This window comes from Oceanidesulfovibrio marinus (assembly GCF_013085545.1).
Classification (GTDB): Bacteria; Desulfobacterota; Desulfovibrionia; order Desulfovibrionales; family Desulfovibrionaceae; genus Oceanidesulfovibrio; species Oceanidesulfovibrio marinus.
Genome location: NZ_CP039543.1, coordinates 2637405 through 2750751, shown reverse-complemented (window position 1 = coordinate 2750751; position 113347 = coordinate 2637405). Strand labels below are relative to the sequence as shown.

Genomic DNA, 113347 nt, shown 5'->3' with positions numbered 1-113347 from the left:
GAAATCGGAGCGCGGCTGAGTCTGGAAATCGCCGGCGCGGTTGACGATGAAGGCGTGGCCGGTCTCGCCGATGCGGATGTTTTCCACGAGGCGGGTGAAGGCTTCGAAATCAACGGTCGCGCGCAGAATGTAGCGGCGGCCGCCCCATTCCCGGCTGGCGGCCACGATGAAATGCGGCTGGTTGCGGATGCCCATGAACATGTCGCTGATGAAGTGGTCGTTCTCCATGGCCTTCTTGAACCACTCCGCCTTGGCGTACTGGGCGTTGCCCAGCTGGAACGGCCCGGCGTACGCCTCCAGGCTGCCGGCGTCGTTCACCAGGCCGATGTCCACGAACACCCGGCCGTACTGGGTGTGCAGCGTGTACAGCAGCTCCTTGAGGAAATCGTTGCGGCGGAGATCTTCCAGCGGGCAGGCGTCCATGAGCGTCTTGATGGAGGCGAGGCGTTCGGCCAGGTGCGAGTCCACGATGTCGCGGTGCTTGCTCACCAGCTCTTCGAGGTGGGCGATGGTCTTGCCCCGATAGGCCGTGTGGAACAGGTGCGCGAAGACGCCGCCGACCACGATGAGCGGCGTGAGCGAGACGAAGATGATCAGCAGGCTGATCTTTTTCGATAGCGTGGAGCTCAGCGAGGGCGTGGTCACGAACGAACACTCCATGGTCGGAAGTATGGGGGACGTCGGACATTCCGGCCTCCCTCGACCCTGTAAAAGGCAAGGGATATGCCAACGCGAAAGGAGTGTGTGAAATATATAACAAGCTGGAATCAGGACCGAAAATGGAGGTGGCTCTTCAGCGGCAGCCAGGCGGGGCGGGAAGTGGCGTCAGCTTCTTTTACAGTACGTAAAAGCAACAGATTGCCGGAGCAGGATGGAGGCGGGGAAACAGGGATCGCTATTCCGCAGGTCGCGGAACGATCAGCGAAGCCCCGGAGTGGGGCGCAGAAAAAGAGATGTGCGGCAGGAGGTTACGACCGGTCTACATTAGTGGACAAGCCAGGAGCGAGTCGGCGGGAAACGGCCGGTGCGGCAGCCGGGCTGGCAAGTTATGAACAAATTGTTTCAGATAGACTGTGCCAAAACCACATCGGCAAGGCGCATGGGAAGCTCAAGGCCGACGCATATTCGGCAATACGTGAGGGTCTGAACGTTTCGCGCAGCGCAGCCGGTGAGGGAGTCGGGCTGCCTGTCAGGAGCCCGGACCGGTCACCTTGGCGCTCAACGCCAGGCGGTGCTTGTCTATCTTGGCCAGCAGCGTGGGCCGGGTGAGCCCCAGGAGCTTGGCCGCGCGGGTCTTGTTGCCGTCGGTCATCTCCAGGGCGCTCTGGATGAGCAGCGAGGACATGGCGTCCATGGCGTTCTCGTATGGCTTTTCCGCCTGCGAGGAGAGCAGGGCGTTCTGCACCCAGCGCTTCATCGCGTCCCGGGGCGCAGCCTCGGCAGTGCCTTTGGCCGCCGGATGGCGCAGGGAGGACTCCACCTCCTTGCCACTGAGCGGCGCGCCCTTGCTGAAGATGATGGCCTTCTGCAGGCAGTTGGAGAGTTCGCGCACGTTGCCCGGCCAGGGGTAGCGCAGCAGGGCGGACTCGGCTTCCTGCGTCAGCCCCGGATTGGAGAGGTCCATTTCCTGGGCGTGCAGGCTGAGGAAGTGCCGCGCCAGCAGGGGGATGTCGTCGTGCCGCTCCCGCAGCGGCGGCAGCATCAGGGTAACGACCTTGAGCCGGAAGTAGAGGTCCTCGCGGAAGGTGCCTTCCCGCACGGCCTTTTCCAGGTCACGGTTGGTGGCGGCGATGATGCGCACATCCACGGGTATGGCCTCGCCCCCGCCCAGGCGTTCGATGGTCTTTTCCTGCAACAGGCGCAGGATTTTGGCCTGGATGGCCAAGGGCATGTCCCCGATCTCGTCCAGGAACACGGTGCCGCGCTGGGCCAGCTCGATCTTGCCGATGCGGCGGGAGGACGCGCCGGTGAAGGCGCCTTTCTCGTAGCCGAAGAGCTCGCTCTCCAGCAGGGTCTCCGGGATGGCCACGCAGTTGATGACGCTGAAGGGCTTGTTGGCGCGGGAGCTGTACTGGTAGATGGCGCGCGCCACCAGCTCCTTGCCCGTGCCGGACTCGCCGCGGACGAGCACCGTGGCGTCCGTGGGCGCGACCCGGCCGATGGACTTGTATACCTCCTGCATGGCGGCGGAGCGGCCCAGCACCGCGTCCATGCTGGCGCGTGGCTCCATGCCGGCCTTCTCGGCCATGTCCCTGCGCCGCTCTCCGGCTTCCAGCGCCTTCTCGATGAGGTCGAGCATGGTGGGGATGTCGAAGGGCTTGAGCACATAATCATAGGCCCCGAGCTTGGTGGCCTCCACGGCGGTTTCCATGGTGCCAAAGGCGGTCATCACGATGACCTGGGGCGTGGGCTCCAGCTCGCGCAGCCGGCTGAAAGTCTCCAGGCCGTCCATGCCGGGCAGCCGGACGTCCTGGATCACCAGGTCCACGCCGCCTTGTCCGGCCCGCTCCAGGCATTGCTCGCCCGAGGCGGCCGTCTCCACCACGTATCCGCGGTCCGCCAGCAGCTTGCTGAAGCTGCGTCTCAGCTGCGCGTCGTCGTCTACAATAAGTATGGTGCTCATGCCGATTGCTCCATTCTGGGCAGGCCGATGACAAAGGTGGCGCCGCGGCCCGGTTCCGAGGTGGCGTGCAGCCAGCCGCCGTGCTCCTCCACAATGCGCTTGGAGATGGCCAGGCCGAGGCCGGTGCCGTCCTCCTTGGTGCTGGTGAAGGGCTCGAAAAGCTTGGCCTGGACGTTGGGCGGCAGGCCCGGCCCGGTGTCGGTCACGCGGATGATGTCCACCCGGCCGTAGGGCTCGATCACGCCTTCCTCCTCGTCAATGGTGATGGAGCCGCCCTCGCCCATGGCCTCCATGGCGTTGATGATAAGGTTGACCAGGACCTCCTTGAGCTGGTCCGGGTCGCCCAGCACGAGCTGCAGCGGCGCCTCGCGGTTCACGGTCACGTCGATGCGCATGGAGTCTACCTTGTGGCGCAGAAGCTGGAGCGCCTGATCCACCACGGCCGAAGGGCTGACCGGCTGCGGCTTCAGCTTGGGCGGGCGGGAGAACTCCAGGAAGTTCTTGAGGATGGTGTCGATGAAGTCGATCTCCTCGCCGATGACCTCAAGGTCCTCGCGCGTCTCCGTGGTCAGCGGCAGGCTGCGCTCCAGAGTGAAGAGGCGCATCTTTACGGACGTCAGCGGATTGCGCACGCTGTGCGCCACGCCGGCGGCGAGACGGCCGATGGTCGCCAGCTTCTCGGCCTGGAGCAGATCCTCCCGGCTCTTGGCCAGCTTGTCCTGCGCCTGGCCCACGTCCTTGAGCAGGAGCTGGATACGGTCGCCCAGGTACTCCACCTCGTCCGCCACGGACGCTTCCTTGGCCGTCTTGTCCGCGCTGTTGGAGAGCACGTCCGTGAGCCGGTGGATGGGGGCCAGCACCCGGCGGATAATGATGATGGCCAGCAGCAGGCCCAGGATGGCGGCCGCCGGAATGGCCGACCATGCCAGCCAGCTCAGCAGCCGGAACTGGTCGCGGTACTCGGCGATGAGCGTGGTGATGTTCTGCTTCTGTTGCTGCTTGAACTTGCTGCAGAGGGAGTTGACCTCGAAGAACCGCTTGCGCGCATCGGCATGCAGGCGCACGCCGCGCTCGCGCTGCCCTTCCATGAACAGGTTGATGACCCGCTCCTTGAGCACGGAGTAGCGGACATACTCCCGCTCGATGGCGAAGAGCATGTTCCGCTCGTCCTCGGTGCGCGCCATGTCGAAGGAGGCGCGCCACCATGTCTCGAAGTCTTCTTTGGACTTGGCCAGCAGCTCCAGCCAGCTCTCGTCGCCGTCTATGAAGTAGTAGCTCACGTAGCCGCGCTGGGAGAGCAGGGCGCGTTGCATCTCCTGGGCCGCGTCCAGGGCTTCGGCCCCTTGCTCCATGGTGCGGGCGAACAGGGACTGCGTGCGCTGCACGTACCACAAGGTGACCAGGGCGCCGGTGAGGTTCACCGCCACCAGGATGCCGAGCAGGATGAAGATGCGACTCCGCAGGCCGAGAATACGCATCGGAAAAACCCCGTGCTGTAAGTGTGCGGTACGGGACGCCGTGGGCCATACCGCGGACGATACCGCGCCAATACCGTAGGCGATATCGTGGACGGACCATACCGTGAACTTTGACGAACGCCTAGCCCGCAGTCATGTTCGCGCCGTGTTGTGCTGCGGCCTGTTTGTTGCCTGCTTCCGGCGATGGCAATGCCAAGGTCCGGCTGCAGGCGCGAGGGGAAAAGCAACGACCGTGCCACGCGGGCAGGCGCTATTATATAGGAAGGGAGACGTCGGTGATTGTGGGTGGCGAGGTCTTGCGGCCGGAGACAGGGGTGTGTGCGGGCTGGTTCCGGAGCGTGCTCGGGGCGGCGCATCTGACCGCACGCCACCCCGGACTGATGGGTACGGCGGCGCTACTTCTTCTTCATTTCCTGGCCGCAGCAGGACAACGGCACGGTGCACGCGCCTTGCTCGCCGGGCTTGCAGGAGCAGGATTTTTCCACTTTCAGGGTCAGACCGCACTGTTCGCATTGATACACGTCACCGGACTTCATTTCGTGGCAATGGGCCATGGTGATTCTCCTTGGTTTGCGGCCATGCAGCCGACATGGTCGTGTGGTTCAGTCCGCACGGATATGCGGAGGATATTGGGCCACCATACCACGCTGCCGCTGTGCCCGCCATGGTGAGAACGAGGAAAACGGGTGCGGGTCTGGACGTTATCAATGTGTCATATAGTAAAAATTGATACATTCGCTCCAGGACCATCAGGACTATGAATTTTTTCCACCCATTGCCGGGTGCTATAGTTCGCGGAATTTCAACCCTGCACCGCAAGGAGAAAAGCCATGGCGGAATCGGCATACAAGGAGATGTGGGAGAAGCTGAACCTCGACATCGATGCGCACGAGGGCCTGCTTGAGGTCCTGGGCAAGTTCTACGGCGACATCTACCTGTCCCAGCAAGGGCGTCTGCAAGGCGCCGAGTACCTGGACTTCGTGCTCTCCGAGGTGCACGGCCTGCGCATAAAAGAGCTGCAGGACGCCAAGGCCCAGGGGCGTAAGATCATCGGCAGCTTCTGCGTGTTCGTGCCCGAGGAGCTGACCCTGGCAGCCGACGCCGTGCATGTGGGGTTGTGCTCCGGCGCCGATGCCGGCACCGAGATGGCCGAGACCATGGTGCCGCGCAACACCTGCGCGCTGATCAAATCCTTCGTGGGTTTCAAGCTTGCCAAGATCTGCCCGTTTACGGAAAGCTGCGACGTCGTCGTGGGCGAGACCACCTGCGACGGCAAGAAGAAGGCGTACGAGGCCTTTGCCGAGCACGTGAACATGTATATTATGGAGGTGCCGCAGCAGAAGAACGCCTGCGACCACGACTTGTTGCGCGCCGAGATGAAGCGCTACATGGAGGAGCTGGAGAAGCTCACCGGCAAGACCATCGGCGTGGACGACATCAAGAAGGGCATTGCCATCGCCAACGGCAAGCGCAAGGCCATCCAGGGGCTCAACGCCCTGCGCAAGGCCGATCCCGCGCCCATCTCCGGCCGCGACGCCCTGCTCATCAACCAGATCAGCTTCTACGACGACCCGGTGCGCTTCACCGCCAAGATCAACGAGCTCTGCGACGAGATTGAAGCGCGCATCGAGAAGGGCGAGGGCGTTGCGCCCAAGGGCACGCCACGGCTCCTGCTCGCCGGCTGTCCCATGGCCGTGCCCAACTGGAAGCTGCCCTACATTGTGGAAGGCTCCGGCGCCGTTGTGGTGGGCGAGGAGTCGTGCATCGGCAGCCGCAACATCCGCGACCTGGTGGACGAGGACGCGACAGCCAAGGCCACCACGGTGGACGAGCTGTTGGACCTGCTGACCGACCGCTACATGAAGATCGACTGCGCCTGCTTCACGCCCAACGACGAGCGCCTGGACAACATCGCGGACATGGCCGAGGAGCTGGGCGCACAGGGCGTGATCCACTACGCGCTGCTGTTCTGCCAGCCCTACTCCCACGAAGCCTTCAAGGTGGACAAAACCCTGCAGGCCAAGGGCGTGCCCATGCTGGCTATCGAGACCGACTACGGCATGGAGGACGTGGAGCAGCTCAAGACGCGCATCGAAGCCTTTGTGGAGACGCTGGAATCGTGAGCGGCCTGTTCGCGGGCATCGATATCGGCTCGCGCTCCATAGAGCTTATTCTGCTCGAAGACGGCGGGGTCGTTCGCAGCGGGCGTCTGCCCACCACGTTCGACCCCGCCGCCCAATGCCGCACGCTGCTGGACGGTGTGCGGCCGAAGCGGCTGGTGGCCACGGGCTACGGCCGCAGCCTGATGGAGAAGCTGGCCGGGGAGCTGGCTCCCGGTCTGGACGTGCAGACCGTCACCGAGATCAAGGCCCACGCCCTGGGGGCGCATCACCGTTTTCCCGAGGCGCGCACCGTGCTGGACATCGGCGGGCAGGACACCAAGGCCATCGCCCTGCTGCCCGGCGGCAAGGTGGGGAAGTTCGAGATGAACGACCGCTGCGCGGCCGGCACGGGCAAGTTCCTGGAGTACACGGCCGGGGTGTTCCAGATTCCGGTGGAGGAGTTCGGGACCTACGCCCTGCAAGGCGATGCCGCGCCGGACATCACCAGCATGTGCACGGTCTTTGCGGAGACCGAGGCCACCTCGCTGATGGCGCAGGGGGAGAAGCCGCAGAACATCGCCCTGGGCCTGCACGAGGCCATTGTCAAACGCACCGCGAACATGCTCTCGCGGGTGGGCTTGCAGTTCCCGGTGGTGTTTGCCGGCGGCGTTGCCCACAATCCCTGCGTGCGGGAGCTGCTCTCCAGAAAGCTGAACGCCCGCCTGGGCGAGGAGCTGCTCGTCTCGGACGATCCGGACATGAACGGCGCCTTGGGCGCAGCGCTCTGGGCTGCGCGGCAGAGCTAGGGAAGAATCGAAAAGCCCTTTCCCTGGCCGGATTGCAGAGAAAGGCGCGACGGTGCAACGCCGTTGCCGGGTGCCTGTTCAGGCAACCATTCATGGTTGTTGACTAATTTTGATATGGAAGTCGGCGCAGGGGCGTCTGGCGCGCATTGGATGCGGCAGATGGGTGCGCTGCAAGGGCATGCGCTCCGGTTCCGAGACGTACGGAATCCGTATGTAGCGCATGCGTTTCGGGCGGCCCCCTTTGCATCGGGGGCACGCGTGGGGCGCGCCTACTCCCCGAGCAGGATCTCGCGGATTTTCTGCTCCTTGTGCCCGACGACCACTTCGTCCCCGATAACGAGCGTGGGGAAGGATATCGCCGGGTTATAGCCTTTGAGCTCGCGCATCCTTTCGTTGCGATCCTCGCCGGCCAGGCGGTCTACGTACAGGGTGTCGAAATCGACGCCCAGGGAGATGAGCAGTTCCTTGACCTTTGCGCAGTGCATGCACGTGCTGAGTGCGAAAAGCAGGGGCTTGGACATGGCGTCTCCAATGTTCAGGACCAAGAGGGGAAAGGTGACGGGGGATCTGTACCGCGCCGGTCCTGTATCAGGACCCGGTGTGCGGACCTTTCCAATTATTCTTTATACACGATTTCGTGACCGACGCCCAACTCGACAGCTGTTGTTGAATTCTGACCGAGCGGGTGCAGGTGCTCCTTGGGCGTTCACGACGTTCGTCACTCCATATAGTGGCAGCCTTTGCTTTCCGGATTGCGCAAGGCGCTGTTCGCCACGATGTAGGCGGCGTAGCTGCTGTGGAAGATGTCCACGAGCGGCTTGGACAACGGCGTGCGCTTGTAGAACTCGGTGAGATTGCCGTAGAGGCTGCGCAGCTCTTCCACGGCCCGTTTCAGCCGTTGCCGGGTGCGGGTTATGCCCACGTAGTTCCACATGGTGCTCTGGATTACGCCCCAGTCCTGCGCCAGCAGGGCCGGGTCCGGCTCTTCGGGGATTGCCGGCTCGCTCCAGTCCGCGATGTCATCCAGCAGCCTGCGTATGGCAGCGCGCCTGTGGGAGAGCTGTTTGGCAATGTGCACGCCGGCGGACTCGCCCCAGAGCACACCCTCCAGCAGCGAGGTGCTGGCCAGCCGGTTGGCTCCGTGCAGGCCGGTGCAACTGCACTCGCCCACGGCGTAGAGCCCGTTGATGTCGGTGCGGCCGTACGAGTCGCAGACAACGCCGCCGCACTGGTAGTGCGCGGCCGGAACCACCGGGATCTGGTCGCGGGTAATATCCAGCCCGAGCTCCAGACATTTCTTGTGGATGGTGGGGAAGCGCTGCGTCAGGTCGCAGGTCATCTCGCTGCAATCCAGAAAGACGCAGGGGTCGCCGGAGCGGTGCATCTCGTCCACAATGGCGCGGGAGACCACGTCGCGCGGGGCCAGCTCGCCGCGGGGATCGTAGCGCAGCACGAAGCGCTCGCCCGACCCGTTGCGCAGCAGCGCCCCTTCGCCGCGCATGGCCTCGGTGATGAGGAAGCGGCGGCGGCTCTTGTGGTACAGCGCCGTGGGATGGAACTGGACGTACTCCACGTTCATCAGCCGGGCGCCGGCGCGGTGGGCCATGGTCAGGCCGGAGCCGCGCGCACAACGCGCGTTGGTGGAGTGCAGGAATATGCGGCCCATGCCGCCGGTGGCCAGCACGGTGAACTCTGCGAGCACGGTCTCCATGTGTTGGGCCGACTCGTTGAACACGTACGCGCCGAGGCACTGGTTCAGCCGCTGGTAGCGGTTGGTCAGGGATCGCGCGTGGTGCTGGCTGGTGATGAGATCCACGGCCGTGCGCCGGCTGAGGACGCGGATATTGGGGTGCGCCTCCACGGCCAGGATGAGGCGCTCCATGATGGCCCGGCCCGTGTAGTCGGCGCAGTGCAGCACCCGGTGGATGCTGTGGCCGCCTTCGCGCGTCAGGTCGTACTCCTCGTCTTTGTCCATACCCTGGGTGGCGAAGCGCACGCCGATGCGGTCCATGAGCACGCGCTCCACGGCGCCTGCGCCCTTGGTGGCCAGGTAGCGGACGGCCTTGTCGTAGGAGTGGTAGCAGCCGGCCTTCTTGATGTCCCGCATGAGCAGCGCCGGGGAGTCCTCCTGCCCGGTATAGACGATGCCGCCCTGGGCGTAGACCGTGTTGCCGTCGTCAAGCCGCGGGCCCGTGGTCAGCAGGATGACCTCGAAGCCCTGGTCCGCGATGTTCAGTGCGCAGGACGCGCCGGCGATGCCGGAGCCGATGACAAGGGCGTGGGCGAGGTGTCGCGTTCTCGACATGCGCTAGGCGTCTCTGCGGCTCAGTGTCGAGCTCGCATCTGGAGATTCTCCACAGGACGTACGGCGCGACTCCGGCACTTGATTCCGGAGCGCACCGTACGGTTCCTGAAGTGCGGCATGCTTAGGCATGCGCGCATACCGTTTCCCTAGAGCAGCCACGCTGGGTATCCGGTAAAGAGAAAAAGCCGCAGGCGTTGGCGCGGGTGTTGTTGCGCCGGCCCGAAACATAGAGACCGCCGGAGTCCTCCACCGAGTACTCGGTCACCACGCCGTTGGTCACCAGCAGATCCAGGGCGCCGAGACAGCGCGTCCGGAAGCCGTGGGAGCTGGTGCTGCGCATACCGCACAGCTCGCTCAGGGTGGCGAAGTTGGAGGAGAAGCCGGCAGGGATGATCCAGAGCACGCCGTGCAGCCATTTGGCCAGGCCGTTGGCGCCCATGGCGCGGCGTTCCTGCATCAGCAGATCCAGCCCGCGCATGGAGCGGATGGAGTCGGCGAAGTCGCTGTTGACCTCCACCAGGCTCGCGCCTGCTCCCTCGTCCAGCAGGGCGCGGTTCACCAGTCGGGTCATATAGCGGTAGCCGTCGCCCTCGATGCCGATGGTGCACTCCTGCAGCCGGGCCAGGCTTTCGCACACGCGTTTGCGGGTGGCCGCGTCGTTGCGCTTGCCCAGCGTCCTGACGAGCTGGGCGTGCTCGGTCCAGGCGCCGCGCCTGCGGGAGCTGCCCGCCGCGGCGGTGCAGTGCAGCAGCACGTCGAGATCGAACTGGTCAAGGGGCGCGCCGCTGTATGTGTAGCGTTTGCTCCGGGACAGGCTGGCGAGCGGAGCCTCGCGGACCAGCTCGCGGTGTCCGGTTCCGGCGCTGAACAGGCTGGAGACAAAGTAGCGTATGGGCTTTTGCACGTTGAAGGAGACGGGCGACGTCTCGAAGAAGTCCTGGCTGTTCAGAGCCAGAGGGCCGACGGCAGCGGTATCTTCCGGATCGTGGAACGGTAAAAACGTGCTGAACATGGCTCTTTCCTCATTGTTGGACTGCCGGCGCCGATGCGACGTCGGCAAGTTCCTCGCAGATCTGGACAAAAACGGCGTCCATGGCGGGCAACGCTGCCAGACGCTCCGCCAGCGCCGTCGGGGGCATGTCCTTTTCGTTGCACGAGGCTCTGCCGATGCCTTCGTAAAAGGCTGGCTGCCGGTTGTGCAGAAATTCCAGGAATCGTTCGCCGCGCACGAAAAGCCCCCGGCGCAGAAACGTGCTGGCAAGCTCGCGTGCGAGAAAGTTGAACAGACGCACATGGACGAAGCACTCGGGACCGCTTGTGGTCTCCACGTCGTCCGGCGCGTTCAGGGAAATGCCTTCGCGCATGGGCGCGTAGTAGCCGCCGCGGCGCATGGTGGCGCCGACAACGCCGGGCATGGCCGCGGAAAAGGCGAGATGGTCGTCCGGGTTCACGATGGCCGTGTCGAGGTCGTCCACGGGCTTGCCATTCAGGAAAATCGTCTGGATGCGGATCTGGGTGTAGTCGCCGCAGACTCCCATCTGCATGCAGAGGAACTCGCGCACGGAGCAGCCCGACTCGCAGATGACCAGGAAGCCGCCCTGGAGCAGGAGCTCGAAGTCCTGCGGACGCCTAGTCTGCAGCGCAACGCGGGCCACGCTGTCGGACGCAAGGGCGTCGCCGGGCGGGAGGGGGGTGTCGAGAAGGGGCATGCGCATTGGCTCGAACCCCTCAATTGGGCTGTTTAATGGGGAAGGGGCCCCGACGGTCCCTTCCCCATGTGGAGGATGGAGGGCTGAATAAGGCGGATGTTCTGATCCAGCGCCTCGACGGGTACGCTTTTTGGAACGCCATGCTGGCGAGCGTCTCTTCGAGTCTGCTCGTCCTTCTGAGGAGGCACTTGCCGGACGCAATGGCGACGTCCGTGGTCAGTTGCAAGCCGAGCATGGCGTTGATGCCGTCGATCCTGGCCGCAAAAGTCGTGGGCAGATCGAAATGTGTATCGGCGTTCAGGCCCGATCCCGGGAGGACGCATGCCGCGTTACGTACGGGCCGCATTATGGCGCAGCCACGATAGCCACCAAACGTGGCCGCGCCGATGCCCCCCTGACCTTTTTGCGGATATGCCTGGGATTCGCCGCAAAATGTGTCGTGGTTTTCGCCCACATCGATGCACATGGTCTGTTTCATGTCAGTTACTCATGTCGCGATGCTGCGCGTCTCCACCGTGTTCGCCTGTCTGCTGCCGGCTGCCTAGTCCTTCAAAAGCCCGTGGAGCATGCGCATGTGGGAGCGTTCTTCCTCGATGCATTTCTGGACCATGGGTTTTTCGGAGTCCGGGACGAGTTCTTTCATTTCCAGGAAGAAGAGCAGTGTATCTTTTTCGAAGGCGAGGGCGATGTTCACGGCGGTGACCATGTCGCTGGCTTCGGAGGCCAGGCGTTCTGCGATGCCGCCGCTGAACAGGGCGTGTGAGTCGATGAGCGCTTCGAGGTACTCCTGGTACTCATTGGCATTGGAGTAGGCCGGCATTTCGATTTCGCCGAGGCGGTTTTTGAGGGCCTGGAAGATCGCCTCGTGCTTGGCCTCTTCGCCGGCCATGAAGGTGAAGAGATCACGGGCGGCCTGTGCCGAGGCGGCATTGGCCACGTTGCGGTAGAAGGCCTGGCCTTTTCGTTCTATTTCCACGGCGGCCTGGGCCACCTCGTTGGCTTTGAAGAACTTCATGTGCGTTCCTTTTCTCGCGCTGGCTTACAGCTCGTTGGGAAGTTCGCCCAGCTCGGCCGCGGTGAAGACAGGGCCGTCCACACAGACATACTTGTCGCCGATGTTGCAGCGGCCACAGATGCCCACGCCGCATTTCATGCGTTTTTCCAGGGTGGTGATGATCTGGGTGTCCTCGAACTTGAGCTTTTTGAGCGCCTGCATGGTGAACTTGATCATGATGGGCGGGCCGCAGGTGACGGCCACGGTGTTCTCGGCGCTGGGCTCCATTTCCAGGAGCACGTTGGGGATGAGTCCCACGGTGTGCTCCCAGCCTTCGGACGGGTTGTCAATGGTGAGCACGGTATTGAGGTCCTTGCGCTCCAGCCATTCGGGCAGCTCGTACTGGAAGGCCATGTCCTGCGGGCTGCGCGCGCCGTAGAGCAGGGAGATGTCGCCGTAGTCGGCGCGGTTGTCGAGCATGAAGAGCATGAGGGTGCGCAAGGGGGCCATGCCGATGCCGCCGCCGATGAAGACGATGTTCTTCCCTTTCATGGACTCGTAGGGGAAGTAGTTGCCCAGGGGGGCGCGCACGCCGATCTTGTCGCCGGCCGAGAGCTGGTGGAGCTTGCTGGTGAGCTCGCCCACGCGCATGACGCTGAACTGGAGGTACTCTTTGCGGGTTGGCGGCGAGTTGATGACAAAGGTGGACTCGCCCACGCCGAAGACGGAGAGCTGTCCGACCTGTCCGGGCTCGTAGGTGAACTCCCGCATTTTTTCCTCGTCGTCGAGGATCACGCGGAAGGTTTTGATATTCGGGGTCTCCTGGATGACCTCCTGAATGGTGGCGATCTCCGGGAGATACAGGTTTTTCTCAGGCATGTTCGTCATCATCGGTGGCGTCCTCTAACTGGCCTTGGTTTCTGCGGCAGCGGTCTCGATGGCGCGCTGGACGATCTCGCGGATGTCCACGCTGACCGGACAGCTCTTGATGCACCGGCCGCAGCCGCAACAGGCGATGAGCCCGTCATGCAGGCCGGGGTAGTAGCTGAACTTGTGACCGACGCGGTTCTTCAGGCGGTGGGCCTTGGTGGGCCTGGGGTTGTGGCCGCTGCCCTCCAGGGTGAAGAGGTAGGACATGCAGTTGTCCCAGGAGCGCACGCGGTGGCCCTGCGAGCCGCAGGTCTCGTCCGTGATGTTGAAGCAGTAGCAGGTGGGGCAGAGGTAGGTGCAGGCCCCGCAGCTGATGCACTTGGCCGAGACGTCCTCCCAGAACTCCATGTTGTCGAAGAGCGCCAGCAGGGCTCCGCGGGCCTCGCTCACGTCCACGGCCTCGCCGAGCTGTTCGCGGGCGTCCTTCTTCATCTGGGCCGCGGCGTCCTGCTGCTCTTTGGATGCGTCGGCGAGCAGGGAGGAGGTCAGCAGGCCTTCGCCCTTTTCCGTAACGGGTTCGAGCACATAGCCCGCGTCCACGGGCACGGCGAGCACGTCGCTGCCGCGGGAATCCGCCGGGCCTTCGCCTGTCCAGTGGCAGAAGCAGGTGTTGGCGGTTTCCTTGCAGACCTGGGAGATGAAGGCCGTCTTCTCGCGCCGGGATTCGTAATAGATGTCGGCGCCGTAGACGTTGTCGAAGATGGTGAAGCCGCGTGCGTCGCAGGGGCGGCAGCCAAAGACCACGGTGGGCTGGGCGTTGATGGTGGGCTGCACGCTCACGTCCACCTTCTCGGGCTCGTCCTCGTGCTTCTGGTAGCTGAAGGTAAGCAGGGGCTCGCTGGCCGGGAAGACCGCGTTCTTGGGCGGCACCGTGGCCTGCTTTTCGAGCTCCAGCGGCGTATCGGAGCCGGCCTCGCGCGGGCGGAAGACGATGGAGCCGTTCTCCACCACCGGAACCAGCACGCGGTTGTCCGCGGCGAGCCCGTCGAGCCAGGCGGTGAGCTTGTCTGCGGGAATGTATTTGGAATTCATGGAATTACCACTCCCTCTCTCGGATGTTCTGCTCCTCCACCTTGAAGGCGAGCAGCGGCGGCGTGGCTTCGGGGTCGATGCCGGCCTGATAGTCGAAGAGCTCCTTGATTTCCTTGTTGATCTTCTTTTTCAGGCGCACGAGGGGGATGTCCACCGGGCAGGCGCGTTCGCACTCGCCGCACTCGGTGCAGCGGCCGGCCAGGTGCATGGCGTGGATGAGCTGGAACATCATCTTCTCGCCCACGTCGTGGCGCTGGGAGAGCCAGTTGGGATCGCGGCTCTGGGCCACGCAGTGGTCGCGGCACACGCACATGGGGCAGGCGTTGCGGCAGGCGTAGCAGCGGATGCAGCGATTCATCTGCGATTCCCAGAAGGCCATGCGCTCGGCCGGGGTCTGCTCTTCGAACTCCAGGATGTCGGCGTAGACCTGGTCCTCGGGCACGCTGGGCTCGATGGGCTCGCCCACAAAGACGTCGGAGAGCACGGCGTTGTGGTACTGGCAGACCGTGCACTTGTTGTTGAGCACGTCGGCCAGGGCCAGGGCGTGCTCCTTCCCGCCGGCCGTCACCGTGATGGTGTCGCCGGAGATCTGCACGTCGCGGACCATGCCGAGGTCGCCCACGGCGTTCTTGATTTTGGTGAGATCGACCACGCCGGTGCAGGGCATGCCGAAGATCACGAGGTCCTCGCGATCGATGAGGTTTTCCTGCATCAGCTGGACCACGGAGCGGCTGTCGCAGCCCTTGACCACCACGCCCACCTTCTTGCCGCGCAGGCTGGGCAGGTAGGTGGCGGTGTTGTGCACGTTCAGGGGACCCCACTCCAGCTTGTCCACGTCGGCCTCTGTCCGCATGAACAGCGGGGTGGCGTGAATGGGATCGAACCCGCGGCCCCAGCCGATAACGAAGTCCAGCTCCGGCAGGCGCTCTTTGATGGCGGATTTGAGTTCATCAAGATGCGGCACGTTCCACCTCCTGCTTCTCTGCGCCTGCGTTCTCGGGGCTGGCCAGCACGCCGGCCATCTGCTTCTCCAGCTGCTCCATGGAGACGCCGAAGGGCTTGGCCGGTCCGATGGCGTGGATCTCGTCGGTGAAGGTGCCGACAACCTTCTGCCAGCGCTGGCCTTCCGAGGCCGAGACCCAGGTGTAGGAGAACCGCTCCGGCTCGATGCCGATGAAGGGCATCAGCCGCTGGAGGATTTCCAGCCGGCGGCGGGCATAGAGGTTGCCCTCGGAGTAATGGCAGTCACGCGGGTGGCAGCCCGAGACCAGTACGCCGTCGGCCCCGTTCATGAACGTCCGCAGGATGAACAGCGGATCGATACGGCCGGAGCAGGGGACCCGGATGATGCGCAGGTCCGTGGGCTGGGAAAACCGGCCCACGCCTGCCGTGTCCGCGCCGCCGTACGAGCACCAGTTGCACAGGAAGCCGACTATTCGAAGCTCTTTTCCAGCAAGGGGGGGCATAGCGAAGTAACCTCTGCGAGAATCTGGTTATCGGTGAAGTGCTGCAGCTGGATGGCGCCTTGTGGGCACGTGGCCGTACACAGGCCGCAGCCCTGGCACACGGTCTCGATGACCTCGGCCTTTTTCTGGCCGCGGAAATCGATTTCCTTGATCGCGCCAAAGGGGCAGGTGCTCATGCACTTGCCGCAGCCGATGCAGCGCTTGATATCCACCTGGGAGATCTGGGGATCGCTCTCCAGCTGATCCTTGGAGAACATGGCCAGAACCTTGGCCGCCGCGGCGCTGCCCTGGCCCACCGAGGACGGGATGTCCTTGGGACCCTGGCAACAGCCGGCCAGGAACACGCCGGCCGTGTTGGTCTCCACCGGCTTCAGCTTGGGGTGGCTCTCCATGTAGAAGCCGTAGGTGTCGTAGGAGATGCGCAGCTTCTCGGCCAGCTGGGCCGCGCCCTTGGCGGATTCCGCGCCCACGGCCAGGACCACCAGGTCCGCCTCCACCTCGATGGAGGTGCCGGTCAGGGTGTCGGCGCCGCGCACGATGAGGGTGTCGCCCTTCTCGTACACCTGGGCCACGCGGCCGCGGATGTACCGCGCCCCGTACTGCTCCATGGCCCGGCGGGTGAACTCGTCGTAGTTCTTGCCCGGCGAGCGGATGTCCATATAAAAGACGTAGGACTGGGAGTCCGGGATGTGGTCCTTGGTCAGGATGGTCTGCTTGGCCGTGTACATGCAGCAGAAGCCCGAGCAGTAGGGCCGATCCACGGACTTGTCGCGCGAGCCCACACACTGGATGAAGACCACGTTCTTGGGCTCCTCGCCGTTGGAGGGCCGCTTGATGTGGCCGCCCGTGGGGCCGGAGGCCGAGAGCATCCGCTCGTACTGCATCGAGGTGATCACGTCCGGGATGCGGCCGCCGCCGTACTCGGGGTACTTGCTGTGGTCAAAGAGGTCGTAGCCCGTGGCCGCGACAATGGCGCCCACTTCCTCGTGCACGATCTCTTCCTGCTGGTCGAAGCGGATGGCTTCCACCGGACAGACCTTGGCGCAGGCCCCGCACTTGCCCTTGGTGAGCATGATGCACGCCTCGGCGTTGATGGACGCCTTCTTGGGAATGGCCTGCGGGAACGGGATGTTGATGGCCGTGGTCGGGCCGATGAACTCGTTGAACGCGTCCGGCGTCTTCTTGCTGGGACACTTCTCCATGCACTGGCCGCAGCCCGTGCAGAGGTCCCAGTCCACGTACGTCTGCTTCTTGCGGATGGCGACCTTGAAGTTGCCCACGTAGCCGGAAACGTCGTCCACTTCGGACGCGGCGTAGAGCGTGATGTTGGGGTGCTGGGCGATGTCCACCATCTTGGGGCCCAGAATACAGCTGGAGCAGTCCACCGTGGGGAAGGTCTTGTCCAGCTTGGCCATCTTGCCGCCGATGGTCGTGGTCTTTTCCACGAGCACGACGTCGAGACCGCCGTCAGCGCAGTCCAGCGCGGCCTGGATGCCGGCCACGCCGCCGCCCAGGACCATCACGCGCTTGTTGATGTCGAACTTTTTGGGGAACAGGAGCCGGTCCTCGCGCAGCTTGGCAACGGCCATGGCTACCAGCTCGGCGGCTTTGTTCGTGTTCGCGTCCATATCCTTGCCAATCCAGGAGACGTGCTCGCGGATGTTGGCCATTTCGAACATATAGCGGTTCAGGCCGGCGCGCTCCACCGTGCGGCGGAAGGTGGCCTCGTGCATGCGGGGGGTGCAGCTCGCCACCACGACGCCGTCCAGACCGTGCTCCTTGACGGCCTCGACAATGCCTTCCTGACCGGGCTCCGAACAGGCGTACATGGTGTCGGTGGCAAAGGCCACGCCGGGCAGCTTGCGCGCCGCGGCTGCGACCTTTTCGGTATCCACGGTGCCGGCGATGTTCGAGCCGCAGTGGCAAACGAAGACTCCGATTTTCATAAAATACTACTCCTTGGCAGGTGCTGTGACCGGGTAGGGGATGCGCGTGGAAAAACAGCCGGAGGTGCGGCCAGGCTGTTTAGCTCGCGGCATGCGAGGGCTCCTGGATGGCTTTCAGGACCGGGGCCGGGTTCACCGCCAGTTTATCGAATCCCAGCTCCTTCTCGGGCAGGCCCAGGGCGATGCCGAGAAGTTGGGTGTAGTAGAAAATGGGCATCTTGTAATTGGTCTTGTTCGCCGAGTTGATCTGGCCTTGGCGTAAATCCAGGTTCATCTGGCACAAGGGGCAGGCCGTGACCATGGCGACGGCCTTTTCCGCGTAGGCCAGGTCGAGCAGACGGCCCGAAAGCGTGGTCACCACGTCCTTCTGGGCAATGCCGTGCGATGCGCCGCAGCACTCCACCTTCAGACCGTACGGCACCACGTCCGCGCCCAGGGCCTTCAGGATCTCGTCCATGGACGTCGGGTTCTCCGGATCGTCGAACTGCATCACCTCGGGCGGACGGTTCATCAGGCAGCCGTAGTACGGCGCCAGCGCCAGTCCATCCAGCGGCCGGACCACCTTCTCGCGGATGGCATCCGGGCCCACGTCCTCGAAAATGACCTGCAGGACCGACTTGACCGCCACACCGCCGGGCGCGGGCTTGTCCAGAAGCTTGTCCACCTTGGACCTGAACTCCGGGTTCTCCATGCGGTGCGTCGCGGTCTTCAGATTGGTCAGGCAGCTCGGGCAGGGCGTGATCACCGTGTCCAGACCCATGGACTCCGCGATGGACAGGTTGCGGCCGGACAAGGCGGCCGACAGCACGTGGTCCACCGTGTGCGCAGGCGTGGAACCGCAGCAGCTCCAGTCCTCCAGCTCCACAAGCTTGATGCCCAGCGCCTCGCAGACCGCGCGGGTCGAGCGCTCGTACTCCATGGACGTGCCCATGCCGGAGCAGCCCGGATAGTAACCGTAGGTGCGCGCCTCGCTCATCGTTGCTGCTCCTTGTAACGCTCGAAAATCTTGGCCACTTCGTCCCTGCCCTGGATGCGATGTGGCTTGAAGGAAAGCTTGCCCTTGGGAAGGACCTTCGGGCTCAGATCGGTGTCCGTCCAGAAACGGCCCGTCTTGGTCATGTAGGCGGCCATCAGACCCATCTCAAAGACGCGGCCATGCTTCTCCACCGAGTTGAGAAAGCTGTCCACAAAGGTGCGGACCGTGGGCACGGCGTTGTAGTTGTACCGCCGGGCCATGTGCCGCAGCACGTCCATGAGCCGGGCTACGTCGATGTCGTTCGGGCAGCGCGTCGTGCACGACTCGCACGTCGCGCAGATCCAGATCGACCGGCAGCTGAGAACTTTCTCCTTCTGACCCGCCTGAACCAGACGCATGATCTGGCTCACCGGGATGTCGTACGCAAACGTGTACGGACAACCCGCCGTGCAGTTGCCGCACTGGTAGCAAAGCCGAACGTTCTGCTCGCTCTCGGCTTCTACCTCTGCAACAAAATCCGGGTCGTAGGATTTCGTGATGTTGATGACTTCCATAAACTTTCCTTGGTGCGTGGCTTGCTTGATGGTGCGTATCCGAAGAGGGGTTGATGTGCTTTTTCAAATAGGAACGCCCGCGAGATGGCATGTTGGATTTTTTGAGACTGCCTCTCGCGTGTGTTCAGGGGCCTTGGTTCTTGTGGGGTCCGATTTATTCGCAGGGGTTTGGAGGTTGCAGCGTCTTGTCCGGGCAGCCACCCGGAAGAGGGGATGAATCCCCTCTCCCAGATGGCAGGAGCCGCGGAAGTTACATGGCAGCTTCGTAAATGGCGGCAACGTCCTCGTCCTTGGGGCAACGAGGGTTCGTGAAGCCGCAAGCGTCCTTTTGAGCGTTGGCGGTCATGATCGCGATGTCCTCGAACTTGACCTGCTTGCCGTAGCGCTTGCCGAGTTCGACTAGGCCGGCAGGGATGCCGACGTCGGTGGACAGGCGCTTGATCTCTTCGAGAGCCACTTCAGCGGCGTCGCGCTTGGACATCTCGGAGATGTTGGCGCCCATAATTTCGGCCATTTTCGCGAAACGATCAACCTTGGCGATGAGGTTGAACTTCTCGACGTGCGGCAGGAGAATGGCGTTGCATTCGCCGTGGGGCAGGTCGTAGAAGCCGCCCAGCTGGTGAGCCATGGCGTGCACGTGGCCCAGGGAGGCGTTGTTGAACGCCATGCCGGCCAGGTACTGAGCGAAACACATGGCTTCGCGGGCTTCGATGTCCTGACCGTTGGCCACAGCGGCGCGCAGGTACTGGAAGATCAGCTCGATGGACTTCTCAGCACAGGCGTCGGTCATGGGGGTGGCGATGGTGGAAACGAAGGCTTCCACAGCGTGGGTCAGGGCGTCCATGCCGGTGGCGGCGGTCAGCGCCGGAGGCATGCCGACCATCAGCAGCGGATCGTCCACGGCGATGTTCGGGGTCACGCGCCAGTCAACGATGGCCATCTTAACCTTACGGGAGAGGTCCGTGATGATGCAGAAGCGGGTCATCTCGGAAGCGGTGCCGGCGGTGGTGTTCACGGCCACGTACGGGGGCAGCGGCTTGGTGGACTTGTCGATGCCTTCGAAGTCGTGGATCTTGCCGCCGTTGGAGACGACGAGGCCGATACCCTTACCGCAGTCATGAGAGGAGCCGCCGCCCAGGGTGATCAGGCTGTCGCATTTCTCGGCTTTGTAGACGTCAACGCCCTTGTGGACGTTCTCGTCGGTGGGGTTGGGGATGGTTTCGTCGTAGACGGCGTACTTCATGCCCGCGCCATCCATCAGGTCGGTGATCTGCTTCAGGATGCCAGCGCCGACGATACCCTTATCGGTGACGATGAGGGGCTTGGTTCCGCCGAGAGCCTGGATTTTACCAGGGATTTCTTTGGCAGCGCCGATGCCGATGAGCGTGACGTTCGGGATAAAGAAACCGTACACTTGTTCACGAACACTCATAACACACTCCATGGGGTTAATAGGTTGGCGGGGATCAAACCATTTTCATTTGGCAGCGTCACAACTCCATAGGCATTTTTCGGGCCAAAAACGTATGAATCGCTATTTCAGTGCGTTATCGTGACATGCCAGAATTGGGGCGAATCCATCTGACCCATTCCCGCAACAAACGGCCCCGGCCTAGGAACGTGCGCCGGGGAAGGTGTGTGTTAAAAAGTAGGAAAATCGGTGTATTGAACTGGTGTGTCAGGAAGGGACGGCCAAAATGACACAGAGTGCGTCATTTTGGCACATTTGCCTCAAACCTTCACAAGCCGTATTTTTCAAGCTTGCGGTAAAGCGTCTTTCTGCCAATGCCCAGAGCCTGGGCAGTCTTCTGGCGGTTCCCGTCATAGAGCGAAAGCATATGCACGATATGCTCTTTTTCCATGGCTTCCAGGGTGTTTGCGGCTGGAACGGTGCTCATGATCAGGCTGTCCGCCTGGCGCTCCACCAGCTCCTTGGGTAATGAACTTTCTGTAACAAGTCCGTTTTCCGCAAGGATCAGGCTGCGTTCCAGCACATTGCGCAGCTCGCGCACGTTGCCGGGCCAGTTGTAGGTGAACAGGCAGGCCATGGCCTTGTCGGAAATGGTCGCCGGCTCGGCGCGGGTGGAAAGCCTTCCGAGAAAATGCTCCACCAACAAGGGGAGGTCTTCCTTACGTTCGCGCAAAGGCGGGATTTCGATCTTGAAGACGTTGATGCGGTGGAACAGCGCCTCGTTGAACTCGCCGTCCTCCACGGCCGCGGCAAGGTTTCGGTTGGTGGCGAAGAGGAAGCGGATGTCTGCCTGCCGTTCTTCCTTACCGCCCACGCGCCGGTATTTTTTGGTCTCCAGCACGCGCAGCAGCGAGGCCTGCACCTCCAGCGGCAGGTCGCCTATCTCGTCCAGGAAGAGCGTACCCTTGTTGGCGTACATCATGAGGCCTTCCTGGCTCTCCGTGGCCCCGGTGAAGGACCCTTTGGCGTGACCGAAGAGCTCGCTGCGCATCAGCTCGCGCTGGAGCGTGGCGCAGTTTTTCACGATCATGGGCTGGGCCGCGCGTGCGCTGCGGTCGTGGATCACCCGGGCGACCACGTCCTTGCCCGCGCCGGACTCGCCAGTGAGCAGCACAGGCACGTCGGTAGGCGCCACCTTGTCCACAAGATACAGTATCTGCTTGATGGCCTTGGACTTGCCGATGAGCCGCCAGGAGTGGTTGTCCGAGTCCTGGGAGTGGCGCAGGCCGCGGTTCTCCCGCTGCAGGCAGACGCGCTGGAAGGCGCGGTCCATGACGAGCTCGAGCCGGTCCAGGGCAAAGGGCTTGGGAATGTAGTCGTACGCGCCCATGCGCATGGCCACCACGGCGCTGTCGATGTCGCCGTGGCCGGTGATGAGCACGATCTCCACGTCCGGGATGCGGCCCTTGAACTCCTCGAACAGCTCCAGGCCGTCGGCGTCGGGCAGGCGGATGTCCAGGACAATGACATCGTACATCTTCTTCGCGAGCTTATCGCGCGCTTCCTTGGCCGTGGAGGCGGTCTCGATGTTCCGGTCCTCGGTGGCCAGCTCCTTTTCCAGAAGGCGAAGGATGGGCTGCTCGTCGTCGACGACGAGTACATTGTACGGGTTAGGCATTGATGTCGTCCGGGTTTGTCGGCAGGACCACGATGAACCTGGAGCCCTTGCCTATCTGGCTTTCCACCGTAATTTCACCCTTGTGCCCGCGCACGATGTTGTAGCAGGTGGACAATCCCACACCGATGCCTTTGCCCACGGGTTTGGTCGTGAAGAAGGGCTCGAAGAGCTTGTCCTTATTTTTCATGGGAATGCCGCATCCTGTATCCGAAACCTCGAGACGAATCCAGTCTTCCGCAGGGGTGGTCGAGGTGCGGATGGTAATGGTCCCGCCGTTCCTGGCTGCATCGGGGTTGCTGGTCAGGGCGTCCACGGCGTTGGTCAAAAGGTTCAGCAATACCTGCATGATCTGGGGCGCGTCGCCGAAGCTGATGGGCAGGGTCTCGGTGAGCGCGGTCTGCACTTTTATCTGCGGCTGGCTCTTGAAGTAGTGCTCCAGGAGCTTGAGCGTCTCGGTAACGATGTCGTTGATGCTCATGGGCGAGAAGGTGCAGACCGGATGACCGAAGGTGAGCAGCGAGTGCACGATGTCCCGGCAGCGGTTGCACTCGTTGACGATGGTCTTGGTGTACTCGCGGAAATCGTCGGCCATGGAAGGATCGACATCGTCGGCGATGCGCGCCAGCTTGCGCTGCAGCCCCTGGGCGTAGCCGGATATGGCCGCCAGGGGGTTGTTCACCTCGTGGGCCACGCCCGTGGCCAGCACGCCCAGCGTGGCCATCTTCTCGGCCTGGTAGTACTTGGCCTGGTAGATTTTCTCCATGGTCACGTCGCGCTTGAAGATGAGCACGCGGTGCTTGGGCCACTCCTGGTTCTTCAGCGGCGAGGCGATCATCTCGTAATGGCGGTTGGTGCCATCGATGCGGAAGATGGCCGTCTCCTTGCACACCTTGTTGGTGGAGAGGGAGCGGAAGGCCGGGCACTCCGGGCAGGGGTGCGTCTCGTGGCGGAAAAGCTCGAAGCAGTAGTGGCCTTCGGGGTTGGGAATATCCGGGAAGGTCTCGTTGAAGACGTGGTTCACGGAGATAATCTTCAGGTCCTCGGTGAGCACCATCATGAGGTCGCTGATGCCGTCCAGGATGGCGGCCGTCTCACGGCGGCGGTCTTCGGTTTCCTGGTTCTTGGTCTCAAGCTCCTCGATCTTGTGGCGAAGCTGCTCGAAGAAACCGAGCTTGGTGTGCTCGATGCCGACGAGGTCCTCCAGATGGGCGGGCCGAGCCGGAGCAGCGTGCGGACACATGTCCGGTTCGCCAATGGGCATAATGGGCTTGCGTCGGTTGGTCGTCATCACCACGCTTCCTTGCAAATGCTTTGCAGGTCTTCACATGTCACGTCGCGGGGGTTGGTCATGGTGCACGCGTCGTACACGGCCATTCTGCAGATGGGTTCCAGTACCTCCGGGTCCGGCAGGATCTCCCGCAGGTGTGTGGGCACATTCAGGGTTTGGAAAAGTCGTTCGAGGTGCTCGATGCCTGCATACGCCGCGGACACATCGTTCTTGTGGTCCCTGCCCGTTGTGATTCTGCCGATGGCCGCCATTTTTTCTATGCACTCCGGCAGGTTGAAGCGCATGACCGCGGGCAGCATGATGGGGTGGACCAGGCCGTGCAGCACGTCGAACATGCCGCCCAGGGAATGAGCCAGAGAGTGGAGCGCCCCGAGCCCTGCGTTGGAAAAGCTCATGCCCGCAGCCGTGCTGGCGATGGAAAGCTGCTCCAGCGCCTTGGGGTCGCGATGCTCCACAGCGCGTTCCAGGTTTTCGACGAACAGACGGATGGCCTGCAGGGCATGGTGATCCGTGAACGGCGAGGCCAGCCGCGAAACATAGGACTCCACGGCGTGGGCCAGGGCGTCCACGGCCGAGGCGATGATCAGCTCCTGAGTCTTGGTCCGCAGCATGGTGGGGTCGATAATGGAAATGTTCGGCACCAGGGAACGGCTGATGATCGACATCTTCACCTTGCGGGAGACGTCCGTGATGATGGAGTACTGCGTCATGTCCGAGCCACTGCCGGCAGTGGTCGGGGCGGAGATCATGGGCGGCAGGGGCCGCATGATGCGGTTGGCGCCCTCGTAGTCGGCGATGTTGCCGCCGTTGCCGGCAATGATGCCGATGCCTTTGCCGGTGTCGATGGGACTGCCGCCGCCCAGGGCGACGATGACGTCGCAGCCTTCCGCGAGATAGACCTCCACGCCGGCGTGCACCTGGCTGTCGCGCGGGTTGGAGTCGATCTCGTTGAAGTAGACGCACTCCAGTGAGTCCTGGGCAAGAAGGTCCATGACCATCTGGACCCAGCCGGCGTCCTCCACACCCATATCGCTGACAAGAAGGATGCGCCGAGCGCCGAGCCCCCGTGCGCAGCTGGCAAGGTGCTTGATCGCTCCATTTCCGAAGATAACTTCAGGGATGGCGAACTTCGTGGTAAAATTTGAAGACATGTACCACCTTCGCAGAGTGAGTTTTATAAAGAAGTTGCTTCCTGGAGAGTAATAGTCAAGTCCTGTTTTGAGCGCAAATCGTAATCGTGCAATATAGCGGTATGATAGGCTTGTGTGTATTTGCCCTCAATCGGCATACGCGCTGTGGCGTGGTGGTCGAGCCGGAATCCGGCCGCCAGGACCCGGACAAAAAAACGCCCCCGAAGCGAGTTCGCTCCAGGGGCGTTTTGCCAAGGGAGGGTGTTCTAGAAGGGCCAGATCATGGGGATGACCAGCACGCAGATGAAGAAGCTGATTATCTGCAGCGGCCAGCCGGCCTTGAAGTAGTCCATGAATTTGTAGTTACCCGGGCCCAGCACGATGGTGTTGGGGGGCGTGGCAACGGGGGTCAGGAAGCAGGCTGAGGCCGACATAGCGATGCCCATGACGATGGGCAGGGGCGAGATGCCGCCCTGGACAGCGATCGGTATGGCCAGGGGTGCCATGAGCGCGGCCGTGGCCGTGTTGGACATGAAGTTGGTCACCAGCGCTGTGATGGCGCAGCATACGGCGAGGATGAGGTAGGGGTTGTGCACCAGTGTGACCACTTCCTCGGCGATCATTGAGGCGGCGCCGGACTTCTGCATGGCCGTGGACATGGAGAGCATGCCCGCGAACAGGAAGATGGTGGTCCAGTCAACGGACTTGAAGGCCTCCTTCATGGTCATGCAGCCGGTGATGACCACGAGGCAGGCGCCCAGCATGGCGGCCACTTCCAGGGCCAGGAACTTGGTGGCCATGGCCGCGACGACAAAGGCGAAGATAAGCAGGGCCCAGATCATCTTCTCGGGCCGCTTGGGCTTCTGGGCCAGCTCTTCCTCGCTGCACTCCACTACGGAGTCGGGCAGGAACTTCTTGCCGATGAATGCATAGTACAGGATGCCGACGACGAAGAGGACGATGCCGATCTTGGCGAACTCGAAGAAGCCGAAGGGGTTCACGCCTGCCGGGCCCATTTTTTCCAATACGGAGTTGACCAGGCCGTTGGGCGGCGTGCCCACCAGGGTCATGGTGCCGCCCAGAGAGGCGCCGAAGGCCACGGGCATGAGGATCTTGCCGGGCCGGATGTTGGCGCTGGCGCACATGCCCATGATCATGGGGATGGCCACCACCGTGGTGCCGGTGTTGGAGAGAAAGGCGGACAGGATGCCCACCGAGGTCATGGACAGGATGAGCAGCTTGGCCTCGCTTCCCTTGGAGAGCTTGACCGTCATTTTGCCCACCTTGTCGGCGAACCCGGTGACAAAGGTGGCCTCGCCCACGATGAACATGGCCATGAAGATGATGACCCACTTGTTGCCGAAGTTGGCGAAGGCCGCCTTGGATGGAATGATGTGGAATATTGAGAGGGATACAGGGACGAGCATGGCCGTGATAGGGAGCGGTATCACCTCTGTGAAGAACAGAATGGCCGCGACAAAGAGGATGGCCAGGGTGATGTAGGCATGGGCCGCCGAAGGTGCCACGCCGCCGTCCTGCGCAAAGCAGACTCCGACGGTGAGCAGTACCACGACGGCGATCAGCGAGACCGCGAGAAAGATTTTCTTGGTCATATACCCCTCACTTTATATAGGACAATTGATGGATGGTTGGGGGCATCCCCAGGACATTGATCAAAACCAATGCAGGGAGCCGCCCGCCTGCGTACAGCACAGGCGGGCGGCCCGGGTCAGCTAGCCATAACTCTCTACGAATGCGTTGATGCGTTTGCGCGAGGAGGCGATGCGTTCGCGCAACTGAAGGGCGTAAGCGTCCAGGTCGTCGATGGGGGCGGTGGCTACACCGGTGTCCATGGCGGCCTTGGCCACGGCCGGGGTTTCCCATTCAAGCATGCGCGGGTCGAGCGGCTTGGGGATAACGTAGTCGTAGCCGAAGGTGAGCTCCTTGACGCCGTAAGCGTCGCACATCTCGCTGGGAACGGGCTCCTTGGCCAGGGCGGCCAGAGCCTCGGCCGCGGCGACCTTCATCTCCTCGTTGATCTCCGAGGCCTGCACGTCCAGCGCGCCACGGAAGATGTACGGGAAGCCGGAGACGTTGTTCACCTGGTTCGGATAGTCGGTGCGGCCGGTGCCCATGATGCAGTCCGGCACCGCATCCTTGGCGTCCGCGTAGGTGATCTCCGGGTCCGGGTTGGCCATGGCGAAGATGATGGGGTTCTTGGCCATGCCGCGGACCATGTCCTTGTTCACCAGGTCTTTCCGGGACAGGCCCAGGAAGACGTCGGCGCCCTTGAGGCACTCCTCCAGGGTGGCGTCCTTGGCCTGGGCGAACTCTTCCTTGTACTTGTTCAGGCCCTCGCGTCCCTTGGTGATCAGGCCGCGGGAGTCGAACATGTAGATGTTCGCGGGATCGATGCCCAGGTTGACGTAGAACTTGGCGCAGGCAATGCCGGCCGCGCCGGCGCCGACCACCACCGCTTTCATGTCTTCCATCTTGCGGTTGGTGATTTCGGCGGCGTTGATGATTCCGGCGCCGGAGATCACGGCCGTGCCGTGCTGGTCGTCATGGAACACGGGGATGTTCATCGCGGCCTTGAGCGCGTCCTCGATGTAGAAGCACTCAGGCGCCTTGATGTCCTCCAGGTTGATGCCACCGAAGGTGGGCTCCATGGTCTTGACGACCTCGACGAGCTGCTCGGGATCGGTGATATCCAGGTTGATGTCGTAGACATCGATGTCCGTGAAAGTCTTGAACAGCACGCCCTTGCCTTCCATGACCGGCTTGCCGGCCAGCGGACCGATGTTGCCCAGGCCCAGCACGGCGGTGCCGTTGGAGACCACGGCCACGAGGTTGGAGCGGCCGGTGTACAGGGCTGCATTGGCCGGGTCCTCGACAATGGCCTTGCACGCCTCGGCAACGCCGGGCGAGTAGGCCATGGAGAGGTCCTTCTGGTTGTTGCAGGGCTTGATCGGGATGACCTCCAGCTTACCCCGGCGGGGGGAGCTGTGGTAGTCCAGCGCTTCTTGTTTGGTAAACAAAGCCATGCGAATCTCCTCCGATTCTGCGTATGCGGGCTTTTAAAGCTCGTAGTTGGGCGTTGCGTACTGTTCCGCGCCGTGGGCGTCGTTCACGACCAGCAGCGGGAAGTCCTTGACGGTAAGCTTGCGGATGGCCTCGGGTCCGAGCTCGTCGTAGGCGATGACCTCGGACTCGGTGATGCGCTGTGAAAGCAGGGCGCCGGCGCCGCCGGTGGCGCCGAAGTAGACGCCCTTGTACTGCACCATGGCGTCGCGGACCTCCTGAGTCCGCTTGCCCTTGCCGATGCTGGCCTTCACGCCCAGGCTGTGCAGCCTCGGCGCGTAGACGTCCATGCGGCCGCTGGTGGTGGGGCCGGCCGAGCCAATGGCGCAGCCTGGGGGGGCCGGAGCCGGGCCCACGTAGTAGATGACCGAGCCTTCGAGCTCGAAGGGCAGGGTCTCGCCCTTGTCCAGGGCCTCGATGAGCTTTTTGTGCGCGGCGTCGCGGGCCGTGTAGATCGTGCCGGTGAGGTTGACCACGTCGCCGGCCTTGAGCTGGACGATGTCCTCATCGGTGAGCGGGGTGGTGAGGTTGTAAGTCGCCATCAGAGAACGACCTCCTTGGTGCGGGATGAGTGGCATTGCACATTGACGGCCACGGGCAGGCTGGCGATGTGGCAGGGGTGCATCTCCACCTTCACGTCCAGGCTGGTGGTCTTGCCGCCCAGCCCCATGGGGCCGATGCCCAGGTCGTTGATCGCCGCGAGCAGTTCCTCTTCCATGGCCGCGATCTCGGGATCGGCGTTGCGTTCGCCGATGGGCCGGAACAGGGACTTCTTGGCCAGGGAAGGCGCGAGGTCGAAGGTGCCGCCGATGCCCACGCCCACCACGGTAGGCGGACAGGGGTTGGGGCCGGCCTCGGCCATGGTCCGCACTACGAAGTCCTTGATGCCGGGCCAGCCCTGGGCCGGCTTGAGCATGGCGACCTTGGACATGTTCTCGGAGCCGCCGCCCTTGGCCATGAACTTGATGCGCAGCTCGTCGCCGGGCACCACGTGGCTGTGGATGATGGCCGGAGTGTTGTCCCCGGTGTTCTTGCGGGTCAGGGGATGGCAGAGGGACTTGCGCAGGTAGCCCTTGTCGTAGCCTTCCACCATGCCCTCGTTGATCACCTGCTCCAGAGTGCCGCCTTCGATCTGCACGTCCTCGCCGTAGTCCACGTAGAAGACCGCGGCGCCGGTGTCCTGGCACAGGGCCAGCTGGGTGTTGCGCGCCAGGTCGGCGTTGTCGATGAGCTGGGTGAGCACTTCCTTGGCGGATTCCGACTCCTCCTCGTCCAGTGCGCTTTTGATGGCTCCGTACACGTCGTCCGGCAGAATGCGGCAGGCGTCCATGATCATGTCGCGCACCGCGTCACGGATATCCTGGGCCTTAATGCTTTTCATGGCAGCACCCTTTGTGTTTGAGAGCGTTGATCACGGCCTTGGGCAGAATGCCTTTGACCGAGTTGAGGGTCAGCATGCGGCGCATGATGCCGAGCTGGTCCTGCAAGGGGATGTGCTTGGGGCAAACGTCTTCACAACCCAGAAGGCCCATGCAGCCGAACACGCCCTGATCGTTGCCGATGACGTCGTAGTAGTCGTCTTCGGAGCGCTGGTCGCGGGGATCGATGTAAAAGCGGGCGATGCGGTTGATGGAGGCCGCGCCCAGGAAGTCCTCGCGCATGCGGGCCGTGCCGCAGGCCGCGATGCAGCAACCGCATTCGATGCAGCGGTCGAGCTCGAAGATCTGCTCGGCCACCTCGTTCTCCATGCGCATCTCCTCGTCGGCCGGATCAAAGGCCGCGTCGTTGGAGTGCACCCAGGACTCGATCTTGGTGCCCACGCCGCGGAACCAGGTGCCGGTGTCCACGGAGAGGTCGCCCAGCAGCTTGAACACCGGCAGTGGATGCAGGGTGATCTCGTTGGGCAGGTCCTTGGTCTGGGTGTGGCAGGCCAGGCCGGGACGGCCGTTGATGACCATGCCGCAGGAGCCGCAGATGCCCGCCCGGCAGCAGAAGTCCACCTTCAGGGTGGGGTCCATCTCATCGCGGATCTGGGTCAGGGCGATGAACAGGGTCATGGAGTCGTACTCGGTGATGTGGAACGATTCCATGCGGGGCTGCGATTTCGGATCGTCGGGGTTGTATCGAAACACCTTGAGATGAAGCTTGCGATTCATTGCCATTGTCCTCCGCTAGCCCTTGCTCTTGGCTTCTTTGAGGTTTTCGAGAGACTCTTTGGGAACCTCGAACTTCTTCTTGGGCAGCTCGTTGGGGATGATTTTGCCGCCGCCGTAGCCGCGTTCGCCCGGGGGCAGCTCGTAGTAGGGAGAGGCGTCCTCGTACTTGAGGGTCGGCATGTTGGAGCCTTCCTTCCAGTAAGCCAGGGTGCGGTTGAGCCAGTCCTTGTCGTTGCGTTCGGGGAAGTCCTCGCGGGTGTGGGCGCCACGGCTCTCGGTGCGCTGCAGGGCGCCGTAAGCCGTGCACTGGCAGAGCTTGATCATGCCCTGGAGGCGCAGGGCGGTGGACATCTCCGGGTTGAAGCCGGGGATGTTGCTCTGCAGGGCGATGCGATTGGCGCGGTCGTGCAGCTCTTCCAGAGTGTCCACGGCCTTCTGCAGGTCCTTGCCGTTACGGAAGATGAAGACGTTTTCCATCATGGTCTCACGCATCTCGGCGCGCAGCTCCAGGGCGTTTTCGCCGCCCTTGCGTCCGGAGACGATGTCCTCGATGCGCTCATTGAGCTTGGTCTCGGCGTCGCGCAGGGCCGCGCTGGTGAAGTTCACCGAGGCGCCCTTGAGGTACTTCACGATCTGCTTGCCGATGTAGCGGCCGGCCACCACGGTCTCGGCCAGGGAGTTGCCGCCCAGGCGGTTGAAGCCGTGCATGTCCCAGCAGGCGGCCTCGCCGGCGGCGTAGAGGCCTTTGAGCCCGTAGGCCGCGCCGTCGCGGTTGGTGCGCACGCCGCCCATGGAGTAGTGCTGCGTGGGCCGCACCGGGATGAGCTGGTCGATGGGGTTCACGCCCAGGAAGTTGGTGCAGATGTCGTAGACTTCCCGCAGCTTGGTGGTGATGTGCTTGACGCCCAGGTGGCGGATGTCCAGCCAGAGATGGTCGCCGTAGGGCGATTTCACGCCCAGGCCCTTGCGCATGTGCTCGGTCATACGGCGGGAGACCACGTCGCGGGAGGCGAGCTCGGCCTTCTCGGGCTCATAGTCGGGCATGAAGCGGTGCTCGTTGACGTCCAGCAGGGTGCCGCCGTCGCCGCGACAGCCTTCGGTGACCAGGATGTCGGTGGGCACGGTGCCGGTGGGGTGGAACTGCACGGCCTCCATGTTGCCCATGGGAACCAGGCCGGTGTCCAGGGCGCAGATCTGGCCGCCGCCGTCGCAGATCACCGCGTTGGTGGTGGCGGAGTAGCAGCGTCCGTAGCCGCCGGTGGCGATGAGCGTTGCCGTGGCGAAGTAGGCGCGCAGCTCGCCGGTGCGCATGCAGCGGGCGATGCAGCCCAGGCAGTTCTCGCCGTCGTGGATCAGGATCTCGGCCTGGGTGCGGTCGTGGATGGTCACGCCGTACTGCAGGCACTTGCTGTCCAGGGTGTTGAGCACGGAGCGGCCGGTGCCGTCCGCGGTGTAGCAGGTGCGCCACTTGGCCGTGCCGCCGAAGGCGCGGGCGTGGATCAGCCCGTGCTTCTCCTTTTTCTCCTCGGCCTCGAAGGGCTTGCCGCCCTTGTAGTAGGTGTGGGTGCCGGCGACGACGCGGTTCCACGGCACGCCCCAGTGCGCAACCTCGCGCATCACGATGGGCGCGGTATCCGCGAAGATGCGTGCCACTTCCTGGTCTGCGCCCCAGTCCGAGCCCTTGACCGTGTCCTGGAAGTGGATGTCGGGGCTGTCGCCGTCACCCATGATGGCGTTGCCGAGTGCCGCCTGCATGCCGCCCTGGGCGGCGGACGAGTGGGAGCGTCTGGGGGGCACGATGGACAGGCAGATGGTCTCGAACCCGGCCATCGCCGCCTCAACGGCCACGCGTTCCCCGGCAAGGCCGGCTCCTATGCACAGGACGTCTGTATAAAATATCTGCATTGAATCACTCCGTGCTTAGAAAGTGAGGAAGGAGAACCGCGCGAGGGTGATGAGGCCGATAGAGATGAAGATGGCCATCATCACGTACTCGGCCTTTTGGTACCAGGCGCGCTTCTGGCTGGAGATGAAGCCGTACTTGACGCCGATGCGGTAGAAACCGATGCCGACGTGGATCTCGGCCATGGGCAGCAGGACGAGGTAGAAGGGCAGCCAGGGCCCGTCCTGAATGCGCGCCGCGCTCTTGGCCGCCGAGATGGGCAGGTCCGTAAGCACCACGAACATGTGGATGGACGCGAGCACGAGGATGACCAGGGCCGTGACCACCTGCACCAGCCACATGGTGGTGTCCTTGTGGTGCATCATCTTGCTGTGCACGCGGAAGGCCTTCAGCTCACCCTGCTCAAAAGGCATCTTGCGTGCGGCCAGCACGAAGTGCACCAGCATGAGCAGGAAGATGATGGGGCCGCCCACCTGGGCCATGTAGGTGGCCTCGAAGAAGCGCGCCAGCGCGTTCATCACGCCCGGGCCGATGACCACGCTGGAGACGAGAATCAGGTGCGCCCAGAGAAACGCGATGAGCAGCACGCCGGAGACGACCATAAGGAAGTCCAGCCGGCCGGAGATCTTGCTGCGTTGCGGAACATGCAATGTCATGGTGCTCGAATTCATGGATGCAATCCTCCAAAGACTGTTCCTTCTGTTTTCGGACCTGGACGGCGCGGCCCTTCATGCCAGCCGTCCCGACCCCGGTTCCTATGCGATGTGACGCGGAGCCCGGCCGCTCGTTGCGGCGTGTCCGTGTCGAAGTTCTGATGGTTCACCAGTCGCTCCATGCTTCCGGCCGAACGGAGCGCGCAAGGACCCGCCGCGCTGCCAAGGGGAAGTCAAAAAGCGCGGCGGGTCGAGCGCTACCCCGTTACGGGATGTCGTCCTCCCAGCATGTGCCGTACCAAGCGCGTTACAAAATCTAATGTAATAAATGCGGCTTGTTGGAACGGATACAATAAAAGCGGTGAATTCGTTTCCTGCAATACAGGAGGGAAGTGTTCCTGCTGGACAAGAATTCTTCCTGCCAGAGAAGGCAGCGTTCTTTGAGGGGAGGAAATAAAAAACGCCGCGCCGCACTCGAATCGGTGCGGCGCGGCGTTTGTGCCGGGGGAAATGGTCGCCGGAGCGGTTTAACGCGATGAAAGCCCGTGCTTCTTGAGCAGGGCGTAGAGCCGCGACTGGGATAGGCCGGAAAGGCGGATGGCCTCTTTCATGTTGCCCTTGGTGGCGCTCATCAGCCCCTTGAGGTAGCGGCTCTCGGCATTGGCGCAGATGGCGTCGCGATACGGCTGGAGCTCGGGTATCTCATCAAAGGTGAAGGTCTCCTCTTCCAGCGGCTCGAACGGCTCGTCGAACTCGGACACGCTGATGCGGTTGCGCGCCACCTTGGCCCGGATGCTGGACGGCAGGTGCTGGGAGAAAAGGTAGGGGTCCCGCTTGGAGGAAGTCAGCGCGTGCTCCAGGGTGTGGATGAGCTCGCGCACGTTGCCGGGCCAGTCGTACGCCTCCAGGGTCTCGATGAAGTCCGTGCTGCACCCCTTGGGCGTTGCGCCGGCGCGTTTGCAGATCTCCTCGATGACATGGGTGGTCAGCGGCTTGATGTCGTCCGGACGTTCGCGCAGGGGCGGCAGGTGGATGTGGATGGAGCGGATGCGGTAGAGCAGGTCCTTGCGGAAGCCGTTCTCCTCGGCCATGGCGTCCAGGTCCCGGTTGGTGGCCACCACCAGGCGGAAGTCGCTCTTCTGGACCTCCTTGCCGCCCAGGCTGCGCACGGCGCGTTCCTGCAGCACGCGCAGGAAGCTCTTCTGCAGCGAAAGGGGCATCTCGCCCACCTCGTCCAGAAACAGCGTGCCCTTGTCCGCCTGGAAGATTAGACCGACCTGGTCCTTTTCCGCGCCGGTGAAGGCGCCTTTCTTGTGGCCGAAGAGGATGGACTCCACGATGCTCTCAGGCAGCGCGGCGCAGTCCACGATAATGAAGGGCCCGTCCGCCCGGGTGCTGTTCTCGTGGATGGCGCGGGCAAAGAGCTCCTTGCCCGTGCCGGTCTCGCCGGTGATGAGCACGTTGGAGCCGCTCTCGGCCGACTGGGCCACTAGGTCCAGGGCGCGGGTCAGGGCCGCGCTCTCGCCGATGATCTTCTCCCGCCGCAGCGCCTTGATGGTCTTGCCCACGCAATCGGCCTGGCGCGCGCGGTGGTAGTCCAGGGCGCGCTTCAGGGTCAGGGATATCTGCTGAATGCTGTGGGTCTTTTCGATGTAGTCCCAGGCGCCGTTGCTGATGGCCAGCTCGGCTCCTTCCGGCTCGCCCTTGCCGGTGATGATAATGACCTCAGGATTGGAGGGAGTGGCGGTGAGATCGCCCAGAATGGAAAGGCCGTTGCCGTCCGGCAGCCGGACGTCCAGAAATATGATGTCGAACGGGCGGGAGCGGGCCAGATCGAGCCCTGCGGCCAGTGTTCCGGCGCTTTCCGCCTCGCAGCCCATGCGCCTGACGGCCCGGGAGAGCGCGTAGCACATGGGTTCGTCGTCATCAATGATGAGTACGTGCGCCATTCGTGTTCGCCTCGTGCGTCATGGTTGTCGTGTCAGGTTTGTTCTGGTCCAGCAGCTTCCGCACGGCCCTGCATATCTCGATGGTGTCAAAGGGCTTGCGGAAGAACGCCGAGACCCCTGCCTTCTTGAGATCCTTGGGCACCCGCTGCAGCCGGCCGTCGCCCTCGAACCCGCTGCACAGGATAATGGGCAGATCCCCGTTGATCTGCTTGATCTCCTTGATGAGCTCCGCGCCGGTCATCTTGGGCATGAGCTGGTCCGTGAGCAACAGATCGAAATCGTGCGGCGCGTGCAGGAAAATGTCCAGGGCGTCGCGGCTGTCGTTGCAGCTTGTTACCGTATAGCCCAGGCGGGTGAACAGCTTGTGCAGCGAGGAGAGCAGGTCCTTGTCGTCGTCCACGATGAGCAGGGACTCCGTGCCGTGGGGCAGGTCGAGCCGCCGCGCGGCCGGAATGTGCTCGTGCTCCTCCTCCACGCAGGGCAGCAGCACGCGGAAGACCGAGCCCTTGCCCAGCGAGCTGTTCACGGTGATGGCGCCGCCGTGCATGGTGACGATGGACTGGGTCATGGACAGGCCCAGGCCAGTGCCGCGGGATTTTCTGCGCGTGGTGTAGAAAGGCTCGAAGATGCGTTTGAGGATGACGGGCTTCATGCCCACGCCCGTGTCCTGCACCGAGAGCCGGGCGTAGCTGCCGGCCTTCAGGTTCATGGCGCGGGCCTCGTCGGCGTCCAGCTCCACGGCGTCCAGCTCCACGGTGAGCACGGCCTTGAAGCCGCGCATGGCCTGTTCCGCATTGGTGCAGAGGTTCATGATCACCTGGAGCAGCTGGTCCGGGTCGGCCTTCACGCGGATATTGTCCACCAGCATGCTGACGTGCACGTCCACGTTGGCCGGCAGGATGGTCTGCACCAGCTCCATGCACTCCTCGGTGACGCGCGCCAGGTTCACGGCGCTGCGCGGCGTATCGGCCTTGCGGCTGAACTCCTTGATCCGGCGCACCAGGCTCTTGCCGCGCTTGGCCGCCTTGTGGATGTGCTGGAGGTCCTCGTAGACCGGGCTTTCCTTGTCGGTATCGTACATGGCGAGCTCGGAGCAGGCGGTGATGGCTCCGAGCACGTTGCTGAAATCATGGGCAATGCCGCCGGCGAAGATGCCGATGGCTTCCATCTTCTGCGCCTGCATCAGCTCCCGCTCCAGCTGCCGCCACGGCTTGAGGATGGAGTTGATCATCAGGATGCTCACCGGCAGAACCACGAGGATCAGGACGATGACCACGCCGGCGCCCACGGTGACGATGGCGTGGCGGTGGATCTTGGCGAAGCGCTGGGAGATGCGCTGCTGCTCCTTGACGATGTCGTTGATGTACAGGCCCGAGGCGAGCCAGTACTTGGTGCCCGGAATCATGTGGGCATACACCAGCTTGGGCAGCAGGGTGGTCTGGCCGGGCTTGTAGAAATTGTAGGTGACAAAGCCGCCGCCGGCCAGGGCCTTGTCGCTGAGCTCCTTGATGTAGCGGTGGCCCTCGTTGTCCTCGATCTCCAGGCGCCTCTGACCGCGGAACTCCGGGTGGAACGGGTGGGCGATGTTTATGCCGTCGGTATTGTAGACAAAGTAGTATCCGTTCTCCTCGTAGCGCACGTCGTTGATGACCTGGCGGATTTGATCTTCCTGGTCTCCGCCGTCGGCTACGGTCTCGCTGACCATTTCGCTCAGGGTTTCGGCAAGGCTGATGACCGCGGCCTTGAGCGTGCGCTCGTGGCCGGAAAGCATCAGCTCGCGAGCGGCGACCTGGGTCTCTTTCTGCGACTTGTTGATGTAGTAGCTGTAGACGACGCTGATCGCGGCGGCGAATAGCGACAGGAAAACCAGTAAGGCGCCAACTCTACTGATTATTGTGAAGCTGCGATGGGAAAAGAAGGTTCGTAGCTTGAACATGCTGCCCGTGGTTTCGGCGTTATAGGGGGTGCGGTGTTACAAATGATGCCGATAGCGGCTGATGTCAAATCCCGCGAGCGCCTACTCTGTGTCTGGAACGTAATAAATACAGGCACAAAGTCACACGGCGTTTCCCGGAGAGATGCGTTTCCCTGCCCGAAATACATGAAGAAAAGGAGGCGGGTGGAAAAAAGTCAAACCCGGTCAATTTTTCGCGGATTGGCGTTCCCAGACCGCGCGTGCAACCACTATATGGCGAAGCACAAACAGTGCCAGCATACAGGGCTTCCGAAAAGCGCCAGAAAGCTGCAGTGTTATCTGTCCAACAGTAAATGGAACCGTTCACGGCGCGCCATTTTTCCTGTCCGACAGGAATTCGTGGCGTTCCGACGCGGCGGCCGCTTTCTCACACCGTGTAGTGATGTCGGGTATCAGCATGGCGCTACGTCCGTGCAGGGCATGACATGCGCGCACTGTATCATCCGTCAGAAAACCAGACTGTATCTGTATAATTTCGCACAACGGCAAATATATCTCTGCACATGAATAGCTTGAAACAATATGTATTCCTGCGATGCAGGAAATGATTCAACTGATACAAGAATTAGTCTTGCGCGGGGAATGATTAACAGACAAATATTCCATCATTTTGGGTTGTTAATCTTCCTGAATGTGTGGCATGTCCCGTGCAGGCCCTGCGGCGTCGTAGACCGCCGGCCTCGCGGTACTGTGCTCCGTACCGGCTGTCGGTCCTGGTTAGATTGCTCTGCGGCGTTCGCCCGCAACAACTTTTGAGGAGAGGACATGCCGAACACCATTCTGGAAAAAGAACAGCTTATCCCGGATCAGACCAGCAAGCTGGTCATCGACGCGCCTGAGATTGCAGCCAAGGCCCGGCCCGGAAACTTCGTCATTTTGCGCGTGGACCCCCGAGGCGAGCGCATCCCCCTGACCATTGCCGACGCCGACAAAGAAAAAGGCACCATCACCATCGTCTACCTGGTGCTGGGCAAGACCACGGCCATGCTCGAAGACCTGCAGGTGGGCGACGCCATCCTGGACCTCTGCGGCCCCCTGGGCAAGGCCACGGACATCGAGCAGGAAGGCACTGTCGTCTGCGTGGGCGGCGGCACCGGCATCGCGGCCATGCACCACATCGCCAAGGGCCACCACGAGGCCGGCAACAAGGTCGTGGCCATCATCGGCGCGCGCACCAAGGATCTTTTGCTCTTCGAGGACGAGCTCATGCGCTTTGCCGACGAGGTTCTTGTCTCCACGGACGACGGCAGCTACGGCCACAAGGGCCTGGTCACCGAGCTGCTCGAAGACCGGCTCCAGAGCGACAAAAGCGTGTTCGAGGTCGTGGCCGTGGGCCCGGTGCCCATGATGGCGGCCGTCTCCAAGGTCACCGAGAAGTACGACGTCAAGACCACGGTTTCCCTGAACTCCATCATGGTGGACGGCATCGGCATGTGCGGCGCCTGCCGTGTCACCGTGGGCGGCGAGACCAAGTTCGCCTGCGTGGACGGCCCGGAGTTTGACGGTCACAAGGTGGACTTCGTGGAGCTGGGCAACCGCCTGCGCTACTTCAAGAGCCTGGAGTGCGTCTCCTACGACGACTTCAAGGAGTGCAAGTGCGCGGAAAAAGAGGGCAAGAAAAAGAAGGCCAAGAAGCCGGCGCAGCCCCGCGTGCCCATGCCGCACCAGCCGCCCGAGCAGCGCATCACCAACTTCGACGAGGTCGCCCTGGGCTACTCCATGGATATGGCCGTGACCGAGGCCGCGCGCTGCCTGCAGTGCAAGAAGCCGCAGTGCGTCAAGGGCTGCCCGGTGGAGGTGAACATCCCGGACTTCATCGCCGCCCTGGTCCAGCGCGACGTGGAAAAGGCCTACAAGGTCATCAAGGGCACCAACAGCCTGCCTGCCGTGTGCGGCCGCGTCTGCCCGCAGGAGAGCCAGTGCGAGGGCAGCTGCATCCTGGGCGTCAAAGCCGAGCCCGTGGCCATCGGCCGGCTGGAGCGCTTCGTGGCCGACGAGTTCTTCCACCGCGACGCCTGCGACCTCATCTCCGACAAGCCCGAGTGCCCGCTCATCGACGAGGAAAAGAAGGTGGCCTGCATCGGCTCCGGCCCCTCGTCCCTCACCGTGGCCGGCTACATGGCCTCCCGCGGCTGCAAGGTCACCGTGTTCGAAGCCCTGCACGAGCTGGGCGGCGTGCTGGTCTACGGCATCCCGGAGTTCCGCCTGCCCAAAAACAAGATCGTGGGCAAGGAGGTCAACGCCCTGAACGACCTGCAGGTGGAGTTCAAGACCAACGCCGTGGCCGGTAAGACTTTCTCCCTTCAGGAGCTTTTCGACCAGGGCTACAAGTCCGTGTTCATCGGCGTGGGCGCCGGCCTGCCCAAGTTCCTGAACATCCCCGGCGAGAACCTGAGCGGCGTGTTCTCGGCCAACGAGTATCTCACCCGCATTAACCTGGGCCGGGCCTACAGCTTCCCGGACTTCGACACGCCCATCGTGCGCGGCAAGAAGGTCACCGTGTACGGCGGCGGCAACGTGGCCATGGACGCGGCGCGCACGGCGGTGCGCCTGGGCGCGGAGAGCGTGCACATCGTCTACCGTCGCACGCAGGACGCCATGCCCGCGCGCAAGGAAGAGGTGGACCACGCCGTGGAAGAGGGCGTGATCATGGAGTGCCTGGCCTCGCCCCTGGAGTTCAAGCCCGGCGAGGACGGCAACCTGGGCAGCGTGCGGCTGCAGCGCATGGAGCTGGGCGAACCCGACGACTCGGGCCGGCGCCGGCCCGTGGCCATCGAGGGCGACATCTACGAGCTGCCCACCGACCTCGCGGTCATCGCCGTGGGCACACGCTCCAACCCGGTGCTCCTGGAGAGCGAGCCCGACCTGAAGCTGAACAAATGGGGCTACATCGAGGTGGATGAAGAAACCGGCGAGACGAGCATGCCCAACGTCTTTGCCGGCGGCGACATCGTTACCGGCGCCGCCACGGTGATCCTGGCCATGGGCGCCGGCCGCACCGCCGCCAAGGAGATGGCGAAGCGCCTGGGCTGCGAGTAGAAAACATCACAGACTCAAGCTTCTATTGTCGTGTGTCTGGGGGACGCTGTCCCCCAGGCCCCCGGCACGGGGAACTCAGTTCCCCGTGACCCCGGAAATGGGTCAAGGGAGCACTGCTCCCTTGCGGGGAGTATGAGGGGCAGCGCCCCTCAGGACTCGGCGGCCAGCCCCAGCAACTCCGGCGTGATGTTCATGGACACGAGCCGCGGCTCCCGCTTGCCGGGCCGGATGCGGTTCATGCAGGCGTAGCCCTGCTCGATGCGCATGATCGAGCCGACCTCCATGGCCAGCACATGGGCCAGGAAGACGCGGTTCACGCCCAGGTGGCCCACCACAAGGTGGTCACGTTCGGAGTCCGCGGCCAGCGCCAGAATATTCTCCAGGGCCGGCACCACGCGCCGCGCCAGATCGGCAAAGCTCTCCCCGCCGGGCGGACGAAACCCGGCCAGGTCTTTGCCACGCGCCTCGAAGGCGGCCAAGTCCCGCTGCTTCAGCTCGGCCATGGGCAGGCCGTCCCACTCGCCGAGATCGATCTCCGACAGCTCCGGCACGGGGGTGACTGCCCCGCCGCAGGCAACCAGCGCCGCTGTCTCGCGTGATCGCGACAGCTCCGAGCACCAGACCGTCTCAAATTGGTCCGGGCCGAGCCGCTCTCCCCACCAGCGGGCCTGCTGCCGGCCGCGTTCGTCCAGAGGCGCGTCGGTGCGGCCCAGAAACCGCTTGATGTGAAACATCTCCACGCGGCCGTGCCGCATGAGGCAAAGCTCGCCCATCGGGTTGTCTCCGCTGTTTAGAGCATTGAGGTCTCGTCAGGTCCGCGGCGCTGGTAGACGCCGTCATCAATCTTCTGCTGAGTGTACCTGCCGGCGGATGCAAGCGGCCAGTACTAGGGGGTCACTCCGCCGTGCGCCGAGACGCGCCACGCAGGGTGCGCAGGCTGATGGCCCATGCCGCGGCCTGGCGCACTGTCTCGGCATCGCTTTGCAGCATGGACTTGAGGAACGGCATGTGCTCCGGCCCGGCCATGCCGGCCAGGGCCTTGACCGCCTTCACCTGCGTCTCGGAATCGGCATGTTCCGCAGCCAGAATCACGGCGTCGGCGGCTGCCGGATCGCGGCAGATGCAAAGGGTCCGGCAGGCGAGCGCTACGTCGCGCCTGGAGGCCGGGTGCAGAGCCAGATCGGCGGCGTGCTCGCCCACCATGCGCCGTTCGAACCGTCCCAAGGACCACGCCGCCATCTCGCGGACAGGCTTTGCCGGATCGTCCAGAAGCTCAATGAGCGCGGGAATGGCCGACTCGTCGCGGATGATGCCGGGACCATTGGCCGCGGCGGCGCGGACTGCGGCGTGGCCGTCGCGCAGCATGGCCTCGATCACGCGCATCAGGCCGTCGCAGCGCAGCTCCAGGAGCGCGAACAACGCCTCGCGCCGGATGCGCCAGTACGGGTCGGACAGCTCCGGCAAAAAGGTGTCGGGATCGTCCGTCAACCAGCGCAGCGTCTTGAGCGCGGCCAGGCGAATGTCTTCGGAAGGCGAGGCGAGCAATGCGGCGGTCATGGGGATGGACCGCGCGTCGCGCAGCCGCTTGAGCGTTTCCAGGGCCGCGTCGATCTCGTGGAGGCAGCACCCGCCGCGTAGCACGGGCTCCAGCAGGGGGATAACGCCGGGGCCAAGGCCGGCAAGCCGCATCGCCGTTGTCTGGCGGACATGGAGCCTGTCGTCCTGCAGCCGTCCTATGCATTGCAGCGCTTCATCGCGGGCCGTGGCGTCCAGCTCGGGAAAGGCTTCCACCTCCGGAGCGCCGCCGGCCGGGCAGAGCGGGGCAGGCGCAAAGCTCAGGTCGGGCCGCCACACGCAGGCATTGGGCAGGGTTGCCGGGCCTTTGGTCTCAAACGTCATGGCTCCTCCCTGTCCAAATCTGCTTCGGCGGTTTGTTGATTCACTAATGCGGGGTCGGGCATCGCATCCTTCATCGCACCCAGGGCGTTCTCCAAAGGATGGCCGCTCGGCGTTTGGGCGACCTCTTCCGGTGAGGCCCCGATGGCCCTGGCCATGCGCTCCAGGCTGAAGATAGCCTGGGCTCTGCGTCGCGTCACGGCGGCCAGCGCCTTGGGGTCGCCGGCGAACCGCGTGGTTGCGTGCTCGAACCGCGACTCCAGCAGGACGATGTTGTCCCCGCGCACCAGCTTGTCCGCCAGGTAGACGGCCTCGGCCTCGCTCACGGGCGCATCCGCCGCTACGATGAACTCCGTGTGCCGGGCCACGATCTCCACAATGCCGTCGTAGCCGGCTTCCTCCAGCAGGTGCGCGCCGGCGTGGGCGTGCTTGGGCGAGCCCTTGGCGATGTCGTGCAGCAATCCTCCGGCGGCCACGGCGTTCATGTCAAGCTCTACCCCGGCGCGCTGAAGCGCTGCGGCGAGGCGCACCGCAACGATGGCCACCAAGGCGGAGTGCGCCCAGAGCCCTTTGTCCACGCCCTTTTCAGCAAGCAGGGTTGCAGCCTGGTCCAGCGTGGGAACTGCTGCGACGTCGGTCTTGGCCGAAGGTTTCGCCATCACGCTCCCTAATCGTTTTGTCTACGATGTTGGACAAGCTCGGCCACGATGCTCACGGCGATCTCGCCCGGTGTCTGCGCGCCGATGGACAGGCCGATGGGGCTGTGCACCCGCGCCAGGTCGTCGTCGGTGTAGCCGTCCTCGCGCATGGCCTGGTAGATGGTCTCCCGCTTGGAGCTGCTGCCGATCATGCCCACGTATCCGGCCCCGGTGGCCAGGGCCTGGCGCAGCACCAGGCCGTCGTGGCTGTGGCCGCGGGTGACGATGACGAGGTAGCTGTTCTCGGCAATGCGGTCATTGGCCATCTCCGGGCTCTGGAAGATGCCCTCGAAGGAGTCGAGCACGATGATGCGGTGCGCATCGGGGTAGCGCTCGCGGTTGGCGAACTCCGGCCGGTCGTCGAGCACAGTGACGCGGAAATCGGCCTGTGCGGCGACCACGGCTGTGGTCTGCGCCACATGGCCCGCCCCGAACAGGTAGACCGTATCCGGCGGGCTGAGGGTCTCCACAAACCAGCGCTCGCCGCCTGCGGCAGGGGCTGTGACGACCCAGGTGCCGTTCTGGGCGGCGTCCAGAATTTTGGATGCGTCGACTGAGTCCGGCAGCGCGCCGTCGCATGTTCCGCCTTGCTCCGGTGTGGCGGGATCAAGCGCGCAGTGCGTGGGCCGGGCCTTGCCGCCGGGCAGTCGGGTGGCGAAAAGGGCCGTGCGCCCCTGGCGGATGGCGTCCGCACAGGCGGCGAAGACGGCCACTGTCTCCGGTTTCGGCTCCAGCACCTCCACGTAGGCCTCCAGGCTGCCGCCGCAGATCATGTCCATGTCCGAGGGCTTGCTGCTGGACATGTCCACGTTGAGCAGCTCGGCCTGCGCATCGTTCTTGCCGGCCAGAAGCTCTCGGCCCAGGCGCTGGGCCATGGCTTCCGCCAGGCCGCCGCCGATGGTGCCTTCCGAGCGGCCGTCGGCTGTGACGAACATGCGCGCCCCGGCAGTGCGTGGGGTGGATCCATCCTGGTGGAGGATGGTGGCCAGGGCCAGACGTTCGCCGCCTTCGAGCAGTTGTGCAATTCGTTCCATGATATGCGGCATCAGAGGCTCTCCTGATTGTTCTGTATGACGAGGCTTCGTTTGGGACCGGCCGCAAGGCATTCTGCCCCCGTGGTCCAGGCGATGTCCACATCGAGTGCGTGTGAATGGATGAGCGGTCCGAGCACGGGCGAGGCGGCCATGGCCTCGCGCACCTCCGCGGCCAGCTGGTGCGTGGCTTCGTTGCCGGCGGACTTTGTGGCCAGGCTGAGGCGGAGCGTGGCCGCCTCGCTGGGGCTCGCCCCGTAACGCAGCTCTGCATTGCAGGCGCTGATGCGGTCCACGCGGAACACGGCCTCGTCCACGTGGTTGAGCGAAAAGTGTGAGTCCTGGACCGGGACGGTGTCGCCACGGCGTTCGCCCAGGGGCAAGAGTCGCGCAACCCGGCTGCCGCAAGGGCAGTCGCGGTCCAGGAGCATGCCCTTGTCCCCGGTGGCGTAGCGGATGAGCGGCATGCCGCGCCGCCGCAGCGTGGTGAGCACGATCTCGCCCTGCTCGCCGGCAGGCAGCGGCTGTTTGCTTCCGGGGTCCACGATCTCCACAAGAAGATCGGCCTCGCGCAGGTGCATGCCGTGGTGGGCGCAGCACTCCACGCCGCCGCCCAGGCCGGTCTCGGTGAGCCCGTAGTGGATGAAGACCTCGCAATCCAGGCGGGAGGCGATATCCCGGGCAAGCCATTGCGGGGCGTGCTCTCCGGACAGCAGCACCGAGGAGATATTGCCGCGCAGGGCTTCGGCCTGCGCGCGGGCCAGGGTCAAAAGCTGGCCAGGCAGGCCGATCAGCACCCGCGCCTCGTGCAGCAGGATCTTTTCCGCCACGCGGGCCGGGTCGTCCATGAAGCCGTAGGAAATGCACTCCGCCTGCAACCGCGTCAGGGATTCGCGCAGCAGGTCGCCCACGGAGTGGGGCGTGGCCCCGGGCATGAAGACCATGGCCGTGTCCCCGGACCGTATCTGCTGGGTCATGCCCACGGCGAAGAAGTCGACGGTGTGGGCGATGTCCTCGGCCGTGAAGTAGAGGCGCTTGGGCTCGCCCGTGGAGCCGGTTGTGCGTAGCGTGACCACGCGGGCCACGTCGCCCTGGGAGATGCAGAGGACGTACTCCGGCCTGGTGCGCAGGATGCTCTCGTCCATTATGGGCAGGTCGGCGAGTTCGCCGAGGTCGGAGAGGCCGGACTTGGGCAGCCGGCCCAGTCGTCCCCGATGGTAGGGGCTGTTCTCCATGGCCCAGGCCAGGGTCTCGTTGAGGGTATGGAGCTGATACTCGCGCAGCTTCTCCGGATCGAGCGGACCGCCGCCGTGGGTCTGCTCGGCGATCCAGGCGTCAAGAGGCGTGGGCTGCATCATGACCGGGCGTGCGCGTTGCGGTGGATGGAGCGTCCGTCCGCGGCGGTCAGGTTGTACGCGCAGAAGGGCACGAGCCGCCCGTCCGGCGCCACGCAATGGATGCAGCAGCCCTGCACCCGCTCCAGGTCCAAGGTCCAGGCGTCCTGGAAGGCCATGGCCGAGACGGTGAAAGCGCTGCGCCGGGCCTGGGCCAGGAAGGCGTCGAAATCGCCGAGGGGCTCGCCGGCATTGGACGAGCAGCCGCACTCCGGGGCCTTCCACTGCCGCGCCGTAAATGACGTGGCAGCGCGGGCACCGTCCGCGGCCACGATGGGGCCGGGCTTGGGTGAGCAGCACTGGCCGTTGTCGCGCAGCAGGCGCAGGCTGCCGTCAGGGTTGCGGAAGTAGGTGGCGTGGAAGGAGCATTGGGAGTGCTCGCAGCCGGGGGGAATGAAGTCCGCGGCACGGACAAGGCCGTCGGATTGGGACTCCAGGCCGCGCATGATCTCCGGCAGGGTGATGCGGTCCGCGTCCGCTGGCGGGTGCGGGTAACGGCCGAAGTAGCTGATGGGCTGGAAGTGCACGCCGCGCACGGCCGGTCCGGCCTGGATGGCCCAGCGCAGCAGGTCGCCCAGCTCCCGGTCGTTGACGCCGGGGACCACCGTGGCCACGAGCACGATGCCCAGACCATGTGCGGCGGCGCGCTCCACGGCGCGTTCCTTCTGCCGCAGCAATGCCCGGCCGCGGATGGACTCGTATACGCCGTCGCTGACGCCGTCGAACTGGAGGTAGAGCGAGTCCAGCCCGGCCTCGGCCAGTGCGGTCAGATACGCCTCGTCCCGCGCCAGGCGCAGGCCGTTGGTGTTGAGCAGCACCAGGGGGAAGCCACGGGACTTTGCCATGGCGACGATCTCCGGGAGGTCGTCGCGCACGGCGGGTTCACCCCCGGAAAGCTGGATGTTGCACATGCCGGAGGCGCGCTCCACGCTGTCCAGCCAGCCGGCGATGGTGGCCATGTCCGGGTCGGCGTCTGGCGATCTGACATCGGAATCGGCAAAGCAGATGGGGCAGCCCAGGTCGCAACGGCTCGTGAGCTCCAGGAGCGCGCTGCAGGTGTGCTGGCCGTGCTCCGGGCAGAGGCCGCAGTCAAAGGGGCAGCCCTTGTCGCGCGTGGTGGCCGGGACCTTGGGCGTGGAGGGCGTCTTGGGCCGGGTCCATGTCTCCAGGGCTGGGCCGCCGCGCCAGATCACCGCGCGGCTCGTCCCGTGCTCTGGGCACTCTTTGACCAGATAGACGTCGTCGCCCTCGCGGACGCGATGCGCCGTTATGGGCCGCAGGCATTGGGGGCAGAGGCTGCGCGTCTGGGACAGGACCTGAGTGAAGGGCTTCTCGACAAAGTCCTCTTCCCGTGTGCCAGGGTTCGCTGCTTTCATCGTGGGCATTGAAGAGTGCCTCCGGCGGCCAGGGGGACAGCGTTCTTCTGGACCCAGATCAGGGTCCAGGGAGCCATGCTCCCTGGCAGGGTGCCCGAGGGGCGGAGCCCCTCGGTATGGTATTCCATCACCGATCCTCAAACGGGACCGTGGGGTCGATGTCATTTTCCTGCAGGATGGTGACGGCCTTGGTGTACACGCCGCTCACCAGGGAGCCGCAGCGGTGCATGTCCGGCCCGGACTCGTTGTCGTCCAGGATGTCGGAGCAGCGGATGCCCGGGCAACCGGCGCAGGGTGTGGAGCGGAACCACTCCACGAGCTCGGCGATCATCACCGGCAGGCGGTCGTGGGCGCGCTCTTCCGGCGCTCCCTTGCCGGCGTTCATGGCGATGAGGCAGCAGCCGCCCAGCAGGGCGCCGCAGGTTTCGCCGGAGAAGCCGAGACCGTTGCCCAGGCCGTCCATGGCGCGGACCAGCTCCGGGTTCTCGCGGTCTTGCAGGCGCAGGCCCAGGAGGATCAGGATCTGGCTGCAATTGAAGCCCTGGGAACCATAGGTCAACAGGTCGAGATCGATATCGCTCATGCGTTTCCTACACTTGTATCTGAAATGGTTATGCTCTTTTCCGCAAGGCAGAGGGCGTAGCCAAAGGCGCGGGCAGACGTGGCGCACGAGCCGTCCGCGCCGCAACTGCCGAGAAAGGCGCTGGCCGGCACGCCGGCAAAGGCGAGCCGCGCAGCGCAGTCCACCAGCAGGCGGCTGTGGTCTTCCCAGGTCAGGACGGAGAGGCCGGCCGCATCAATCCTGGCGTGGAGGTCGTAGCGGGTGGCGGCTCCGCGCAGGCAACCGCTGGCGTTGGGCCCGCCGGCAAAGCCGGGGTCGCGGCGGTACACATCGCTGAGGACAAGCACGCCGCCCGGCCGCAGCACTCGCGCCGCCTCGGCCAGGGCGGCCGCCGGATCAGGGCAGAGGGAGAGGACGCACTCCATGAACACGGCGTCCAGAACGGCGCCGCGCAGCGGGATGGAAGCCGCCGAGCCGCAGAGCAGGCCGGCGTCGCGCTGCTCGTTCCGGGCCTGGATGAGCAGCTCGGGCGTGAGGTCCAGACCGTAGGCGCGCAGCTTGTAGCGCTCCCGCAGCAGCCGGACCGTTGCGCCCAGGCCGCAGCCGATGTCCAGGACCCTGGCGCCGGCGGGCAGAGGCCACAGGGCAAGGGCGCGCTCCGTGGTGGTGGAGCCGCCGGGACGCAGCGTCGGTCCCAGGGCCTCCTGCACGTCACGCCGCAGATACGGCGCCGACGCATGGCCGGCCGTGGTCACTTGTCCTCCAGGACCTGCTCCACCTCGAGTATCTTGCCCATGGCGAGCTCCTCCGGAACGATGAACATGCCGCACTTGGGGCAGACCGGCAGCTCCACATCAAAGACGCTGCCCAGGTAGGCGAGCTGGGTCTTGCCCGGCACGAGTGGTTCATTGCACTTCTGGCACACCCAGCCTTCGTAGCGGGCTATGATTTCAGGAAAATGCTGCATTACTGCGCCCCCTGGAGGATCATGCGGTGACTCCATGCGCGGTACACGCGGAAGGCTTGGCCACCGGGCTCCGGCGCGTACTCCACCCAGTAGGTGACGGCCGCCGGCTGATGGGAAACGAGAAAGCGGCCGGACTCCGGGTGCTTCATGCTGCGGCCGGTTTCCTCGGCGTGGGCAATGGCGCGGCGGATGTCTTCGGCCAGAATGCGACGCTCGTCCACGGCGCTTTGGACCTCGGGCTCGAGTATCAGCTCGATCTCTTCGTACTTCTCCATGGGGCCTTGCTCCTCGTTCCAGAGCTCTTTTGCAAGCTGTGCGCGCAGTCGGGCGCGGTTCTCATGCTTGTCCGCCGGGCCCGGGCCGCTGCGCACCAGGGGATTGGGGCTGGCGGGCTCCGGGTTCCTGGCGAGGCCGGGGAAGAGCAGGTCGAGCATGTGCACGACCGGCGCGCCCTGGCGGGAGAGACTGTCCCGGCACATGGCGCAGTAAGCCAGGAACGGCGAGGGATTGTCGGTGGTCCGGCGCTCCACGACCTTGGTCGCCATGGCCGGATTGGCGCACTCCATGAGACCGCCGAAGCCGCAGCACTCCGTGTTCACGCCGGTCAGGTCGGCGTCGCGCAGGGTGACGCCGAGACGGCCGGCCATGGTCCGGGCGCTGTTCTGCACCGCGGCCAGGTAGCGCGAGGTGCAGGGATCGTGCAGGGTGTACACGCCCTCGCCGCCGGCGCCTTCCGGCAGGTCCATGGGCTCCAGGACTTCCCAGAGCGAGGTGCACGGAATCTCCGGCAGCAGATCGGCGAAGGTCTGCAGGCAGGTGGTGCAGGCAAGGACGAGCTTGGGCTCGCCGAGCTCCTTCCACAAGGCGCGGAAGCTCTCGGTCACGTTGGCCAGCACGTCCTTTCGGCCGGCCCACTCGGCAGGCGCGCCGCAGCAGTGCATGAGCAGGCCCACGCCGCCTTCGAGGCCGGCGCGCAGGTGGTCGTAGGTCGCGCGGACCAGCTCCGGCGTGGCGCCGGCAAGCTGGCAACCGGGGACGAACGCCCACTCGCAGGCGCCGGTATCCGGGTCCGGCTTGGCCAGCGTGGCCTTGGACGAGACGTTGAAGTCGAGATCGCGCAAGGCGAAGTCGAACGCAGACGCCGGCATCTTGTCCTGGCGGACCATCTCCCGCCGCGCCATCAGGCAGAGCGTGCCCATGTGGAAGTCGTTGGGGCAGACCTCGGCGCAGAGGCCGCAGTTGCTGCACGATTCGATCATGGTGTTGGCCGCCCGCAGGCCGTGCACAACGGAGAGGTTGTTGTAGATCTCCCGCGCATACTTCTTGGGATAGCCCTTGAAATGCGCGAGGTACGGGCAGACCTTGACGCACTCCTTGCACTCGCACTGGATGCAGCGGGCCGCCTCGGCTCTGGCTTCCTCGGGCGTGTAGCCCCCGGGGTCGGCCATGGGCGTGGCGGGCGCATGCTCCACGTCGGCCATGCTGGTGAAGAGCCGCGTCTCGAAGGGGCCTTCTTTCTCGCGGGAGGCGCTCAGGGAGACGTTCTGTGCGGTGCGCTCTATGGAGAGTGCGGCCTGGCGTCCGTGCAGGACGGCCTGGATGGGCGAAAAGGGCGTGCTCCCAAGGGGCGCGCCGGCAAAGAGTCCGGGCCGGCCCGTGCTCCGGGATACGGGGTCCAGGGCCTTGATGTCGAAGACGAGGTCGACGTGGATGTCGCTCAGGGCCAGGGAGTCCAGTCCCAGGTAGACGCCGGCGTGCTCGTCCAGCAGCCTCTGGATGCGGTCCGCGTCGATGGCGACGTCCGTCTCGATGGTGACGGGCATGGCTTTCAGGAGCTCCAGCTCCCGGGCCAGCGCCTCCGCAGGCAGCACGGACTCCGGATAGGCGAGCAGTACGCCGCCGATCTCGCGCTCCGGCACGAGCAGGGAGACCCTGACACCCTTGCGGCCCAGGTCCCAGGCTGCGGTCAGCGCGCTGAGTCCGCCGCCGACAACGGCGGCTGTGAAATTTTTAGGCGGCACAGGCAGGCTGCGCGGCCGGGCGTCGCTCTGGATGACGCAGGCGCGCTCCAAGCTCCCGATGCGAATGCCCTCGTCGCCGTCCTCGGGATCGGCGCGCCGGCAGGCGTTCTCGCATGGGTGGTCGCAGATCCTGCCCAGCACCCCGGAGAGGGGCATTGTCTTGGCAAGGACCTTGCGCGCTTCGTCAACTTTACCAGCGGCCAGATGCCGCGTGAAGAGCCGGACGTCCACATGGATGGGACATGCGGCCTGGCAGAGCGGCGGTTCCTCCTGGATGCATAACCATTCCCAACGGCGTAAGTCTTTCTGCTCCATGGTATTCCCGCGTCGTGAACATTGTCGAGCAAGGCTGGGCAAAAGAGGCCCGGCCTGGTCTGCTACGCAAGTGCGGCCGGTAGGGCACGCGAGTCAAGGGGACGCCCGAAAACGGACGCCCCCTGATACTACATTCTCGCGATGCTCGCGGCTAGCCCTTGAGGGCGGCGAGCACTTTCTCCGGCCGTGCGGGCAGATGCGTGACACGCGCGCCGCAGGCATTGTAGATGGCGTTGGAGATGGCCGCGTGCGGGCAGGTGAGCGGAAGCTCGCCAGTGCCGGCAGCGCCGTGGGGACCGAACTCGCGCGGGGTCTCCACGTAGATCAGCTCCATGTCATCCGGGATCTGCTTGATGTACGGGAAGCCGGCGCCACGCATGGTGGAGTGCTTCTGGATGTCCTCGAAGTCCTCGGTGAGGGCCAGGCCGATACCCTGGGCCATACCGCCCCAGAGCTGACCGTCAACAACGAGCTTGTTGTTGACCTTGCCTACGTCGGCCACGAGGGTCATCTTGTCCACGGTGGTCTCGCCGCTGGTGGTGTTCACGGTCACCTCGGACATGAACACGCCGTACATGTACACGACGAAGGGGCAGCCCTGGCCGGTCTCGGCGTCGCAGTGCGTGCCGGTGTTGGCCGTGAAGTTGCCCACGTACTTGGTTTCCTTACCGGCATCCACCATCTCCTGGTAGTTGCGGTAGGTGCCGTCACCCTTGTCCAAGGCGGCCAGGAGCTTCTCGGCAGCGTCCTTGATGGCGTTACCGGTCATGACCTGGGAGCGGGAACCGCCGGCAGGGCCGGAGTTCGGGGTGGTGGCGGTGTTGGGCCAGGTGAAGCGCATCCGATCCGGGGTGATGCCGGCCTTGTACAGCACTTCGTGGGCCGTACCGATGGCGCCGATGTCCGCGCCCTGGCCGTGGTCCTCCCAGGCGGAGTGGATGGTCACGGTGTCGTCTTCGTTGATGGAAGCCCAGGCTTCGGAGGAGTCCGGGCCGTCCAGACCGCAGCCGTACACGCCGATGGAGATGCCGACGCCCTTCTTAAGCTCACCCTTGGACTCGGCCTTGGCCTTGTCCAGAGCGGCTTTGTACTTGGGACGCAGGATGTCGATCATCTCGGGCAGGCTGTAGACCTCGGGGTCCTGACCGGTGGGGTTGGTGGAGCCTTCGCGGTAGACGTTCTTGTAACGCAGCTCCAGGGGATCCATGTCCATCTTCTCGGCCAGCATGTCCATGAGCACTTCCGAGGCGAACTCGGACTGTGGGGAGCCGTAGCCGCGGAAGGCGGAGCCCCAGGCGTGGTTCGTGCACACGGTGCGGCCCATGCCGCGGATGCTGGGGATGTCGTAACCGGCGCCGATGAACTGCACGCCGCGCAGGGTGAGCAGGTCGCCGAACTCGGAGTAGGGGCCGTGGTCACAGGTCCAGTCGGACTCCATGGCCTTCAGCTTGCCTTCCTTGTCCGCGGCGAACTTGACGTTCATGAACCACGGGGAGCGCTTGCCGGTGTAGGTCTGCTGCTGGAAGTAGTTGTAGCGCAGAACCACGGGCCTGCCGGTGGCCAGGGCGGCCACGCCCAGCAGAGCTTCCATGGTGGGGCTGAACTTGTAGCCGAAGGTGCCGCCCATGGGGTTGGCGACCAGGGCTACCTTGTCGGGCTCCAGGCCGATGCCGGGGGCGATCATCAGGAGGTGCAGGTGCACGCCGATGGACTTGGAGTGGATCATCAGCATGCCATCTTCGGCGAAGTAGGCAAAGCCTACGTCGGGCTCGATGGGCATGTGCGGCTGACGGCCGACGTAGAAGTCGCCTTCCACGGTCACGTCAGCGCTGTCGAAGATCGGACCAGTCTCGTCGCCCTTCTTGATGGGGCACTCGTAGTACACGTTGGGCGTGCCGGGATGGATCTCGATGGCGTCCTCGGCCATGGCGTCGAGGGCGTTCATGTAGGCGGGCAGCTCTTCCAGGTCCACTTTCACCTTGGCCGCAGCGGCGCGGGCGTTCTTTTCGGTGTCCGCGCACACGATGGCGATGGCGTCGCCGTACTGGAAGACCTTTTCATCACACAGGATGGGACGTTCCCAACCGTCACCCTTGTTGGTGGGGAAGGTGATGAGGCCGGTGATGCGGTTCTTGCCCTTGACGTCCTTGGCCGTGAGCACGGAGTGCACGCCGGGCATCTTTTCGGCTTCGCTGGTGTCGATGCCTTTGATGTTGGCGTGGGAAACCTCGGCTTGCACCAGGGCGCATTGCAGGGTGTCGGCGGGCATCTTCAGGCCCAGGTCCGCACCATAGTCCAGCGTACCGGTGACCTTGGCCACGGCGGTGGGGCGGGGGTACTTGGTGCCCCAAATGCTGGTGTCCTCAGGCAGCTTGAACAGGAGCTCCTCGGCCTTCATCTCGCCGCGGATGACCTTGGCGGCGTCCATGACGGCGTCCACCAGGGGCTTGTAACCGGTGCAACGGCATGCGTTGCGGTTCTTCTGGAACCAATCGCGAACTTCTTCGCGGGTGGGGTTGTCGTTCTCGTCGAGCAGCGCTTTGGCCGAGACGATGAAGCCGGGAGAGCAGAAACCGCACTGGGCGCTGCCGTGGAGAACCCACGCCATCTGCAGCGGGTGCAGGTTGTCGGGCTGGCCGACGCCTTCGATGGTGGTGATCAGCGCGTCATCCGCGACCTTTTTCATCTTGAGCGCGCAGGAGCGGACGACTTTGCCGTTGATGATGACGCTACAAGCGCCACACTGGGCCTGGTCACAACCGATCTTGGTACCGGTAAGCCCGAGCTGGCCGCGCAGCACATTGGCCAGAGACTCCTCCGGATCCACGAACATGTTGTGTTCAACGCCATTGATATTCAGGGTCTTCTGGATCATTTTCGAAACACTCCTCAGTGTAACGGGGTTTGGACTGCTGGATTGATGAGAACGCAACGTAAAATACGTCATGTTCTCAATGCGCTACCGTCAGTCGCCATGGATTGATCAACACAAACAACGCTGCCAAGAGTTGCTTGCGGCGTCCGGCATCAACGCTGCCAGGAGTTGGCCGTCCGCCTGCAATTGATCATCCGGTTTGGGCGACGAATCGCCCACCTTCGGATGCCATGGTTTGATCCCCACAAATCCAATGCCTTACGTCTCTACTGCGTCATACTCCTTTGCCGAATGCACAGTTCGGGTACCGACACTCTGCACAACCGGCGCAATACCCGCCGTGGCCCAAAGCCACGATGTCCTCTCGGGTTATGACCTCACCCGCCACGATGCGCGGCACGACGAGATCGAAGATGCTGCTGCGCGCATACATGACGCAGCCAGGCAATCCCACCACGGGGATGTCTCCAAGGTAGGCGAGCATGAACATGGCCCCGGGGAACGTAGGCGCCCCATAGGTGACCACCTGCCCTCCGGCTTGCCGGATGGCGGTGGGAGTGCGGTCGTCCGGGTCCACGGACATGCCGCCCGTGACGGCGATCATGCTGGCGCCCCGATCCACGAGCTCGCGGATCGCGGCGACTGTCATGGATACGTCGTCAGGAACGAAGGTCTGATCGATGACCGAGCAGCCCAACTCGGCGAACTTGCGTTTCACCACCGGGCCAAAGCGGTCCTTGATGCGGCCGTGGTACACCTCGCTGCCGGTCGTCACCACGCCTACGTCCAGGTGCCGGAACGGCTTCACCGTGACGATGGGCGCGTTGGCGCGACAGATGGCTTCCACGTGCAGAAGCTTTTCCGCGCGAATGGCGAGCGGCACCACACGGGTGCCGGCCAGGGCGCGGCCCTTGGTAACCTGTTGGTTGTTGTGGATTGTCGCGACAACGATCTCGTCCACGGCGTTCACGGAGTGGAGCGCTTTGACGTTGATGCGCAGCAGACCGTCGATGTCCGCGAACAGGTTGACGCGGCCCTCGGAGGTCTCCGAAAAGGTGATGCCGTTACCGGCGATGGCCGTGGCGATGCGCACGGCGGCCTCATCCTCGTGGACGTAACCGTCCGCCAGATCGAGCACGTAGATGTGCTCTTTGCCGAGCTTCAACAGTGCGGACACATCCTCGGCCTGGATAATGTGTCCTCGCTTGAAGGCGCGGCCCTTGAACTCGCCAGGGATGATCTGTGTGATATCATGGCAGAGTACGGAACCGACGGCCTCCTCTACGGGAATGGATTTCATGAGGCTGCTTCCTGATAAAATGTTTCCATTTCAGGGTTCATGTGTATAATCAATATGTTATACATCACAGTTGCGGCCACATGACGCTGCTCCCCGCAACACGCATGTGCAATGGGTCGGACCCCTCCGAACCAAAATACATGTACATTATGTCCTGGTTGACACATTAAAACGTGACACGCTATCCCCTCAAGACAAGAAGAGAGGGTGAATCTCGGGCAACGTGAGAAATTTCACAAGGATTTTGGTCGAGAGGAAAATAGCGTGGCGCCAAAAAATAAATATGTCGGCAACGCGAAATTGCCTCAGGGTTCCTTCACCAAACTGCTGCGGCTCTACGCCATGGACATGGAAGCGTCGCGTATCGCGGGAGAGCTGGGCTATTCGCGTAATACCGTCAACACCTATCTGCGCAGGCTACGGGAGCGTATCCTCGAAGAGTCCATCAATCCGGCGATCTCCCCAGATGGCGAGGCTCCAGGCGTCTTCTTCATGGTCCGCGCCAGGGGCAACAGCGCCCGCTCCCGCAAGGCCCGACGCGCCTTCATTTTCGGCCGGGTGCGTGGGGAGCGACGTGTCTGCGTCGACATATTCAAGGGCCGTGAGGCCGAGGTGCTGCCCACGCTGCTCACGGGCGAGCTCAGAATCGAGGGGCAGGTGCTGGAAAAGTGCTGGCAGTGTTTTTCGGAAGTCCGGGGCGGGGAGCTGGCGCTCCATACCGTGGACACCGGACTGCCAACCGGCAAGGCGGCTGCCGCTCTGGTGGCCGAGTTTCTGGAAACGACGCGGCTGCGGCTCGAAAAGTTCCGCGGCATCAAGCATGGCCATGTCCGGCTGCACATCAAGGAGTGCGAGTTCCGCTTCAACCACGTGGATGACGTGGAAGCTGCACTCCTGGAGATGCTCAGCGCGCGGCCGCTGTAGTGCGGGCCTTGTTCACGGCAGGTTCGCGGGATACCGGACAGGAGATTTGATGTGGGATACTTCGATGCAGGCGCGGGTGGCCTGCCGGCAAGCCCGGCGCATCCGCTTCTGGTGAATGAGGCTCTGGCGCAAAGGCTGTGGGGCGTCTCGGGCGATCCTGACGAAAGGGCGCTGGACGAGCTCCACGAGCGCATCGCCGCCGCCGTGGCCCGGACGCCGGAATTTCCAAAGCAGCCGCTGGCCCTCCAGCTTCCGGCGCACGATACCGGCGAGGTCGACTGCCTGCTCCGCTACCGGGTGCTGGGCCATACGGCCGGGCTCTGCCTCGACTCTGCGGACGACACCTAGCCGAACAGCCGCGGGCCCGATTCCTGCCCGGCCCACTCGCCCGTGCCCCTTCGCAATCCCGCCGTCATCCCGGCGGATCACTTCTCATACACGTCGATGTCCCGCGGTCGCAACGTGGATCGCCTTCAATACGAAAGGAACGGGGTCAGCAGTGCGCGCCGCCGAGGCCCTGCGCCGCTGTGTTCATGGCCGCGCGTTTGCGGTGGCGCGGGCAGTAGAGCAGGCGCATCTCCTCGGGCATGGGCACGTTGCCGCAGGCGCCGCGCTGGCGGTCGGGTATTTTTGGGGCAAGGGCCTTGAGCTCTCGGGCGATGTCCTGGGAGCGCGCCATCACCGGCACGCCGCGCATGTCGATTTCCACCACATCCAGGCCCAGGCGTTCCGCCCTGCCGAGCATGGTCCTGGCAAAGGGATCCCAGTCCCCGCCGCAGTGGAGGAAGACGCTCTCGGGCCAGGCGTCCGGCTCCGGGCCAGTGTACGATTCCGTAAACGCCTGCAGCGGAAAGTCGCAGAGCTTGCGCCGGGAGCCGTGCTCCTGCTCCAGCGTTCTGGGCAGGCCCGCCATGAAGGGCGCGGCCACACCGTCGCGGGAGTTGCTCCGCAGCAGGCTGGCGATCGGTTCCGGCGCAATGTCCAGATAGCTCTTGCCCGGCTGCGGTACGGCGGCGTCCAGAAATACGAGGCGGCGGACGGCCGGCTGCAGCCGCGTGGCCAGCACCGGACCGAGCATGCCGGCAAAGCCGCTGCACACCAGCACGGCATCGGTCACGGCCTCGTAGCTGACCAGGTTCTCGATGTCCGCCAGGTAGGTGTGGATGGGGCTGTCCGTAACGGGGATGTGGCTGCGCTCGCCGCAGCCGGAGAACGTGGGGGTGTAGACCAGACAGCCCAGGCTGCGCAGAGAGCGTGCAATGCTCTGCCAAGCCCATCCGCCCTGGAAGGCGTCGTGCAGCAGGATGAAGGTGTTCATGTCGGTACAGCTCCGTTTGGTTTGTCGGACAAAGGGCTCGTGAGGAGCGCTGCGCCCGGCACGGCGGTTATGCTGCCAGGCCAGCCGGTTCTGGCGACTCCATGCGTGCGGTTGCACCCAGCAGCGAGGCCAGCCTGCGCGGGCACGAAGCCATGGGGCAATGGCCGGAGTCCAGGGGCAGCACGGGCCAGCCGTAGCGCTCCGCTTTGCTTGCCATGGCCCGGATGAACGGGCTGGGTGTGCGCTGGCAGGCGATGTACACCGAATCCACAGACAAGGGGTCGAACTCGCCGGGGAACGGCGTGCGGAAGGCGGCCTCGGGAAAATCGCACAGCCGGGGCCGGAACCAGTCGGCCTTGTCCGCGTCCACCCCGAACACCTGCAGAGGCCACGGCTGGATGCGGCCGCCCTTGAGCCGGTGCGCCTCCAACATGTGGTGGAAGCTCTCGCCGGCGGTCTCCACAAAGGAGCGGTTGGACTCCGGGATGAGCGCATCGAGATACACGGCCCGGCGCACCAGGTGCGGGGTCCGCATGGCCAGCGCGCCGCAGATCATGCCGGCAAAGCTGCTGGCCACGATGGTCACTTGCGAGAGCCCCTCGAACAGGATGTAGTTGGCCATGTCCTGGATGTAGGTGTTCAGATCCAGGCCGCGCCGCATGCTGTGGTGCAGATGGCCGCAGCCGGAGAGAGTGGGGCTGTGCACGCCATGGCCGAGCTCGCGCAGGGCCGCGGCCGTCTCCGACCAGACCCAGCCGCCCTGGAAGGCGCCGTGTATGAGGAGGAAGTCAGCCATAATCAGTCTTCCACAGTGGCTTCCGCATCGGCGGCGAAGCGAGCGTCGCTGCGGTGGTGCGTGGCGTTGTTCGACTTGCCTTCGAACCAGCCGATGCGGTCTGCCTGCCAGATGTCGAAGTGCGGGACGTACGGCTTGATATCGATGACGGGCGTTCCGTCGAGCACGTCCACGTTCTCCAGCAGCACGGTGCCGCCGTGCACGCCGTTGAGGCGCATCACGGAGAAGCCGATGGGGTTGGGCCGCTTGGGCGAACGCGTGGCGAAGATGCCGTGGGAGTCGGTATCCAGGAAGGGAGTGACCACGAGGTCGTGCCCGCGGATTTCATGCAAGTGGTAGAGCATGATGACGTGGGAGAACCCTTCGAGATCCAGCAGGCCGCCGCGGAACTCGGGCAGTACTTCGACGCAGCCGTGGACGCCGGAGGCGCCGGTGGGCTGGATGGGCATGCCGGCGATGTCCGTGTGCGGCGTCCTGAAGTAGCCGATGGGGCGGTACGAGATGGTCATGGTTCGGACTCCTTGTTGCAATCCAGATATGGAGGCTCTAATTCATAAATCCTGCCGATTCTGGAAGGCGTAGGTATATCGGTGCGTTATGCTAAAAACAGGAAAAAGTGCGATGTGGATGGGCCTTCAGTTTTGCGAGCCCTGTGTACAATTATGGAGGCGTATGTACAACGAGTCAGGGTGGTGTCGCTCTGTCAGTCGGGATCGTGTGAGCCGTGGTTGACGCCATGGAAATGTTACGGAAAAGAATATTCATGCCCGAAAAGGTCTACATTTTCTGAGGGGAATGTCACGTTTTTTCGTCAAAGAGTGACTTTGCCGAAATTTCTTTGCGTGGCGGGCCTTCTTGGACCATAACCCAGGCAGTTTCCCAAAAGGATCGGATAACAATGCAAGCCCAAATGCAAACCCTGGATACTCTTTCTCACACTGAACTCATAGAGCTACGGAACCGGATCAACAACGCGCTTTCGGAATACGGCGACTCCATTCAGCGAGATCCGCCCCTGGAGCGGCAGGCTTGCCGACTCTTTACCGTGGCTGAGGGCGTGCCGTGGCTGGACCGGCACCAGATGGAGAAGCTGACGCAGGCCTTCGAGGCCTGGGTGGAGGCGTCGCGGGACTCCCGTGCGCGGCGCTCCCGCGAACGCGTCTTCATCGTCTACCTGCTGCTGCGCTACACAGGGGCCAAGCCGGGCGAGATCCTGGCCCTGGACGAGCGCGAGCACTTCGATTTTCTGCACAACACCGTCACCATAGCCGAAGACGGCAAGACGCGTGAGGTGCCGCTGCCCGTGGAGGTCATTGGCCGCATCCGGGAGTACTGCGCCAAGTACGGCCTGTCCGGCGAGCATGAGCACACATCGGGAGAGAAGCTTTTCGAGCTCGACCAGGGCTTTCTGCGGCGCAAGTTCCACGATCAGGAAAAGCGGAGCGGTCTGCCCAAGGAGCTTTTGAGCCCCCGCGTGCTGCGCAACTCCCGCGCCATCGAGCTGCTGCAGGGCGGCATGCCCATGCGCGCCGTCCAGGCGCTGCTGGGCCATGGCAAGGCCGACATCACCGCCTCCTACGTGAAGCTGGCCGACGACGACCTGCGGAACATCATCCATCACCACTGCATCAAGGAGTTCGGCATGGGGACGAGCGCCAGAAATACATTCCACGGCGACGTGATCAAGGTCGCCGCCAACGAGGTCATGTGCGAGGTCACGCTGAAGACCGACTCGGGCTACGAGGTGGTCGCCATCATCACCAACCCGAGCCGGGAGAAGCTCGGCCTGGTGGAAGGCTCCCGCGCCACCGCGCTGGTCAAGGCCAGCTGGGTGATTCTGGAGAAGAGCGAGGCCCCCTCGCCCACCAGCGCCCGCAATGCCTTCCCCGGCACCATCACGGGCGTGAAGAGCGACGACGTGGTGGCCGAGGTGACCGGCACGCTGGATGACGGCACGCCGGTCTGCGCCCTTGTCACCGCAGGCAGCTTCGACAAGCTGGGCATTGGTCAGGGCGACAAGTTCGTTTTCATGTTCAAGGCCATGTCCGTCATCGTGAGCTGATTATGTCTTTCAAGGTCGTACAGGGGGTTGGCATGCGATTTGAGCTGTGCGTGACAGGGGGCCGGTAATGGATTTCTCATGGTTTAAAGTCGGACCGGAGTTCCTCCAGCCACTGCTGCTCACGCTCAAGGTGGCCGGCCTGGCCACAGCCGCGGCCACGGTGATCGGCGTGGCCATGGCCTACGTGCTCACTCGCTGGCGATTTGCCCTGCGCGACTTCGTGGACGCCGTGTGCACGTTGCCGCTGGTCATGCCGCCCACGGTGCTCGGCTACTACCTTCTGGTGATCATCGGCCGGCGGGGCTTTCTGGGCAAATGGCTCCAGGAGGTCTTCGGCATCACCCTCATGTTCACCTGGCAGGGAGCGGTGATCGCCGCCACGGTGGTGGCCTTCCCGCTGGTGTTCAAGTCTGCGCGCGCCGCTCTGGAGGGCGTGGGCAAGCAGTACGAGGACGCGGCCCGGACCCTGGGCCTGGGCGAAGCCGCCGTGTTTTTGCGGGTGTCGCTGCCGTTGGCCTTCCGCGGCGTTGTAGCCGGCACCATGCTCGCTTTTGCCAGGGCTCTGGGCGAGTTCGGCGCCACCCTCATGGTGGCGGGCAACCTGCCCGGCCGGACCCAGACCCTGTCCCTTGCCGTGTACTCCGCCGTGCAGGCCGGGGACGACGCCCTGGCCAACTCGCTGGTGCTCATCATCAGCTGTGTCTGCGTGTTCATTCTCGTGACAACAAGCCGTCTGCTGCAACCGAAATTCTAGACCCGAAAGGAGCCGTCATGAAACGTGTACTCAATTCCCTGATCCTGTCGTGCGCTTGTATGGTGCTCGTCCTCGCGCCTCTTTCCGCCCACGCCGAAGAGCTCATCGTCTCGGCCGCGGCCAGCCTGACCGACGCCTTCACCGACATCGAGCCGGGATTCGAGAAGGCCAACCCCGGTGTGGACGTGGTCATGAACTTCGCTGCTTCCGGCGCGCTGTACCGCCAGATCGAGCAGGGCGCCCCGGCCGACGTCTTTGCCTCGGCCAACCCGAAGTGGATGCAGAAGGCAGTGGACAATGGCTTTGTGGACAAGGCCAACGTGGTGACCTTTGCCCAGAACGCCCTGGTGCTTGCCGTGCCGGCCGACAACCCGGCTGGTGTGAAATCCCTGGACGACCTGAAGGGCGACGCCGTGAAGAGCATAGGCATCGGCACGCCTGAGACCGTTCCCGCCGGCCAGTACGCCAAGAGCGCCCTTACCGCGCAGAAGCTGTACACCACCCTGGAGCCCAAGATGATCTTCGGCGAGTCCGTGCGCCAGGTGCTGGACTACCTCTCCCGCGGCGAGGTGGACTGCGGTTTCGTGTACAAGACCGACGCCGTGAAGGCCGGCGACGCCGTGGCCATCGTGGCTGAGATTCCGCTGGAAAAGCCCGTCTCCTACCCCATCGCCGTGCTCAAGAACAGCACCAACTCCAAGATGGCCCAGGCCTTTGTGGACTACGTGCAGAGCGAAGAGGGCATGACCCTGCTGGAAGCCCGGGGCTTCAAGCGGCCGTAAGGAATACGGCGAGCCGTAATCATGCAATTCGAGCTTGATATCACCAAGCATATGCGGAGCGGAGGCGACGAGTTCGTCCTCCGCTCGCATTTTACCACCACGGACCGCGCCCTGGTGCTGTTCGGGCCGTCCGGCTCCGGCAAGACGCTGACGCTGAAGGCCGTGGCCGGTCTGCTCACGCCGGACGAGGGCTATATCCGAGTCAACGGGGATGTCCTCTACGACTCCTCGGCAGGGGTGAACACGCCCACGCGCCGGCGCCGGGTGGGGTATGTGTTTCAGGATTACGCCCTTTTCCCGCATCACACGGTGCGGGAGAACGTGGCCTTCGGGCTGAAGCCCTTTTTCGGCAAGGTGAACCGCGAGGAGGCCCGCAGCGTGGATGAGCTGATCGAGCTCTTCGGGCTGAGCCGGGTGGCGCATCTCAAGCCGGGCTTCATCTCGGGCGGGCAGCAGCAACGCACGGCCCTGGCGCGCACTTTGGCCACCAAGCCGCGCATCCTGCTGCTGGACGAGCCATTCAGCGCCTTGGACCAGCCATTGCGCCTGCGCATGCGCACGGAGCTGGCCAAAATTCTGGAGAACTTCGACATCCCCATGATCATGGTCACCCACGACTCGGACGAGGTCGAATCATTCGCCGAGGCCGTGGTGGTCTATCGCGACGGCAACGTGGTGGGCATCCACTCGGCCGAGGCTGTGGCGCAGTCCGGCAGGAGCCTGGGCGAGACCATCCGCGAGGAAGTGGCCCTGGCCTATCAGACGCAGTAAATGCTTGCGGCGGATGCCGGCGGCGTCATGGCCGCCGGTGTCCGCGCAGGCAATCTTCGCAGGAATCGGCGCGGAGTCCGCGCAATCTACATAAAAGAGGCCGGGGGCTATCCGCCGGGAAGCGGGCAGGCAACCGCCCAGAGGCTGGCGCGACAATCAGCGCAAGAAGCCGGGCAGGGTGGGCTTGCCGTGGCCTTCGATGCCCAGGATGTCGCAGGCAAGACCGCAGAGCATGGTCTGGTCCGGCGATTCCATGCAGTCGAGGTTGAACCTGTCCCCGGCCACGAACAGCGGAACGTCGCGCTCCTGTGGCAGGGTCCCACCGTGGGTGCAGTCGCCGTTCACGCCGTGGTCGCTCGTCACCATCACCTGATATCCCTGTTCCAGCCACGCCGGCATATAGAGCGAGAGCAGGGAGTCCAGCCGCCGCACCGTGTTGCGGTAGTGGGGGGAGTGCCCGCCCTCGCGGTGGCCGGCGTCGTCCACGTTCATGGGATGAATCAGCAGGAAGTGCGGATCGTGCCGGCGGCGGAGGTACTCGGCGTCCAGCAGCAGGTGGTCGTCGGGGTAGCTGTCGTTGTCATAGAAGCAGCTGTGCTGGATGGGCTTGCCCGCATCGTCCTGGAAGCGGTGGCGCACGGCGTTGTACGGGCTTTCGTTGTACAGCTCGCTGATGAAGTAGTAGGCCGCCGCGGCCGTGCGCAGGCCGGCGTTCGCGGCAAGGTGGAACACGCTCTGCTGCGTAGAGAGCCGGACCACAGCGTTGTCCACAATACCGCTGTGCACGGGCTGCACGCCTGTGAGGATGCACTCGTACAGCGGCCGGGACAGGGACGGCAGCTCGCTGCGCACAGGGTGTAGCCTGGCGAGCCGCGCCTCGCATAGGGCGTTCATGTAGCCCATGGCCTCGCAGGCGCTTTGCAGGCCCAGGCCGTCGATGAGTACCAGAATGAGTGTGTCCGCCATGCATGCTCTCCCGTGTGCCAGCGTTCGCGTATGAGCACGCACCGTAGGGCGCGACGGTTACGATGCGATGACGCGTCGGCGTTTCGGGCTTCACGGAATCGTCACAAATGTGCGGCTATGCTGGGTAGATGCGCGTCTCCATCTCCCAGCTCGCCACGCTCAACGCCATTTCCCAGCAAGAAAGCTACGCCGCGGCCGCCAAGGCCCTGGGCGTCAGCCAACCCGCCGTCTCGGCGCAGATCAAGCGCCTGGAGCAGGAGTTCGACGTCAAGCTTGTCCGGCGCATCGGCAAGCGGGTCCGGCTCACGCCACTGGGCGAGGCCGTGGTGGAGAAGGCGCGGCGAGCGCTGGCCCTGCTCAACGACATAGACCTCTCCCTCACCTCTGCCGGCGGGCTCATGGGCGGCCACTTCCGGGTGGGCCTCTCCTGCCACAACCTCGTTACGGACCTGCTCTCCCGCTTCATGCTGACCTACCCGTACGTCAAGGTCGTGGCCAAAATGCAGGACACCTACACCCTGCTGGAAGGCATGAGCGAGGGGCTGTTCGACCTCGTCACCGTGACTCTGGACGCGCCCCATCCCGACTATGTGAACTACCGCTACGGCGTGCAGGACATCGTGCTCTGCGTGGCGCCGTGGCACCCCTGGGCCAAGCGGGAAAGCGTGGACGTCTCCGAGCTCCATGGCCAGCGCATGGTCTTCCGCGAGAGCAGCTACACCCGGACCATCTTCCAGCGCGAGCTGGCCGCCCGGAAGATCGCGCCCGTGAACACGCTGGAGCTGGACACCTGGGAGTCGTACATGGCCGCCGTGGTCTCGGGCATCGGACTGGGTATTTCTCTGCGGGACGAGGTGCGCGACGAGGGCAGCGTGGCCGCGGTGCGACTCAGCGGCGCGCCCATGCAGGCCACGCAGTACATGATCGTACACGAGGATATGAAGGACGCGCGCACCGTACGCGCCTTTCTGGATCTGGCGTTCTCCAGCTCTGCGGATGAAGACAAAAGCGACGAATCATAATCCGAGATTTGGTTGGCGCAACTTTCGTCAAGCGGACCTTTGAAAACGTCATGTTCGGGACAAGAAAGCGACACACTCCTTGAGCTAGCACCATAGGCGATCGAATCGGGATTTGCGCCGCGGTGTCTCCGGCGCCGGCAGGCTTTGGTATCTGCCCGGCGCGTCTGGCAGCCGGCGCCGTTCCATGGTGGAGAACTCAATCGCAAGGAGTGGATGATGTTGAATCTTTCTGGAACCGTGCGCCGTCGTGCGCTTTCGGCCGTCGCGATCTGCGCGGCGTTCGCGTCCGTCCTGATGTTCGGGGCGAATGTGTCCACCGCCCATGCGGCAAAGACCTGCCCGGCTGCAACCGTGGCCGACGACATGGGCATCACCGGCGAGTTCCCGGAGCAGTATGAGCTCTCCGAGTTCACGCAGGGCGGCTGCGAGATGGCCTATGCCGAAAACCCGGAAATCGCCAAGTTGAATGCCGAGATCATCGGCAACCCCGATCTTCCCCCCGTGGCCGAGCGCCTGCCCCAGGAGCCCCTGGTCATCGCCCCGTACGAGGCCATCGGCACTTACGGCGGCGTGCTGCACGGCCTGTCCAAGGGCACGGAGTCCGGCACCTCGGACCTTCTGTCCATCCGCCATGTCAACCTGGTGCGCTACGCCGACGACCTGAAGACCGTGGTGCCCAACGTGGCCAAGTCGTGGAGCTGGAACGACGACTACACCGTGCTCACCTTCACGCTACGCAAGGGCCACAAGTGGTCTGACGGCGAGCCCTTCACGGCCGAGGACGTGGCCTTCTGGTACAACGATTTGATCCTTAACCCCGACGTCTATGAGAAGACTCCGGACCGCTGGCTCTTTGACGGCAAGCCCATGAAGGTGGAGGCCACGGACGAGACCACCGTGGTGATGAGCTTCCCGGTTCCCAGCCCCGGCATTCTCAACCGCTTCGCCGTGGACTTCGGCCAGCCCTTCCAGCCCAAGCATTTCCTTAAGCAGTTCATGCCCAAGTACAATCCGGACGCGGACACGCTGGCCAAGGAGAAGGGCCTGAAGGACGCGGCCGAACTGCTCTCCAAGTACTACTCCGGCTCCGACTGGAAGGACGTGCCCACCCCGCTGCTCTCCGGCTTCGACACCCAGGTGGTGCCCACCCTGGAGGCCTTCATCGTGGTTGCGGACACCGCCACCGGCCGCCGCTGCGTGGCCAACCCGTACTTCCACATGGTGGATACGGCCGGCAACCAGCTTCCCTACATCAACGTCATCGACGAGCAGTACGTGAAGGACAAGGAGGTCCAGAACCTGAAGATCACCAACGGCGAGGTGACTTTCAAGGAGCAGGCCATCTTCATCGAGGATTACCCGCTGCTCAAGGACAACGAGTCCAAGGGCGACTACGCCATCGATCTGGCCCCCACCCTGGGCGAGAACATCTTCTATGCCTTCAACACCACGGACAAGGACGAGGAGCTGCGCAAGATATTCAACGACCTCCGTTTCCGCCAAGCCATGTCCGTGGCCATCAACCGCGACGAGATCAACGAGTTGGTCTTCTTCGGCCAGGGCGTGCCCATGCAGGCCACCCCGGCGGAGCCCGAGACCGTGAACTTCGTCTCTGACGAGAACAAGAACGCCTTCATCGAGTACGACCCGGCCGCCGCCAAGGAGCTGCTGGCAGGCATGGGCCTCAAGGACTCCGACGGCGACGGCATTCTGGAGCGCTTTGACGGCAAGCCCCTGGTCGTCCGCCTGATCTACTCCAACCAGGGCGCCCCGGTGAAGATCCACGAGCTGGTGCGCGACTACTGGGGCAAGGTGGGCGTGCGCATCGATCTCAAGGAGGTCACCTCCGACGAGTATCGCGCCGCGGCCAACAACAATGACCTCGATCTGACCACCTGGAAGAACGACGGCTCGGCCGCGCCGGCCATCTCCCAGGACGTCACCGCCATGATCCCGCCCTTCGGCGACTACTTCAACCCCGGCACCGGCTTTGGCTGGGCCGCCTGGAAGACCTCCGACGGCAAGGACGGCATCGAGCCCCCGGCCGACGTGATGGAGCTCTACGAACTGACCGACAAGTTCCTGCAGCAGCCCATCGGCACGCCCGGGTCCGACGCCATCGGCAAGGAGATCGTGGACATCCACGTCAAGAACCTCTGGAAGATCGGCACGGTGGGCAACACCAAGGGTCCGGTCATGCACAGCAACTCGCTGGGCAACTTCCACCCGTTCAAAGCCAAGAGCTACGACTACTACTGGACCTACCCCTACCGCGGGTTCCAGTGGTTCATCAAAAAGTAACGGGACGTTGGAAACACGGGAGAGGGCAGGGCGAGTCCCCGGCCCTCTCCCCCTCATGATAAAGCCGTACAAGCGAGGCGCAACGTGCTCTGGTTCATGGCAAATCGTATCCTGGGAATGGTCATCACCCTGTTCCTCGTCTCCATCATGGTCTTTTTCCTCATGGAGCTGCCGCCCGGCGACTACGCGGACCGCTACGCCTTCCGCAAGTACTCGGGCACCGGGGTCAAGGTCACGGAGTCGGACATCCAGACCATCCGCAGCCAGTTCGGCCTGGATAAGCCCGCCTGGCAGCGTTACCTCCACTGGATGGGCGACATCGTCGTGAAGGGCGACTTCGGCCAGGCCTTTGCCTTTGAGACGTCGGTGAACAAGGTGGTGGGCGAGCGCCTCTGGCTCACCCTGTGCATCCTCTACACCACGCTCATCCTCACCTACGTCATCTCCATCCCCATAGGCATCTACGCCGCGGTGCGACGGCATTCCATCGCGGACTACTCGCTCACTGTGGTTAGCTACCTGGGCCTTGCGCTGCCCAACTTCCTTCTCGCGCTCACGCTGCTCTACGTCAGCGTCACGGTGTTCAACACCTCGGTGGGCGGGCTCTTTTCCCACGGCATGGAGGATGCGCCGTGGAGCATGGCCAAGGCGCTGGACCTCTTCCATCACCTGCTTATTCCGGCCATCGTGCTCGCCTGGTCGGCCACGGCCCTGCAGCTGCAGACCGTGCGCGCCACCATGCTGGACGAGCTGAACAAGCTGTCCGTCACCGCGGCCCGGGCGCGGGGGCTGCCGGAGCGCAGGCTTCTGGTCAAGTACCCGGCGCGGCTGGCCATCAACCCGGTGGTCAGCACCATCGGCTTCGACGTGAACCGCATCTTCTCCGAGCTGCCTATCGTGGCCCTGGTGCTGGGCCTGCCAGAGCTTGGCGAGCTGCTCATCCAGTCGTTCCTCGATCTCGACATGTACGTGGCCGGCGCCATCCTGCTGATGCTGGCCTTCTTCATCGTGGTCATGAATTTTGTCTCCGATGTGATGCTGGCCGTCATCGACCCGCGTATCAGGCTTCAGGAAGGGTAAGCTTATGACGACCGAAATAGCTCTGGACTCCGGCCTGATTGAAGGTCGGGAGGATGAAAAGAAGCTCAAGTATTACACGGCGTCCCAGTGGGAGCTCGTGCTCTGGCGCTTCCGCCGGCACAAGGTGGCCATGGCCGGTGCCCTGGTACTGGCCGCCATGCTGGTCTCCGGAATATTCGCCGGCTTCTTCGCCCCGTACACCGTGACCCAGCGCGACAGCGACTACGTATATGGCCCGCCGCAAATGCCCACGTTCTGGGACTCCCACGGCGTCTCCCTGCAGCCCTTTATCCACGGCCTGACCACCAAGCGCGACCCCGTGACCCTACGCAAGATCGCCACCGTGGACCCGGACACGCGCAAGTATGTCGGCTTTTTCGTGAAGGGCGAGCCGTACGAGATTCTGGGCCTGGTGGGCTGGGACGTGCACCTCTTCGGCGTGGACGGCGGCATGGTCCACCTTTTCGGCACGGACGAGTTCGGCCGCGACGTCTTTTCCCGCACGCTGTACGCCTCGGCCACATCGCTCTCCATCGGCATTCTCGGCGTGCTCGTGGCCTTTGTGCTGGCGCTGATCATCGGCGGCATTGCCGGGTACTTCGGCGGCTGGATCGACTACGTGATCCAGCGCATTACCGAGGTCATCCGCGTGGTGCCCATCATTCCTCTGTACATGGGGCTGGCCGCGGCCTTCCCGCGGGAGTGGTCCAACACGGAAGTCTACTTCGCCATGATGCTCGTGTTCGGCCTGGTGGGCTGGCCCACGCTTTCCCGCCGCATCCGCTCGCACCTGCTTTCCCAGCGCACCGAGGACTACGTGCTGGCGGCCAGGCTGGCCGGGGCAACGCCGTTCCGGATCATCACCAAGCACCTCCTGCCCAGCTTCACCAGCTACATCATCGTCGATCTCGTCATCAGCTTTCCCTACATGATCCTCAGCGAGACAGCGCTTTCCTTCATCGGCCTGGGCCTGCGGCCGCCCAGCGTTTCCTGGGGCATCCTGCTGCAGGACGCGCAGAACGTGCGCGCCATCGAGCAGGCGCCGTGGCTCTTCATTCCGGCGCTGTTCGTGGTCGTGGCCGTGCTTTCATTCACTGTTCTGGGCGACGGCCTGCGCGATGCGGCCGACCCCTACACCGTTTCCGATTGAGGCGTATTTCATGATGAACACAGCCACCGAGCAGGCCGCCGAGCCCGTTCTGGACGTCAGGAACCTCAGCGTCTCCTTCCGCACGGACGAGGGCGTTGTGCAGGCCGTGGAGAACCTCGACTTCGCCGCGTACAAGGGCAGGACCCTGGGCATCGTAGGCGAGTCCGGCTCCGGCAAGAGCGTGAGCACCAAGGCGTGCATCCGTCTGCTGCCCAGGAACGCGGTGATTCCGCCAGACTCGCGCATCACCCTGAAGCGCAAGGACGGCAAGACCATTGACGTCACGTCTCTGTCGCCGGGGTCCAGGACGCTGCGCCGCATCCGCGGCGGCGAGATCGGCATGATCTTCCAGGAGCCCATGGCCTCCTTCTCGCCGGTCTACACCATAGGCAACCAGATGAGCGAGGCCATCCGCCTGCACCGCTCCATGAACCGGGCCGAGGCGCGGGAGTTCGCCGAGGGCATGCTGGCGCGGGTGGGCATCTTCAACCCGTCCATGTGCTTCGACCAGTACGTGCACGAGCTCTCCGGCGGCATGCGCCAGCGCGCCATGATCGCCATGACCCTGGCCATGAACCCATCCATCCTGGTGGCGGACGAGCCCACCACGGCCCTGGACGTGACCATCCAGGCGCAGATTCTGGACCTCATGCGCGAGCTGCAGGACGAGTTCGACATGTCCATGATCTTCATCACCCACGACATGGCCATCATCGCCCAGGTGGCCGACGAGATCGCGGTGATGTACCTGGGCCGCATCCTGGAGCGCGGGCCCGCCCGCGAGGTCATCAGGAACCCGCAGCATCCCTACACCCAGGGGCTGCTTCAGGCCATTCCGTCGCTGAAGAGCCTCAAGCGCAGGCTCACGCCCATTGCCGGCGACATCCCCAGCCCGCTGGAGCGGCCGCAGGGCTGTCCCTTCCACACCCGCTGCATCCACCGCATCGAGGACCGCTGCGACCAGGTCATGCCGGCGGAGACCCACGCCACGCCGCTGAGCAGCGTGCGCTGCCATCTGTATGGGGAGAGCACCCATGGCTGCTGAACGCGAACCACTCATTGAGGTCAAGGATCTCGAGGTCCACTTTACGGTCAAGGGCGGCGGTCTCCTCAAGCGCTCCACCAAAACGGTGCGCGCCGTGGACGGCGTCAGCTTCTCTATACGCCGCAACGAAACGCTCGGCCTCGTGGGCGAGTCCGGCTCCGGCAAGACCACCATCGGCCGGGCCATTCTGCGCGCCATCAACCCCTCGGCCGGGGAGGTGATCTTCCACGCCAACGGCTCCCCCGTGCGCGTGGACAAGCTGGAGGGCAGAGAGCTGCGCCGCTTCCGCAACCACATGCAGCTCATCTTCCAGGACCCGTACGGCTCCCTGAACCCGCGGATGACCGTGCGCGACATCATTGCCGAGCCGCTCATCTGTCATCCCGGCGGCTCCACCGGCTCGTTGAACCCGCGCATGACCGCCGGCGAGATCATCGCCGAGCCTCTGGAGGCGGCCAACGGCAATCTTTCCAACAAGGAGATCAACGACAGGGTGCGGCGCATCGCGGCCAAGTGCAAGCTCAACCTGGAGCACCTGCGCCGTTTTCCCCACGCCTTCAGCGGCGGGCAGCGCCAGCGCGTGTGCATTGCCCGCGCCCTGGTGGCCAACCCCAGCTTCGTGGTCTGCGACGAGTCCGTGGCTGCCCTGGACGTCTCCATCCAGGCCGAGATCATCAACCTCTTGGCCGATCTCCAGCGGGAGATGCGCGTCTCCTACCTCTTCATCGCGCACGACCTCTCCGTGGTGGCCCAGATATCGGACCGCGTGGCCGTGCTCTACGTGGGCAGGCTTGTGGAGCTGGCCCCCACGGAGGCCATCTTCTTCGAACCGCTACACCCATACACCCATGCCTTGCTCTCCGCCGTGCCCACGGTGGATGAGGACGTACCCTTCGAACCAATCGCCCTGGAAGGCGAAGTACCGGACCCGAGCGATCCACCGCCCGGATGCCGGTTCCACACCCGCTGCCCCTACGCCGTAGAGCGCTGCGCCCAGGAGACTCCCCAGTGGCGGGAGGTCCGGCCCGAGCACTTCGTGGCCTGCCACTTTGCCGGGGAGCTGGACCTGCGCGGCAAGGGGTAGGGCGGGGTCAGACTGCACCGGTGTCGCATCGCGGCGGGCGCATATCGCGTTTTTACTATCAAGCAATCCTTTACCAAAAAAGAAGACCATGACCAAAAACACTCCGTACATCCACACCGCACCGTACCCCGGCCCCATCCTGGCCGTGGTGCTGGACTGGGCCGGCACCGCCGTTGACCACGGCAGTCTGGGCCCCACCGCCGTCTTTGCCCGCTCCTTTGCCGAGCACGGCGTGGACGTTACCCTCGACGAGATCCGCCCGTTCATGGGGCTGGAAAAAATCGACCACGTGCGCGCCATGCTGAAGCTGGACAGCGTGGCCGCCAAATGGCGCGAAGCCGCCAAGACCGAACCGGACGAAAAAGCCGTCAATGCCGTGTACGCGCTGCTCGAACCCATGATGGTCGAGGCGGTCACCTCCCACGCCGAGCCCATCACCGGTGTGGTGGAGGCCATGGATGCGCTGCGCCGCCGCGGCGTGGCCATCGGCTCCTGCACTGGCTACACACTGCCCATGATGGAGGCGCTTGTTCCGGTGGCCGCGGCCCATGGCTATGCGCCGGATTACTGGACCTGCGCTTCGGAGGCGCCGGCTGGTCGTCCCTGGCCGTGGATGTGCTACCAGAACGCCATGGCCCTGGACGTCTACCCCATGGAAGCCATGGTCAAGGTGGGCGACACGGTGAGCGACATCCAGGAGGGCCGCAACGCCGGCATGTGGGCCGTGGGCGTGTGCCGCACGGGCAACGAGCTGGGCCTGAGCGAGGCCGAGGTTGCATCCCTGGACCCGGTTGAGCTGCGGCGGCGGATGCGCGAGGTGGCGGACCGCTTCTTTGCTGCCGGGGCGCACTTCGTGGTCGAGTCGGCCGCGGACCTGGAGATCGTCATCGACGACATCGAGGGCAGGATGCAGAAGGGCGTCACGCCACTCTTTGCCGGCCCCATCTCGCACAAGATCCTGGCCGGAGTGCGGTAGCAGGCCATGCGAAACAAGGCGGACCGGCCCGATACCGGGTTGCCCCCTGGCGAAGGGGACGTGAACCAGTCGCCCTATCGCGCGGCTTGGCAGGAGCGCCTGGGCCCGGACGCGCGGGCGCTCCTGGCCGAGGATGAGCGCTACTTCCTGCGCCAGTCCCTGTCCACGCCGTGCCTCAACGCCCTTGCCGGGGCCTCGGGCTCCCGCATCGCGGATATGGACGGCCGCGAGTATCTGGACTTCCACGGCAACAGCGTGCACCAGCTCGGCTTTGCCCATCCGGCCGTGGTCGCGGCGCTGCAACATCAGCTGGAGGAACTCTCCTTCAGCCCCAGGCGCTACGCCAACCGCGCGGCCGTGAATCTGGCCAAGGCATTGGTGGAGAGCGCACCGGAGCCGCTGGGCAAGGCGCTCTTCGCGCCGGGCGGCACACTGGCCGTGGGTATGGCGCTTAAGCTGGCACGGTACGCCACCGGCCGGTTCAAGACCGTCTCCTTCTGGGACTCCTTCCACGGGGCCTCGCTGGATGCGGTCTCCATAGGCGGGGAAGCGCTGTTCCGCCAGGGCGTGGGTCCGCTGCTGCCCGGTGCGGTCCACGTGCCGCCGCCGGAGCCGGGACGCTGCATCCACCCCAAGGAAACGGACTGCGGCCGCTGCGGTTTGGCCTGCGCTGAGCACCTCGAGTACGTCATGGCGCATGAGGGCGACGTGGCCGCAGTCATTGCCGAACCCATACGCTGCACCACGGCGTCGCCCCCGCCGCCGGGGTTCTGGCCGGCGGTGCGCGAGATATGCAACCGCCACGGCGCGCTGCTGATCTTCGACGAGACGGCGGTGTGCCTGGGCCGCACAGGCAGACTCTTTGCCTGCGAGCACTTCGGGGCCGATCCCGACATCCTGGTGCTGGGCAAGGGTCTGGGCGGCGGCGTGTTTCCCATGGCCGCCATGCTCGCCAGACCGGAGCTGGACGTGGCGCCGCAGGCAGCGCTGGGCCACTACACGCACGAGAAGTCGCCCATCGGCGCGGCCTGCGGACTGGCCGTGCTGGAGACTATTGAGCGCGAAGACCTCGTGACCCGGTCGGCGGAAAGCGGCGCGTATCTGCTCGAACGCTTGCAGGCCATGCGCAACGATCCTCGCCTGGACGCGGTCATTACGGACATCCGCGGTCTGGGCCTGACCCTTGCCGTGGAGCTGCGCCATCCCGACGGCAAGGAGGCTGCGCGCGATCTTGCGGACCGCGTCATGTACGCCTGCCTGGAGCGCGGCCTGTCTTTCAAGACCTCCCACGGCGTGGTGCTCACGCTTACGCCGCCGCTGAATATCGACACACAGGACCTGGACCTCGCGGCGGATATCGTCGCGGCGGGTCTGGCCCATGCCCTGGATCATCCCACAGCCTGACAAAGGAAACGAACCGAATGGACCTGAACCTGATGCCCGACAACCCCTACGTGTTGCTGACGCCCGGCCCGCTCTCCACAAGCAAGTCCGTGCGTGCGGCCATGTTCCGCGACTGGTGCACCTGGGACGCGGAGTACAACGACATCGTCCAGGCAGTGCGCAGCCGGCTGGTGGCCCTGGCCACGGATACGCCCGGCTACACCAGCGTGCTCATGCAGGGCAGCGGCACCTTTTCCGTGGAGTCGTGCATCACCACTGCCGTGCCGGATGACGGCCATTTGCTGGTGCTGGCCAACGGCCACTACGGTGAGCGCATGGCCCGGATCGCCGAGCGCGCCGGCATTCAGGCCACCATGCTGGACTTCGGCGAGACAGACGCCGTGGAGCCGGGCGTGGTGCGGGAGGAGCTGGCAAACGATCCCACCATCAGCCACGTGGCCGTGGTCCACTGCGAGACCACCACCGGTATGCTCAACCCGGTGGAGGCCATCGGCAGCGTGGTCAAGGAGGCTGGCCGCATCTACATCGTGGACGCCATGTCGAGCTTTGGCGGCATCCCCATGGATATGGCCGGCATCGGCGCGGACTTCCTGGTATCCAGCGCGAACAAGTGCATTCAGGGCGTGCCTGGCTTCGGCTTCATCCTGGCCAGGCGTTCGGAGATGGAAACGCTGGAGGGCAGGGCGCGGTCGCTCTCCCTGGACGCCTATGAGCAGTGGAAGGTGATGGAGGACAAGGGCGGCAAGTGGCGGTTCACCTCGCCTACGCACGTGGTGCGCGCCTTTGCCCAGGCCCTGGACGAGCTTCAGGCCGAGGGAGGCGTGGCCGCGCGGCACGCCCGGTACAGCGAGAACCAGCGCCTGCTGGTGCAGGGCTTGCGCGAGCTGGGCTTCCGCACGCTGCTGCCGGACGTTCTGCAATCGCCCATCATCACGTCATTTCTCTATCCGGAGACAGGCGCTTTCGAGTTCGGCGAGTTCTACAGCCGCCTCAAGGCGATGGGCTACGTCATCTACCCCGGCAAGGTCACTGGCGCGGCCACATTCCGCATCGGCACCATCGGCGAATTCGGGCCGCAGGATGTGCCGGGTCTGCTGAAGGCCGTAGCGCAGGCTCTGGACGAGATGCAGGGCGAGCAGACAGTCGGAAGCTGATCGCCACAGGATTTGAAAGAAAGCGGCAGGCTCCGGAGGGTCGGAGCCTGCCGCTGTACTTCCTAGTTCGCCGATTTTTCGTAGTGCAGGGGGCCGTCCGGGTAGTCCACCTTCTTGAGCCACCACGCCGGGTAGAACACCGGCTCGCCCAGGTCGCCCTTGGTGTTTACGTAGCCGTCGTTGTACTTGATGTAGAGGTCGTGGGAGAGCTCCCACCACGCGGCGAGCACCTTGGCGGCGTTCTTGTCCGAGTACTCGGTGAGCAGCGCTTGGGCCTCGTGCTCCTTGCCGTCGTTCCACAGCGCCGCGGCTTTTGCCTCCAGCTCCTTCTGCCCTCCCAGGGCGGCGGCCTCGAACGTATCGCGCAGGGCGTGGATATCCTTGATCATGTAGGAGTACTTGAGCATGGCGTAGTTGGCCACGTAGTTGAACGCGGTCCACATGCTCTTCTCGTTGTAGACCAGGGCGTCGGCCGTCTGCACGCTTTCCGGCAGGTTCAGCGCGCCGGCGTAGAAGGGCATGAGCACGGCCGTGGCCGGGCGGTCCGGCGCAAACCAGATTACCGTGCCGATGCCGGCCGGCATGGTGCCGCGGCACTGGGTCACGTAGGAGTACACACAGCGGTAAATGTTCAGCGGCCGCTCAAAGGCGCCCTTGACCGAAGAGAGGCTGCCGTCGGACACGGCCTCGCCATGGCCCTCGAAGCGGTTGGGATTGCCGAAGGGGCCGGCGGCCAGACCCTTGGTCAGGTCGAACTCCGTGCCCTCGTAGTTGTCGCGGTGGATGGCCGCGATGTCCTCCACGTCCAGCTTCTGGTCGGGTGTGATGGCAAAGGGGTAGGCGGTGGTGAATGGGCCGTCCACCCAGGCGGGCAGCTTCAGCGAAGGGGCAACCAGAGACTGCGCCCGCCAGACCCGGCGCAGGGAGTAGTAGGGGTGGTGGAACTCGCCGCCGCTGTATGTCTTTGCCCAGTCCAGGGCGCCGTCCGCCGGCTTCCACCAGCCTTTCTTCCGGGCGATGTCGAAGACGTTCTTGGAGTAGAGCATGTCCGGCGCGTCCTTGCGAATCTTGCGGATGCGGAACTCGTTGGCCGCCACGAAAAAGCCGTCATCCGGCACACGCTGGGCAACCCAGACGCCGCCGGCGCCCTCCATGTCGTAGCCACACATCTCGAAGACCCAGCCCTCGTCTTTGTCCGCCACCAGCAGGGTCTCGCCCGTGCCGTAGTAGCCGTACTGCTCGATGAGCTGGCCCATGAGCTCCACGGCCTCGCGCGCCGTGGTGCAGCGCTCCAGGGCCACGCGGGAGAGCTCGGCCGAGTAGAAGATGCGTTTGTCCGGATCAGGCTGGGGATGGACCTTGGCCTTGTCCGTGCACTCGCCTATGGCCAGGCCGTGCTCGTTGACCAGGCCGTAGTTGGCGTCGAAGTAGCCGTAGGTGTGAGCCACCTGGGGGATGTAGCCCAGGGGAACGCTCTGTGCGAGCTTCGGATTGGTGTAGCCGGGGCCGCGGGTGTCCGTGACCAGCCGCTGGGTCTCGGTGCCGCCCCACTCCGGCTTGAAGCCCAGGGCGTCGTGGGAGTAGAAGACCGCCCGCTTGGAGCCGGGTTTGTGATCCATGGGCGGCACATAGACCATGCGCGCGTCGGAGAGCCCGTCGTCCGAGTGGGAGACCAGCACCGAGCCGTCGGCAGAGGCGTCCTTGCCGGTGATGGTGGTGGTGCAGGCCAGGGCCGAAGGCGCTGCGAGCAGGAAAACGAGAAGAAAAGAGACAAGGTGTTTCACGGGAGTCCTTCTGGTTGGGGGTTGACTCCAGAAAGGAGGATCGATGCGCCGGTCCATACGGTCCGTTAAGCGTTGGCGCCCTGCGCAAGGGCGGCTACGGCGGCACGGTAAACGTTGCGCCGGGCCACGGCAAGGGAGCGCGGCCCGGATGCAAAGATAGGCTCAGACCTGGGGAAGGGGAGGAAGGCGGCCGGAGAACGGCCGCGACGAGTATCAGGGCTCGGACTGGCCCGCGTCCAGCTTGCCGTCCATGGAAAGCAGCACGGCGATGGGCCTGGTGGTCTCAAACTGCGCGAACACGATCATCAGCGACACGGTTATGGGGATGCAGAGCACTGCGCCCGTGATCCCCCAGATCCAGCCCCACACGGCCAGGGAGACGAGAATGAGGAACGGGCTGAGGTTCATGGAGCGGCCCATGAGCTTGGGTTGCAGGTAGTTGTTGAACACGATCTGCATGGTTCCCAGGGAGATGACCACCACGAAGAACGGAGAGTAGGAATCGAACTGCAAAAGCGCCATGAGCGACGGCACCACAATGCCGAAGGCCGTGCCCAGGGTTGGGATGAAGCTGAACAGCGCCACAACCACCGAGAGCAGCACGGCGAAGTCCATGCCCAGCCACCAGAGCACGACAAAGGTGAACAGGCCGGTGATCACGGCCAGAAAGGCCATCACGCCGATGTAGGTCCGTATCTCCTTGTTGATCTTGCGGAAGACGATGTCCACCGAGGCTGCCCGCTCCTCAGAGCCCACGATCAGCGCGACCTTGTCGTGGAAGTAGCGCTGCTGCATGAGCAGGAAGATGACGTAGAAGAAGACCATGAGCAGGGTGAAGACGATGCCCGCCGTTCTGGAGGCTATGAACGAGGCGACGGAGCTGAGGTCCAGGCGGTCGAGGAGCTGGGAGATGTTCAGGGTCTTTTCCAGGTGGAGCTGTGTGGAAATACCCACCAGCAGGGCGTCCAGCTTTTGCTCATAGGTCGGGTAGAGCGCCTCGGCCGCGCCGATGCTCTGCATGGTGAGCTGGAACAGGCCCAGCCCCACCAGGAAGACGGTGCAGATGGAGAGCAGCAGACCCAGCTTCTTGCTGTGGCGGAAGATGGGAAAGGGGACCCGGGTGTAGGCGTGGGCCATGGCGTTGATCAGGTACCAGACCATCACGGCCAGCACGATGGGCATGAAGATGGCGCGCCAGTAGGTGAGGATGAAGACGCAGGCGATGGGGATGAAAAGCGCGCAGGCAAAGATGACGACGCCATGAGTGCTGGTGCGTTGGGATTGTTGCATGGGCGTCTCCGCTCTTGTGTTGTGGATGGTCGGTTCCCGCGTCCTGGCCTGGCCGGAAGACGCCGCAAACCCGGCCGTGGTCCGCGCTGCGCGTTCCTTAATTATAATACGATGTTCCAAACGGCCTTGCAATACACACATACAGAGCGATTCGGGAAAGGAATCAGCATCCTGGTAGCCGCTGCCGGACCGGCGTCGGCCAGGAAAAACTTTTGTGAAAGAGGAACGCTTTTGCGTTGACTATCTAGACAATAGATAACCGTCGCTGTATAGAATGCGTCAACCATTCTTAGCATTATCCCGGTGTCTTATCACATTGGTACAGGAAGTGGCCTTCCTACGCTGGAGGGGTGGGCATGGTAACGTTGAACAGCCTCGCGTATCACTTCTCGAATAACAACAGGCACAAGAAATGGCGCTTCTTTATCGGTGAATTTGTCCCTGGGCCTGAGGATCTGGCTCTGGACGTGGGCTTTTCCGAGCGCGAGTTCTCTTCCACCACGAACTACATCGAGAAGCACTACCCTTTTCCGAACCGGCTCAGCGCTTTGGGCGTCGAAGAGCCGAAAGCCATCATCGAGCGGTATCCGGATGTGTCCTTCAGCCGCTATGACGGAGCGATTTTTCCCTTCGCAGATCAGACATTCGACCTCCTGTGGTCCAACGCCGTCATCGAGCATGTTGGCGATTACTCTCGCCAAGTCGCCTTTCTCAAGGAAATACGGCGCGTCGCCAAACGTTTTTTCATTACCACGCCGAACCTCTACTTTCCTGTGGAGGTGCACACGCGCACGCCATTCCTGCACTATCTGGGCAAGGAGCGCTTCGACTGGTATCTGCGGCGGCGGGGACAGGGCTGGGCGACAGACAATTACATGCACCTGTTGAGCCGAAAACAGATCGCGCGGCTCTGCATCGACGCGGGCGTGACCAATTGCGTCATTCGGCCCAACCGGTTGTTCGGCTTCATTCTGGAGTACTGGATATACACACCGCGCGACAACGCTTTGTGCCATTGAGGCCGCGCAGACAAAAAAAGGGCGCCGATCGATTCGGCGCCCTTTTTGCGTTGGCAGGATTACGGCTTCTTCTCTTCTTTCTTATCCGAATGGCCGTCCAGCTTCTCCAGGTAGGTGTCCTCGCTCCGGTCGAGGAACGAGCTCGCCTTCTGGATGATCACGAAGAAGACCGGGACGAAGAAGATGGCCAGGAATGTGGCGGCGAGCATGCCGCCGATGACGCCCGTGCCGATGGAGTGGCGGGCCGCAGCACCGGCGCCGGTGGAGATGGCCAGAGGCACAACGCCCAGGATGAAGGCCAGCGACGTCATGATGATGGGCCGGAAGCGCATGCGCGCTGCATACAGGGCCGAGTCCACGATGGACATGCCGTCTCGGTGCGCGGCCACGCAGAACTCCACGATGAGGATGGCGTTCTTGGCCGACAGACCCACAAGGGTCAACAAGCCGATCTGGAAGTAGATGTCCTGCGCCAGATCGCGCATGAACACGGCCACCAGTGCGCCGAGAATGGCGATGGGCAGGACGCCGAGCACTGCGACGGGCAGGCTCCACTTCTCGTACTGGGCGGCCAGCACCAGGAACACGACCACGATGCCGAACGCCAGGACCATGGGCGCCTGGTTGCCGGCCTTGATCTCCTGGTAGGATGCGCCGCTCCACTCGAAGCCATAGCCTTGCGGCAGGACCTCGGACGCGATCTTGGTGACCTCATCCATGGCTGCGCCACTGCTGATGCCCGGCGCAGGAGCGCCGGTGATCTGGACAGAGGGGAAGCCGTTGAAGTGCGAGACCGCGTTCGCTCCGGCGCGGTAGCTGAGGTCGGTCACGCCGGACAGCGGCACCATGTCGCCCTTGTCGTTGCGCACGAATATCCGGCCGATGTCCGAGGGGCTGTCGCGGAACTCGGACTCGGCCTGGAGCTGCACGCGCCAGATGCGGCCGAACTTGTTGAAGTCGTTGACGTAAAGTGAGCTCAGGTAGGCCTGCATGGCTTCGAACACGTCGGCCACCTGCACGCCCATCATCTTGGTTTTCTCGCGGTTCAGGTCCACGTAGAGCTGCGGCTGGGTGACTCGCAGGGTGCCGCGCACCTCGCTCAGCATCTGGTCCTGGTTGGTTGCTGCAACGAACTTGCTGGCCACGTCGGCCAGCTCCTCGGTGGTTCCCCCACCGCGGGCCTGCAGTTCGAGCTGGAATCCGGCGCGGGTGCCCAGGCCGTGAATCGCGGGCGGCGTAACCGCCAGAACCCGGCCTTTGCCATTGCCCATGAAGTGCATGATGGCCTGTCTGGCCACGGACGCTGCGGAGAGGTTCGGATCGAGCCGCTCGTCAAAGGGCTTGAGGCTGATGAACATGGTTGCAGCGCTGGTGCTGGTGATGCCACCGCTCAGGAAGTCCAGGCCGCCGAGCAGGATGGTCTGCTCCACGGCCGGGTTGCTCAGGAAGAACTCCTCGGCCTCACGCGTCAGCTCGTCCGTGCGGTCCAGTGAAGCGCCGTCCGGGAGCATGACGAAGTTGAGCACGAAGCCCTGGTCTTCCGAAGGCAGAAAGCCCGTGGGCACGGTCTTCTGGAGGGTGTACGCGCCCCAGCAGAGCACGCCGAATATGGCCATTGTGACCGGAGCCCAGCGTATGGCCCGGCGGACGCCTCCGGTGTAGCCCGAGGTCATGTTCTCGACCAGCGAGTTGAACCAGCGGAACAGGATGAACGGCCTGCCGTGGGAAGGGCGCAGAATCAGCCGGCACAGGGCCGGGCTCAGGGTGAGCGCCACCAGGCCGGAGATGGCCACGGACACGGCGATGGTCACGGCGAACTGCTTGTAGAGCTGTCCGGTGAGACCGCCCAGGAAGGCCACGGGAACGAAGACCGCAGAGAGCACGAGCACGATGGCCACGAGTGCGCCGGTCACCTGCTCCATGGCTTTGATCGTGGCGTCCCGCGGGCCGAGCCCTTCCTGCTCCATGATGCGTTCCACGTTCTCCACCACCACGATGGCGTCATCCACCACGATGCCGATAGCCAGCACCAGACCGAACATGGTCAGGGTGTTGATGGTGAAGCCCAGGGCGAGCATGCCGCCGAAGGTTCCCACGATGGCCACGGGTACGGCCAGGAGCGGAATGAGCGTGGCTCGCCAGGATTGCAGGAAGAGGAAGACCACCACGAGAACCAGGATAACGGCCTCGATCAGTGTGTGTACGACCTCCTCCATGGAGGCCTGGATGAAGTCGGTGGTGTCGTGGGGCACGCTGTAGGACACGCCGGGCGGGAAGCTCTTGGCCGCGTGGTCCATGGCCTCGCGCACGCCGTTCATGGTGTCCAGGGCGTTGGCGCCCACCTGGAGGTACACGGGGATGAGCGTGGTGGGCTTGCCGTTCACACGACCGAAGAAGTCGTAGCTTTTCGCGCCCATCTCGACAGTGGCCACGTCCTTGAGCAGCAGCCTGGAGCCGTCCGGGTTGGCGCGCAGGATGATGTTCTCATATTGGGACGCCTCCTGGAGCCGGCCCTGTGTGAGCACCGGCACGGTCAGTTCGAGACGGTCGCCGGAAGGACGCTGGCCGATGGTACCGGCCGGAAACACCGCGTTCTGCTCACGAATGGCGGCGGCCACCTCGGATACGGTCAGACCCCTCGATGCCAACTGGTCCGGGTCGACCCAGATGCGCATGGAGTAGTCTTTGGTACCGAACACGCTCGCATCACCCACGCCGGGCACGCGTTTGATCATGTCCAGAAGGTTGATCGTGGCGTAGTTGCTCAGGAAGATGTCGTCGTAACGGCCATCGGACTCCAGGGCCAGCACGCCGAGCATACTCGTGGACGACTTGGTCACGGTGATGCCCTGGCGCACGACCTCGGCGGGCAACTGCGGTTCGGCGATGGAGAGCCGGTTCTGCACCTCCACGGCCGCCATGTCCTGGTCCGTGCCGATCTCGAAGGTGGCCACGATGTTCACGGCGCCGTTGTTGGAGCAGAGCGCGCTGAAGTAGAGCAGGTTCTTGACGCCGCTGAGCTGCTGCTCAATGGGCGAAGCTACCGACTCGGCTGCCGTCTGGGCGTCCGCGCCGGGGTAGGTTGCGTCAATCTGGACGGTAGGCGGCGTGATTTCGGGATACTCGGCGATGGGCAGCGCGAAAATGGAAACGATGCCCGCGAGCAGGATGAGGATGGACAGCACGCAAGAGAAGACCGGACGGTCGATGAAAAAGCGCGAAAACATGGCTACTGCTCGCTCTTCGGCTGTGATCCGTCGGCCTGGGCGGCCGGCTCGTCCGGGGCTTGCGACACGGTCATGCCGGGCCGGAGGTGCATGATCTGGTCGACGATGACCTTGTCGCCGGGGTGCAACCCGGACTCGACAATCCACATGTCATCCTGCCAGGGGCCCAGAGTAATCGGCCGTATCTCGGCCTTCATGGAGTCGTTGGCCACGTAGACCATGGCTCCCGTAGGATTCTGGATCACGGCGCCCTTGGGAACCTTGAGCGCATTCAGGCGCTCCACGCCTTCCACATTCACATGCACGAACTGGCCGGGCATGAGCTCGCCGTCGGGGTTGGGAAACGTACCGCGCACCACGGCGGAGCCGGTGTTCGTATCGATCTGCGGCGCCGTGTAGGAGATGGCGCCGGTATGGGCGTACTTGGTGCCGTCGGCCAGGGTGATCTCAAGGCGCATGTCCTGGATGCCGGGCTGGTTGGTCTCGCCGCTCTGGGCCATGCGCTTGGCCTGCAGCATGTCCTGCTCGCTCACGGTGTAGCGCACATAGATAGGATCGATCTTCTCCACCACGGCCAGCAGGCCGCCGCTCGTGTTGTCCACGTAGCTGCCCACATCCTTCTGGGCCATGCCGATGAGACCGTCGATGGGGGATTCGACCTTGGTGTAGCTCAGGTCGAGCTCGGTCTGCACGATACGGGCCTTTTCCAGCTCGATGTTGGCCAGGGCCACGCTCTGATCAGTCTGCAGCTCGTTCAGCTCGTCCTCGGTCGCGGAGCCGCTTTGCCGCAGCGCTGTGTAGCGCTTGAGCTGCTGATTGATGCGTTCAAGCTGGGCCTGGGCGCTGGCAAGCTGCGCCTTGGTCATGTCCAGGGCGGCCTGGAAGGATCGGGGATCGATGCTGAACAGAAGCTGTCCCGCCTTGACATGGCCGCCTTCGGTGAAGTGTTTGCTTTCGAGGAAGCCGTTGACCCGCGCGCGGATCTCCACGGTCTGCGACGACTCGGTCTGTCCTAGAAAGACCTGCTTCAGAGGCACGGTCTTGGGCTGCATGGTCAGGATATGCACGGGCACGGCCTGTTGCTGCGCGCTGGATTGCACGGCCTGGGGACCGTGATCCGCTTTGTTCCAGTACAGAATGCCGCCGACCACCGTGGCCGCAAGTATGAGGAGCACGATGGCGCGCCAGATGAAACGCGCCGTCATGCCGGGCTTCTGGTTGTGTGCTGTTGTTTCTTCCATGATCGTTCCTTGTCGTTCCGCCCCCGAAAAGCATGCGGACGGGGTCTCCACCGGCAAACAAGCCGGGAACAGGTCCGCCATGCCTCCATGGCGATCAATATGTGCGAAGGGAGGCTAATCGCCTAGCGTTGCTGCCACGTCGTCATTTGGACTGCTGGAAGACGTAAGCAGGCCGTGCATGATGAGATTTTTGATGTCTGCGGCCTGTTGTTCCATGCTCGAAACGCGTCCGGTGAAGTAGTTGGTGAAGATGGTGCCGTACAAAGTGTTGCCGATGATATCCAGGGTGTTGTCTATTGGAATCTCGCGGAACACGCCTGCCTCGATGAGCGACCGGAACAGAGCCCTGGCCTGGTCGCGATGCGCCGAGCGGTACTTCCGGTAGGCGGGGGTGCGCCGATCCCTCAACACGGAGCGTTCCTGGACGAGGATTTCCACAAACTCCGGGTGTTCGTCGAAGTACCCAAGGAAAGAGCGGACGCTGTCGCTGATGCGATCGAGGGGGTCCTCGGCGCGGGAAGACGAGGTCGCATCGAGCAGTCCGATCATCACGTAGTCCACAGTCTCCTGAAACAGGGTCAGCTTGCTGTTGAAGTAGTTGTAGACCGTGCCCTTGGCGCAGCCGGCGGCGTCGGCAATGGCTCCCACGTCGGTCCTGGAGTATCCGTGGCGCGCAAAGAGCAGCACGGCGTGGTGCAGGATCTCGTTCTTCCGGCGCTGCTCCAGGGTCGGATCGCAGGGGCGGCCGGGCCGCGCGCAGTTCTTCTGACAATCGCTCATACATTTATTCCAATTAATTGACTGACAAGTCAGTCAGTGTATGGGGGGGTCTTATCGCTCTTGTGAACTTCCGTCAACTTTCATTTGTGTGCCACCGGGAAAATCATGGCCGCAGGCAGATTTCGGGAATATTCCTAAGACAATGGGACTGACAATCGTTCCGAGGGCGCAGGCCGGCGCGGCGCAGAAGCGAATATCCACAGGCGTGTGATAAAGAGGGCTGTTTGCCCCGCCTGTCCAGAGTCTCACGGAGATTTCAAGACGCGTACTTTTCCAGATGCCGCCTTGCATATGACACCGACAACGCGCTAGTGTGTCTCATTATTGATAGCTCTTATATACCGTATTCCCATCCGCCAGGAGGATTCCATGGACCGTTATGAGAACTACTACCGTTCCGTCGTGCTCGCCGTGAAGGCAATCAACTCGACCCTCGAGCCGACGGAAGTGATCGCCGCCATCGTAGAGCAAACCGTGAAGTGCATGGGCGTCCGGGGCAGCACCCTGCGCCTGCTGGACCGCAGCGGCAAGTACCTCAAGGCCTCTGCTTCCTATGGTCTTTCCCGCGACTATCTTCGCAAGGGACCCGTGGAGGTGGAAAAGAGCGGTGTGGACCGTCTAGCCCTGCAGGGCGAGGTGGTCGAGATCGAGGACGTGTGCTGCGATTCGCGCTTCCAGTACCCGGAGGCCGCCAAGGACGAGGGCATAGTCTCCATGCTGGTGGCGCCCCTGAGCACCGACCAGCGCGTGATAGGCATCATGCGCGTCTACACCGGAGAAAAGTACACATTTGACGAGGCCGAGAAGGAGTTTCTCAACGCCATCTCGGACATCAGCGCCCTGGCCATCGAGAACGCGCGTCTCCATCAGGCCCTGAAAACCGACTACGAGATGCTTTCGGCTTTCGAAAACCGCATCTTCGAAGACTAACCCCACGACGATTTCGAGGAGATTTCTATGGATACGCTCAGAGTCGGCATCAACGGCTTCGGCCGTATCGGCCGCCAAGTGCTCAAGGCCATGCGCGAACATTGGGAGAATGATCTCCAGGTGGTTGCGGTGAACGATCTGTACGATACCGCCACCAACGCCCACCTGCTGGAGTTCGACACCAACTATGGACATACGCCTTTCGAGGTGAGCGCCACCGAGGATACCATCTCCTTCGGCGGCTGGGACATTCGCTGCTTCGCCCTGCGCGACCCCCGGGAGATTCCCTGGGACGATCTCGGCGTGGATGTGGTGATCGAGTCCACGGGCATCTTCCGCACCGGCCCCAAGGCCATGGCCCACGTCAAGGCGGGCGCCAAGAAGGTCATCATCTCGGCCCCGGCCAAGGAAGAGGACGTCACCGTGGTGCTCGGCGTCAACGAGGACCAGTACGACCCCAAGAACCACGTGATCATTTCCAACGCCTCGTGCACCACCAACTGCCTGGCCCCGGCGGCCAAGGTGATCCACGAGAGCTTCGGCATCGAGCGCGGCGCCATGTGCACCGTGCACTCCTACACCAACGACCAGCGCATCCTGGACCTGCCGCACAAGGACCTGCGCCGGGCCCGCGCCGCCGGGCAGAACATCATCCCCACCACCACGGGCGCGGCCAAGGCCGTGGCTCTGGTGCTGCCGGAGCTCAAAGGCAAGTTGGAAGGCTACGCCCTGCGCGTGCCCACGCCTACCGTCTCCATCGTGGACTTCTCTTGCGTGCTGGAAAAGGCCACGGACACCGAAGGGTTCAAGGATGCGCTCAAGCAGGCGTCCGAAGGTCCGCTCAAGGGCATCCTGGGCTACTCCGAACGCCCGCTCGTCTCCATGGACTTCAAGGGCGACCCGCGCTCGTCGATTGTGGAGGCCGAGTATTGCAAAGTGCAGGACGGCAACTTCGCCAAGCTCGTCACCTGGTACGACAACGAATGGGGCTACTCGTGCCGCGTTGCCGACCTGGCCAAGCTCATCAAGGATCGTTGGGTGTAGTGCGTCTTTCCGCTTTGCCGACCCAAACGTGACCTGAGGGTAATGAGAAAGGGCCGGGAGATTCTCCCGGCCCTTTTTGCGTGTATGGATACGGCCGAAGCCTGTCGCTAGGATTCGCTCTCGTCCCCGGCGTCCTCCGGGTCGTTCTCTTCAGCAACTTCGGGAACGGCCGGCTGCTGCGGCGGTTCGGCCTTCTGCTCGCCCATGAACAGCCCGGGCAGCTTGATGCCGCCGAGCTCGGCGATCTCGTGGGCAAAGGGCAGGGCCTGGGCGAATCCCTGCACAAAGTTGGAGACGCCATCGCCGGAGCCGCCGTCCATGACCAGGACCTTGTCGATCTGTAGGTTCTGCAGCGCCTCGGTTTGCATTTTGAAGAGCTCCGGCATCTTGTCCGCCATCATCAGCATAAAGGCCTTGCCTGCGTCGCCGCCGGCCGCGGCCACGATCTTGCCCAGACCCTCGGCCTGCGCGCCGAGCAGCGCTTCCAGGCCCTTGGCCTCGTTCTCCATGCGTGCGCGCATCTCCAGGCCTTCACCTTCGCCGCGGCGTTGGGCTGCTTCCTTTTCCGCCTCGGCCTGAATGACCCGCTGCGACTTCTGCGCTTCGGCCTCGATGATGAGCTGCTGCTTGGCCGCCTCGGCGTCCGGCACGGTGTCGGCCAGCTTGGCCGCAATTTCGCGATCCTTGCGCGCCAGCTCCGTGAGCTTCTCGGACTCCAGGGCTTCCTTGGCAGCCTCGGCCATGCGGATGCGCTCGGCCTTGGCCGCATTGGCGTCCACCTCGGCCTTCTTGATGCGCAAGTCGCTGTCCGCCGCAGCCTCGATCTGCAACGCATCGCGCTCACCCTTCACGGCGAGTGCCGCCGCCGAGGCCTGGCGCACGCGCAGGGCGCTTTCGGCATCCGCCTCGATGGCTTTGGCCTCACGCTCGCCCTTTACGGCTTCTGCCTCTGCCTGGGCCGTGGCTGTCCTCGTATCGCGATGCGCCTCCGCCACCAGGATATCGCGCTCCTTCACGGCCTTGGCCTCGCCCACGGAGCCGTTCCGCTCCTGCTCGGCCACCTCGATCTTGGCCTTGTTGGTGGCCTCTGCCGCGGCGCGTTTGCCCAGTGCGGCCAGGTAGTTGCTCTCGTCTGTGACGTCCTTGATGTTCACGTTGATCAGCCGCAGGCCGATCTTTCCCAGCTCGTCCTCCACGTTGTCCATCACCGTCTGCTGGAACTTCTCGCGGTCGGCGTTGATCTCCTCGATCTTCATGGTCGCGATGGTGGCGCGGAACTGGCCGAAGATGATGTCCGAGGCGGTCTGCTCCACCTCGGCCATGGACAGGCCCAGCAGGCGCTCGGCCGCGTTGTTCATGATCTCGGGGGAGGAGGATATGCCCACGGTGAAGGTGGACGGCGCGTTGACCCGGATGTTCTCCTTGGACAGCGCGCTCTTCAGATCGATGTCTATGGTCAGCGGCGTCAGGTCCAGGAACTGGTAGTCCTGGAGCACCGGAATGACGAAGGTGGCGCCGCCGTGCACGCACTTGGCGCTGCGTGCCTGGCCGCCGGCAATGCGGCCCACCCGGCCGAAGACCACGAGGATCTTGTCCGGCGGGCAGCGTTTGTAGAACTTGATGAGCGTGATGAAGGACAGAAATCCGATGACCACAAGCAGCGCGACAAAGAGCGAGAGCTGTACGAATACCGATCCGAATTCCATGAAGAGCTCCTGGGAGAAGGGGTGCAGTGTCGGTGCGGATGTACTTTCATTGGGATGCGGCGTTCAAAGGGTCGAGGTGCGGCGCTCCTTGGACAATGGTCCGGCAGGCGGGCGTGGTCCGCACCGCCGAAAGATATTACACAATGTATGTTGCGAAATCGGCTCGGCCTACTCGGCCAGCGGCTCCACCACCAGGCAGTCCCCCTCGCAGGCTGTGATCCGCACGGAAGCGTGGATCGGCAGGGGCGACGGGTTGTCGGTGAGTGCCGCGAACTCGCGCTGGGCGCTCTTGGTGGTCACCAGCACCTTGCCCCGGCGGGAGCGATTTGCGCCGATCTCGATGTAGACGCGGCCGATCTGGCCGGCGGCGTCGCTCATGTCGTCCTCCTGCTCTTCGGAGAGCGAGTAGAGCGCGGCCATGAGCTTGTACATGACAAAGGCGGCGATGGCTCCGCCCGCCACGGCGCAGTTGGCGGCCCAGAAGGGGTGCAGTCCGGCCTGCATGGCCAGGAAGCCGGCAGCGCCGAACCCCATGAGGTAGTTGATGAGGTTGCGGAAGGAGAGGTAGCGGACCAGACCGCGGAAATGGCCATCGTGACTGTCGCCGTGGCTGAGGTCGTCGCCCACGTCACCCATGTCATCGGGCGCGTCGCCATGGGCCGTGTCCCCGCCGGCGCCGCTGTCCAGGTGGGAGCCGTCGGCGTCCTCCCCGCCAAAGGAGAGAAACGTCATGGTCAGAAAGACGAGAAAACTGACAGCAAGGATGATGAGATACGGCAAGCTGCCCCCGAGGCTTTGGATGAACCCTGTCAGCATGACGCTACAACCTTGTTGAATGTTTCGTTAAAGTTCCCATAGGGGTCAAATCGAGTCAAGAAAAATCGGATATTCGCTTCGTCTTTGCGGAATGGTTGCATCTGGTTGTCTTTGGTAACGTCCGAGGGGGCGTATGCGCGCAGGGCCGCCCGGCCACGCAGGCCGGCGCGATGTCCATAATGGTGGACACGCTGGGCCGAAAGAGCCAGACTCGTTGTATTGAGGATGGCACGGCTTCTTTCGGACGCCGGGCCCGTCCATACAACAGTGAATGGCCGTCTCGCTACGGTTTGGAACAGCCTGTATGAGCAGAACTTTTTCACCAGAATGATGGAGGAGACATGAGCATGCGCAAGAAGGAGCGGGCAATCGAGGATAAGGCCCAGGTGGAGGAGCTGCTGCTGCGGTGCGAGGTCATTCAGCTCGGGCTCTGGGACGGCGAGCAGCCGTACGTCGTGGCGGTGAACTTCGGTTACAAGGATGGAGCCATCTACTTCCACAGCGCGCCGGACGGTCGCAAGGTCGAGTGCGTGCAGAAGAACGGTATGGTCAGCTTTGTGGCCATTGCTGAACACGCGATCGTCCGCGCGGACAAGGCCTGCGGCTTTACCACACATTTCAAGTCCGTGAGCGGTTTCGGCAGAGCTGCGTTGCTGACCGATCCGGCGGAGAAGGCCAAGGGGCTGGACGCCATCATGGCGCACTACGACGGCCCCGTCGGCGAGTACGACGAGAAGGTTCTGGGGCGTACGGCCGTGGTGCGCATCGCCGTGGAGTCGATGGTCGGCAAGATCAACCCGACGCCCGGCAAGGACTCGTAAACACAACCACGCCGCTTTGTGGTCTGGACGGCTGGGGAGCGCTGCTCTTCAGCCGTTTGTTTTTGGGCGGTGCGTGTTGAGTATGTCGCTTTCCCTTGAAAAAGCGTCACGAGGGGCATACGTATTCCCCAACACAAAATGCGGGCAATGCTTCGGATACATGCCCCAGCGGTCTGGAATCGGGCAACGGTGCTGGCATGGGCCTTGCTCGAACTGAAAGATGTACGCCGGTGCAGCGGGAAATCCCGGCGCACCGCGCTGAACTGTTTCAAAATTGTAGACGCCCCTGTCACAAAAAGGAAAGCAATGAAGACACTCGACCAGCTCATGGCCTCGGTCATCCAGTCGGGCCAGCAGGACACCCCGGACCCCGGCGAGCTCGATCTGCTCCTGTACTCCCCGTGTCCGGTCAAGCTGGCGGTCAAGGAGCGGCTGGACGCCGTGCTCCAGGCGTATGAGGACGCCGGCGACCCCGTTAGCATCCATATTCCCATGGGGTGCACCTCGGTGGACCCGTACGATCCCCTGCATCTGGAAACCGACCCGGACAGGCTGCCGGACATCATCGCCTCCATCGGCTTCGGTGATTTCTTCCGCAAAGGCTTTGTCGACCGCTTCGTCAACACCGGCGTGTTCGAAGCCGTGCTGCCCGAGAAGGTGCACCCCCTGCACGAGCAGGCCGGCATTGTGGACCCGGAAGGCCGTTACACGGTCTACGCGCTCACACCGTACATCTTCATGGCGGACATGAAGCGCCTGGGCGATACCCCGCCGCCGCGAACATGGGAGGACCTGCTCGATCCGCGCTACCGCGGGCAGATCAACATGTGCGGAGACGGCGACGACATGGCCGACGCCGCGCTGATGAGCATCTACAAGGAGTTCGGCATGGAGGGCATCGAGGCGCTGGCCGCCAACGCGCACGGCCTCATGCACTCCTCGCGCATGGGCAAGTCCGGCGGATCGGCGCTGGGCGGCGGCATCTACATCCTGCCGTACTTCTTTGCGGAAACATCCCTGCAGCCCGAGCACATGAAGGTGATCTGGCCGGAAGACGGCACGGCCGCCAGCCCCATCTATTTCCTGGCCAAACGCTCGGCCCGGCCCAGGCTGGACAAGCTGCTGGAGTTCTTCACCAAGGGTTTCGGCGAAATTCCGAGCGCCCGCTGGTTCCTGCCCCTGGGCGGCCCCGCACCAGACAACCTCGCCCCGGATGCGCGCATCAAGTGGGTGGGCTGGGACTTCATCCGCGGCAACGACATTACGGTGGTGCGCGACGAGCTGAACGCCACCTTCCGCCGCCTGGTTCAGGAGACGCCGTGCGACTCGTGACCGTGGCCGGGCCGCCCTCGTGCGGCAAGACATCGATTCTGACCAAGGCCTGCGCCGAGCTGATGCGCCAGGGCGTTTCCTGCGCCGTGGTCAAGTTCGACTGCCTGCAGACCAGGGATTCGGACATCTACGCGGCCGCCGGCATTCCGGCCACTGCCGTGCTCTCCGGCGGTTTGTGCCCGGACCACTTCTTCGCCACCAACCTGGAGGAAGCCTTTGCCTGGGCCAAGGACGCCGGGGCCGAGTGCTGCGTCATCGAGACGGCCGGGCTGTGCAACCGCTGTTCGCCGCATCTGCGCGGCGTGCTGGGTCTGTGCGTCATCGACAACCTCATGGGCATCGAGGCGCCCAAGAAGATCGGTCCCATGCTGCGCATGGCCGACCTGGTGCTGGTGACCAAAGGAGACCTGGTCTCCCAGGCCGAGCGCGAGGTCTACCGCCACCGCATCCGCCAGATGAACTCCAAGGCCATAATCAGGCACATCAACGGCCTGACCGGGCAGGGCTGCCGGGACCTGGCTACCATCCTGGCCATGGCGCCGTCCATCGAGAAGGTCACGGACATGCGCCTGCGCTTCCCCATGCCCGCGGCGGTCTGCTCCTACTGCCTCAGCGAAACCCGCATTGGCAGCCGCTACCAGAAGGGCAACGTGAAAAAGGTGACCTTCGGAGGCGCGCATGAGCAGTGATATCCTGACGCTGCAGAGCGTGACCGTCACTTCGGGGCACGACAAGTCCGGCAGGGCGGAGACCATGGACGTGGTCTTCTCCCCGGGTGAGATCACGGCGCTGCTCGGTCCCACGGGATCGGGCAAGAGCCGCTTCCTCTACGACATCGAGTCCCTGGCCGACCGCGACACGCCGTCCAACCGCTGCGTGCTGCTGGACGACGCCAAGCCCGACCCGGAACGCCGCTTCGAGCTCCAGGGTCGGCTGGTGGCCCAGCTCAGCCAGAACATGAACTTTGTGTTGGACATGGGCGTGCGCGACTTCATCCGCACCCACGCCGAAAGCCGGGAGGCGGACGACCCCGAGGCTACGGCCGACACGGTGATCCAGGCGGCCAACGACCTGGCCGGCGAGCCCTTCCACCCGGACGTGCAGCTCACGCAGCTCTCGGGCGGGCAGTCCCGCTCCCTGATGATTGCGGACGCGGCATTGCTCAGCTGGTCGCCCATCCTGCTCATCGACGAGATCGAGAACGCCGGCGTGGACAAGAGCCGCGCCCTGGATCTTCTGGTGAAGAGCGACAAGATCGTGGTCATCGCCACGCATGACCCAGTGCTGGCCCTGTCCGCCAACCGGCGCCTCGTGTTCGAGAACGGCGCCGTCCGCGACGTACTGATGCGCTCCGAGGCGGAAGAGCAGCTTCTTGCCAGGCTGGAACAGATGGAGGAGGAGTACGCGGGCATCCGTTCACGGCTCAGAAAAGGGGAGCCGCTGGAGTAGGGCACGCGCGAAGAGTGCCGGCGCAAGCCGCAACAAGTACAGAGAAACAAGGGCCGAGGATGCACATCCCCGGCCCTTTTGCTTTGCGATGACTGCCGGCAGGCGGGGGGAGAGCCGGACCTCGGAAAGTACCGCCGTTGCTAGACCTTCTGCTCCACGGCGTTGAAGCACGGGATGCACAGGGTCTTGCCGCCGAACCGCCGCGTGCGGGACTCCATGGTCTTCTCGCCGCAGGACTCGCAGACCAGGCTCTCCAGGACCTGCGCTGGCGAGGGGACCGACTCCTTTGGCTCCATGACCTCGAACATCTCCTCCAGGGGCAGATCGAGGAAGCGCTGCTGGAGCAGCTTGTAGAGCTCGGCGTTGCGCGCCTTGTCCGCTTCGGTGGCCGTGCCCTCGGCGAGTTTGCGCTCCAGCTCGGTGTGCTCCTCGTCTACGTCGTTACGCAGGTCCGGCCGCATCAGGGCGCGGAACCCGTCGCCCGTGTTGCGGTCGTAGAAGTTGAAGGCCATCTTGCCGTAATCCTTGTGGATCAAGTTCCCCTTGCCGTAGGTGCAGCTGGTGAGGAATTGGATGGCGTCCACGCCGCACATGTCGGTTTCCACCACGGCGACCAACTCGGTCTCGTCCGGGGAGCCGAGCTTGAGCAGCGCCAGCTCGGCGGCGCGGATGCCGATGGTCAGGCCCGGGCAGTCGTGGCCGTGGAAGGAGATGATCTCGTCGATGATCTGCTGGTCGATGGTGCAAGGCATGCGATTCACCTGTCGTATGGTTGAGGTTCAGGCCGCCGCCGGCACGATGACCGGGCCGCCGTCCATGTGGTGGACGGCCACGGGCAGCCCGTACACGGTTTCCACGATCTCCGGGGTCAGCTCCCGCGGGCAGACGGCCGCGTGCACGCCGCCATCCTTGAGGAACAGGGCCTTGTCCGCAAAGCGCAGTGCCGTGTTCAGGTCGTGCATGGTCATGACCGCGGCCACGCCGTGCTCGTCCACCACGCGGCGGATCATGGTCATGATCTCCATCTGGTTGCGCAGGTCCAGGGAGCTGGTGGGCTCGTCCAGGAGCAGCAGGCGCGGCTCCTGCACCAGGGCGCGGGCGATGCAGACCTTTTGCAGCTCGCCGCCGCTGAGCTCGTCGATGTAGCGCAGGCAGAGGTGGTCCATGTGCAGCCGGCGCAGGGCCGCGTCTACGATCTTGAGGTCGTTGTCCGAGACGCGCCAACGGATGTGCGGCTTGCGGCCCATGAGCACGGCGTCGAACACGGTGAGCCGCGCAGCCTCGGACCGTTGCGCCACGTAGCCGATCTCCTTGGCGATCTCGCCGGCGGACATCTTCAGCACGTTGCGGTCGTCCACGAGAATCGCGCCGCCGCTGGCCCTGTGGATGGAATTGACGCACTTGAGCAGCGTGGTCTTGCCCACCCCGTTGGGGCCGAGGATGGCGAGCAGCTCGCCGGCCGCCACCTGGAACGAGACGCCGTCCAGCACCGGGTGGCTGTTGTAGGTGAAGGTCAGGCCGTCGATCTCCAGGAGCATGGTCCCGGCGATAGCGTCCGGATGGATATGCCGGTGGTGCGGATTGTTGGTCATCATCGTCCTCCGCGGCCTCGAATGATCAGCCAGATGAAGACAGGCGCGCCCATGAACGCCGTGAGCACGGACACGGGCAGCACGTGGGGCGCAAGGATAAGCCGCGCGGCCGTGTCCGAAACGAGCAGGAGCAGCCCGCCGCCCACAATGGAGGCCGGCAGCAGAAAGCGGTGGTCCGAGCCGATGACGCGGCGGACCATGTGCGGCACCACCAGCCCCACGAAGCCGATGACGCCGAGAAAGGAGATAATCACGGCCGTGAGCGCCGAGGCGATGAGCATGCCGACCATGCGGACGCGCTCCACGCGCACCCCCAGGCCCTTGGCCGTTTCGTCGCCGGCGTCGATGGCGTTGTAGCTCCAGCCGTGGGCCAGAAAGTAGATGGAGGCGGCGGCCGTGGCAGCGGTGATGATGCCGAGCTCCTGCCAGGAGGCCCGCGCCGTGTCTCCAAAGGTCCAGAACACGATGGCCGCGAGCTGCACGTCGTCCGCAAAGAACTGCAGGAACATGGTGCCGGCTGTGAACAGCGCGCCCAGGGCCACGCCCGTGAGCACCATGACCTCCGGCGTTGCCCCGCGCAGGCGGGAGACCGCGATGATCACACCGGCTGCGGACAGGCTGAACGCGAAGGCCGCGGCGGTGGTGGCCAGGGGATTGGTGATGGTTATCGAGCTGACCATGGAGGAGGTCATCATGCCGCCGCCCAGGATCATCACGGAAAAGGCCGCGCCGAATGCCGCGGCGTGGGAAATGCCCAGGGTGAACGGCGAGCCCAACGGGTTGCGCAGGATGGACTGCATGGCCGCGCCGGACACGGACAGGCCGGCTCCGGCCACGATGCTGGCCAGGGCCTGTGGCAGGCGGATGTTCCAGACAATGGCGTCGAACCGCGCCGTGGTGGCCATGCCCAGCAGGCTTTTGGCCACGTCGAGCATGGGCACCTGGGCCGCGCCCAGGGAGATGGCCGTGACCAATGCCAGTGCCAGCGCGGTGCAGCAGCCGCCGATGAATACGACCTTGAGCCCGATGTGGCGGCGGTACGCCGCAGGAACCTCGCCATCGGCAAAGTGCATGGAGCGTCCTATTGCGTGAGGGGCACGGGCTCGAAGGCCAGGCCGCCGAACATGGCGTTCATGTCCGGGAACACGGGCTTGCCCACCAGGAAGGTGTAGATGGCGTCGGCCTGGGCGGCCGGCTCCACATCCTTGAACTTCTCGGGGTACAGCACCTTGCCGATGAAGTAGGCATTGGCCAGGATGGAGCCGTAGTTTTTCGAATACCAGTTGTACGGCAGCAGGCCGTAGACCTTGCCCTGCTGCACGGCCGTGAGGGTCTGGTAGGCCGGGTCGGTGCGCAGCTCGAAGAGGCCGCCGGCCTCGTCGCCGAGCTGGAGCGTGGCCAAATCCAGGAAGAGCACGTCCGGATTCCACTCCACGATTTTTTCCTTGGCTACGTCGGAGTGCTGCATTTTCTTGCCGGCGCCTTCGCCGGCCAGGTTCCGGGCGTGCACGAACAGGAAGGGCGGGTAGATGGGCTCTGTGGACTGGTAGCCGTGCGGCCCGCGGTGGGCCACGCCGCCGATGAAGACCGAGGGCCGCTGGTCCTCCGGAATGTCGGCCGTGCGCTGCTCCAGGTCCGCGATGTGCGAATCAAAGTACGCGATAACCTCCTCGGCGCGGTCCTGCCTGCCCACGACGCCGGCCATGATCCGCAGCGCTTCGTAGAACTGCGGCCGCTGTACGCCGAGGTCGCCGTAGTTGAGCACCACCACGGGGATGCCGGTCTTGGCCTGGAGCTCGTCCGGGTCATAGCCCATGCTCGTGGTGTAGGTTTTGAGGATGACCTGGGGCTGCGGCTCCAGCGTGAGGATCAGCTCCGGGTTGTCGTGGCCGCGGAACTCTCCGAATATGGACATGGTCTTGAACTGCGGGTTGGCCAGGGCGTATGGCCGGGCGTCGAACTGCCGGCGGCGGACCTCGATGTCGTCCACGGCCACGATCATGTCCTGCGCGCCCAGGTAGGTGAGCAGCCGGAGGCAGCCGGAGCCGGAGCAGATGACATGTTGCACGTCGTCCGGGATGTCGACCGTTCTGCCAAGGGCGTCCGTGATGGTACGCGCATGGGCGGGCACGGCGGCGAGGAGCAGGAGCGCACCCACGGCGCAGAGCGCCGCGGCAAGGCGTAGACGGAAATTGCGGGGCAAGGCCATACGCTTCTCCATTTTGGACAAGAATTGCGTGGAGAGTGTTACGTAATTAAATCTGTTGTTACGAACTACAGAAAACAATGCAGTGGGTCAAGGGCGCGGCAGATCAGCTGGAGCCGGGCCGTTCCTGAAGAGAAGAAGCAACTGGGTAGTACGTCAGCTGAGAGGGAGAGCGGGCTGGAGGCAGTCGGCCTTGGATCGCTGCATGGCACGAACCAACGATTCATCTGTTGAGGAAGCGAATCGAACAGCATTCAACGCTCAACAATGAAGACAACGGGAGCAGGGCGGAGCCGGGCAATAACTCCGATATGGAAGGCAATACCGCGGCAGGACGGCGCGGCTAATCGATGCCCATGAGCCCGAGCTGCCGCGGGTCCTTGGGGTACTCGGGGGTGGCGCCGGACTGCGAGGCCACGAAGGCCCCGAGACGGTTCGCGCGGATGAGGCACTCCTGCAGGGGCACGCCTGTGAGGTAACCGATGATCAGCGCGCTGAAAAAGGCGTCGCCGCTGCCCACCGGGTCGGCCTGGGCCACCGGGAACCCGGGGTGATGGAAGGCGCGCTCGCTGTCGTATATGGATGCGCCCTTGTCGCCGTCGGTCACCGCAATTACCGCGATGCCGAACATTCTGATCAGGGTGCGGGCCACGGCGTCTTCCGTCTCCTGCGACTGGAGGAACCAGTCGTTGAGCTGGCCCAGCTCCTCGCGCGTCATTTTGACCACATCGGCGGCGTGGAGGGAGCTTTCCACAAGCTCCGGCAAATCGAAGGGCGGGCGCAGGTTGACGTCGTAGAACTTCTGCTGCGCCCTGCTCAGAAGGAGCTGCAGGGTGCGGCGGCTCACGCCGTTGCGCTGCGCCAGGGTGCCGAACACCAGGTGGAACGGCGCGTGCGTGATTGTCTCGGGAACCTCGGATTCGCGGATGTTGTCCCAGGCCGAGGGCTGGACGATCTCGTAGCTGGGCTCGTTGTTGGCGGCAAAGGAGACCAGAACCAGCCCGGTGGACAGTTCCGCATCCTTTTGGATGCCGTCGAGCGGGATGCCGAGGCGCTCAATGCGCTCAAGGGCTTCCGCGCCGTACGAATCGTTGCCAATGCGGCTGATCATGCCCGCGGGCCACTTCTGGGCATAAAGGTGGTACGCGACGTTGAGCGGAGCGCCGCCAAGCACCTTCTTGTCCGGAAACTGGTCCCAGACAATTTCGCCGTAGGAAATAACTGGTGTGTGCTCCATAGTTCCCTTGATGTTGCAAGGTGTAGGTCTGTGTCAGCAGATGTGCCGCCGCATCCTATTCAGTTTTTCCGCGATCACGCCACGTCATGCAGGGCCGAGAGCCGGGATCTGTAGGTGGAGTACGCATGCTGATAGGCGGCCACGGACTCCGCATCCGGCGTGACGGCGCTGGACTCGTCCAGGGCCACGAATCGCTTGCAGAGCTCGGCCAGGGACGCGCCGTCTCCCCTCGCATGGCTGTCGCACCAGGCGGCCTGGATTGCGCCGCCCAGGGCGGCCGCCTCCACCACCTCCGGGCAGACTACCGGTGTGTCCATGATGTCGCAGACGAGCTGCCGCCAGAACAGACTCTTTGCACCACCGCCGATGAGGCGGATGTCGCGGCTCTTCATGCCGATGCCGCGCAAAAGGTCCAGGCCGTAGCGCAGGCCGAAGGTGGGGCCTTCGTAAGCGGCGCGGCAGAGGTTCGCCGGCGTGTAGTTCTGCACGGTCAGGCCCAGCAGCGTGCCGCTGGCGTCCGGCAGAGCCGGCACACGCTCGCCGTTGAAGAACGGCAGCATGGTGATGCCCTCCGCCCCGATGGGAGCTCGCGCCGCGTGCTGTTCGAAGGCAGCGATGTCGAAACCGAACGATTCGCGCACGGCGTTGGCCACCCCGGTCAGATTCATGGTGCAGATCAGCGGCAGCCAGCCGTTGCTGGACGAGCAGAACGGAGCCACCAGCGCTTCATGATGGTGCGGCGCGCTGCCGGAAAAGCCATAGATCGCGCCGGACGTGCCCAGGCTCATGGTGATGACGCCGTCATCGATGTTGCCGGTGCCGATGGCGCCCATCATGTTGTCGCCACCGCCGCTGGATACCAGGACGTCGCCGGACAGGCCCAGCTCGGAAGCGACCGCCTGGCGCACCGTGCCCGCTGGCTCCTGCGCCTCGATGAGGGGCGGCAGGGCGCGCTCCAGGCCGCCGTCCGGGTCGATCAGCGCCAGCACCTCCGGAACCCAGCGCCGCTCGCGGATATCGAAGTACCCGGTGCCGGAGCTGTCGCCATACTCGGCCACGATGTTTCCGGTGAGCCAGTAGTTGAGGTAGTCGTGGGGCAGCAGGATGTGGGCGATGGCCGCGAAGCTGTCCGGCTCGTTCTGTTTGAGCCAGAGCAGCTTGGACAGGGTGTAGCCGGTGGCGACCACCAGGCCGAGCGTGTCCATGGAGCCGGCGTGGCCCCCCATCAGGCGCAGCAGGTCCGCGTTCTGGGGGGCGGTTTCCGTGTCGCACCACAGCTTTGCCGGGCGGATGACCTCGCCGTTGTTGTTCAGCGCGACCAAGCCGTGCTGCTGGCCGGAGACGCCTATTGCGCGGATAGACCGGCTGTCCACGCCGGCCGCATCGATGGCCTTGCGGTACGCTTCCCGCAGACCGTCGACCCACCACTCCGGCTCCTGCTCCCGCCGGCCGCCCGGACCGCTGATCATCTGGTGTGCGGCATAACCCTCGCCGCGAATTGTGCCCTGCTCCGGGTCGAGGATGACCACCTTGGTCCCCTGGGTGCCGCAATCAACGCCCATGTACATGGCGATTTACCTGTCGCCTGCAAGATAGTGCTGCAGGGTCTTTTCCGCGCCGTCGGCCCAGAGCCTGTTCAGCCAGGCCGTGAACTGCTCCACAAAGGCGGGCGCGTCCGCAGTTGTCCCGTAGATATCCCGCATCTCCAGCCATGCCGCCGGGTTGTCCTTGGCCTTCTGGGCCTGCTGCTGCAAGCGGTCCCAGCTCGGGTCGTTGGGCTCGATCGTCGCGCCCGAGTCCGTGACGCCGTAGCAGTAACGGCACCACAGGGCGGACTCCAGGGCCAGGCCGGTGATGTCGCGGCCCTGCTTCAGGTTGTCCGCGATGGACGGGATGATGAACTTGGGCTGGCGGTTGGAGCCGTCCAGGCAAAGCCGGCGGATGGTGTCGCCGATCTTGGGGTTGGCGAAGCGCCGGGCGATGAGCGCGTAGTAGTCCTGGAGGTCGGTATCCGGCACGGGTGGCACGATGGGGATGATCTCCTCGTTCTCCACCTTGTCCAGGAAGGCGCGGATGAGCGTGTTTTCCATGGCCTCGTGCGCGAACTCGATGTCCATGAGCCCGCCGGGGTAGGCGATGACGGCGTGGCCGCCGTTGAGGATGCGGATCTTCATGTTCTCGTACGGCGTGACGTCCGGCACGAACTGCACGCCGACCTCTTCCAGGGCCGGGCGTCCGGCCGGGAAGTTGTCTTCGAGCACCCATTGTTTGAAGTCCTCGCAAAAGACCGGCATGGCGTCCTCGATGTCGAACTCCTCAGCCACGATGCGGCGCTCGCGGTCGCTGGTTGCCGGGGTGATGCGGTCCACCATGGCGTTAGGGAAGGCCACGTTGGCGTCGATCCAGTCGGCGAATGCGGAATCTGATAGCCGGGCCAAGCCGACAACGGCGCTGCGGGCGACTTTGCCGTTGTGGGGCAGGTTGTCGCAGGACATTACGGTGAAGGGCTGCACGCCCTTGTCGCGACGCGCCTTGAGGCCGGCGATGATCAGGCCGAACACAGTCTTGGGGGCGTCCGGATTGGCGCCGTCCTGGGCGATGGCCGGGTAAGTGGGGTCGAACTCGCCTGTGGCCGGGTTGATGAAGTAGCCGCCCTCGGTGACGGTGAGGGAGACGATGCGGATGGCCGGGTCGCACATCTTCTCGACAATGGCTTCGACGTTCTGCGGTGGCAGGTATCCGACCATGGAGCCGGTGACGCGGGCCTCGGATCGGCTCGCGGACTGATCCACCACCGTGGTCAGGAAGTCCTGCGCGGCGAGCTTTTCGCGCATGGCGTGGTCGAAGTCCATGACGCCGGCGCCGATGATGGCGAAGTCCAGGTCCTTGCCGAGGTTGAAGAGGTCGTCCAGGTAAATGGCCTGGTGGGCGCGATGGAAGTTGCCCACGCCGAAGTGGAGGATGCCGGCCGTCAGTTTGCTCCGGTCGTAGCCGGGGGTGGCCACGGAGCCGCCGATGTCCGCCAGTGTCGCGTTGCTCAGTTTGATAGTCATGGTATCTTTTTCCTTCTCAGGTTCAGCTCATCCAGTTTCCGCCGTCAACGTTGTACGTCTGGGCCACGATGTACTCGGCCTCGGCGCTGGCCAGGAACACGGCCATGCCGGTCAGGTCCTCGGCCGTGCCCATGCGTCCGAAAGGCACCTCCTTGCCGACGAGCTTCTTCTTCTCGCCGAGGGGGCGGTTCTCGTACCTGGCGAAGAGGGCGTCTACACCGTCCCAGTGCTCGCCGTCCACAACGCCGGGCGCGATGGCGTTCACGTTGATGCCGTGCTGGATCAGGTTCAGGCCGGCGGACTGGGTGATGCTGATGACCGCTGCCTTGGTGGCGCAGTAGATGGCCACCAGGGGCTCGCCGCGGCGGCCGGCCTGGCTGGCCATGTTGATTATCTTGCCGCCCTTGCCGCGGGCGATCATGGATCTGGCCACGGCCTGGAGCATGAACAGGGTGCCGGAGACGTTGACGGCGAAGAGCTTGTCATAGCTCGCGCGGGTGATCTCGACGATGGGCGCGAGATCGAACAGGGCCGCGTTGTTGATGAGAATGTCGATGCCGCCGGAGCGCTCCTCCACGGTCTTGACCGCGGCGTCGATGGATGCCTGGTCGGTCACGTCCAGTTGGACCGCATAGGCCTGGGGGCCGATCTCGGCCGCGGTCTCTTGTGCGCGCTCAATGTTGATGTCGGCAATGGCCACGGTTGCGCCCTCGCGGACGTACGCTGTGGCGAACGCCTTGCCGATGCCGCGGGCCGCTCCGGTTATGATGGCTGTCTTTCCTTCAAGGCGTTTCATCGAATCGCTTCTCCAGCGTTATTGAAGAGGTGGATCTTGCTCGGATCAGGCGTGAGGTGGATCGTATCGCCGTAATCCACGTCGAACTCGCCCGGCGCCCGCACGGTGAGCGTGCCGCTGCCCTCGGTCTTGACGAAGAGGTAGGTGTCGGAGCCCAGGTGCTCCACGGCGCGGACCCTGCCCTGCCACTCGCCGGAGTCCTTGGACACGAAGATGTGCTCCGGACGGATGCCCATGCTGTCGGCGTTGCGTTTGGCCGCCTCGCCGCCGTTGATGAAGTTCATCTTGGGCGAGCCGATGAAACCGGCCACGAACTTGTTGCTGGGCGTGCGGTAGAGCTCCAGGGGCGAGCCTACCTGCTCGATGCGGCCCTTGTTGAGCACCACGATGCGGTCGGCCATGGTGATGGCTTCCACCTGGTCGTGGGTGACGTAGATCATGGTGGTCTTGAGGTTGTGGTGCAGGTCGGAGATCTCCAGGCGCATGTTCACGCGCAGGGCGGCGTCGAGGTTGGAAAGGGGCTCATCAAAGAGGAAGGCGGCCGGCTCCCGGACAATGGCGCGGCCGATGGCCACGCGCTGGCGCTGTCCGCCGGAGAGCTCCTTGGGCCGGCGGTGCAGGTACTCGGTCAGGTTCAGCACCTGGGCGGCCATGCCGACGCGCTTGTCGATCTCTGTCTTGTCCATGCCGGCCATCTTCAGCGGGAAGGCGATGTTCCTGCGCACGGACATGTGCGGATAGAGTGCGTAAGACTGGAAAACCATGGCCAGACCGCGTTTGGCCGGAGGGATTTCGGTGGCATCGCGACCGTTGATCTCGATTTTGCCGCTGGTGACGTCCTCCAGCCCGGCAATGAGCCGCAGCAGGGTGGATTTACCGCAGCCGGACGGCCCAACGAAGACCAGGAACTCGCCGTTCCTGATTTCCAGGTCGATGGGGGGGATGACTTCGGTGTCGCCGAACCGCTTGGTAACGTTGACAAGCTTGATGTTGCCCATGGGGTCTCTCCTATTTCACCGCACCAAAGGTTAAGCCGCGTACCAGCTGCTTCTGGCTGAACCAGCCCAGAATCAGGATGGGTGCGATGGCCATGGTCGAGGCGGCACTGAGCTTGGCGTAGAACAAGCCTTCCGGACTGGAGTAGCTGGCGATGAACGCCGTGAGCGGCGCAGCCTTGGCCGCCGTCAGATTGAGGGTCCAGAAGGCTTCGTTCCAGGCGAGGATGACGTTGAGAAGCAGGGTTGATGCGATGCCCGGCACGGCCATGGGCGTGAGCACGTGGATGATCTCCGCCTTGAGCGAGGCGCCGTCCATGCGCGCGGCCTCCAGAATCTCGCCGGGAATCTCCTTGAAGTAGGTGTAGAGCATCCAGATGATGATCGGCAGGTTGATCAGCGTGAGCACGATGACCAGGCCGGTGCGCGTATCCAGCAGGCCGGTGTCCCGGAAGATCAGGTAGATGGGAATGAGCACGCCCACGGGCGGCAGCATCTTGGTGGAGAGCATCCACATCAGCGTGCCGTTGGTGCGCTTGCCGGGTACGAAGGCCATGGCCCACGCGCCGGGAATGGCGATGATCAGCCCCAGGATGGTGGACCCCAGCGAGATGATGACCGAGTTGGCGAAGTGCAGGAAGTAGTTGGAGCGCGACTGCACTTCCACGTAGTTCTCCAGCGTCCAGTGGAAGTTGAAGAGCGCCGGGGGCGAGGCAATGGCTTCGAGCTCCGTCTTGAAGCTGGTGAGTATGGTCCAGAAGATGGGGAAGAAGATCAGTATCCCGATGATCCACGCCAGGGCCGAGAACAGCGCCTTTCTGGAAATGGGAATATCGCGTGCCATGCGTTACGCCTCCAGGTTCTTGCCGATCATTCGCATGAGGAAGATGGCCACGATGTTGGCCAGGATAACCGCGATGATGCCGCCGGCCGAGCCGCCGCCCACGTCGAACTGCAGCAGGGACTGCACGTAGACGAGGTAGGTGAGGTTTGTGGACGCGTAGCCGGGGCCGCCGTTGGTGGTCACCAGGATTTCCGCAAAGATCGACAGCAGGAAGATCGTCTGGATGAGGATCACGACGGTGATCGCCCGCATGATGTGGGGCAGGACCACGTGGATAAAGCGCTTCACGGCGCCGGCGCCGTCCATCTCCGCCGCTTCCAGCTGCTCCTGGTCCAAAGACTGGAGCGCGGTGAGCAGGATGAGCGTGGCAAAGGGCAGCCACATCCAGGCAACGATGATGATAATGGAGAGGAGCGGCGCCTGGGCCAGGAAATCGAACGGCGCCAGGCCCAGAAACTTTGCGATGTGGGCGAAGAGGCCGTTCACGGGGTTCATGAACATGTTCTTCCACACCAGGGCCGAGACCGTGGGCATGATGAAGAAAGGGGCGATGAACAGGATGCGCAGAATGCCCTGCCCCCAGAGCGGCATGTTCAGAAGGGTGGCCAGTGCGACTCCTCCCACCGTGGTGATCACCAGCACCCCGCCGACCAGCAGCAGGGTGTTCTTCATCGCTGCAAAGAAAGCCGGATCGGTCAGGAAATACTCGTAGTTGGTGAAGCCGATCCACTCGTGCATTCCCGGCATCAAGAGGTTGTAGTGCAGGAATGAGAAGTAGACTGTCATTGCAAGCGGGATGATCATCCAGGCGAACAGCAACAGCACGGATGGGGAGATCATGAGCCGGGCAATACGTTTTGAATGCGCAGTGGCCATATTGCTTGTCTCCGGTACTTGGTGGAAAAGCTGCCGGCGGGCCGGGCTGGCCGGCCCGCCGGGTGCGGATCACGCTACTTGATGTATCCTGCCTTCTTCATCTCGCGCTCGGCGAAACGCTGGGAGTTTTCCAGAGCCTGGTCCACGGAGATGGAGCCGGCGAGAGCAGCGGAGAACTGCTGGCCCACAGCCGTGCCGATGGACTGGAACTCCGGAATGGCCACAAACTGCGCGCCAACGTACGGCACCTTGTCCACCGTGGGGTTCATGGGGTCGGCGGAGTTGATGCTTTCCAGGGTCATCTGCGCGAACGGAGCCGCCTCCTTGTACTTCGGGTTCTCGTACAGCGAGGTGCGGGTTCCGGGCGGAACGTTGGCCCAGCCTTCCTTTTCGGCAACCATCTTCAGATAGTCCTTGGAGGTAGCCCAGGCGATGAACTTCTTGGCTGCCTCTTCCTTCTTGGTGCCGGCCGGAATGGCCAGGTTCCACGACCACAGCCAGTTGGTGCGCTTGCCCAGGCCGTTGTCCGGAGCGAGGGCGAAGCCGACCTCGTCCGCCACCTGGGACTCCTTGGGGTTGGTCACAAAGGAAGCGGCCACCGTGGCGTCGATCCACATGCCGCACTTGCCGGACTGGAAGAGCGCCAGGTTCTCGTTGAAGCCGTTGGAGGACGCACCCACCGGGCCGGCGTCCTTCATCAGGTCCACATAAAAGGTCAGAGTGTCTTTCCAGGCCTGGCTGTCCAGCTGCGGCTGCCAGTTCATGTCGAACCACTTGGCGCCGAAGGAGTCGGCCATGGCTGTAAGGAGCGCCATGTTTTCGCCCCAGCCGGCCTTGCCGCGCAGGCAGATGCCGTAGATTTCGTTGTCCTTGTCCGTGATCTTCCGCGCCGCGTCGCCGATAAAGGTCCAGGTCGGCTCTTTGGGCATTTCCAGACCGGCCTTCTTGAACAGGTCCGTGCGGTACATCACCATGGCGCTCTCGCCGTAGAAAGGCGCAGCGTACAGGGTGCCGTCGTAGGTGAGGGCGCTGCGGATGGAGGGCAGCAGATCGTCCACGTCGTAGTCGGCGCCCAGGTCGTTCAGGGGGAGCAGCCAGCCGCGCTCGGCCCAGATCGGAGCCTCGTAGTTGCCGATGGTCATCACATCGTACTGGCCGCCCTTGGTGGCGATGTCCGTGGTGACGCGCTGGCGGAGAACGTTTTCTTCCAGCGTGACCCAGTCCAGCTTGATGTCCGGGTTCTTGGAGGTGAAATCATCTGCAAGTTTTTGCATCCGGATCATGTCGCCGTTGTTGACCGTGGCGATCGTGATCGTGGTCTCTGCATGAAGGACACTGCACGTTGCCAGGAGCATGCCCGCGATTGCGAACAAAGACAAAATCCTCCGATACATGATGCTTCCTCCTGAGTTTGGGTGAGTTTGGTCCGTGGTGTAAAAACCATTGGATTGGTATTTTGTTACACGGCAAGCACTCCGGTTTATTCAAGCCAAACTGCGCGTCACGACGGTATGTGTGCAACGATTGTTGTATCTCTGTGTGTCTCTTCCTCTTGTAGATGATATCTTCACACGGCGTGGTTTTGTGTGGAGAAGTGGTAGAAGAACGGAAGGTTGGCCGCGCCCATTGCTTCCGCATCGCTTCCGAATGAGCCGGGCAACAACGTGGGAGGCGTTCTCGCTTCCGGCGCTGTAGATTCCAGCTCCCGTTCCAGCTTTGCTATGACCTGGCTGATGAATGCGTTGTTCAGGTCCGTGCCGAACACCACCACCGGGCTGTCCAGCAGGGCCGTGGACGACCAGATCACAGGTGCGAGCGCCGTAACGCAGTCGTCCATCCACTCGTTGACGGCGGCGTCCTGGCCGCTGACCAGAACGTTGACGTCGTCGAAGGAAAGTACCTCGTGGCCGCTGGCGTGGAGGTGGCGGATAAGCGTATTGATCGAAGCCCGATTGAGCAGGATGTCCCACTCGCCCTTGGGCTTTGGTGCGGAAGAAAGGCCCGCGGGCGGCACGGGCATCAGGCCGATGTCGCCGGCGTTGCCGTTGGAGCCGCGTATTGATTCGCCATTGATAACGATGGCTCCGCCTATGCCGGGACCGAGGAACACATAGGTATAGTCGTCGATCTCCCGGCCCACGCCATAGAAGAGCTCCGCGATGGAGGCTGCCGTGACGTCGTTTTCGCAGCTCACGGGAATCGAGGTGGCATCCTCTATCTGCTCTGCAAGATTGTACGTTCTCCATTGGCTGAAGTCCTCGTGCGGCAGTGAGAGCTCAATCAGCCAGCTGTCCAGGTTGTACGGCTGCGCAAGGCCGATGCCTGACAGGCGGCGGCGCTGAATTTGCGAAAGGTTATCCAATAACAAATTTACATCGTCGAGGATGATTTGCAAAGCTGTTTCCGGCTTTGGCAGTATCAGCTCGTGTGACAGGCGCGAAAGCACCGTGCCCTCGAAGTCGATGAGGATGGTCTGGATGAAGTTCCGGTCGACCCGGACGCCGATGCTGAAGGCGCCTTCGGGTTCGAGCTGGTAGAGGGTCGCGGGCTGGCCGCGCTGGCCGTCGTGCCGCTTGCCGGAGATCTTGAGCAGGTTTTTGTTGTGCAGGGTGGAAACTATGGAGCCGACCGCCGTGTTGGTCAGATTGGTCTGCCTCGCAAGATCCGCCTTGGAGGCTTCGCCCATACGGCGGACTACCTGGAGCACCCGCCGCTCGTTGTAGCGGGGCAGGAACTCGGGGACTGGTGGTTTTTTAGGCATCGGAACCATGCGCTCCCATGAAAACCCACAGCATAATTACTAAAATTAGTTCCATTACGTCATTCCCAAGACAGCGACATCAACGCTATTTCAGTAAGATATTTAATTTAACTAAGTTTAGTTTAACTATTACTCGATCTGTTCGAAACCAGTCAAGAAAAATGCACGCCTTCCCGTAAAATACCTAAACAAACGGCAACAGCTCGAATCAGAAGAACAAAAGCAGAGCGGTACGCAGGGCGCGGAAATCCGCGCTCCTTTTCGATGCAATGCTAGCGGGACGAGCAGGAAAAACCGTTGCAGGCCAGGAAGGAGAGCTCCGAAGAGCTAGGGATGCAGCAGCAGTGTGGCGGCGTGCAGAACAGGCGAGGGCAGCAGGCCGAGGCCAATCAACGCGACCATGACCAGGAAGACGGCGACGCCGCTGGAGACGATGAGCCGCTCGGCATTGTAGCGCGTTTGCGTGTCTTCGATGTACAGGGCGGCGAGGGCGCGGAGGTAGTAGAACACGGATACGGCAGCGCCGGCGATGCCGATGAAGGCCAGCCAGTCGTAGCCCCCCACGAGCGTGGCGCGGAAGAGCAGCAGCTTGCCGGTGAATCCGGCTGTGGGCGGCAGGCCGGCAAGTGCGGCCAGGCTGATGGCCAGCAAGGCGGCGGCCCATGGCCGCGCCCGGCCCAGGCCGTGCAGAGAATCCAGAGAATCGACAGCAACGTCCTTCTGCGAGTCGAGCAGCGTCAGCGCGCCGAACGCCCCGAGATCCATCACCGCCAGAGCCGCGGCGTAGTACATCACCGGTCCCGGGCCGGCCTCGCGTACGCAGAGAATGCCCATGAGCATGTAGCCCATGTGCGCGGCCGACGAGAAACCGAGCATGCGCTTGACGCTTGTCTGGACCAGGGCGGCCAGGTTGGCAGCCAGCATGGTCAGGGCGGCCAGGGCCCAGAGCATGGGCACGGTGGCCGGCCAGAGCGGCGGGTCCATGACCAGAGGCGGGCTCATGGCCAGGGCGATACGGAGCAGCCCGGCCGCGGCGGCGGCCTTGACGCTCGACGTCAGCAGCGCGGCGACCGGAGCGGGCGCGCCACGGTACACGTCCGGCGCCCAGAGATGGAACGGCGCGATGGAAAGCTTGAAGGCCAGCCCGGCGATGACCATGCCCAGGCCGAGCAGCACAGTGGCCGCGCCTTCCGGTTGCCCCAGGCTCGCGGCGATGTCCAACGTGCCGGAGCCGGCATAGATCAGAGCGATGCCGAAGAGCAGTACGGCGCTGGCCGTGGCGCCCATGGCGAAGTACTTCATGGACGCTTCGTTGCCGCCCGCGTCGGTCTTGCGCAACGCGATGAGCACGTACAGCGGCAGGGAGAGGAGCTCCAGGCCCAGGAAGAATGCCAGCCAGCTCCGGCCGCCGGCGAGCAGCAGGCCGCCCAGCAGCGCTGAGAGGAACAGGGCGTAGAGCTCGTCCTCGTGCGCATGGCCTTCGCGTTTGAGGTACGGGCCGAACAGCAGGAGGATGACCGTGCTCAAGGCGCACAGCAGCGGCAGGAAGTAGGCCGACAGGGGTCCCGTGGCCAGCATGGAGCGCAGTCCCGTGTTGACCGGCGGCGGACCCGGGTATGCGAGCAGGGCCATGGTTCCGGCGAGGATCGTCACGCACAGGGTGATGGCGTAGAGCCCCCGCGGCCATTTGAAGACCACGCCGAGCCCGAAGCACAGCAGGATGCCCAGGGTCAGCACCAGGTGCGGGGAAAAGATCAGTATATCGTTCATGGTCGATCCATTATCCGGGCCAATGCGCCGCCAGGGCGTCCAATGGCTGCTGCACGAGCTTGAGCAACAGCGACGGATGCAGGCCGACCAGCAGGACGGCCAGGGCCAACACCGAGAGAATCAGTATTTCGCGACCGTCGAGATCGGTGGCCGCGGCCGCGGCGTCTCCCCCGCTCAGGCGTCCGGGAGCGCCCAGCACGGTTCCCTGCAACAGCCGCAACACGTAGGCGAGGCCGACGACGATGCCGCAGAAGGCCAGGGATGCGCCCACCGGATAGACCTTGAACGAGCCGATCATAATGAACAGCTCGCCCACGAAGTTGGACAGTCCGGGCAGCCCGGCAGAGGCCACGGCGAAGAACATGAAAAATCCGCCGAACAGGGGCATTGTGCTCCACAACCCGCCGAAGTCCGCCAGCTCGCGGGAGTGGAAGCGCTCCGCCAGCATGCCCACCATGACGAACAGCGCGCCGGTGGTCAGGGCGTGGCTCACCATCTGCACCACAGCGCCGGAAAGCCCCAAGCGGTTGTGGGCGAACATGGCGAAGATGATCAGCCCCATGTGCGCCACGCTGGAGTACGCCACCAGTCGCTTGGCGTCGCGCTGGGCCAGGGCTGTCCACGATGCGTAGAAGAGCCCGGCGAGTCCCAGTCCGGCCAGCCACGGCGCGGCCGCGGCGAGTATGTCCGGGAACAGGGGGAGGGCCCAGCGCAGGATGGCGTAGGCCCCGGTCTTGAGCAGCACGCCGGCCAGCAGCAGGCTGCCCGCGGTGGGCGCCTGGGTGTGGGCGTCCGGCAGCCAAGTGTGTACCGGCAACAGCGGCGTTTTCACGGCAAAGGCCAGCATGAAGGCCACGGCGCAGTAAACCTGCAACGCACCCTGCACGGGCACGGCGCTCAGGGCGGCCAGGGAGATGTCCTGACCGTTGATCATCAGCCAGATAACGGCCAGCAGCATGGGCAGGCCGCCCACCATGCTGAAGACAAAGAACTTGAGCGCGGCGTAGCGCCGTTTCTCGTGGCCGTAGCGGCCGATGATGAAAAACATGGGAATGAGCTGCGCTTCCCAGAAAAAGTAGAAGAGCAGCAGATCGCGCGCCAGGAACACGCCCACGGCCGTGCTCATGGAGGCCAGGAGCAGCGTGTAGAACGCCGCCGTGTCCTCCTGGATCTCCTTCCATGAGGTGAGCATGCCCAGCACCACGAGCAGGGCCGTGAGCAGGACGAGCAGGTAGCTCAGGCCGTCCATGCCCAGCGAGTACTGCACGTGGAGCGAGGGTATCCAGGCGAATCGCTCGGTAAGCTGCATGGGCCCGGACCAGCCGTAAAGCGGGATGACGCCCAGGACCAGCACAAGCTCGATGAGCGCGGTCAACAGGCAGATGAACCGGGCCTGCGCAGGGTTCCGGCGGAAGAACAGACCGGCCATGCCGCCAAAAAGCGGCAGGAAGATGAGGGTGGTGAGCAGCGGGAATACGTGCACGGTCTTTCCTTAACGTATGCCTACGGCGGCCACGATGACCAGCATGATGACGAGCCCCAGCAGCAGCCACAACAGATAGGAGGTGAGCTTGTCCTCGCCCCAGCGCCTGGCCCTGTTTCCGGCGCGGACGGCAATGCCGCCCAGGCCGAGGGCGGCGCTGTCCACACCCCCGTCCTCAACATTTTTCCAGATAAGATCCGCCGCGGCGCGGTAGGGCCGGGCGACATATGTCATGTACAGATAATCAAGCCCGAAGCCGCGCTGCATGGCCGCTGCGAGCCCCTTGTCGGCAGCCGGTTTCCTGATCCGCCAGGGACCGTAGATGAAGAGGGCGATGGCGAATCCGACCAGGGCCAGGGACCCGTCGATGAGCTCGGCCATGGAAGCGAGATGTTGATCCGGGTGCTCCATCACCGGGCCGGCCAGGTTGCCCAGCACGTGGTCGAGCCAGTGGGGCGGGATGCCGAGCTGCATTGCGACGTGCTCCGGCATGTTCAGCGCGCCGGCCACCACGGAGAGCAAGGCCAGCGGCCACAGCACATGGAGCATGGCCGGGGGCGTTTTTTCCGTTTTGGTATCCGGCTCCAGGGCCGGCTTGCCGGTAAAGGCCAAAAAGAAGACGCGGAAGCTGTAGAGGGCCGTGAGCAGCGCGGTCACCGTGCCGGCGGCCCAGACCGCCATCCAGATGGGGGGGCCGTGCACGGCTGAGGTCAGCGCGTGCTCCAGAATCGTCCCCTTGCTGAAGAATCCGGCGAATGGCGGCAGCCCGGCCAGGGCGGCGGCGCCGCAGAAAAAGGCCAGGGCCGTGCCGGGAGCGATCTTGCGCACGCGCGCGCCCATCTTGAAGATGTCGTGCTCCTCGTGCAGGGCCTGGATGACGATGCCGGCGACCATGAACAGCAGGGACTTGAAGAAGGCGTGCACCAGAAGGTGGAAGAAGCTGCCGTTGGGGTCGCCGATGCCCACGCCGATAACCATGTAGCCCACCTGGCTGATGGTGGACCAGGCCAGCACGCGCTTGATGTCGTGCTGGGCCAGGGCGGCGCAGGCCGCGAACAGAGCGGTCAGCGCGCCGAGCGCGGCGATGACCTCCATGGTCAGCGTGGAGAGTACAAGCATGGGGAAGAGGCGGATGAGCAGGTAGACGCCGGCCGTGACCATGGTTGCGGCGTGGATCAGGGCCGAGACCGGTGAGGGGCCGGCCATGGCGTCCGGCAGCCAGACGAGCAGGGGAAGCTGCGCCGACTTGCCTGCCGCTGCCCAGAGGAAGAGCAGACCCACCAGCGTTACGGTGGCCGGGGCAAGGGTTCCGGTAGCGCCGAGGATATCGGCGATGCCCAGGCTGTTCGTGGCGTAGAAGAGCACAGCCATCGCTGCGATGAAGGCCACGTCGCCCACCCGCGTCACCAGAAACGCCTTGCGGCCGGCCATGACGCGCGAGGGATCGGTGTACCAGAAGCCGATGAGCGCGAAGGAGCAGAAGCCCACGCCCTCCCAACCCATGAAGAGGAAGATCAGGTTGTCGGCCAGGACAATGACCTGCATGAAGAAGACGAACAGGTTCAGGTAGCAGAAATAGCGGACCCAGCTCTCATCGTCGCGCATGAAGAAGTACGAGTGCACATGGATGATCAGCGAGACAAAGGCGACCATGGTCGCCATCACGGCGGCCAGGTGGTTGTACAGCGCGGAGAAGGAGGCATTCAGACCGGCCACGGAGAACCATGTGAACAGGTGGATGGTCTGGGTTGTGGAGCCGGACTCCGCCAGCGCGGACCAGCCGGCGATGGCTCCGGCCAGGGACCCCGCCACGCAGAGGCAGGCCAGCACGCCGGAGAGGCGGCGCGATATGGCCCGGCCCGCCAGGGCCAGCAGCGTGGCTCCCAGAAGCGGCGTGAAGAGGATGAGGCATATGAAGACGGTCATGCGTTCATCCTTTGAGCCTGGTCAGGGCGTCGGGGTTGAGGTTCTTGGTCCGCCACCAGATGTTGAACACCAGGGTCAGGCCCACGGCGATCTCGGCCGCGGCCGCGGCCATGATGAACAGCACCATGCCCTGGCCCGTGATGTCCCACCAGCGCAGCGCTCCGGCTACAAAGGCCACGCCGGCCGCGTTGAGCATCACCTCCACGCCGAGCAGGATCATGATCAGGCTGCGCCGGGCCACCACGGTGACCAGCCCGATGAGGAAAAGCACCGCCGCGAAGATCAGCACATGCTCCATGGGAACGATCATTGCCCGTCCTCCTCTGCCGACTGGGGCTTCACCGGCTCGGGTTCCGGATTGCCGGCAGCCTCAGCCTTCAGGCTCTCGCCCCAGTGTCTGGGCTGGTCGGCCCGAACGAGCGGCAGCCCCAGGTAGCGCGCGCCGGCCAGGGCAACGAAAAGGAGCAGGGAGACGGCCTCCACCGCGGGCCAGGCATTGCCGAAGACCCACGCGCCCAGTGCATGGGGCGAGACCCTGCCCAGCTTGAGCATGGGCGTGTTGGCAGGGTCGAAGCTGATCAAGGCCATGCAGGCCAAAAGCCCTACGAGGCCGTAGACCGCGGGCCAGAACAGCCGGCGGAAGATGCGCCACTTGGCCATGGCCTCCACCTGCTTGGACTCGCTGGGGTCCTGCGCCATGAGCATGATGGCGAAGAGGAAGAGCACCATGATGGCCCCGGCGTAGATGATGACCTCGAACCCGGCCAAGAGGGGCGCGCCTAGGAGCAGGAAGATGAGCGCCGTGCCGATGAGCGCGCCCACCATCCAGACCACGGCGTGCACGAGCACACGGCGCGTGACCGCCATGATCGTGCAGCCGAGCGTGATGGCTGCGAGGGCGTAGAACAGCATTGCGTAAATGCTCATGGCAGGTTGCTCTTGTAGTCCACGGGCGATTTCTCACCGGGATGTTCGCCGCGGGGGTACTTCTCCTCGACCCCGGCGTGCTTGTAGAAGTCGTACTCGTTGTTCTTGCCGCCGTGGTTCACCAGCAGGTCTTCCTTCTCGGCTACAAGCTTGAGCGGGGAGTCGGCGCAGTACTCGTAGTTGGGCGTAAGCTGGATGGCCAGCGTGGGGCACGCCTCCTCGCACAGCCCACAGTAGATGCAGCGGGCGAAGTTGATCCGGAACCACGGGGCGTAGCGCCGTCCGTCCTCGCGCGTGCCCGCCTGCATGGAGATGCAGCTCACCGGGCAGGCGGCGGAACACAGATAGCAGGCCACGCAACGCTCATCGCCGTCGGGCGTGCGGGTGAGGATGATGTGCGCCCGCGACCGTGGCGGCAGCTTCTTTCTCTCCTCCGGATACTGAATCGTGATGGGGTGGGTAAACATGGCGCGCAGGGTCTCGCCATATCCGTAGATCAGCCCGCGCGTGCCCTCCCCGGCGTCTTTCAGCATCTCGGTGAGACGTTTCAGCTTCGTGTTCATCATCACTTTCCAATCTGTCGGGTCGGGCTACTCCGGACCGGCCGAGGGTTCCTGCCCGCCCGATTCTGTCGTGGAGACATCCGTGCCGCGCCGTTGCAGGCGGTACTGAAAAATCTGGAACGCGATCAGCGGCGGCAGCAACAGGGCCGAGGTCCAGGTGAGAAACACCAGCGCCTCCCTGGATGCCGCGAAGTCCGCAGCGCCGGGCGTCTGCATGGCGAAGCGGGCCGTGCCCGCGCAGGCGGCCAGGGCCACGCCCACAACAACGAGAGCCCAGGGAACCTGGGAGCCCCGCCAGCTTTTCTGCATGCTGACCGTCATCAGCACCAGGGCCGCAAAGGCTACGGCGGCGAGGGACATGTATAACCCGTGCAGCTCCGCGGCGTCGATTCGCCACGCCGCCAGCATCTGCCGGCAGATGTACGTGGCAAAGACCAGAACGCCGACCGCGCCGGCCATCATCGACCGTCTGGCCATGGGGCGCAATGGGTGTTCGTCGTCCAGCTCCTTCAGCAGCCAGGCGCCGGCGGTGAGCAGAGCGGTGAAGATAAGGAAGAGCACGGTCGGCAGGACCTCGGGCCGGACGAAAGCGGACAGGCCGGCCAGCCTGGAGCCCGGCGCCGGAGCGCCCACGATGAGGGTTCCCAGAATAAGTCCCTCGGCCACGATGGCCGCCAATGCGCCGCATCCGGCAAAAAGGCGCGAGCGCCTGGGGTTGGCCGCATGGTGGCGGTACTCCAGGCCGATGCCGCGCATGGCCAGCATGGCCAGCAGCACGATGACGAGCCCGTAGAGCCGGGAAAGGACCTCGCTGTATAGAACGGGGAACGCGCCGAAGAGCGTGCCGCCGAGCACCACCAGCCAGGTCTGGTTGGCGTGCCAGATGGTGTCGATGGAGCCGAGCAGGGTTTCGGAGTCCTTGTCCGGCGTGATCAGCGAGAGCGTGCAGACGCCAAGATCGATGCTGCCGAGGCCGATGTGCAGGAAAAGCAGCCCCGCGGTCAGCACGAACCAGAGGTCGATGAGAGTCGCGTGGCTCATGTCGGCCTCCCGGATTCAGGCTCGTCTGGCGCCTGGTCCGTTTCCGGCCCCTTGCGCAGGATGCGCACGGAGAAGACGCAGAACAGCGTGATGAAGAACACGGCGGCCAGGGCGAAGTAGCCCAGGGAAATGCTCACGGCACCGGCCGTCAGCGGGGACGAGGCATCGTCGGTGCGCAGCAGGCCGTATATGATCCATGGCTGTCGTCCCACCTCGCGCATGATCCAGCCCGTCCAGATGGCGATGATGGAGAAGGGGGCCAGCCAGATGAAGAACTTCATCAGCTTGCGTTGCCTGGCGGCGTGAATGGGCGTCAGCCTTCCCTTGTACCAGGTCCACACGGCCCACAGAGCCACGATGATCATCAGCGTGCCGGTAAAGACCATGATCCGGAACGAGTAGAAGATCAGCGTGATGGGCGGCCGTTCGTCCTCGGGGATGTCCTTGAGTCCGGTGACCCGGCCAAAGGGGTCGTGGGTGGCCAGTATGCTGAGCACGAAGGGGATGCGCAGCTCCACGTAGTTGCGTTCGGCCTCCGTGTCCGGCCAGGCGAAGATGGACCAGGCCGCGCCTTCGCCCGGCTTGTTCGTCTCCCAGAACGCCTCGGTGGCGGCCAGCTTGGCCGGCTGA

At 64.0% G+C, this 113347-nt stretch carries 99 protein-coding genes and 1 pseudogene (2 of these 100 only partly in view); 26 read left to right on the top strand and 74 right to left on the bottom strand.

Annotated elements, in window-relative coordinates:
- The 4 genes from E8L03_RS12155 to E8L03_RS12140 form a co-directional block, all read right to left on the bottom strand.
- Positions 1–645 carry the 5' end (the start) of a sensor histidine kinase gene (locus E8L03_RS12155; RefSeq protein ID WP_167512635.1) on the bottom strand. Its footprint begins 1092 nt before the window's first position, so only the first 645 of its 1737 coding nucleotides appear in the window; its start codon is at positions 643–645; the stop codon falls past the left edge of the window.
- A gap of 544 nt (positions 646–1189) precedes the next feature.
- Positions 1190–2623 (bottom strand): sigma-54-dependent transcriptional regulator, encoded by a 1434-nt coding sequence (locus E8L03_RS12150; RefSeq protein WP_171267496.1) that lies wholly within the window; start codon positions 2621–2623, stop codon positions 1190–1192.
- The gene (locus E8L03_RS12145) at positions 2620–4101 is read right to left on the bottom strand and encodes a sensor histidine kinase (RefSeq protein ID WP_144307046.1); all 1482 of its coding nucleotides are present in this window, start codon (positions 4099–4101) and stop codon (positions 2620–2622) included. Before E8L03_RS12145 ends, E8L03_RS12150 begins: the two co-directional genes overlap by 4 nt.
- Before the next feature lie 395 nt (positions 4102–4496).
- Positions 4497–4655, bottom strand: coding sequence for a hypothetical protein (locus tag E8L03_RS12140; protein WP_167512634.1), 159 nt, complete (start codon positions 4653–4655; stop codon positions 4497–4499).
- Between the two features lie 276 nt (positions 4656–4931).
- Between E8L03_RS12140 and E8L03_RS12135 the strand changes: the two genes are divergently transcribed.
- Positions 4932–6224, top strand: coding sequence for a double-cubane-cluster-containing anaerobic reductase (locus tag E8L03_RS12135; protein WP_171267495.1), 1293 nt, complete (start codon positions 4932–4934; stop codon positions 6222–6224).
- A gap of 5 nt (positions 6225–6229) precedes the next feature.
- Positions 6230–7009, top strand: a complete 780-nt coding sequence (locus tag E8L03_RS12130) for an acyl-CoA dehydratase activase (protein ID WP_144307121.1) — start codon at positions 6230–6232, stop codon at positions 7007–7009.
- 269 nt (positions 7010–7278) lie between these two features.
- On the opposite strand, the gene E8L03_RS12125 is transcribed toward E8L03_RS12130, so the two are convergent.
- From E8L03_RS12125 to E8L03_RS12000, 26 genes are all read right to left on the bottom strand, one after another.
- Positions 7279–7530, bottom strand: a complete 252-nt coding sequence (locus E8L03_RS12125; protein WP_144307044.1) for a glutaredoxin family protein — start codon at positions 7528–7530, stop codon at positions 7279–7281.
- Positions 7531–7727: 197 nt separating this feature from the next.
- Positions 7728–9314 carry an L-aspartate oxidase gene (gene nadB / locus E8L03_RS12120; RefSeq protein ID WP_144307043.1) on the bottom strand — a complete coding sequence of 529 codons (1587 nt, stop codon included), beginning with the start codon at positions 9312–9314 and terminating at the stop codon, positions 7728–7730.
- Between the two features lie 121 nt (positions 9315–9435).
- A complete protein-coding gene (locus E8L03_RS12115) occupies positions 9436–10326 on the bottom strand; it encodes a hypothetical protein (RefSeq protein ID WP_171267494.1) in 891 nt (296 codons plus the stop codon).
- Positions 10327–10336: 10 nt separating this feature from the next.
- Positions 10337–11029 carry a hypothetical protein gene (locus E8L03_RS12110; protein WP_144307041.1) on the bottom strand — a complete coding sequence of 231 codons (693 nt, stop codon included), beginning with the start codon at positions 11027–11029 and terminating at the stop codon, positions 10337–10339.
- 13 nt (positions 11030–11042) lie between these two features.
- Complete coding sequence (locus E8L03_RS12105) at positions 11043–11501, bottom strand: hypothetical protein (RefSeq protein ID WP_144307040.1); 459 nt, start codon at positions 11499–11501, stop codon at positions 11043–11045.
- A gap of 63 nt (positions 11502–11564) precedes the next feature.
- The gene (locus tag E8L03_RS12100; RefSeq protein WP_171266952.1) at positions 11565–12038 is read right to left on the bottom strand and encodes a ferritin-like domain-containing protein; all 474 of its coding nucleotides are present in this window, start codon (positions 12036–12038) and stop codon (positions 11565–11567) included.
- A gap of 24 nt (positions 12039–12062) precedes the next feature.
- Positions 12063–12905, bottom strand: a complete 843-nt coding sequence (locus E8L03_RS12095; protein WP_144307513.1) for an FAD/NAD(P)-binding protein — start codon at positions 12903–12905, stop codon at positions 12063–12065.
- A gap of 15 nt (positions 12906–12920) precedes the next feature.
- Positions 12921–13979, bottom strand: a complete 1059-nt coding sequence (locus tag E8L03_RS12090) for a 4Fe-4S dicluster domain-containing protein (RefSeq protein ID WP_171266951.1) — start codon at positions 13977–13979, stop codon at positions 12921–12923.
- A 4-nt stretch (positions 13980–13983) separates the two neighbouring features.
- Complete coding sequence (locus tag E8L03_RS12085) at positions 13984–14943, bottom strand: 4Fe-4S dicluster domain-containing protein (RefSeq protein WP_144307509.1); 960 nt, start codon at positions 14941–14943, stop codon at positions 13984–13986.
- Positions 14930–15445: a hydrogenase iron-sulfur subunit gene (locus E8L03_RS12080; protein WP_144307508.1), complete on the bottom strand. Its 516-nt coding sequence runs from the start codon at positions 15443–15445 to the stop codon at positions 14930–14932. The genes E8L03_RS12085 and E8L03_RS12080 overlap by 14 nt, the downstream gene beginning before the upstream one ends.
- Positions 15412–17391, bottom strand: coding sequence for a CoB--CoM heterodisulfide reductase iron-sulfur subunit A family protein (locus E8L03_RS12075; protein WP_144307507.1), 1980 nt, complete (start codon positions 17389–17391; stop codon positions 15412–15414). Before E8L03_RS12075 ends, E8L03_RS12080 begins: the two co-directional genes overlap by 34 nt.
- A gap of 79 nt (positions 17392–17470) precedes the next feature.
- Positions 17471–18367 (bottom strand): CoB--CoM heterodisulfide reductase iron-sulfur subunit B family protein, encoded by an 897-nt coding sequence (locus E8L03_RS12070; protein WP_171267493.1) that lies wholly within the window; start codon positions 18365–18367, stop codon positions 17471–17473.
- Positions 18364–18921 (bottom strand): 4Fe-4S dicluster domain-containing protein, encoded by a 558-nt coding sequence (locus E8L03_RS12065; protein ID WP_171266949.1) that lies wholly within the window; start codon positions 18919–18921, stop codon positions 18364–18366. The genes E8L03_RS12070 and E8L03_RS12065 overlap by 4 nt, the downstream gene beginning before the upstream one ends.
- Positions 18922–19171: 250 nt before the next feature.
- Positions 19172–20353, bottom strand: a complete 1182-nt coding sequence (locus E8L03_RS12060) for an iron-containing alcohol dehydrogenase (RefSeq protein ID WP_144307488.1) — start codon at positions 20351–20353, stop codon at positions 19172–19174.
- A 307-nt stretch (positions 20354–20660) separates the two neighbouring features.
- Complete coding sequence (locus E8L03_RS12055) at positions 20661–22010, bottom strand: sigma-54-dependent transcriptional regulator (protein WP_171267492.1); 1350 nt, start codon at positions 22008–22010, stop codon at positions 20661–20663.
- Positions 22003–23250: a two-component system sensor histidine kinase NtrB gene (locus tag E8L03_RS12050; RefSeq protein ID WP_144307497.1), complete on the bottom strand. Its 1248-nt coding sequence runs from the start codon at positions 23248–23250 to the stop codon at positions 22003–22005. The genes E8L03_RS12055 and E8L03_RS12050 overlap by 8 nt, the downstream gene beginning before the upstream one ends.
- Before the next feature lie 47 nt (positions 23251–23297).
- Positions 23298–24449, bottom strand: a complete 1152-nt coding sequence (locus tag E8L03_RS12045) for an iron-containing alcohol dehydrogenase (protein ID WP_171267491.1) — start codon at positions 24447–24449, stop codon at positions 23298–23300.
- A gap of 245 nt (positions 24450–24694) precedes the next feature.
- Positions 24695–26041, bottom strand: coding sequence for an SLC13 family permease (locus E8L03_RS12040; RefSeq protein ID WP_144307491.1), 1347 nt, complete (start codon positions 26039–26041; stop codon positions 24695–24697).
- Positions 26042–26161: 120 nt separating this feature from the next.
- Complete coding sequence (locus tag E8L03_RS12035) at positions 26162–27472, bottom strand: malic enzyme-like NAD(P)-binding protein (RefSeq protein ID WP_144307492.1); 1311 nt, start codon at positions 27470–27472, stop codon at positions 26162–26164.
- Positions 27473–27505: 33 nt separating this feature from the next.
- Positions 27506–28051 carry a Fe-S-containing hydro-lyase gene (locus E8L03_RS12030; RefSeq protein WP_144307493.1) on the bottom strand — a complete coding sequence of 182 codons (546 nt, stop codon included), beginning with the start codon at positions 28049–28051 and terminating at the stop codon, positions 27506–27508.
- A complete protein-coding gene (locus E8L03_RS12025; RefSeq protein WP_144307494.1) occupies positions 28051–28890 on the bottom strand; it encodes a fumarate hydratase in 840 nt (279 codons plus the stop codon). The genes E8L03_RS12030 and E8L03_RS12025 overlap by 1 nt, the downstream gene beginning before the upstream one ends.
- The gene (locus E8L03_RS12020) at positions 28877–29665 is read right to left on the bottom strand and encodes a fumarate reductase iron-sulfur subunit (RefSeq protein ID WP_144307495.1); all 789 of its coding nucleotides are present in this window, start codon (positions 29663–29665) and stop codon (positions 28877–28879) included. The genes E8L03_RS12025 and E8L03_RS12020 overlap by 14 nt, the downstream gene beginning before the upstream one ends.
- Positions 29666–29680: 15 nt before the next feature.
- Positions 29681–31570 (bottom strand): fumarate reductase flavoprotein subunit, encoded by a 1890-nt coding sequence (locus E8L03_RS12015; protein WP_171267490.1) that lies wholly within the window; start codon positions 31568–31570, stop codon positions 29681–29683.
- Between the two features lie 15 nt (positions 31571–31585).
- On the bottom strand, positions 31586–32239 hold the full coding sequence (locus E8L03_RS12010) for a fumarate reductase cytochrome b subunit (protein ID WP_144305481.1): 654 nt from the start codon (positions 32237–32239) through the stop codon (positions 31586–31588).
- Positions 32240–32748: 509 nt separating this feature from the next.
- Positions 32749–34170 (bottom strand): sigma-54-dependent transcriptional regulator, encoded by a 1422-nt coding sequence (locus E8L03_RS12005; RefSeq protein WP_144305480.1) that lies wholly within the window; start codon positions 34168–34170, stop codon positions 32749–32751.
- On the bottom strand, positions 34148–36106 hold the full coding sequence (locus E8L03_RS12000; RefSeq protein ID WP_171267489.1) for a cache domain-containing protein: 1959 nt from the start codon (positions 36104–36106) through the stop codon (positions 34148–34150). Before E8L03_RS12000 ends, E8L03_RS12005 begins: the two co-directional genes overlap by 23 nt.
- Positions 36107–36910: 804 nt before the next feature.
- On the opposite strand from E8L03_RS12000, the pseudogene E8L03_RS20900 reads away from it, so the two are divergent.
- A pseudogene (locus tag E8L03_RS20900) lies at positions 36911–37750 on the top strand (sulfide/dihydroorotate dehydrogenase-like FAD/NAD-binding protein); the annotation flags it as partial.
- A gap of 51 nt (positions 37751–37801) precedes the next feature.
- Positions 37802–39184, top strand: coding sequence for an NADPH-dependent glutamate synthase (gltA, locus tag E8L03_RS20895; RefSeq protein ID WP_216367972.1), 1383 nt, complete (start codon positions 37802–37804; stop codon positions 39182–39184).
- Between the two features lie 149 nt (positions 39185–39333).
- Here gltA and E8L03_RS11990 read toward each other — a convergent pair whose 3' ends face one another.
- The 12 genes from E8L03_RS11990 to E8L03_RS11935 all read right to left on the bottom strand — a co-directional run bounded on the left by E8L03_RS11990 (position 39334) and on the right by E8L03_RS11935 (position 53619).
- Entirely contained in the window at positions 39334–39957 is a 624-nt protein-coding gene (locus E8L03_RS11990; RefSeq protein WP_171267487.1) for a histidine phosphatase family protein, read from the bottom strand.
- A gap of 121 nt (positions 39958–40078) precedes the next feature.
- Entirely contained in the window at positions 40079–41083 is a 1005-nt protein-coding gene (locus tag E8L03_RS11985) for a HEAT repeat domain-containing protein (RefSeq protein ID WP_171267486.1), read from the bottom strand.
- The gene (locus E8L03_RS11980) at positions 41080–41739 is read right to left on the bottom strand and encodes an HD domain-containing protein (protein ID WP_171267485.1); all 660 of its coding nucleotides are present in this window, start codon (positions 41737–41739) and stop codon (positions 41080–41082) included. Before E8L03_RS11980 ends, E8L03_RS11985 begins: the two co-directional genes overlap by 4 nt.
- 8 nt (positions 41740–41747) lie before the next feature.
- On the bottom strand, positions 41748–42824 hold the full coding sequence (locus tag E8L03_RS11975; protein ID WP_167512460.1) for an XdhC family aldehyde oxidoreductase maturation factor: 1077 nt from the start codon (positions 42822–42824) through the stop codon (positions 41748–41750).
- Positions 42824–44167 (bottom strand): DVU_1553 family AMP-dependent CoA ligase, encoded by a 1344-nt coding sequence (locus E8L03_RS11970; protein ID WP_171267484.1) that lies wholly within the window; start codon positions 44165–44167, stop codon positions 42824–42826. The genes E8L03_RS11975 and E8L03_RS11970 overlap by 1 nt, the downstream gene beginning before the upstream one ends.
- Positions 44164–45579, bottom strand: coding sequence for a radical SAM (seleno)protein TrsS (gene trsS, locus E8L03_RS11965; RefSeq protein ID WP_171268481.1), 1416 nt, complete (start codon positions 45577–45579; stop codon positions 44164–44166). Before trsS ends, E8L03_RS11970 begins: the two co-directional genes overlap by 4 nt.
- Positions 45580–45706: 127 nt before the next feature.
- A complete protein-coding gene (locus E8L03_RS11960) occupies positions 45707–46162 on the bottom strand; it encodes a DVU_1555 family C-GCAxxG-C-C protein (protein WP_144305472.1) in 456 nt (151 codons plus the stop codon).
- Positions 46159–46896, bottom strand: a complete 738-nt coding sequence (gene trsM, locus E8L03_RS11955; RefSeq protein WP_171267483.1) for a DVU_1556 family methyltransferase — start codon at positions 46894–46896, stop codon at positions 46159–46161. The genes E8L03_RS11960 and trsM overlap by 4 nt, the downstream gene beginning before the upstream one ends.
- Positions 46893–47108 carry a DVU_1557 family redox protein gene (locus E8L03_RS11950; RefSeq protein ID WP_171267482.1) on the bottom strand — a complete coding sequence of 72 codons (216 nt, stop codon included), beginning with the start codon at positions 47106–47108 and terminating at the stop codon, positions 46893–46895. Before E8L03_RS11950 ends, trsM begins: the two co-directional genes overlap by 4 nt.
- Positions 47108–49444 (bottom strand): pyridine nucleotide-disulfide oxidoreductase/dicluster-binding protein, encoded by a 2337-nt coding sequence (locus tag E8L03_RS11945; RefSeq protein WP_171267481.1) that lies wholly within the window; start codon positions 49442–49444, stop codon positions 47108–47110. The genes E8L03_RS11950 and E8L03_RS11945 overlap by 1 nt, the downstream gene beginning before the upstream one ends.
- 151 nt (positions 49445–49595) lie before the next feature.
- A complete protein-coding gene (locus tag E8L03_RS11940) occupies positions 49596–52319 on the bottom strand; it encodes a molybdopterin-dependent aldehyde oxidoreductase (protein WP_171267480.1) in 2724 nt (907 codons plus the stop codon).
- A 274-nt stretch (positions 52320–52593) separates the two neighbouring features.
- Positions 52594–53619 (bottom strand): molybdopterin-binding protein, encoded by a 1026-nt coding sequence (locus E8L03_RS11935; protein ID WP_171267479.1) that lies wholly within the window; start codon positions 53617–53619, stop codon positions 52594–52596.
- Between the two features lie 264 nt (positions 53620–53883).
- Here E8L03_RS11935 and E8L03_RS11930 point away from each other — a divergent pair, with 264 nt between their 5' ends.
- Both E8L03_RS11930 and E8L03_RS11925 read left to right on the top strand, forming a co-directional pair.
- On the top strand, positions 53884–54543 hold the full coding sequence (locus E8L03_RS11930) for a hypothetical protein (protein WP_144305466.1): 660 nt from the start codon (positions 53884–53886) through the stop codon (positions 54541–54543).
- A 51-nt stretch (positions 54544–54594) separates the two neighbouring features.
- Positions 54595–54891 (top strand): hypothetical protein, encoded by a 297-nt coding sequence (locus E8L03_RS11925; RefSeq protein ID WP_144305465.1) that lies wholly within the window; start codon positions 54595–54597, stop codon positions 54889–54891.
- Between the two features lie 145 nt (positions 54892–55036).
- Here the strand turns inward: E8L03_RS11925 and E8L03_RS11920 are convergent, their stop codons facing one another.
- The 3 genes from E8L03_RS11920 to tsaA form a co-directional block, all read right to left on the bottom strand.
- Complete coding sequence (locus E8L03_RS11920) at positions 55037–55861, bottom strand: alpha/beta fold hydrolase (RefSeq protein WP_171267478.1); 825 nt, start codon at positions 55859–55861, stop codon at positions 55037–55039.
- 67 nt (positions 55862–55928) lie between these two features.
- Positions 55929–56657, bottom strand: coding sequence for an alpha/beta fold hydrolase (locus tag E8L03_RS11915; protein WP_171267477.1), 729 nt, complete (start codon positions 56655–56657; stop codon positions 55929–55931).
- 2 nt (positions 56658–56659) lie between these two features.
- Positions 56660–57166: a tRNA (N6-threonylcarbamoyladenosine(37)-N6)-methyltransferase TrmO gene (tsaA, locus tag E8L03_RS11910; protein ID WP_144305462.1), complete on the bottom strand. Its 507-nt coding sequence runs from the start codon at positions 57164–57166 to the stop codon at positions 56660–56662.
- Between the two features lie 389 nt (positions 57167–57555).
- Between tsaA and E8L03_RS11905 the strand changes: the two genes are divergently transcribed.
- The 4 genes from E8L03_RS11905 (at position 57556) to E8L03_RS11890 (ending at position 61026) form a co-directional block, all read left to right on the top strand.
- Positions 57556–58719 (top strand): TOBE domain-containing protein, encoded by a 1164-nt coding sequence (locus E8L03_RS11905; protein ID WP_144305461.1) that lies wholly within the window; start codon positions 57556–57558, stop codon positions 58717–58719.
- A gap of 67 nt (positions 58720–58786) precedes the next feature.
- A complete protein-coding gene (gene modB / locus E8L03_RS11900; RefSeq protein WP_144305460.1) occupies positions 58787–59473 on the top strand; it encodes a molybdate ABC transporter permease subunit in 687 nt (228 codons plus the stop codon).
- Between the two features lie 17 nt (positions 59474–59490).
- Positions 59491–60255 carry a molybdate ABC transporter substrate-binding protein gene (modA, locus tag E8L03_RS11895; protein ID WP_144305459.1) on the top strand — a complete coding sequence of 255 codons (765 nt, stop codon included), beginning with the start codon at positions 59491–59493 and terminating at the stop codon, positions 60253–60255.
- Between the two features lie 21 nt (positions 60256–60276).
- Positions 60277–61026, top strand: coding sequence for an ABC transporter ATP-binding protein (locus E8L03_RS11890; protein ID WP_144305458.1), 750 nt, complete (start codon positions 60277–60279; stop codon positions 61024–61026).
- A 156-nt stretch (positions 61027–61182) separates the two neighbouring features.
- On the opposite strand, the gene E8L03_RS11885 is transcribed toward E8L03_RS11890, so the two are convergent.
- Positions 61183–61992 carry an alkaline phosphatase family protein gene (locus E8L03_RS11885; RefSeq protein ID WP_171267476.1) on the bottom strand — a complete coding sequence of 270 codons (810 nt, stop codon included), beginning with the start codon at positions 61990–61992 and terminating at the stop codon, positions 61183–61185.
- Between the two features lie 128 nt (positions 61993–62120).
- Here E8L03_RS11885 and E8L03_RS11880 point away from each other — a divergent pair, with 128 nt between their 5' ends.
- The 9 genes from E8L03_RS11880 to E8L03_RS11840 all read left to right on the top strand — a co-directional run bounded on the left by E8L03_RS11880 (position 62121) and on the right by E8L03_RS11840 (position 73208).
- A complete protein-coding gene (locus E8L03_RS11880) occupies positions 62121–63014 on the top strand; it encodes a LysR family transcriptional regulator (protein ID WP_144305456.1) in 894 nt (297 codons plus the stop codon).
- Positions 63015–63230: 216 nt separating this feature from the next.
- Positions 63231–65315 (top strand): ABC transporter substrate-binding protein, encoded by a 2085-nt coding sequence (locus E8L03_RS11875; RefSeq protein WP_216367901.1) that lies wholly within the window; start codon positions 63231–63233, stop codon positions 65313–65315.
- Positions 65316–65411: 96 nt separating this feature from the next.
- Complete coding sequence (locus E8L03_RS11870) at positions 65412–66395, top strand: ABC transporter permease (RefSeq protein WP_208738235.1); 984 nt, start codon at positions 65412–65414, stop codon at positions 66393–66395.
- Between the two features lie 4 nt (positions 66396–66399).
- On the top strand, positions 66400–67545 hold the full coding sequence (locus E8L03_RS11865) for an ABC transporter permease (RefSeq protein ID WP_171267475.1): 1146 nt from the start codon (positions 66400–66402) through the stop codon (positions 67543–67545).
- 10 nt (positions 67546–67555) lie between these two features.
- Positions 67556–68590: an ABC transporter ATP-binding protein gene (locus E8L03_RS11860; RefSeq protein ID WP_216367900.1), complete on the top strand. Its 1035-nt coding sequence runs from the start codon at positions 67556–67558 to the stop codon at positions 68588–68590.
- A complete protein-coding gene (locus tag E8L03_RS11855; RefSeq protein ID WP_171267474.1) occupies positions 68580–69674 on the top strand; it encodes an ABC transporter ATP-binding protein in 1095 nt (364 codons plus the stop codon). The genes E8L03_RS11860 and E8L03_RS11855 overlap by 11 nt, the downstream gene beginning before the upstream one ends.
- An 88-nt stretch (positions 69675–69762) precedes the next feature.
- Complete coding sequence (gene phnX / locus E8L03_RS11850; RefSeq protein WP_171267473.1) at positions 69763–70650, top strand: phosphonoacetaldehyde hydrolase; 888 nt, start codon at positions 69763–69765, stop codon at positions 70648–70650.
- Positions 70651–70656: 6 nt separating this feature from the next.
- Positions 70657–72054 (top strand): (R)-1-hydroxy-2-aminoethylphosphonate ammonia-lyase, encoded by a 1398-nt coding sequence (gene pbfA, locus E8L03_RS11845; RefSeq protein ID WP_171267472.1) that lies wholly within the window; start codon positions 70657–70659, stop codon positions 72052–72054.
- A gap of 17 nt (positions 72055–72071) precedes the next feature.
- A complete protein-coding gene (locus E8L03_RS11840; protein WP_171267471.1) occupies positions 72072–73208 on the top strand; it encodes a 2-aminoethylphosphonate--pyruvate transaminase in 1137 nt (378 codons plus the stop codon).
- 62 nt (positions 73209–73270) lie between these two features.
- Here E8L03_RS11840 and E8L03_RS11835 read toward each other — a convergent pair whose 3' ends face one another.
- Both E8L03_RS11835 and E8L03_RS11830 read right to left on the bottom strand, forming a co-directional pair.
- Entirely contained in the window at positions 73271–74992 is a 1722-nt protein-coding gene (locus E8L03_RS11835) for a dipeptidase (RefSeq protein ID WP_171267470.1), read from the bottom strand.
- Between the two features lie 213 nt (positions 74993–75205).
- The gene (locus E8L03_RS11830; protein WP_167512459.1) at positions 75206–76282 is read right to left on the bottom strand and encodes an AI-2E family transporter; all 1077 of its coding nucleotides are present in this window, start codon (positions 76280–76282) and stop codon (positions 75206–75208) included.
- Positions 76283–76638: 356 nt separating this feature from the next.
- On the opposite strand from E8L03_RS11830, the gene E8L03_RS11825 reads away from it, so the two are divergent.
- Positions 76639–77301, top strand: coding sequence for a class I SAM-dependent methyltransferase (locus tag E8L03_RS11825; RefSeq protein WP_144305448.1), 663 nt, complete (start codon positions 76639–76641; stop codon positions 77299–77301).
- A gap of 59 nt (positions 77302–77360) precedes the next feature.
- Here E8L03_RS11825 and E8L03_RS11820 read toward each other — a convergent pair whose 3' ends face one another.
- The 3 genes from E8L03_RS11820 to E8L03_RS11810 form a co-directional block, all read right to left on the bottom strand.
- Entirely contained in the window at positions 77361–80528 is a 3168-nt protein-coding gene (locus tag E8L03_RS11820; RefSeq protein WP_171267469.1) for a multidrug efflux RND transporter permease subunit, read from the bottom strand.
- Between the two features lie 2 nt (positions 80529–80530).
- A complete protein-coding gene (locus E8L03_RS11815) occupies positions 80531–81769 on the bottom strand; it encodes an efflux RND transporter periplasmic adaptor subunit (RefSeq protein WP_171267468.1) in 1239 nt (412 codons plus the stop codon).
- 114 nt (positions 81770–81883) lie between these two features.
- Positions 81884–82549, bottom strand: coding sequence for a TetR/AcrR family transcriptional regulator (locus tag E8L03_RS11810; protein ID WP_171267467.1), 666 nt, complete (start codon positions 82547–82549; stop codon positions 81884–81886).
- Between the two features lie 369 nt (positions 82550–82918).
- Here E8L03_RS11810 and E8L03_RS11805 point away from each other — a divergent pair, with 369 nt between their 5' ends.
- Together E8L03_RS11805 and gap are read left to right on the top strand one after the other, a co-directional pair.
- Positions 82919–83479: a GAF domain-containing protein gene (locus E8L03_RS11805; RefSeq protein WP_144305444.1), complete on the top strand. Its 561-nt coding sequence runs from the start codon at positions 82919–82921 to the stop codon at positions 83477–83479.
- A 27-nt stretch (positions 83480–83506) separates the two neighbouring features.
- A complete protein-coding gene (gap, locus tag E8L03_RS11800) occupies positions 83507–84523 on the top strand; it encodes a type I glyceraldehyde-3-phosphate dehydrogenase (RefSeq protein WP_144305443.1) in 1017 nt (338 codons plus the stop codon).
- A 107-nt stretch (positions 84524–84630) separates the two neighbouring features.
- Here the strand turns inward: gap and E8L03_RS11795 are convergent, their stop codons facing one another.
- Positions 84631–86229 (bottom strand): flotillin family protein, encoded by a 1599-nt coding sequence (locus E8L03_RS11795; RefSeq protein WP_171267466.1) that lies wholly within the window; start codon positions 86227–86229, stop codon positions 84631–84633.
- A 168-nt stretch (positions 86230–86397) separates the two neighbouring features.
- A complete protein-coding gene (locus tag E8L03_RS11790) occupies positions 86398–87045 on the bottom strand; it encodes an NfeD family protein (RefSeq protein WP_171267465.1) in 648 nt (215 codons plus the stop codon).
- Positions 87046–87386: 341 nt separating this feature from the next.
- Here E8L03_RS11790 and E8L03_RS11785 point away from each other — a divergent pair, with 341 nt between their 5' ends.
- The 4 genes from E8L03_RS11785 (at position 87387) to E8L03_RS11770 (ending at position 90647) form a co-directional block, all read left to right on the top strand.
- Positions 87387–87866, top strand: a complete 480-nt coding sequence (locus E8L03_RS11785; RefSeq protein WP_171267464.1) for a pyridoxamine 5'-phosphate oxidase family protein — start codon at positions 87387–87389, stop codon at positions 87864–87866.
- A 306-nt stretch (positions 87867–88172) separates the two neighbouring features.
- Positions 88173–89198 (top strand): ABC transporter substrate-binding protein, encoded by a 1026-nt coding sequence (locus E8L03_RS11780; RefSeq protein ID WP_171267463.1) that lies wholly within the window; start codon positions 88173–88175, stop codon positions 89196–89198.
- Positions 89186–89887, top strand: a complete 702-nt coding sequence (locus E8L03_RS11775) for a GTP-binding protein (RefSeq protein WP_171267462.1) — start codon at positions 89186–89188, stop codon at positions 89885–89887. The genes E8L03_RS11780 and E8L03_RS11775 overlap by 13 nt, the downstream gene beginning before the upstream one ends.
- Positions 89877–90647, top strand: coding sequence for an ATP-binding cassette domain-containing protein (locus E8L03_RS11770; RefSeq protein ID WP_171267461.1), 771 nt, complete (start codon positions 89877–89879; stop codon positions 90645–90647). The genes E8L03_RS11775 and E8L03_RS11770 overlap by 11 nt, the downstream gene beginning before the upstream one ends.
- 140 nt (positions 90648–90787) lie before the next feature.
- On the opposite strand, the gene E8L03_RS11765 is transcribed toward E8L03_RS11770, so the two are convergent.
- The 21 genes from E8L03_RS11765 to E8L03_RS11665 form a co-directional block, all read right to left on the bottom strand.
- Entirely contained in the window at positions 90788–91399 is a 612-nt protein-coding gene (locus E8L03_RS11765) for an FmdE family protein (RefSeq protein WP_144305436.1), read from the bottom strand.
- A gap of 27 nt (positions 91400–91426) precedes the next feature.
- Positions 91427–92239: an ABC transporter ATP-binding protein gene (locus E8L03_RS11760; protein WP_412973805.1), complete on the bottom strand. Its 813-nt coding sequence runs from the start codon at positions 92237–92239 to the stop codon at positions 91427–91429.
- Entirely contained in the window at positions 92239–93312 is a 1074-nt protein-coding gene (locus E8L03_RS11755) for a FecCD family ABC transporter permease (protein ID WP_171267460.1), read from the bottom strand. Before E8L03_RS11755 ends, E8L03_RS11760 begins: the two co-directional genes overlap by 1 nt.
- 8 nt (positions 93313–93320) lie before the next feature.
- Positions 93321–94448 carry an iron ABC transporter substrate-binding protein gene (locus tag E8L03_RS11750; RefSeq protein ID WP_171267459.1) on the bottom strand — a complete coding sequence of 376 codons (1128 nt, stop codon included), beginning with the start codon at positions 94446–94448 and terminating at the stop codon, positions 93321–93323.
- A gap of 340 nt (positions 94449–94788) precedes the next feature.
- Positions 94789–95682: a carbohydrate kinase family protein gene (locus tag E8L03_RS11745; protein WP_144305433.1), complete on the bottom strand. Its 894-nt coding sequence runs from the start codon at positions 95680–95682 to the stop codon at positions 94789–94791.
- A 74-nt stretch (positions 95683–95756) separates the two neighbouring features.
- Complete coding sequence (xylB, locus tag E8L03_RS11740) at positions 95757–97250, bottom strand: xylulokinase (RefSeq protein ID WP_171267458.1); 1494 nt, start codon at positions 97248–97250, stop codon at positions 95757–95759.
- Between the two features lie 6 nt (positions 97251–97256).
- Positions 97257–98735, bottom strand: coding sequence for a mannitol dehydrogenase family protein (locus E8L03_RS11735; RefSeq protein WP_171267457.1), 1479 nt, complete (start codon positions 98733–98735; stop codon positions 97257–97259).
- Positions 98736–98757: 22 nt separating this feature from the next.
- Positions 98758–99531, bottom strand: a complete 774-nt coding sequence (locus tag E8L03_RS11730; RefSeq protein WP_144305430.1) for an L-iditol 2-dehydrogenase — start codon at positions 99529–99531, stop codon at positions 98758–98760.
- A complete protein-coding gene (locus E8L03_RS11725; RefSeq protein WP_144305429.1) occupies positions 99528–100529 on the bottom strand; it encodes an ABC transporter ATP-binding protein in 1002 nt (333 codons plus the stop codon). Before E8L03_RS11725 ends, E8L03_RS11730 begins: the two co-directional genes overlap by 4 nt.
- A gap of 10 nt (positions 100530–100539) precedes the next feature.
- Positions 100540–101370 (bottom strand): carbohydrate ABC transporter permease, encoded by an 831-nt coding sequence (locus E8L03_RS11720; protein WP_171267456.1) that lies wholly within the window; start codon positions 101368–101370, stop codon positions 100540–100542.
- A gap of 3 nt (positions 101371–101373) precedes the next feature.
- Positions 101374–102246 (bottom strand): carbohydrate ABC transporter permease, encoded by an 873-nt coding sequence (locus E8L03_RS11715; protein ID WP_144305427.1) that lies wholly within the window; start codon positions 102244–102246, stop codon positions 101374–101376.
- A 74-nt stretch (positions 102247–102320) separates the two neighbouring features.
- Positions 102321–103640 carry an ABC transporter substrate-binding protein gene (locus E8L03_RS11710; RefSeq protein WP_171267455.1) on the bottom strand — a complete coding sequence of 440 codons (1320 nt, stop codon included), beginning with the start codon at positions 103638–103640 and terminating at the stop codon, positions 102321–102323.
- 173 nt (positions 103641–103813) lie between these two features.
- Entirely contained in the window at positions 103814–105007 is a 1194-nt protein-coding gene (locus E8L03_RS11705; protein WP_216367899.1) for an ROK family transcriptional regulator, read from the bottom strand.
- A 327-nt stretch (positions 105008–105334) separates the two neighbouring features.
- Positions 105335–106777 (bottom strand): NADH-quinone oxidoreductase subunit N, encoded by a 1443-nt coding sequence (locus E8L03_RS11700; RefSeq protein ID WP_171267453.1) that lies wholly within the window; start codon positions 106775–106777, stop codon positions 105335–105337.
- A gap of 10 nt (positions 106778–106787) precedes the next feature.
- On the bottom strand, positions 106788–108260 hold the full coding sequence (locus tag E8L03_RS11695) for a complex I subunit 4 family protein (protein ID WP_244963518.1): 1473 nt from the start codon (positions 108258–108260) through the stop codon (positions 106788–106790).
- A 9-nt stretch (positions 108261–108269) separates the two neighbouring features.
- A complete protein-coding gene (gene nuoL / locus E8L03_RS11690; protein ID WP_171267452.1) occupies positions 108270–110186 on the bottom strand; it encodes an NADH-quinone oxidoreductase subunit L in 1917 nt (638 codons plus the stop codon).
- Positions 110187–110190: 4 nt separating this feature from the next.
- Positions 110191–110496 carry an NADH-quinone oxidoreductase subunit NuoK gene (gene nuoK / locus E8L03_RS11685; protein WP_144305423.1) on the bottom strand — a complete coding sequence of 102 codons (306 nt, stop codon included), beginning with the start codon at positions 110494–110496 and terminating at the stop codon, positions 110191–110193.
- Entirely contained in the window at positions 110493–111113 is a 621-nt protein-coding gene (locus E8L03_RS11680) for an NADH-quinone oxidoreductase subunit J family protein (protein WP_171267451.1), read from the bottom strand. The genes nuoK and E8L03_RS11680 overlap by 4 nt, the downstream gene beginning before the upstream one ends.
- Positions 111110–111676 carry an NADH-quinone oxidoreductase subunit NuoI gene (gene nuoI / locus E8L03_RS11675; protein WP_235896593.1) on the bottom strand — a complete coding sequence of 189 codons (567 nt, stop codon included), beginning with the start codon at positions 111674–111676 and terminating at the stop codon, positions 111110–111112. Before nuoI ends, E8L03_RS11680 begins: the two co-directional genes overlap by 4 nt.
- 27 nt (positions 111677–111703) lie before the next feature.
- Complete coding sequence (locus E8L03_RS11670; RefSeq protein WP_171267450.1) at positions 111704–112717, bottom strand: cytochrome d ubiquinol oxidase subunit II; 1014 nt, start codon at positions 112715–112717, stop codon at positions 111704–111706.
- A protein-coding gene (locus E8L03_RS11665) for a cytochrome ubiquinol oxidase subunit I (protein WP_171267449.1) crosses the window boundary here: on the bottom strand, positions 112714–113347 show its end. Its footprint extends 752 nt past the window's final position; only the last 634 of its 1386 coding nucleotides appear in the window; the start codon falls outside the window, past its right edge — the gene reads right to left on this strand; its stop codon occupies positions 112714–112716. The genes E8L03_RS11670 and E8L03_RS11665 overlap by 4 nt, the downstream gene beginning before the upstream one ends.

Excerpts from the sequence above, each read along its gene's own strand:
- E8L03_RS11990 (WP_171267487.1), bottom strand. The coding sequence starts at position 39,957 with ATGGGCGAGCTTTGCCTCATGCGGCACGGCCGCGTGGAGATGTTTCAC.
- pbfA (WP_171267472.1), top strand. The coding sequence starts at position 70,657 with ATGCGAAACAAGGCGGACCGGCCCGATACCGGGTTGCCCCCTGGCGAA.
- E8L03_RS12115 (WP_171267494.1), bottom strand. The coding sequence starts at position 10,326 with ATGTTCAGCACGTTTTTACCGTTCCACGATCCGGAAGATACCGCTGCC.
- E8L03_RS11805 (WP_144305444.1), top strand. The coding sequence starts at position 82,919 with ATGGACCGTTATGAGAACTACTACCGTTCCGTCGTGCTCGCCGTGAAG.
- modB (WP_144305460.1), top strand. The coding sequence starts at position 58,787 with ATGGATTTCTCATGGTTTAAAGTCGGACCGGAGTTCCTCCAGCCACTG.
- E8L03_RS12125 (WP_144307044.1), bottom strand. The coding sequence starts at position 7,530 with ATGTCCAAGCCCCTGCTTTTCGCACTCAGCACGTGCATGCACTGCGCA.
- E8L03_RS11715 (WP_144305427.1), bottom strand. The coding sequence starts at position 102,246 with ATGGCCACTGCGCATTCAAAACGTATTGCCCGGCTCATGATCTCCCCA.
- E8L03_RS11770 (WP_171267461.1), top strand. The coding sequence starts at position 89,877 with ATGAGCAGTGATATCCTGACGCTGCAGAGCGTGACCGTCACTTCGGGG.
- E8L03_RS11945 (WP_171267481.1), bottom strand. The coding sequence starts at position 49,444 with ATGGAGCAGAAAGACTTACGCCGTTGGGAATGGTTATGCATCCAGGAG.
- E8L03_RS12070 (WP_171267493.1), bottom strand. The coding sequence starts at position 18,367 with ATGAGCGAGGCGCGCACCTACGGTTACTATCCGGGCTGCTCCGGCATG.
- E8L03_RS11795 (WP_171267466.1), bottom strand. The coding sequence starts at position 86,229 with ATGGAATTCGGATCGGTATTCGTACAGCTCTCGCTCTTTGTCGCGCTG.
- E8L03_RS11960 (WP_144305472.1), bottom strand. The coding sequence starts at position 46,162 with ATGAGCGATATCGATCTCGACCTGTTGACCTATGGTTCCCAGGGCTTC.
- E8L03_RS11680 (WP_171267451.1), bottom strand. The coding sequence starts at position 111,113 with ATGAGCATTTACGCAATGCTGTTCTACGCCCTCGCAGCCATCACGCTC.
- nuoK (WP_144305423.1), bottom strand. The coding sequence starts at position 110,496 with ATGATCGTTCCCATGGAGCATGTGCTGATCTTCGCGGCGGTGCTTTTC.
- E8L03_RS11780 (WP_171267463.1), top strand. The coding sequence starts at position 88,173 with ATGAAGACACTCGACCAGCTCATGGCCTCGGTCATCCAGTCGGGCCAG.
- E8L03_RS12060 (WP_144307488.1), bottom strand. The coding sequence starts at position 20,353 with ATGAGTGTTCGTGAACAAGTGTACGGTTTCTTTATCCCGAACGTCACG.
- E8L03_RS11830 (WP_167512459.1), bottom strand. The coding sequence starts at position 76,282 with ATGCAACAATCCCAACGCACCAGCACTCATGGCGTCGTCATCTTTGCC.
- E8L03_RS11980 (WP_171267485.1), bottom strand. The coding sequence starts at position 41,739 with ATGGCGAAACCTTCGGCCAAGACCGACGTCGCAGCAGTTCCCACGCTG.
- E8L03_RS12110 (WP_144307041.1), bottom strand. The coding sequence starts at position 11,029 with ATGCGCATGCCCCTTCTCGACACCCCCCTCCCGCCCGGCGACGCCCTT.
- E8L03_RS12035 (WP_144307492.1), bottom strand. The coding sequence starts at position 27,472 with ATGGCTTTGTTTACCAAACAAGAAGCGCTGGACTACCACAGCTCCCCC.
- nadB (WP_144307043.1), bottom strand. The coding sequence starts at position 9,314 with ATGTCGAGAACGCGACACCTCGCCCACGCCCTTGTCATCGGCTCCGGC.
- nuoL (WP_171267452.1), bottom strand. The coding sequence starts at position 110,186 with ATGACCGTCTTCATATGCCTCATCCTCTTCACGCCGCTTCTGGGAGCC.
- E8L03_RS11705 (WP_216367899.1), bottom strand. The coding sequence starts at position 105,007 with ATGCCTAAAAAACCACCAGTCCCCGAGTTCCTGCCCCGCTACAACGAG.
- E8L03_RS11815 (WP_171267468.1), bottom strand. The coding sequence starts at position 81,769 with ATGGAAGAAACAACAGCACACAACCAGAAGCCCGGCATGACGGCGCGT.
- E8L03_RS12150 (WP_171267496.1), bottom strand. The coding sequence starts at position 2,623 with ATGAGCACCATACTTATTGTAGACGACGACGCGCAGCTGAGACGCAGC.
- E8L03_RS11725 (WP_144305429.1), bottom strand. The coding sequence starts at position 100,529 with ATGGGCAACATCAAGCTTGTCAACGTTACCAAGCGGTTCGGCGACACC.
- E8L03_RS11750 (WP_171267459.1), bottom strand. The coding sequence starts at position 94,448 with ATGGCCTTGCCCCGCAATTTCCGTCTACGCCTTGCCGCGGCGCTCTGC.
- E8L03_RS12025 (WP_144307494.1), bottom strand. The coding sequence starts at position 28,890 with ATGAAAAGCATTAAGGCCCAGGATATCCGTGACGCGGTGCGCGACATG.
- E8L03_RS12030 (WP_144307493.1), bottom strand. The coding sequence starts at position 28,051 with ATGGCGACTTACAACCTCACCACCCCGCTCACCGATGAGGACATCGTC.
- E8L03_RS12105 (WP_144307040.1), bottom strand. The coding sequence starts at position 11,501 with ATGAAACAGACCATGTGCATCGATGTGGGCGAAAACCACGACACATTT.
- E8L03_RS12075 (WP_144307507.1), bottom strand. The coding sequence starts at position 17,391 with ATGAAAATCGGAGTCTTCGTTTGCCACTGCGGCTCGAACATCGCCGGC.
- E8L03_RS12135 (WP_171267495.1), top strand. The coding sequence starts at position 4,932 with ATGGCGGAATCGGCATACAAGGAGATGTGGGAGAAGCTGAACCTCGAC.
- gap (WP_144305443.1), top strand. The coding sequence starts at position 83,507 with ATGGATACGCTCAGAGTCGGCATCAACGGCTTCGGCCGTATCGGCCGC.
- E8L03_RS11670 (WP_171267450.1), bottom strand. The coding sequence starts at position 112,717 with ATGAGCCACGCGACTCTCATCGACCTCTGGTTCGTGCTGACCGCGGGG.
- E8L03_RS12005 (WP_144305480.1), bottom strand. The coding sequence starts at position 34,170 with ATGGCGCACGTACTCATCATTGATGACGACGAACCCATGTGCTACGCG.
- phnX (WP_171267473.1), top strand. The coding sequence starts at position 69,763 with ATGACCAAAAACACTCCGTACATCCACACCGCACCGTACCCCGGCCCC.
- E8L03_RS12095 (WP_144307513.1), bottom strand. The coding sequence starts at position 12,905 with ATGACGAACATGCCTGAGAAAAACCTGTATCTCCCGGAGATCGCCACC.
- E8L03_RS11820 (WP_171267469.1), bottom strand. The coding sequence starts at position 80,528 with ATGTTTTCGCGCTTTTTCATCGACCGTCCGGTCTTCTCTTGCGTGCTG.
- gltA (WP_216367972.1), top strand. The coding sequence starts at position 37,802 with ATGCCGCACCAGCCGCCCGAGCAGCGCATCACCAACTTCGACGAGGTC.
- E8L03_RS11735 (WP_171267457.1), bottom strand. The coding sequence starts at position 98,735 with ATGACTATCAAACTGAGCAACGCGACACTGGCGGACATCGGCGGCTCC.
- E8L03_RS12140 (WP_167512634.1), bottom strand. The coding sequence starts at position 4,655 with ATGGCCCATTGCCACGAAATGAAGTCCGGTGACGTGTATCAATGCGAA.
- xylB (WP_171267458.1), bottom strand. The coding sequence starts at position 97,250 with ATGTACATGGGCGTTGATTGCGGCACCCAGGGGACCAAGGTGGTCATC.
- E8L03_RS12000 (WP_171267489.1), bottom strand. The coding sequence starts at position 36,106 with ATGTTCAAGCTACGAACCTTCTTTTCCCATCGCAGCTTCACAATAATC.
- E8L03_RS11890 (WP_144305458.1), top strand. The coding sequence starts at position 60,277 with ATGCAATTCGAGCTTGATATCACCAAGCATATGCGGAGCGGAGGCGAC.
- E8L03_RS11915 (WP_171267477.1), bottom strand. The coding sequence starts at position 56,657 with ATGGCTGACTTCCTCCTCATACACGGCGCCTTCCAGGGCGGCTGGGTC.
- tsaA (WP_144305462.1), bottom strand. The coding sequence starts at position 57,166 with ATGACCATCTCGTACCGCCCCATCGGCTACTTCAGGACGCCGCACACG.
- E8L03_RS12055 (WP_171267492.1), bottom strand. The coding sequence starts at position 22,010 with ATGCCTAACCCGTACAATGTACTCGTCGTCGACGACGAGCAGCCCATC.
- E8L03_RS11760 (WP_412973805.1), bottom strand. The coding sequence starts at position 92,239 with ATGACCAACAATCCGCACCACCGGCATATCCATCCGGACGCTATCGCC.
- nuoI (WP_235896593.1), bottom strand. The coding sequence starts at position 111,676 with ATGAACACGAAGCTGAAACGTCTCACCGAGATGCTGAAAGACGCCGGG.
- E8L03_RS11745 (WP_144305433.1), bottom strand. The coding sequence starts at position 95,682 with ATGGAGCACACACCAGTTATTTCCTACGGCGAAATTGTCTGGGACCAG.
- E8L03_RS12145 (WP_144307046.1), bottom strand. The coding sequence starts at position 4,101 with ATGCGTATTCTCGGCCTGCGGAGTCGCATCTTCATCCTGCTCGGCATC.
- E8L03_RS11765 (WP_144305436.1), bottom strand. The coding sequence starts at position 91,399 with ATGCCTTGCACCATCGACCAGCAGATCATCGACGAGATCATCTCCTTC.
- E8L03_RS11950 (WP_171267482.1), bottom strand. The coding sequence starts at position 47,108 with ATGCAGCATTTTCCTGAAATCATAGCCCGCTACGAAGGCTGGGTGTGC.
- E8L03_RS12020 (WP_144307495.1), bottom strand. The coding sequence starts at position 29,665 with ATGAATCGCAAGCTTCATCTCAAGGTGTTTCGATACAACCCCGACGAT.
- E8L03_RS11985 (WP_171267486.1), bottom strand. The coding sequence starts at position 41,083 with ATGACGTTTGAGACCAAAGGCCCGGCAACCCTGCCCAATGCCTGCGTG.
- E8L03_RS11785 (WP_171267464.1), top strand. The coding sequence starts at position 87,387 with ATGAGCATGCGCAAGAAGGAGCGGGCAATCGAGGATAAGGCCCAGGTG.
- E8L03_RS11855 (WP_171267474.1), top strand. The coding sequence starts at position 68,580 with ATGGCTGCTGAACGCGAACCACTCATTGAGGTCAAGGATCTCGAGGTC.
- E8L03_RS11905 (WP_144305461.1), top strand. The coding sequence starts at position 57,556 with ATGCAAGCCCAAATGCAAACCCTGGATACTCTTTCTCACACTGAACTC.
- E8L03_RS11875 (WP_216367901.1), top strand. The coding sequence starts at position 63,231 with ATGTTGAATCTTTCTGGAACCGTGCGCCGTCGTGCGCTTTCGGCCGTC.
- E8L03_RS11825 (WP_144305448.1), top strand. The coding sequence starts at position 76,639 with ATGGTAACGTTGAACAGCCTCGCGTATCACTTCTCGAATAACAACAGG.
- E8L03_RS11865 (WP_171267475.1), top strand. The coding sequence starts at position 66,400 with ATGACGACCGAAATAGCTCTGGACTCCGGCCTGATTGAAGGTCGGGAG.
- E8L03_RS12045 (WP_171267491.1), bottom strand. The coding sequence starts at position 24,449 with ATGTCTTCAAATTTTACCACGAAGTTCGCCATCCCTGAAGTTATCTTC.
- E8L03_RS12080 (WP_144307508.1), bottom strand. The coding sequence starts at position 15,445 with ATGCCCCCCCTTGCTGGAAAAGAGCTTCGAATAGTCGGCTTCCTGTGC.
- E8L03_RS11720 (WP_171267456.1), bottom strand. The coding sequence starts at position 101,370 with ATGGCACGCGATATTCCCATTTCCAGAAAGGCGCTGTTCTCGGCCCTG.
- E8L03_RS11940 (WP_171267480.1), bottom strand. The coding sequence starts at position 52,319 with ATGATCCAGAAGACCCTGAATATCAATGGCGTTGAACACAACATGTTC.
- E8L03_RS11730 (WP_144305430.1), bottom strand. The coding sequence starts at position 99,531 with ATGAAACGCCTTGAAGGAAAGACAGCCATCATAACCGGAGCGGCCCGC.
- E8L03_RS11975 (WP_167512460.1), bottom strand. The coding sequence starts at position 42,824 with ATGCCGCATATCATGGAACGAATTGCACAACTGCTCGAAGGCGGCGAA.
- E8L03_RS11840 (WP_171267471.1), top strand. The coding sequence starts at position 72,072 with ATGGACCTGAACCTGATGCCCGACAACCCCTACGTGTTGCTGACGCCC.
- E8L03_RS11870 (WP_208738235.1), top strand. The coding sequence starts at position 65,412 with ATGGCAAATCGTATCCTGGGAATGGTCATCACCCTGTTCCTCGTCTCC.
- modA (WP_144305459.1), top strand. The coding sequence starts at position 59,491 with ATGAAACGTGTACTCAATTCCCTGATCCTGTCGTGCGCTTGTATGGTG.
- E8L03_RS11790 (WP_171267465.1), bottom strand. The coding sequence starts at position 87,045 with ATGCTGACAGGGTTCATCCAAAGCCTCGGGGGCAGCTTGCCGTATCTC.
- E8L03_RS11755 (WP_171267460.1), bottom strand. The coding sequence starts at position 93,312 with ATGCACTTTGCCGATGGCGAGGTTCCTGCGGCGTACCGCCGCCACATC.
- E8L03_RS11885 (WP_171267476.1), bottom strand. The coding sequence starts at position 61,992 with ATGGCGGACACACTCATTCTGGTACTCATCGACGGCCTGGGCCTGCAA.
- E8L03_RS12090 (WP_171266951.1), bottom strand. The coding sequence starts at position 13,979 with ATGAATTCCAAATACATTCCCGCAGACAAGCTCACCGCCTGGCTCGAC.
- E8L03_RS11860 (WP_216367900.1), top strand. The coding sequence starts at position 67,556 with ATGATGAACACAGCCACCGAGCAGGCCGCCGAGCCCGTTCTGGACGTC.
- E8L03_RS12015 (WP_171267490.1), bottom strand. The coding sequence starts at position 31,570 with ATGCAGATATTTTATACAGACGTCCTGTGCATAGGAGCCGGCCTTGCC.
- E8L03_RS12010 (WP_144305481.1), bottom strand. The coding sequence starts at position 32,239 with ATGAATTCGAGCACCATGACATTGCATGTTCCGCAACGCAGCAAGATC.
- E8L03_RS11710 (WP_171267455.1), bottom strand. The coding sequence starts at position 103,640 with ATGTATCGGAGGATTTTGTCTTTGTTCGCAATCGCGGGCATGCTCCTG.
- E8L03_RS12050 (WP_144307497.1), bottom strand. The coding sequence starts at position 23,250 with ATGTGTCCGCACGCTGCTCCGGCTCGGCCCGCCCATCTGGAGGACCTC.
- trsS (WP_171268481.1), bottom strand. The coding sequence starts at position 45,579 with ATGAAAGCAGCGAACCCTGGCACACGGGAAGAGGACTTTGTCGAGAAG.
- E8L03_RS11970 (WP_171267484.1), bottom strand. The coding sequence starts at position 44,167 with ATGATGCAGCCCACGCCTCTTGACGCCTGGATCGCCGAGCAGACCCAC.
- E8L03_RS11700 (WP_171267453.1), bottom strand. The coding sequence starts at position 106,777 with ATGAACGATATACTGATCTTTTCCCCGCACCTGGTGCTGACCCTGGGC.
- E8L03_RS12065 (WP_171266949.1), bottom strand. The coding sequence starts at position 18,921 with ATGGAAGTCATCAACATCACGAAATCCTACGACCCGGATTTTGTTGCA.
- E8L03_RS12100 (WP_171266952.1), bottom strand. The coding sequence starts at position 12,038 with ATGAAGTTCTTCAAAGCCAACGAGGTGGCCCAGGCCGCCGTGGAAATA.
- E8L03_RS11810 (WP_171267467.1), bottom strand. The coding sequence starts at position 82,549 with ATGAGCGATTGTCAGAAGAACTGCGCGCGGCCCGGCCGCCCCTGCGAT.
- E8L03_RS12040 (WP_144307491.1), bottom strand. The coding sequence starts at position 26,041 with ATGACCAAGAAAATCTTTCTCGCGGTCTCGCTGATCGCCGTCGTGGTA.
- E8L03_RS11880 (WP_144305456.1), top strand. The coding sequence starts at position 62,121 with ATGCGCGTCTCCATCTCCCAGCTCGCCACGCTCAACGCCATTTCCCAG.
- E8L03_RS11920 (WP_171267478.1), bottom strand. The coding sequence starts at position 55,861 with ATGAACACCTTCATCCTGCTGCACGACGCCTTCCAGGGCGGATGGGCT.
- E8L03_RS11935 (WP_171267479.1), bottom strand. The coding sequence starts at position 53,619 with ATGAAATCCATTCCCGTAGAGGAGGCCGTCGGTTCCGTACTCTGCCAT.